This is a genomic window from Roseateles cavernae (assembly GCF_040187885.1).
In the GTDB taxonomy this organism is placed as follows: domain Bacteria; phylum Pseudomonadota; class Gammaproteobacteria; order Burkholderiales; family Burkholderiaceae_C; genus Roseateles_E; species Roseateles_E cavernae.
This window is the reverse complement of the sequence record NZ_JBDPLH010000011.1, coordinates 1-113,474: the sequence shown is the minus strand read 5'-3', so window position 1 is coordinate 113,474 and position 113,474 is coordinate 1. Positions and strand designations below refer to the sequence as shown.

Sequence of the window (113,474 nt, the reverse complement as noted above, 5' to 3'; positions counted from 1 at the left end):
CTCGGTCGGCGGCAAGTCGATGGGCTCGGTGGTGGCCTGGCGCACCTTGCGCGCCGACCCGGCCCTGCGCAGCGGACTCTTCCTGACGCCCATCTGCAGCCCCCAGGCCAAGGACGAGACCATGCCACACGGAGTGGCCGAGGCCAACTATCCGGGCCTGGCCGAGGAGTCGCGGCCGACGAGCTTCATCGCCGGGGACCGCGATCCGCTGTGTGCACCGGCCTTTCTTTACCGCTTTGCGGCCTTGAATGCCGGTGGCAAGGCGCGTGTCGCGGTGATAGGCGGCGATCACAGTTTCGAGACGCAGGCCAAGGCCACGGCGAAGGGGGCGATCGCTCATGCACGCAACATCGCCGCAGCGGCCCAGGGTGCCGCCGACTTCGTCGCGGAGTTCTCGGTCGATTGATAGGCAAGGCGGGCGCGCCCGCTATTCGTCACCAGGGCACCGCACTTCATCGCACCGATGCCCACCGGCCGGCACAAGCCAGCCACACTGGCCTCCCGCGTTGACCACAGCTTCGCCATGACGACCTCCGCCGCCACTCTGCTGCTGAGCAGCCTCGCCGCTTTCTCCACCACGACGGCGCTGGCCGCCTGCCCGGCCGGCATCTACGGTGACGCGACGCCCGAGCGCGTCGTCGTCACCGACACGCCGCAGGGCGCGACGGCGCAGCGCTATGTCTTTGTCGACGGCCGCCGGGGCGGCGTCGGCGCGGCGGGTGCACTGCTGCGCTGCACGACCGAGGGGCTGCAGGTGCGTAGCGGCGGCGCGGGCGCCGAGGGCTGGCAGATCTGGCCGCGAATCGACTACCGGCAGACGGCCCTGCGCTTCAAGAGCCAGGGTAGCGAGCTCGCCGGCATGCTGATCGAGCCGCCCGATGCCGCCACGACGCGACCGCCGCTGACCGTCCATGTGCATGGCTCGGAGAAGACCGCAGCTGTAGGCTCGGCCTATCCCTATCTGCTGGCCTCGCAGGGCATGTCGGTATTCGTCTACGACAAGCGCGGCACCGGCAGCTCCGAGGGCCAGTACACGCAGAACTTCGAGCTGCTGGCCGAGGACGCAATGGCCGCCGCGGCCGAGGCGCGCCGGCTCGCGGCGGGCCGGTATGGCCGCTTCGGCTATGCCGGCTTCAGCCAGGGCGGCTGGGTCGCGCCGCTGGCCGCGCGGCGCAGCGGCGCCGACTATGTGGTGGTGGGTTTCGGCCTGATGCTCTCGCCGCTAGAGGAGGACCGCGACCAGGTGATGGCCGAGCTGCGTGAAGCCGGCTATGGCCCGGCCACGCTGGCCAAGGCGCGCGAGCTGACCGAGGCCACCGGGGCGCTGGTGGCCTCGCACTTCAGCAGCGGCTATCAGCGGCTGGCGACCTTGAAGCGGCGCTATGCGAAGGAACCCTGGTTGGCCCAGATCAAGGGCGAATTCACCGGCGCGCTGCTGGCCAGCGACGAGGCGACGCTGCGCCGGCTCGGCCCGGCCCTGCACGACAATCTGGGCCTGATCTGGCACTACGACGCGATGCGCGAGCTGCGTGCGCTGCAGGCGCCGCTGCTGTGGATCATGGCCGGGGCCGACCGTGAGGCTCCCGGCGAGGTGACACGCGAGCGCCTGGGCCGGCTCAAGCGCGAGGGCAAGACCATCAATCTCTATCTCTTCCCCGACACCGACCACGGCATGTGGGAGTTCACGCAGGCGGCCGACGGCAGCCGCCACTACACCCAGGTGACCGAGGGCTACTACCGCCTGATCGGCGACTGGGTGATGGGGCGCCGCTCGGCCCCCTATGGCCGTGGCCAGCAGCTGTTCTGAGCCGATGCGAACCCTCGAGACCGAACTGCTGCGCCTGGAGCCGCAAGTCCGGGCCCATGCGCCCGAGATGTTTGCGCTGCTCTGCGACCCGGCCATCTACGCCCACGAGAATGCGCCGCCGAGCTCGCTGGCCTGGCTGAGCGAGCGCTTTGCCTGGCTGGAGAGCCGGCAGTCGGCGGACGGCCAGCAGCTGTGGCTCAACTGGGTGATACGGCTGCGGCCCAGCGAGGAGCTGGCCGGCTATGTGCAGGCCACCGTCTACCCCGACGGCCGCGCCGCCATCGCCTATGAAATGGCCAGCCGCTTCTGGGGCCGTGGCCTGGCCCATGCGGCGGTCAGCCTGATGCTGGACGAGCTGGCCGGGCACTACCGGGTGCAGCTGCTGACGGCCGTGCTGAAGAAACCCAATGTCCGCTCGCTGCGCCTGCTGCAGCGCCTGGGCTTCACGCCCGCCGATGCGGACCTGGGCGCGCTGTGCGGTGTCGAGCCGGACGAATGGGCGATGTGCCGCCCAGCGCCCGGCGCTTCGCGCTGAGGCCCGGCTGCTGACAAATCCAGGCGGGGCCGGGGCGAGAATGCGCCGGCAACAGCAGGACGATGATGATCCAGACCTTTGACGACCATGCCACCCGCCGCGCCCTGGCCTTTGCGCCGCTGATCGCAGCGCTGGAGCGCCTCTTCATCAGCGGCTGCGAGGTGCCACCGCGCCATGTGCACAGCATCGCCGGTGAGCAGGGTCAGGGCTCGCTGACCACGCTGATCATGCCGGCCTGGCTGCCGGGCCGCTACCTGGGCATCAAGACCGTCAATATCGCGCCGGGCAACACGGCGCTGGGCCTGCCCGGCCTGTTCTCCAGCTATCTGCTGTATGACGCCAGCACCGGCCGGCCGCTGGCCAGCATGGCCGGTGACGAGATTACCTCGCGCCGCACCGCCGCCGCCTCGGCACTGGCGGCATCAAGGCTGGCCCGGCCGGATGCGCGCAGCCTGCTGGTGGTCGGCGCCGGCCGGGTGGCCGCCCTGCTGCCCGAGGCCTATCGCGCCGTGCTGCCCACCCTCGAACGGGTGCGGGTCTGGACACGCCGGCCCGAGGCAGCGGCGGCCTTGGCCGGGCAGCTCGGCGCGGGCATCGACATTGAGGCGGTGCCGGACCTGGCCCGCGCGGTGGCCGAGGCCGACATCGTCAGCTGCGCCACCCTCGCCACCGAGCCGCTGATACGCGGCGAATGGCTGCGCCCCGGCAGCCATCTGGACCTGATCGGCAGCTTCACCCCGGCCATGCGCGAGGCCGACGACGCCTGCTTCGCCGGCGCCTCGCTATGGGTCGATACCGACGAGGCGCTGCGCAAGAGCGGCGATCTGTTGCAGCCGCTGGCCAGCGGCGTCATCAGCCCCGACCATGTGCGCGGCGACCTGGCCGCGCTGTGCCGGCTGCGCAGCGGCCGGCACAGCGCCAATGAGCGCACGGTCTTCAAATCGGTCGGCAGCGCGCTGGAAGACCTGGCCGCCGCGATGCTGGTGTACGAACAAGAAGCGCCATGAACCCCATCGATACCGCTCCCCCCAAAGCCGGCCGCCGCGAATGGACCGGCCTGGCCGTGATCGCCCTGCCCTGCCTGGTCTACTCGATGGACCTGACGGTGCTCAATCTGGCCCTGCCCTCGCTCAGCACCGAGCTCAAACCCTCGGCCTCCGAGCTGTTGTGGATCGTCGACATCTACGGCTTCATGGTGGCGGGCTTTCTGATCACCATGGGCACCTTGGGCGACCGCATCGGCCGGCGCAAGCTGCTCTTGATCGGCGCGGCCGCCTTCGGTCTGGCCTCCATCATCGCGGCCTTCTCGAACAGCACCGCGATGCTGATCGCGATGCGGGCTCTGCTGGGCGTGGCCGGCGCGACCTTGGCGCCATCGACCATGTCGCTGATACGCAATATGTTCCACGACCCGCAGGAGCGCCAGTTCGCGATCGGCATCTGGATCGCCAGCTTCTCGGTCGGCGCGGCCGTCGGCCCGCTGGTCGGTGGCGTGCTGCTGCAGTTCTTCTGGTGGGGCTCGGTGTTTCTGGTCGCGGTGCCGGTGATGCTCTTGCTGCTGCTGCTGGGCCCCAGCCTGCTGCCCGAGTATCGCGATCCGGACGCCGGGCCGCTGGACCTGCTCAGTGCGGCGCAGTCGCTGCTGGCCGCGCTGAGCCTGGTGCTGGCGCTGAAGTGGACGGCCGAGCATGGCCCCAGCTGGCCGGCGGCCGCACTGCTGCTGGGCGGGCTGGCCATCGCCTGGGCCTTTGTGCGGCGCCAGCGCCGGCTCAGCTATCCGCTGCTGGACCTGAAGCTGTTCGCGCTGCCGCGCTTTTCGGCCGCGATCACGGCTTACGGCCTGTCCTGCCTGGCGATGATGGGGGTCTATATCTTCATCACCCAGTATCTGCAGCTGGTGCTGGGCCTGGCGCCGCTGCAGGCCGGCCTGGCCACGCTGCCCTGGGCCCTGTCCTTCGTCGCCGGCTCGTTGCTGGCGCCGCGGCTGGCCCGGCACTGGCCACCGGTGGCCGTGGTGGTGTGGAGCCTGGTGGTGGCGGCGCTGGGCTTCGGCCTGGTCGGCCTGGCCAGTGGCGGCCTGCTCTGGCTGATACCGGGCACCATCGTGATGAGCCTGGGACTGGCGCCGGTGTTCACGATAGGCAATGAAATGATCATCAGCTCGGCACCGCCGGAGCGGGCCGGCGCGGCCTCGGCGATCTCGGAAACCGTCTCGGAATTCAGTGCCGCGCTCGGCGTGGCGGTGTTCGGCAGCCTGGGCGGCCTCTATTACCGGGCCCAGCTCGCCGGCGCGCTGCCGGCCGGCCTGTCGGCGCGCGAGGGCGAGGCCAGCCTGGCCACGCTGGGCGGCGCCATCGCGGCGGCCGAGGCCCTGTCCAGCCAGCACGGCGGCCAGGCCGGCGAGCAGCTGCTGGGCGCGGCCCGGGCCGTCTTCACCGAATCGCTGCAGCTCAGCGCGATGGCCGGCGCGCTGCTGGTGCTGGTGGCCAGCGTGCTGGCGGCGCGCATCTTCAGGGGCAGATAGCCCTCAGCCGCCGGCCTTCTTGACCTTGTGGCCGGCCTGCGTGAGCCGGGCCATCACGGTCTCGAGATGGTCGCCCTGGATCTCGATGACGCCGTCCTTGACCGTGCCGCCGGAACCGCAGCTGGCCTTGAGCTGCTTGGCCAGCGTGCTCAGCCCGGCCTCGTCCAGCGCCAGGCCCTTGATCAGGGTCACGCCCTTGCCCTTGCGGCCCTTGGTCTCGCGCGAGACGCGCACGATGCCGTCGCCGGCCGGGATGGGCTTGGTCTTGCTGCAGCGGCAGTCGGCGGCGGCCTGGCGGCAGCTGGGGCAGGTGCGGCCGCTGTCGGTGGAATAGACCAGGCGGCTGTTGCTCGAAGAGGTGCTCATGACTCTTGCTTGGGAGGAAGTTCGGAAGGCGGGGGTTCGGGCGGCGGGGCCTCGCGCAGCACCAGGCCCGGCGCCTGCCACAGCGGCACCCCGGCCTCGCGCAGGTCCTGCAGCACCCGGAACAGCAGGGCGCTGCGCACGCCATAGCTCTGGCGCGGCGAGGCGACGAAGCCGGTGGCATTGAACACCAGCTGGCCCTTGTCGATGCCGTCGAGCTGGACATTGGGTGCCGGCGTGTCCATCACATCATCGTGTTCTTCGAAGGCGCGGCGCAGGATCTCGCTGACCTTGGCGGTGTCGCAGTCCAGCGGCATCGGCAGCTTGATCTGCACCAGGCCGACCGGGTTCTGATGCGTCACATTGCGCACGATCTTGGTGATGAACTCGGAGTTCGGCACGATCACGGTGGAACGGTCGCCCATCTGGATCTCGGTAGCGCGCACATTGATGCGGCGGATATCGCCCTCGAAGCCGGGCCCCGGCCCGCCCAGCACCACCCAGTCACCGACCTTGACCGGCCGCTCGGCCAGGAGGATCAACCCGGACACGAAGTTCGACACCACGGCCTGCAGGCCGAAGCCTATGCCCACCGACAGCGCGCTGGCGATCCAGGCCACCTTCTCCAGCTCCAGGCCGATGGCAGACAGCCCCAGGCCGATGGCCACCACGGTGCCCAGAAAGCTCAGCAAGGTGGTGACCGAGCTGCGCATGCCGGCATCCAGCGAGGTGGTCGGCAGGAAGCGCTCGCTGAGCCAGGACTTCAGCGCCCGCAGCGCCAGCAAGGCCAGCAGGAAGACCAGCAGCGACTGCAGCAGCGCGGTGGGCTTGAGCTGCAGCTCGCCGACGGCGATGCCCTCGCGCAGCTGGTCGGTGCGCTGCAGGAGATCGGCCGGGCTCTCGCCGAACGGCGCCAGTATCAGCACCAGCACCAGCAGCCAGATCGTCAGCCGCAGCGCACCGGAGCCCAGCACGACCGCCTGGTTGCGCAGCGCGCGGCCGGGCCGGGGCCGGGTCTCGCCCAAGGACTCGTCGTCGTCGATCAGCCAGGTGGTGGCGGCATCGTCGATCAGCAGGCTCAGCAGATAGGCGCTCAGCGCCAGCACCGCAATCCAGGTGATCTGGCGCACGACAAAACTGCCCAGCGCGACATAGCCCACCACGATGCCCAGCAAGGCCAGCACCAGAATGCCCCAGACAGCCACCAGGCTCAGCGTCAGCCAGGTCGGTCGCGCGTCATCGGTCGCCTGCTCGGCGTCGGCTTCGGCCATCGCGCGACGGCGCAGCTGCTCGCCGCGATGCACGGTGCGCACCAGCACCGCACCGAGGGCCAGCGCATACGCGCCGTTGACCGCCACCTCGATGGCCAGGCTCAGCGACAGGCCGCCGCTCAGGCGCTGCATGAACCAGCCGACGAAGGTGACCGCACCGATCAGGGTCGGGTACCAGCGCAGGCCCAAGGCCACCGAGTCGGGCAATGGCAGCAGGCGCCAGGAGGGCCGGCGCGGCGTCAGCAGCGCGTGGCCCAGGCCGGCGATATAGGCGGCAAAACATACCGCGCCGACACTGCTGGCCAAGAGCGGGCGCAGCGGGTCGCCGTCGGCCAGGTTCTCGCTCAGGCCCAGGGCCAGCGCATAGGCGGCAACACCTGGCACCAGCATGGCCAGCAGGGTCTGCAGCACCGCGTAAAGCGAGCGCCGCACGCGGCCCGGCGGCGTGCGCTGCGAGGCCAGTTCGGTCAGCCAGCGGCCCAGCCACACGCGCAGCGCCAGTGCCGCCAGCAGCACGCCCGCCAGGGCCAGCCAGCGCGCCCCCGAGCTGCCCGCGACCGCGTCGCTCAGGCGCTGCTTGAACTGCTGCAGCCGCGCGGTATCGCGCGTCAGCCCGCTGCGCAAATCGTTCCAGAAACTCGGCGCCAGCACCGAGTCGGTGCGCTCGAACAGCTCGGCCCGAAAGCGCGCCCGCCGCTGCCCGCCGACCTCGTCGGACAACTGCTCGCTCTCCAGCGCCAGCAGCCGTGCCAGCTTCATCCGGGTGTCCAGCAGCTCGCTACTTTTCTTCAGCGCACGGCGCTGCTCGGCCACATCGCCGGCCTCGCTGCCCTCGGCCGGCACCGGGCCGAGCTCGGCCAGACGCGCCTGCGCGCTGTCGAACTGCGGCGCCTGCTCCAGGGCAATCGCCTCGGCGCGCTGCTGCAGCGTCAGCAGCTGGCGGCGAAAGTCGGCCAGCTCGGCATCGCCCAGCGGCTTGCCGTCACGGACATCGCCCCCCAGTCGCTTGCGGATCTGCTCCAGCTGGGTGCGCGCGCTGTCCAGTGTGGTGTCGACCGTCTCCTGGGCCCAGGCGGCGGCCGCGATCAGCAGCAGCCAGGCCAGCAGCAGTGGGTGCAGGGCGACTCTCATGCGGCCTCTTTGATCGGCGCCCAGCCGAAGAACTCTCGCTCCAGCTGCCCGGGCTCGTTGATCGTGCGCACCCGCCAGTAGGCCTGCTCGGCCTCGGGGTAGCGGCGCTTCAGATAGTTCAGCCATTGCTTGAGCCGGCCGGCCTGATGGCGGGTCTCGACATGGCGGCGAACCTGGCCCCAGAAGACCTCCATCAGCGGCAGCAGCTCAGCCCAGGGCAGCGGCAGCGCTGCAGCGCTGCGTATCGCCAGCGCCAGCCCCGGATCGGCCACCATGCCCCGGCCCACCATCAAGTCCTCGCACCGCGACTGGGCGCGGCAGTTCTCGGCATCAGCGGCGGTCCAGATCTCGCCATTGGCGATCACCGGCACCTGGACCGCGGCACGCACCGCCGCGATGCGGTCCCAGTAGGCCGGCGGCTTGTAGCCATCGGCCTTGGTGCGGGCATGGATCACCAGCTCCTCGGCGCCGGACTCGACCATGGCCAGCGCGCAGTCCAGCGTCTTCGAGTCGTCCAGATAGCCCAGCCGCATCTTGGCCGAGACCGGCAGATGGGCCGGCACGGCGCGGCGCACCGCACCGACGATACGGGCGATCAGCTCGGGCTCGTCCAGCAGCACCGCGCCGCCGCGATGGCGGTTCACGCATTTGGCCGGGCAGCCGAAGTTCAGATCGATGCCCTCCGGGTCCAGCGCCGCCAGCTTGGCCGCGTTCTCGGCCATGCAGACCGCATCGGAGCCCAGCAGCTGCGGCCGCACCGGCACACCGGCGGCGGTCCGGCTGCCATTGAGCAGCTCCGGCACGATGCGGGTGAAGACGCGGTTGGGCATCAGCATGTCGGTGATGCGGATGAACTCGGAGACGCAGCGGTCGATGCCGCCGACGCGGGTCAGCGCGTCTCTGAGCATGTGGTCCAGCAGACCTTCCATCGGTGCAAGAAGAATCACTGGACCAACTCCTGATTCGTCAGCCACAAGCGCAGATCGAACTCCAGCTGCCCGTAGTTCGGCTCCATATGCTGGCACAGCGAATAGAAGGCCTTGTTGTGCTCCAGCTCCTTGATATGGGCCAGTTCGTGGACGACGATCATGCGCAGGAAATCGGCCGGGGCCTCGCGGAACAAGGTGGCGATGCGGATCTCGCGGCGCGTCTTCAGCTTGGCGCCCTGCACGTTCTGCGCGCGGGTATGGGTGCCCAGCGCGTGCTGGATGATCTTGAGCTTGGCGTCATAGCAGACCTTGTTCAGCGGCTCGGCATTGCGCATGAAGCGCTGCTTCAAATCCTGGGTGTAGTCGAACAAGGCCTTGTCGCTGCGCACCTCGTGCGTGTCGGCATAGCGGCGCTGCAGATACTCGCCGAGCTTGCCGGCGGCTATCATGCCCTGCACCTGGGCCTGCAGCTCGGCCGGGTAGCCGGCCAGGTACTTCAACGGCGGGTTCACTGCAGCGCGGGCCTCGCGTAATGCTCGCCGACCCAGCGCTCGAAGCGCTCGCACATCGCGTCCTCACCCTCGCTGCTGTCAGCCAGCAGTTCGGCGCCGTGGACGATGCGTATCGTGGCGTCCAGTGCCGGCAAGCCGGCTGCGGGTTCGCCGCGCGCGCTGGCCGCGGCCATGGCCTGCTGCGCCCGCGCCCAGGCCTCGTCGACCGACTCGTTGCAGGCCTCGGCCAGATAGCGGGCCGAGAAGCCCTCGCCGGTCAGGCGGCGCAGCGTGGCGTCGTGGTCGATGCTGTTGCCGGGCGCCCAGTAGTGCTCGGCCAGCGCCGGGCCGATGGCCGGGTTGTCGGCCAGATAGCCATGCTCGCGCAGGAAGTGGGCGCGGGTCTGGTAGACCGCCATATGGGCCAGCAGATAGCCCTGGTAGGAGGCGGCCGATTCCTGGTTCAGCAGATGCGGAATCGCCAGCAGCGGCCGCGGGCCGGCGGCCACGCCCTGGATGCGCAGCTCGGTGGCGCGGGCCAGCGCCAGCACGGCCTCGGCCGTCAGCGCGGCATCGTCCATCGCATAGAGCGCGGCCTCGAAATAAGGCACGACGGCGATCGCGCGCTCGTCGAAGGCCCGCATCGGCTGCTGGCTGGCGATGCGCTCGCGGATCAGTGCATCGGGGATGGCCTCGCCGGCAGCATTGTGGGCATAGCGCTTGAGCCAGTCGGCATCGTTCAAGAGGCTGTCGCAGAACATCGACTGTGTCTCGGCATAGGCCATCGAGGTGGGCGCGAACTCCTGCGAGAAACAGGGCGAGTTCTGCACCACATTGGCAAAGTGCGCGGCATGGCCGCCCTCGTGGAACAGGGTGTTGATCGCGCGCAGGCCGCTGCCGACCTGGTCGGGCTTGGCCTCGGCGGTGAAATTGATCTGACCGGCCACCCAGCGTCCCGCCTCGTCGACATAGGTCGGGATCGGGCCATGGCAGAAGCCATTCTGGTATTTGCCCTCGCGCGCCAGCAGGTCCAGCTGCATCGTGGCGCCACGATAGCTGATGCCCAGGCGCCGGAAGCTCTGCACCCAGCGGCGCAGCGCCGGGCCGAAGGGCATGTACTCGTCCATGCGCCGCAGCACATCGCCGCCGCTGAAGTAGCGCAGATTCCAGGGCTGCAGCGCCGCTTCGCCATGCGCGGCGACCAGGGCCGCCAGGGCCCGGTCATTGGCGGCCTGGGTGCGGGCGACGAAGTCGTCGAGGATCTCGAACAAGGCCGGCGGCGTCATGCGCTCGTTCTTGCGCAGCTTCAGCTCGAAGTAGTTGGCAAAGCCGAGCGCGCGCGCGAAGCGGTTGCGCAGCCGCACCAGATCCAGGAAGCCATGGTCCAGCACCCAGCGCTCGATCTCGCCATAGGCCTCGTAGGAACTGCGGCGCGCGGCCTCGCTGGGGTTGCTGGCCATATTGGTGGCCAGCATGCTCAGCGTGGCCACCTCGCGCTCGCCGCGCTCGTTCAGATGGGTGGGCGCGAGCTCTTTCTTCTTTGCGAACAGCACGGCCTCGGCCGCGATCAGCTCACGCATCAAGGCCTGGCCCTCGGCCTTGTCGACGATATGGGCCTCGAACAGCGCCAGCCAGCCCCGCAGCCCGTGCAGCAGCGCGTCGCGCGCGGGCCCGGCCGGCTCGGCCTGCACGGCAGCCAGATGGGCGCGCGTCGCGGCAAGCCGCGCCGGGTCGGAGATGAAGTCCTTGTAACGCGCTTCGGCGGCCGCGAAGCCGGCGTGGTCCTCGCTGGTGGCCATATAGGTGGACCAGAACAGGTCTTCCTTGGTCTTGTGGACCCGCAGGTAGTCGCGATTGAGCGCGTCGAAGAATTCTTGGGCTTGCATCATGGGAGGCTCTTGTGGAGACAGCCCCGTATTGTCTCAGGCATCCACCGTGGCCACGGGCTTGGCCGCCGCCTTCGCCCCCAGCACCTCGGAGCTGGTGACCCCCATCGAGACATAGAGGCTGGTCAGCCCGTCCATGCCGATCTCGGCCGGCCGCACCCACTCGGTGGGCAGGAACAGCAGGCCGCCGCCAACCGGCACCGGCGCGGTCGGCACGATCACCGCGACATAGGCGATGCCGTCGATCAGCACCGGCTCGGGATTGGACAGCAGGCCCAGCACCAGGGCCCCGCCCTCGGGCTTGACGCCGCCGAAATGGCACCACACCGGCGCCATCGAGCGCACGCCGGCCTCATCGCGCTTGGACAGCATCTCTATCATGCGCTTGAGCAGGTCGTAGACCGTGCTGATGACCGGGATGCGCGCGATCAGCGCCTCGATACCGGTCTTCAGCCGGCGCTGCAACTGGGTCTCGACCAAGAGGCCCAGCAGATAGATCAGACCCATCGCCAGCGCCAGCCCCAGCAGATAAGCCATGCCCTGGGACTCGATCAGGCCCAGGGTCAGCAGGCCGATACCGTGGCCCAGCCAGCTGTCCGGGCCGATGAAGCTCAAGAGCATTGATCCCACCCAGCCGATCAGGGCCAAGGTGGCCAGCAGCGGCAGCACGGTCAGGAAACCAGTGACGAAGGTGCGCAGCACATGGCGGCGCGCTTCGGTGGCAAAAAAGGTCTTCGGGGTTTCGTTCATGGCGCTCTGACGGTCGGGGAGCAGGCATCATGCCAGCATGACTGCTGCATTCCCGGTCGAGATCCGGCCGCAGGGCTGGCAATTCGATGCCGCGCCCGAACAAACCCTGCTGCTGGCCGCGCTGGAGATGGGCCTGCGCATGCCCCATTCCTGCCGCAACGGGACCTGCCGGGCCTGCATCGCCCGTTTGCTGGACGGGCAGATCGACTACCGCATCGAGTGGCCCGGACTGAGCCGCGAGGAAAAGGCCGAAGGCTGGATCCTGCCCTGCGTGGCATGCGCGCGCAGCGCGCTGACGCTGGAGGCGCCGGCCACCGTCAATCTGTTCGATGCCCCGCTGTAGCGCCGGACTACCCTCTGGTTAACCCTTTGTTCCGCCGATCGAAGCGGCGGCGGCTGGGTCAGCATGGCGGTATTCAAACCCCGCCCCAGCCCCTCCCATGCTCAAACTCAATAATTGGCGCCTGCGCACCCGCGTGCTGGCCGGCTTTGCCCTGGTCATTTTGCTGATGATGGTGGCCTCCACCGTCGGCATCGTGCGGGTCGCGATGCTGAACCAGCGCATCGAGCGCCTGGTCGAGGTCGATATGCAGGCGCTGGACCTGTCGCGTCAATGGGCCGGCATGAGCGAGGGCAGCATCCAGCGCCGCATCGTCTCGATGGCGGTCGATGACGAGGTCTTCGTCAAGGCGCTGACGCGTCGCTCCAAGGAAGTGTCCGAGCGCATCGACAAGGTCCAGGCCGAGCTCGACAAGATCAGCAAGACGCCCGAGGCCGACCGGCTGACCGATGTGATCGCCGAGACGCGCAAGAAATACCAGGCCTCGCGCGAGGACCTGATGAAGCTGAAGAAGGCCGGCGAGAACATCCAGGCCCGCGTCGCGGCCGAGCTGATCCCGGCGATGGAGACCTATCTGGCGGCCATCAACAGCTATGCCGACTACACCCGCGAGGTGCTGCAGACCGCGCGCCGCGAGGCCGAGGCCGAGGCCCAGACCACCCGCCAGCTGGTGACCGGCCTGATGCTGCTGGCCGTGCTGCTGGGCCTGGGCGTGGCGGTGGCCATCACCCGCTCGGTGACCGCACCGCTGGCCCGGGCGCAGAGCCTGACCCGGGCCATCGCCGAGGGCGACCTGACCGCGACCACGCGCGCCGAGGGCAGCGACGAGCTGGCCGAGCTCAATGGCGCGCTACTCCATATGCAGGGCAGCCTGTCGACGACCATCACCGGCGTGCGCCGCGCGGCCGAGCAGGTGCGGCTGGCCTCCACCGAGATCGCCAGCGGCAATCTGGACCTGTCCAACCGCACCGAGCAGGCCGCCAGCAGCCTGGAGCAGACCGGCGCGGCGATGGCCCAGCTGGGCGAAGGCGTCAAGCTCAATGCCGAGGCAGCGCGCCAGGCCGACGGCCTGGCCAAGACAGCCTCGGACGTAGCCGGCCGCGGCGGCGCAATGGTCGAGCAGGTCATCAGCACGATGAGCGAGATCCAGCAATCGTCCAGCAAAATCGCCGACATCATCGGCGTGATCGACGGCATCGCCTTCCAGACCAATATCCTGGCGCTGAATGCGGCCGTTGAAGCAGCCCGCGCCGGCGAGCAGGGCCGCGGCTTCGCGGTGGTGGCCAGCGAGGTGCGCGCGCTGGCACAGCGCAGCGCCCAGGCGGCGCGCGAGATCAAGACCCTGATCTCGGCCTCGGTCGAGCGGGTCGAGGGCGGCAGCCGGCTGGTCGGTGAGACCGGCAGCACGATGCGCGAGGTGGTCGACAGCGTCAAGCGCGTGACCGACATCATCGGCGAGATCTCCAGCTCCAGTGCCAACCAGGCCCTGACCCTGTCCGAGATCGGCCAGGCCGTGCATCAGCTGGACCAGATGACGCAGCAGAACGCCGCGCTGGTCGAGCAGTCGGCCTCGGCCGCCGAGAGCCTGAAGGACCAGGCCGCGCAACTGGTGGACGCGGTGGCCAGTTTCCGGCTGCGCGCCTGAACTGTCCCTGTGAACTGTGGACAAGTCCGTGCACAGCCTGCGCACGCCGGCGCCAAGTGATTGATTTCACAGGCTTTGCGCTAGGCTGCTCAATAAAAGTGCACAGGCATAGGACAATCGCTGGCTTTGCCGGCATCACGGCCCCTCATGCACCGCACGATCTTCACCACGCCTGTCGTCAACACCGCGCTGCGCGCCCTGTCTCTGGCATGGCTGAGGCTGCGCGGCTGGAAACTCGACGGCGCGCTGCCGGCCGAGCAGCCCAAATGCGTGCTGATCGCAGCCCCCCACACCAGCAACTGGGACCTACCCTACACGCTGATGGTGGCGTTCGCGCTGCGCCTGAACATCTACTGGATGGGCAAGCAGCAGATTTTTCGCTGGCCGTTCGGTGGCCTGATGCGCTGGCTGGGCGGTATCGCGGTGAACCGCGAGCAGTCCAGCAATCTGGTCGCGGCCTCGGCCGAGGCGCTGCGCCGGGCCGACGGGCCGGTGCAGCTGATCGTGCCGCCCGAGGGCACGCGCAGCAAGACTCGCTACTGGAAGACCGGCTTCTACTGGATCGCCCACCAGGCCCAGGTGCCCATCGTGATGGCCTATATGGACTACCCGCGCAAGCTCAGCGGCCTCGGGCCGGTATTCACGCCGAGCGGCGATGTCGAGGCCGATATGCGCAAGATCAAGATCTACTACGCCCAGTTCAAGGGCAAGAACTGGCAGCAATTCGACCATGAGTGACGCGCCCAACAAGGATCCGCTGCAAGGCAAGACCCTGGAGATGATCGTCACCGCGCTGGCCGACTATTTCGGCTGGCAGGAGCTCGGTGAGCGCATCGCGATCCGCTGCTTCCAGAGCGATCCCAGCGTGGCCTCCAGCCTGAAGTTCCTGCGCAAGACGCCCTGGGCGCGCGCCAAGGTCGAGAGCCTCTACCTCTTCATGCTGCGCGAGCAGGCCCGCCACCGGCAGGCCTGATGCCGCTTCGGCGGCCTGGATTCAAGCTCGATTCGGCTCGGGCAGCTCGATCTTGACTTCGAGCACCTCGAAGTTGCCCTCGCGCTCCATATGCACCTTGATGTCGTCCGGGTTGATGGAGACGTACTTCGAGATCACCGCGACCAGCTCGCGCTGCAGCTGGGGCAGGTAGTCGGGGCTGGTGCTGCGGCCGTTGCGCTCATGCGCCAGGATCAGCTGCAGCCGCTCCTTGGCGACGCTGGCGGTGTTCTTTTTCTCACCGAGGAAGAAGGACAGGAATCCCATCGTGGCCTCCCTCACTTGCTGCCGAACAGGCGTTTGAAGAAGCCGGGCTTGACCGCCTCGATGAAGCGCATCGGCTTGTCCTCGCCCAGGAAGCGCGCCACCACATCGGCATAGGCCTCGGCCACCTCGCTGCCCTTCATATGGATGGCGGGCAGGCCCTGGTTGGAGGCCTGCAGCACCACCTCGGACTCGGGAATCACGCCGATCAGCGGCGTACGCAGGATCTCGTGTATGTCTTCCAGCGACAGCATCTGGCCGCCCTCGACCCGGCTGGGGTTGTAGCGCGTGATCAGCAGATGCTCCTTGATCGGCTCCTTGCCCTCGATCGCGCGCTTGGTCTTGCTGTTGAGCATGCCCAGGATGCGGTCGGAGTCACGCACGGAGGAGACCTCGGGATTGGTCACGACCAGGGCCTCGTCGGCGAAGTGCATGGCCATCAGCGCGCCGGTCTCGATGCCGGCCGGCGAGTCGCAGATGATGTAGTCGAACTCCATCGCCTTGAGCTCTTCGAGCACGCGCTCGACGCCCTCCTGCTTCAGCGCGTCCTTGTCGCGGGTCTGCGAGGCGGCCAGGATGAAGAGCTTGTCAAGCTGCTTGTCCTTGATCAGGGCCTGGCTCAGCTTGATCTCGTCATTGATGACATTGATCAGGTCATAGACCACGCGGCGCTCGCAACCCATGATCAGGTCGAGATTGCGCAGGCCCACGTCGAAGTCGATCACCACCGTCTTGTAGCCGCGCAGGGCCAGGCCGGTTGCAAAGCTGGCGCTGGTGGTGGTCTTGCCGACCCCACCCTTGCCGGAAGTCACTACGACGATCTTGCTCATCGATTCAAGTCCTTTTCAGTAAAGGGTCAGGTCTTGCCTGGCCCGGAAGATTTTCAACATCCATCACAGCTTCAGCGGCTCCATCACCAGCTTCTCGCCCTCCAGCCGGATCTGCGCCGGCTTGGCGAACACGGTGTCGGGCAGCGGGTTCTCGGTGGTGCGGTAGATGCCGGCGATCGCGATCAGCTCGGCCTCCATACTGGTGGCGAAGATGCGCGCGTCGGTGTTGCCGCGCGCACCGGCGATGGCCTTGCCGCGCAGCGGCGCATAGACATGGATATGACCGTCGGCGATCACCTCGGCGCCATGGTTGACCAGGGCCAGCACGACCAGATCGCCGCCCTTGGCATAGACCTGCTGACCGGAGCGCAGCGGCTTGTCGATCACCAGGGTCTTGACCGCGTCGCCGGGCACCTCGCGCACCACCTCGTGCACGACCTCGCGCACCACTTCCTGCACCACGGTCTCGACCCGCGCTTCGGCGCGCGGCGCCACCGGCTCGGGCTCCGGCGCCTCGGCCAGTCCCAGAGCCAGCGCGCGCGCCAGCAGGCCCGGGCCGGCGCCCACCACGGCCACCGGTTGCATGCGGTACTCGCGCAGCAAGGCCAGCAGGGCGGGCAGATCGATCGCCGGCTCGGCGTCCAGGCTCAGCTGGGCCTGACCCGGCTCGTTGCCGGGCTCGGTCTGGGGCAGCGGCGAGAAATCGATCAGCAGCGGGTCATGGTTGAACACCTCGGGCGTGCCGCCCAGACGCTGGCGCAACTCGGCCGACAGCTGCGTCAGATCGCCGGTCTTCAGCACCAACGTGAGAAGACTCAGGGACGCGCTCTTGAGTTCAAACACCTCATGGGCCCTGGACGCAGGTTTGCCGGCTTTGTTGTTTCCCTCTAGTGCCTGGACCATGAGCAGTGGCTTATCTCTTGTGCAAAAGCGGTGATTTTAGCGGGAGGCGAGGCAGGCCTCTTTCGGGGCACACCCGCAGCCTGCTCAAAAAGCAGGCAGAGCAAGAACAAGACAGGCAAATCAAGCACTTAGCCCGGCTATCGAAGCGGTGTTCACAAACTTGTCCACATCAGCGGTGGACAGCGCATGAGCTATTTCAACATCAGGGCTTGACTTATCCCCAAACACCCAGCACCTCGCGGGTCGCTGCCGGATGCCGGCGCGCATGCTGCACTGCATCTGCGCGTTTCCCCGAAAGCGCGCTAAGCCGTTGATTCATATAGAGCCGTATCGCCTGCTCAAAAAATCGGCAAGCCAAGCGCAAGCGCGGCATATCAAGGGTTTAGCGCCGCTGCACCGATGTTCTCCACAAAGTTATCCACAGAAGAAGTGGATAGCTTCACCAAGCCTTACAAATCAAGACCTTAAGCGTGATCTTTGATGTCGAATTGAGCTTCTGGTGCTAACTGGCATGTCATATATCGTCAACGAAGCGCATACGAGGCGACAGTCCGACGCCCAAGGCCGCAACCCCTGCTGAGGACAAGAAAAATATCGGCAGGCCCTTGACTTATCCCCAATTGTTGCGACTGCGTGACAGCCGCCTGCGTCGCAGTGCAAGCCGGCGAGCAGCACGGCCAAGCCGGGCCAAGTCCTTGATTTGCATACGATGCCGGGCCGCCGCAAGCCACGGCAGCAAGCAGGCATCACCAGCAAATTCAAGCACTTAGCGAAAACAGCCCCGCTTGCCCACAAAGTTATCCACATGGCTGGCGCGAGCCTCAGCGTGGCGGGCGCGATGGGGATCGGCGCTGCGGTTACAGTGGCGACTGGGCTTGCATGTCGCAAGCCACCGAAGGAGTCGGCCTTGGCAACACCCAATTACTCATACGAAAAACGGCAACGCGAGCTGGCAAAGAAACGCAAGAACGAAGAAAAGCGCCAGCGCAAGCTCAGCAGTGGTGCTCAAGGCGGCCAGGATGAGCCCGATGCGGGTGGCGCCGATGCCCCGGCAGCCCCGGCCGACGGCGAGGCCGCCGCCGAGCCCAACAAGGGCTGACCTGGTACTGGCCGCAGGCCGCGCCCAGCCGCGCGGCGCCGGCACCTAAAATCTCGCTCCCGCATGGCAGTCGCCATGCGATGCCGGCCCTGTTTCCCTCTGCCCGTTTTTGCCCGTACTCGCCCGCCATGACCCGCAAGCTCTTCGTCACCACCGCCCTGCCCTACGCGAACGCCAACTTCCATATTGGCCACATCATGGAATACACCCAGGCCGATATCTGGGTGCGCTTCCAGCGCATGCGCGGGCAGGAGGTGCATTTCGTCGGCGCGGACGACGCCCATGGTGCGCCCATCATGATTGCCGCCGAGAAGGCCGGCAAGACGCCGCAGCAGTTCGTGGCCGACATCGCGGCCGGCCGCAAGACCTATCTGGACGGCTTCCACATCAGCTTCGACAACTGGCACTCGACCGATGGCGCGGAGAACCACGAGCTCTCCAAGGAAATCTACAAGGCCTTGCGTGCCAATGAGCTGATCTCGGTGAAGACCATCGAGCAGTTCTTCGACCCCGAGAAGGCGATGTTCCTGCCCGACCGTTTCATCAAGGGTGAGTGCCCGAAGTGCGGCGCCAAGGACCAGTACGGCGACTCCTGCGAGGTCTGCGGCGCGGTCTACACGCCCACCGAGCTGAAGAACCCGTTCTCGGTGCTGACCGGCGCGACGCCGGTGATGAAGAGCTCGGAGCACTACTTCTTCAAGCTCAGCGATCCGCGCTGCATCGAGTTCCTGGAGCAATGGACCCAGACCCCGGGTCGGCTGCAAAGCGAGGTGCTGAACAAGATCAAGGAATGGTTCACCAAGGATGAGGAGGGCAAGGGCGGCCTCGGCGACTGGGACATCAGCCGCGACGCGCCCTACTTCGGCATCGAGATTCCCGATGCGCCGGGCAAGTATTTCTATGTCTGGCTGGACGCGCCGATCGGCTACCTGGCCTCGCTGAAGAACTACTTCGGCAAGCTGGGCCGCGACTTCGACGCCTTCATGGCCGACGAGTCGGTGGAGCAGATCCATTTCATCGGCAAGGACATCACCTATTTCCACACGCTGTTCTGGCCGGCGATGCTTCATTTCAGCGGCCGCAAGACGCCCAACCATGTCTATGTGCATGGCTTCCTGACCGTCAACAACGGCGAGAAGATGAGCAAGAGCCGCGGCACCGGCCTGGACCCGCTGAAGTACCTGAACCTGGGTATGAATGCCGAGTGGCTGCGCTACTACCTGGCTGCCAAGCTCAACGCCAAGGTCGAGGACGTGGACTTCAACCCCGAGGACTTCGTTGCACGCGTCAACAGCGATCTGGTCGGCAAGTACATCAATATCGCCAGCCGCGCGGCCGGCTTCCTGGCCAAGCGCTTTGGCGGCCGGCTTTCGGCCGACCTGGGCGTCGAGGGCCGCGCGCTGCTGGACACGCTGCGCGCCCATGCCGACACCATCGCCGAGCTCTACGAGGAGCGCGAGCTCGGCAAGGCGCTGCGCGAGATCATGCTGCTGGCCGACAAGGTCAACGAGTATGTGGACCAGAACAAGCCCTGGGAGCTGGCCAAGAAGGAAGGCGCCGACGCGGTGCTGCAGGATGTCTGCAGCGTCTGCATCGAAGCCTTCCGTCTGCTGACCATCTATCTGAAGCCGGTGCTGCCGGCGCTGGCCGCCAAGGTCGAGGCCTTCCTGAAGGTCGAGCCGATGCAGTTCGCCGACAGTGCCCGCGCACTCGGTGCCCACCAGATCGGCACTTACGAACATCTGATGCAGCGTGTCGACCCCAAGCTGCTGGAAGCCCTGTTCGAGCCCCCCGCCGCCCCCAAGGTCGTGCCCGGTGGCGAGGACCTGGCCCCCGAGATCAAGATCGACGATTTCACCAAGGTCGATCTGCGCATCGCCAAGATCGTCAAGGCCGAGCATGTCGAGGGTTCGGACAAGCTCTTGCGCCTGACGCTGGACGTCGGCGAGGGTCGCCTGCGCAATGTCTTCTCCGGCATCAAGAGCGCTTACAAGCCGGAAGACCTCGAAGGCAAGCTGACCGTGATGGTCGCCAACCTGGCCCCGCGCAAGATGAAGTTCGGCATCAGCGAAGGCATGGTGCTGGCCGCCAGCCACGCCGACGAGAAGGCCCACCCCGGCATCTTTGTGCTGGAGCCCTTCCCCGGCGCCCAACCCGGCATGCGGGTGCGCTGAACCACGGGCGGCCGACATCACACGATGCCGCCGCTGCACCGCTTTCACCCGCGCGCACTGAGCGCGCTGCGCGCCTACAGCCGCCAGCGCTTCATCGCCGACCTCGGCGCCGGCATCACGGTAGGCATCGTCGCGCTGCCGCTGGCCATTGCCTTCGCGATCGCCTCGGGCGTCAAGCCCGAGCAGGGCCTGGTCACCGCCATCATCGCGGGCTTTCTGATCTCGGCCCTGGGCGGCTCGAATGTGCAGATCGGCGGGCCGGCCGGCGCCTTTATCGTGATCGTCTACGGCATCGTGCAGCGCTACGGCCTGGCCAATCTGCTGATCGCCACCGTGCTGGCCGGCGGCCTGCTGGTGCTGATGGGCCTGCTGCGCCTGGGCGCGTTGGTGCGCTACATCCCGGTGTCCATCGTGATCGGCTTCACCAACGGCATCGCGGTGCTGATCGCGCTGTCGCAGCTGAAGGATCTGCTGGGGCTGGACATCGCGCAGATGCCGGCCGACCTCTTCGGCCAGCTCGACACGATGAGCCGCCATCTGCACAGCTTCAACCCCTGGGCCCTGCTGCTGGGCCTGGGCTGCATGGGCGTGGTGCTGCTGTGGCCCAAGACCTACCAGATGCAGCGCGGCCATGGCCCCTGGCGCCAGCGCCTGTACCGGATGATGGCCCAGCTGCCGGGCACGGTGATCGCGCTGGTCGGCGCGACGCTGCTGGCCCAGGGCCTGAGCCTGCCGCTGGAGACCATAGGCAGCCGCTTTGGCGGCATCCCGCAAAGCCTGCCCGGCTTTGCCCTGCCCGAGTTCAGCTGGAGCAGTGCCAAGCAGCTCTTCATCCCCACCGTGACGATCGCCCTGCTCGGCGCGATCGAGTCGCTGCTGTGCGCCCGGGTGGCCGACAATATGACGGCATTGCCCCGCCACGACCCGAACCAGGAGCTGATGGCCCAGGGTGTGGCCAATATGGTCGTGCCCTTTTTCGGCGGCATCCCGGCCACCGGCACGATCGCCCGCACCGTCACCAATGTGCGTGCCGGCGGCAACAGCCCGGTCTCCGGCATGGTGCATGCCGCCACCCTGCTGCTGATCGTGCTGCTGGCCGCGCCGCTGGCCGAATACGTGCCGCTGGCGGCGCTGGCCGGCATCCTGCTGGTGGTGGCCTGGAATATGGGCGAGTGGCATGAGTTCGCGCGGCTGCGCCGCTTCAGCCTGCCCTACCGCACCATTCTGCTCGGCACCTTTGTGCTGACCGTGGTGTTCGATCTGACGGTGGCGGTCGAGGTCGGCCTGGTGCTGGCCTGCCTGTTCTTCATCTACCGGATGAGCACGCTGTTTCGCGTCGAGCGGCTGAGCAGCGAGATCGCCGGCACCCAGCTGATGCGGGTCTATGGCGCGCTGTTCTTCGGCGCGGTCGGCAAGGTCGAGGGCCTGGCCGAGTCCCTGCCGGCCGGCTGCCACACCCTGGTGCTGGACCTGCATCAGCTGATCTCGATCGACACCTCGGGGCTGGACGCGCTGGTCCAGCTGCAGCGCACACTGGCACGGCAGGGCCAACGCCTGGTGCTGTGCGGTCTCAACGAGCAGCCGGCCAGCCTGATTGCACGCGGCGGGCTGGCCGAGGCGCTGGGGCCGGACGGCATTCATGCCGATTTGACCGCCTGGCGCGGCGCCTGCCGGCAAGCGGGCCTGTAAAATCACCTTTTTTGCAGCCGATAGCGCCCCGCCATGCCCCTGTTCTGGAAGCCTTACAAGTCCGAAGTCAGCAGCTTCATCGATGAGCTGAAGGCCAAGAAGCCGACGCTGGAACAAGAACAGCGCGCCGGCCGTGCCCTGCTGTGGGACAAGCCGGTGGACCGCCAGGCCCAGGCCGATTTCCGCGCCGCCAAGATCGCCCAGCAGCCTTACGTCTACCAGACCAAGGGCGACTGAAACCCCGCCCGTCCAGGAGCGCCGGCTTGAGCGACACGCCGCTGCCCCCCCTGCCGGCCGAGCCGGCCGCCGCCGCGACGCCGCTGACGGTGGACGGCGTCGCCGTGGCCCGCCTCTACGGCGAGCCGTTGTTCCAGATGCCGCTGGACCTCTACATCCCGCCGGATGCGCTGGAGGTATTTCTCGAGGCCTTCCAGGGTCCGCTGGACCTGCTGCTCTACCTGATCAGGCGACAGAACTTCAACATCCTCGACATCCCGCTGGCCGATGTGACGCGCCAGTACCTCAGCTATGTCGACCAGCTGCGCAAGAGCAATCTGGAGCTGGCCAGCGAATATCTGCTGATGGCGGCGATGCTGATCGAGATCAAGTCGCGCATGCTCTTGCCGCCCAAGAAGACCGAGGACGGCGCCGAGCCTGAAGACCCGCGCGCCGAACTGGTGCGGCGCCTGCTGGAGTACGAGCGCATCAAGCTGGCCGCCGCCCAGCTGGACGCGCTGCCGGTGCTGGGGCGCGACTTCCTGCGTGCGCAGGTGCATATCGAGCAGTCGCTACAGCCGCGCTTTCCCGATGTCGAGCCCAATGATCTGCGCGAGGCCTGGCTGGACATCCTCAAGCGCGCGAAGCTGAACCAGCACCACCGCATCACCCGCGAACAGCTGTCGGTGCGCGAGCATATGAGCATCGTGCTGCGCCGGCTGCAGGGCCAGCGCTTCGTCGAGTTCGAGCAGCTGTTCGAAGTCAGCCGCGGGCCGCAGGTGCTGGTCGTGACCTTTATCGCGCTGCTGGAACTGGCACGCGAGCGCCTGCTGGAGATCACGCAGGCCGAGGCCTTCGCGCCCATCTATGTGCGCCTGGCCTACTCACCGAGTGTGGCCGAGCCGCTGCCCGAGCCGCTGTTCGAGACCGATCAGGCCTGAGCGGCGCGCCAGGTTGAAAAGTGCGCCTCGGGCTGGCGCTGCATCATCTGCCCCACCGCCAGCACCGCCTGGGTGCGTGAGCTGACCCCCAAGGCCTTCAGCACGGCGGCCACATGGTCCTTGATCGTCTCGACCGAGACGCCCAGCTCGCGGGCGATGATCTTGTTGGGCTTGCCTTGCAGCAGCAGGGCCAGCACATCGGTCTGGCGCGGCGTCAGCGACAGGCCTTCGAGCCCGCCGGTGGTCTGGTAGGCCGACTCGCTGGCGGCCTGCTGGATCTGCTGCATGCGCTGCTGGGCCGGTGCCGGCTCGGGGGCGGAGGACATCTCATTGCCCAGGCTCATCGGCGGCACATAGATGCCACCCGACATCACCAGACGCAGCGCCTGCGACAGCATCTCGGTACTGCTGCGCTTGGGCACAAAGCCCATCGCGCCCTGGTCGATCGAGCGGATCACATCGCTGGCGCGGTCCGAGGCCGAGATCACCACCACCGGCAGGGCCGGGTAGGCGGCGCGGAACTCTTCCAGCAGATCGAAGCCGCTGGCGTCGCCCAGTTGCAGGTCCAGCAGCACCAGATCGAAATCATCCTGCTGTTTCAGGGTCAGCCGGGCAGCGGCGGCGCTGTCGGCGCCGACCACCTGGACATCGTCACCCAAACCTTCGATGACGGTCTGCAGGGCCGACAGGATCAGCGGGTGATCATCAATGAGCAGTACTTTCATGCTCGGCCCTTTCTTCTCGATGCCTCAAACTTGGCGAAATGCTTAGCGGTATGCATGGTGTTGGGGCTGGATCATAGGCAAGTGCCTTGGGCTTGGGCACAACCCTCATGGGGGATATCGTTGTCACGCCAGTTCGCAATGCGGACAAATCAGCGGTAGCGTCGCGTCAGCGACTCCGCCACGCAGACCGGCTTGGCCAAGCCCTCGCCTTCGACGCTGACCTGCACCGCCAGCTGGGCCCCGCCCTCGATGGGCTCGTAGGACAGCAGCGTGAAACGCGCCCGCAAGCGGCTGCCCACCGGCACCGGCGCCGGAAAACGCACTTTGTTAAGGCCGTAGTTGATGCCCATGCGGCTGTCTGCCACGCGAAAGCCGCTGTCGAAAAAGGCCGGCAGCAGGCTCAGCGTCAGGAAACCATGGGCGATGGGCGCGCCGAACGGCCCGGCCGCCGCCCGGGCGGGGTCGGTATGTATCCATTGCTGGTCGTCGGTGGCATCGGCAAAGCGCTGGATCCGGGCCTGGTCGACCTCGATCCAGTCGCTCAGGCCGATTTCCTGCCCCTGCAGGCCGGCCAGATCGGCCAGGCGTTCGAAAGTCCGCATCGTCTAGTGGTCCAGCCAGTCTCCCAGCGCCTGCCATTGCGCCAGATCGCGCTCGACCCGGCTGGGAGCGACGTCCCACAGGGTCAGACCGCGGGCCGCCAGTTGCACATAGTTCTGGGTGTCGCGCAGCATGCCCAGCACCGGCAGCGCCAGCCCCTGCACAAACTGCTGCAGTTGCTGGGCCGACAGCGTGCCCTCGCGCGCGCGCATGCCCACCAAGGCCAGCTGCGGGCTCTTGCCGCCCGACTGCGCGCGCAGATCTTGCAGGGTCTGCAGGAATCCGTATGTCGCCTGGATGTCAAAAAGGCTGGGTTGCAGCGGAATCAGCAGCTTGTCGGCCAAAGCGTAGAGCGAAGCGAGCTTCTTGCCATGCAGGCCGGCCGGCGTGTCCAGCACCACATGGCTGACGCCCTTGGGCGGCTTCAGCAGGCCCTTGGCTTCGACATCCCAGCTCTGGATGAGCGGCAGCTGCGCCGCTCGCAGCGCCAGCCACTGGCGCGCCGACTGCTGGCTGTCGACATCGCCCAGCATCACCGCATGCCCTTGGCGGGCGTAGTAGCCGGCAATATTGCTGGCCAGTGTGCTTTTTCCGACGCCCCCCTTGGGGTTGGCGACCAGGATCACGGGCATGAAGTCTCCTGAGCAATCACGGGGAAACCATCGTAGCCGCGCCGCGCCGCGCACCGCAATGCGGGTGAACAGCGACAATAGCGCGATGTTTGCCCCCTCCCAAATCGAGGTGCGCCGCTTTTTCTGCGCCACCTACCGCAAGCTGCGCGACGGTGCGCCGCTGATCCCGATGGAAGCCATTGCCGCGCAGTGGATTGACGAGCATCCCGAGTACCACGCCGAGCTGGCGGACGAGGAAACCGCCGTCAACACCGTCTACACGGTGGAAGAAGGTAGGACCAACCCTTTTTTGCATCTCTCGATGCACCTGACCATCACCGAGCAGCAGTCGATCGACCAGCCCACCGGCATCTGTCAGGCCATCGCGCTGCTGGCGGCCAAGCGCCAATCGATGCACGAGGCCCAGCATGCCGCGATGGACTGCCTGGGCGAGATGATCTGGGCCTCGCAGCGCAGCGGCCTGCCGCCCGATGGCCATGCCTATCTGGAATGCGTACGCAAGAAAGCCACCTCTTGAGGTGGCTTTGGCAGCTGGGATGAGCTCGGGTCAGGCCTGGTAGGACCCGCCCCCCAGCGACTTGCGCTCGTTCTTGCCCAAGGCCGAGTACAGGCCACTGGCCTCGCCCGGCATCAGCACATCGATGGCACGGTCCAGTGCGGCGGTGGCGCGTGCCAGCGACTCGCGCTGCGCGGCGACCCGGCCGCCGGCCTGCACCAGACGATGGCGCAGATTGGGCGGCACCTGGCCGCTGCGGGCGGCTTCGCTGAACATCGCGATCGCCTCGGCCAGGGCCTGGTGCAGCGCGCTGGCATGCAGCTCGATCGCCTGGCTGTCGCGCCGCAGCAAGGCCTCGCCCAGCAGATTCAGGCAGCCTTCGACGGCCAGCAAGGGCTGCTCCAGCGCCTGGCCCAAGGCCGCGTCTGGCAAGCTCGTCATTTCAGAAGTGGGCAAGGCGTGCATAGCGGTACCCGCCGCAAGGCGTTGATATTCGGTCAGCAAAAACAGTCAAGCAGCGCCGGCTCGCGCCGGCCGCCGCTCAGTGAGGCGCCACTCGGCTCAGCATTTCCTGGGCATTGGCTATCAGTTTGTCGGCCACCGCCTCGGCATTGATGCCGAACTTGCCTTCGGTGATGGCCTGGGAAATCCGTCCGACCTTCTCGGCGTCGAAGCTGCCTTCCTCGGACACACCGGCGAGCAAGGCGCTGGCATTGCTTGACAAGGCGATCTTGGCGCTGGCTTCCGGCGTCTTGCCGCCGGCGGCCTCGGCCGTCTTGGCGCGGCCGGCGTCAGCGGCGGCGGGCCTATCCGTGCCGGCCGTCACTGGCGCCATCGTTTCTGGGCTGTTACCGATTTTCATGCTGCTCTCCATAGCTCAGGGCATCGCCCGAAGCTGTCCAGGTTTTTCGGTGTATCGACCCTTCCCGGCGGGACTTTAGGACTATCGCGAAACTGCGGGGCCAAACGCCCCCCTGTGCCTGCCTCATAGCAGCACCTCCACACGACGCTCACCGACGGCGCGGCCGGTCACGGTACGGCCATTCTCGAAACGGATCCTGACATCCTGGCCTTCCAGGCCCGGCTCCATGGCCTGGCCTTCGCTGGCGATCGCATAACCGGCACCGCTGGCCAGCACCTGCACGCGCTCGCCGGCGGCAAACCAGCGCCGCTGTTTCAGATCCGTGCTGCGCACCGCCTCACCGACCACCAGGGGTCGTTGCAGGCTGCGCCCGTCGAGCAGGCTGGCGTCGGTGAAGACCTGGCCGGACTCGGCAGCTATATCAATGTCGGCCGCTTGCAGCTGGGCTTGAGACAAGACCGTGCCGGCCGGCAAGGCGGTGGTGGCCACCAGCACCCGGGCATAGACCTGCACCTGAACCGGTAGGCTGACATTCCAGCGCGCCTGGCCATCGACACAGCGCAGGCCGATGCGGCTGCGCCCCCACATCTTCATGCCGCTGGGCAGATAGGGCTGGACCTGGGCGCAAGGCGCCAGCCGCAGCCGCGCGTCGAGCTGGCCCAGCTGCACCTCGATGCGCGCCTCGGGCGGCGCGCCGGCCTGGGCACCGGCCAGCGCCAGCGCCTGGACCCGGCTCAGCAGCTCGGGGCTCAGGCTGGAAGGCGTCTGCGCCGCCCCACCCGTCGCGGCCAGGCACAGCGCAAGCCCAGCGCCGAGGGCGCGGGTGCGGCTGGCCACGAGGGCAGCGGGAAGGCAGGCTTGTTGGAGCATGGGGCGACTGTAGGCCCGCGCCGCCGACTCCTGAGGGTCGAAATGCGCAGCAAAGCCCGCTCTATTCCCGCTAATGTTTTTCGACCTGCCCAACACAATCCATCTCAACTGCCCGGACTGCCACCGAGGTCCCCATCATGATCAACCGACTGACCGACACGCTGAACTTCCAGACCCAGGCCCTGAGCCTGCGGTCGGAGCGCCAGCGCCAGCTCGCCAGCAATATCGCCAATGCCGACACCCCGGGCTACCAGGCCCGGGACATGGACTTTGCGCGGGCGCTGCGCGAAGCGACCGGCTCCAGCGCGGTGCCCGGCGCGATGGCGACCACCAGCAAGAGTCATATGGCGCCGCTGGCCGGCGCCCGCGCCGACGGCAACAAGCTCTATTCCACCGCCGCCCAGACCAATCTGGACAGCAACTCGGTCGACATGGACCGCGAACGCGCCAACTTCGCCGACAACGCGGTGAAGTACGAGGCCACGCTGCGCTTCATCAATGGCAGCGTGCGCACCACGATGGACGCGATGAAGTCGCACAACGCGGCCTGATCCACAGGAGAAGCCCATGTCGATGTTCCAGATCTTCAGCGTCTCCGGCAGCGCGGTCAGCGCGCAAAGCCAGCGCCTCAACATCGTCGCCAGCAATCTGGCCAATGCCGACACCGTGGCCGGCCCAGACGGCCAGGCCTACAAGGCGCGCCAGGTGGTGTTCCAGACCGCGCTGATGGGCGCCGGCGAGAACCTCGGCGCCGCCGGCGTGCGGGTGGCCCAGATCAGCGAAGACCAGACCGAGGGCCGGCGCGTGCACGACCCCAAACACCCCAAGGCCGACGCCGAGGGCTATGTGACCTACAGCAACGTCAACACGGTGGAAGAGATGGTCAACATGATCTCGGCCTCGCGTTCCTATCAAAACAATATCGAGGTGATGAGCACGGCCAAGAGCCTGCTGCTCAAGACCTTGCAACTGGGCCAGGGCTGAGCCCGGGCCGGGAGGACTCCTGATGGACGTCGCAACGCTCAACAAGCTCAACGGTGGCAGCGGCACCGCCTCGGCCACCAAGAACGCGGCCGATACCCAGGACCGCTTCCTGAAGCTGCTGGTCGCGCAAATGCAGAACCAGGACCCGATGAACCCGATGGACAACGCGCAGGTGACCAGCCAGATGGCGCAGATCCAGACGGTCACCGGCGTGCAGGGTCTGAACACCACGATCCAGGGCCTGACCTCGCAGTTCACCCAGCTGCAGGCGCTGCAATCGGTGGCCCTGGTCGGCCACGATGTGGCGCTGGCCAGCAACAATCTGGTGATCAGCAAGGGCGCCGATGGCGTCGCCACCGGCAAGGGCTCCTACGACCTGACCGGCGCCGCCGACAAGGTCAAGCTCGAGGTGCTGAGCCCGGCCGGCCTGGTGGTCGACACGGTGGAGCTCGGCGCCCAGAGCGCGGGCCTGCACAAATTCACCTGGCCGGCCGACAAGGCGGTCGGTTACGACAGCCTGAATTTCCGCATCACCGCCAGCCGCGGCACGGCCCAGGTCGCCTCGACGCCCTACGCCACCGACAAGGTGGTCGCCGTCAGCACCAATGGCGCCAAGCTGCAGGTCAAGCTCGAAGGCATGGGCATCGTCGACTACAGCCTGATCAAGATGGTCGACTGACGACCGCCCTCCCGATACCGATACCGCACAGTTTCAAGGAAAAGCATCATGGGCTTCCAACAAGGTCTCTCCGGTCTGAATGCCTCGAGCAAGAACCTCGATGTCATCGGCAACAACATCGCCAATGCCAACACCTATGGCACCAAGTCCTCGCGGGCCGAGTTCTCCGATATGTATGCCACCGCGCTGAACGGTGCCGGCGCCAACAATGTGGGCATCGGCGTGCAGCTGGCGGCCGTGGCCCAGCAGTTCACCCAGGGCAATATCTCGATCACCGAGAACCCGATGGACCTGGCAATCAACGGTGGCGGCTTCTTCCAGCTCAGCGACGGCAAGAGCCCGGTGGTCTACAGCCGCAACGGCCAGTTCAAGGTCGACCGCGAAGGCTTCATCGTCAACAACGACAAGCTCAAGCTGCTCGGCTACCCGGCCGACGGTACCGGCGTGATCCAGCCGGGCCTGGCCCAGCCGCTGCAGCTGCCCACCAAGGGCATCGAGCCGCAGACCACGGCCAATATCAAGATGGAGTTCAATCTGGACTCGCGCGCCAAGCCGACCGCGCCCTACACCCTGTCCGACCCGGCCGACCCGAACTCCAAGGTCGACGGCCTGGGCGTCAAGCTCAAGGACCCGACCACCTACAACAACGCCACCTCGCTGACCGTCTATGACCAGAAGGGCCAGCCGGTCGCGGTGACGCTGTACTACCAGCGCGCCCACAACCCCGATGCCAGCGGCAACACGGTCTGGAACGTCTATGTGACGGCCAATGGCGAGCCGGTCAGCGTCGCCGCCGACGGCTCCGACATCACCGCGCCCAACAAGAACGAGCCGCCGCTGCCCTACACCCAGCTGACCTTCCCGCCGACCGGCGGCAGCCCGGTGTTCCCGCCACCCGGCACCCTGCTGGATCTGCGCATTCCGGCCGGCACCAACTCGGCCGGCGCGCCGACCCTGCCCATCCCCTTCGACCCCGCCGGTCCGGCGATCCGCTTCGATGTGCTGGGCGCCACCGAGAACGGCTCCAGCTTCGCCGTCACCGATCTGACCCAGGACGGCTATGCGCCGGGCCAGCTGACCGGCATCGTGGTCGAGGAAACCGGCGTCGTCACCGCCCGCTACTCGAACGGCGAATCCAAGCCGGCCGGCCAGCTGGAGCTGGCCAACTTCCGCAATATGCAGGGCCTGCAGCCGCTGGGCGGCAATATCTGGGCCCGCACCAACACCTCGGGCGACCCGGTGGTGGGCACGCCCGGCGACGGCAATATGGGCGCGCTGCAGCCCGGCGCACTGGAAGAGTCGAATGTGGACCTGACCGCCGAGCTGGTGAATATGGTGACCGCGCAGCGCACCTACCAGGCCAATGCCCAGACCATCAAGACCCAGGACCAGGTGCTGCAGACCCTGGTGAACCTGCGCTAATCCCCGACTAGCCCCCGACTGAGGCCAGACCATGGACCGCATGATTTACCTGTCGATGGCCGGCGCGAAGGCGTCGATGCAGCGCCAGGATGTGCTGGCCAACAATCTGGCCAATGTCTCGACCAATGGCTTTCGCGCCGAGCTGCAGGCCTTCCGGGCCGTGCCGGTGCGCGGCGACGGCGCCAGCACCCGCGCCTACGCACTGGAAACCACGATAGGCCACAGCGACCAGCCCGGCGTCATCAACACCACCGGCCGCAATCTGGACGTGGCGATGCAAGGCAATGCCTGGCTCGCCGTGCAGGGCCTGGACGGCACCGAGGCCTACACCCGGGCCGGTGCCATCGATGTCAATGCCGAAGGCCTGCTGGTGCTGCGCAACGGCCTGCAGGTGCTCGGCGACGGCGGGCCCATCACGGTGCCGCCGGACAGCGGCGTGCAGATCGGCGGCGACGGCACCGTCACCGCCAAGCTGCCGACCGGCAACCCGATCAATATCGGCCGGCTCAAGCTGGTCACGCCCGAGGCACCGCTGACGCGCGGCAGCGACGGCCTGTTCCGCGCCGCCGATGGCGACCTGCCGGCCGACCCGAATGCCCGGCTGCAGGACGGCGCGCTGGAAGGCAGCAATGTCAGCCCGGTCGAGACCATGGTCAGCATGATCGCTGCGGCCCGCCAGTTCGAGCAGCAGATGAAGCTCCTGCAGATCGCCCAGACCCAGGGCCAGCAATCCGCCAAGCTGCTTGGCACGACTCAATAAGGACGCGCGCCATGATCCGCTCACTCTGGATTGCCAAGACCGGGATGGAAGCCCAGCAAATGCAGCTGGACACCATCTCGCACAACCTCTCCAACGTCGCCACCAACGGCTTCAAGCGCTCGCATGCGGTGTTCGAGGATCTGATCTATCAGAACCTGCGCCAGACCGGTGCCAACACCACCGAGCAGACCGTGCTGCCGACCGGCCTGCAGGTGGGCCTGGGCGTGCGCCCGGTGGCCACCTCGCGCAACTTCAGCCAGGGCAATCTGCAGCAGACCAGCAACAACCTGGACCTGGCGATCAAGGGCAATGGCTTCTTCCAGATCCAGATGCCCGACGGCACGACCAACTACACCCGCGACGGCAGCTTCCAGCTCGACGCCAACGGTCAGATCGTCACCAACAACGGCTACACGGTGCTGCCCGGCATCACCGTGCCCAACAACGCCCAGACCCTGACGATCGGCCAGGACGGCACCGTCAGCGTCACGGTGCCGGGCAATCCGCAGCCGCAAACCCTGGGGCAGATCCAGGTGGCCAATTTCGTCAATCCGGCCGGCCTGGACCCCAAGGGCCAGAACCTGTTCGCCGAAACCGCCTCCTCCGGCACGCCCAATGCCGGCGCCCCCAATGCCAACGGCCTGGGCGCGCTGCAGCAGGGTTTTGTCGAGACCTCCAACGTCAATGTGGTGGAGGAGCTGGTGCAGATGATCCAGACCCAGCGCGCCTACGAGCTGAACTCCAAGGCGGTGCAGACCTCGGATCAGATGCTGCAAAAGCTCACCCAGATCTAAGGCCCGGGAGATCCACCATGCGCATGCCATTGATCTCGCCGATCTCTTCCCTGGCCATCGCCCTGCTGCTGGGCGGCTGCGCCAGCCTGCAACAGCCGCGCGTCGAGCTGCAAAGCACCCCGGTGGTGCAGCTGCCGCTGCTGCCGCCCGCTGCGGCGGCCAATGGCGCGATCTACCAGTCGGCCAGCTACCGACCGCTGTTCGAGGACCACCGCGCCCGCCTGGTCGGCGACACGGTCACGATACAGATCGTCGAGCGCATCAGCGCCAGCCAGAGCTCCAGCAGCGCGCTGGACAAGAGCGGCAGCCTGACGGGCGCCATCACCGCCCTGCCCGCGATCAACCCCGGCTCGCTGGGCCGCGCCACCGTCGGTGCCAGCTCGGCCAACACCTCGGCCGGCAAGGGCAGCAACCAGAACACCAATGAATTCAGCGGCAGCATCACGGCCGTGGTCACCGGCGTGCTGCCCAACGGCCACCTGATGATCACCGGCGAGAAGCAGATCGGCGTCAACAACAACGTCGACGTGCTGCGTTTTTCCGGCCAGGTCGACCCGCGCGCCATCCAGCAGGGCAATAGCGTGTCCTCGGCGGCGGTGGCCAATGTGCGCATCGAGCAGCGCGGCCGGGGCGCAACCGACCAAGCGCACGGAATAGGCTGGTTGTCACGCTTCTTTTTAAGCCTTTCACCGACTTAAGTTTGCCCAGAATCGGTCGCATAAGTCTTTGATGCGACCGCCATGCAAACCCTCTTCCTGACCCCCTTCAAGCCGCTGCTCGCGCTGCTGCCATTGCTGATGGCTGCGCTGCTGGTTGGCCCGGCCGAGGCGGCCCGCATCAAGGAAGTGGCCGCCGTGGCCGGCGTGCGCAGCAATCCATTGAGTGGCTACGGACTTGTCGTCGGTCTGGACGGCACCGGCGACCAGACCACCCAAGCCCCCTTCACCGGCCAGAGCCTGGCCGCGATGCTGCAGCAGTTCGGCGTGATCCTGCCGCCGGGCGTGACCATGCAGCCCCGCAATATCGCCGCCGTGATGGTGACCGCCCAGCTGCCGGCTTTCGCCCAACCGGGCCAGCCACTGGACATCGCGGTCTCCTCGATCGGCAATTCCAAGAGCCTGCGCGGCGGCACGCTGATCGCCACGCCCTTGCGCGGCGCCGATGGCCAGGTCTATGCGATCGCCCAGGGCAATCTGGTGGTCGGCGGCGCCGGCGCCTCGGCCGGCGGCTCCAAGGTGCAGATCAATCATCTGAGTGCCGGCCGCATCCCGGGCGGCGCCCTGGTCGAGCGTTCGGTGCCGACCGCGCTGCAGACCGGCGACTTCATCCAGCTCGACCTGAACGCGATCGACTACACCACCGCCCGCGCGGTGGCCGCCGCGATCAACCGCGCCAAGGGCCCGGGCACCGCCCAGGCCCTTGACGGCCGGGTCGTGCGCGTGCGCGCCCCCAGCAATCCGGATGAGCGCGTCAGCTTCCTGGCCGATATGGAAAACCTGCCGCTGGATCTGGCCGTGCCGGCCGCCCGCGTCGTCATCAATGCCCGCACCGGTTCGGTCGTGATGAACCAGGCCGTCACGCTGGCCGCCTGTGCGGTGGCCCATGGCAATCTGTCGGTCACGATCAGCTCGACCCCGGTGATCAGCCAGCCCAACGCCCTGTCGGGCGGCCAGACCGTGGTGGCCCAGAAGACCGATATCGCGATCAACCAGGCCCCCGGCGCGCTGATTCAGCTGCCGGCCGGGGCCCAGCTGTCCGAGGTGGTGAAGGCGCTGAACGCGCTGGGCGCCACGCCCCAGGATCTGCTGGCGATTTTGCAAGCGATGAAGAGCGCCGGCGCGATCACCGCCGAGCTGGAGGTGATTTGAGATGTCTTTCAATCCCCTGCCCCTGAGCACCCGCAGCAGCGCCGGTTCGGTCAGCGACAACCGCAGCATCGAGTCGCTGCGCGCGGCCGCCGCGCGCGACCCCAAGGCCAGCATCCGCGAGACCGCCAAGCAGTTCGAATCGCTGTTCATGCAGGAAGTGATGAAGAGCATGCGCGCCTCGACGCTGTCCTCGGGCATGCTGGAGAACTCGGCCACCCAGCTGGGCACCGAGATGCTGGACACCCAGTTCGCCGGCAAGATGACCGGTCTGCCCGGCGGCCTGACCGACGCGATCACGCGCCAGCTGCAGCGCCAGATGGGCGTGGCCGCCGAGCCCGCCAAGCCGCTGCAGCCGCTGCCGGCGCTGGCCAAGAAGAACATCGCCCCCCATGTGCAGGGCTTCATCCAGAAGCACGATGACGCCGCCAAGGCCGCCGAGCAGCAGACCGGCATCCCGGCCAGCTTCATGATCGCCCAGGCCGCCCACGAATCGGGCTGGGGCAAGCGCGAGATCACCGGCAAGGACGGCACGCCGTCCTTCAACGTCTTCGGCATCAAGGCCACCGCCGGCTGGACCGGCAAGGTCGCCGAGGTGCAAACTACCGAATACATCAACGGCAAGCCGCAGAAGGTGATGGCCAAGTTCCGCGCCTACGACAGCTACGAGGACTCGTTCAAGGACTATGCACGCCTGATCGGCACCAACGCCCGCTACAAGGATGTGGTCGCCAAGGCCGACACTGCCGAAGGTTTCGCTCGCGGCCTGCAGAAGGCCGGCTACGCCACCGATCCCGACTACGCCAGCAAGCTGGCCCGTGTCATCAACACCACCGTGCGCGTGCAGCGCGCGCTGGCCTGATGCGCCTACCAGCGTAAGAAGAGAGTCAAGCCATGGGAACCTCCGCACTGTTATCGCTGGGCATGCGCGCCATGTTCGCCAACCAGGCCGCGCTGCAGACCATTGGCCAGAACATCGCCAATGCCAACACGCCCGGCTACTCGCGCCAGAGCGTCACGCTGACCACCCCCGAAGGCCAGTTCACCGGCTCGGGCTACTTCGGCAAGGGCGTCAATGTCCAGACCGTCACGCGCGCCCACAACGAGTTCCTCAGCAAGGAGGCGGCCGGCAGCAAGTCGGTGGCCTTCATGGACGCCACCCACGCCACCCAGCTGATCCAGCTGGAGAAGCTCTTCCCCCCGGGCGAGCGCGGTCTGGGTCAGGCCGCCAACCAGTTCCTCAATGCGATGGTCGACGTCTCCAGCCGGCCCTCCGATCTGTCGGCCCGCCAGGTGGTGCTGGGCCGGGCCAATGAGCTGGCCTCGCGCTTCGCCAGCACCGGCCAGCAGCTGGCCGATCTGCAGGCCGGCGTGGTCAGCGATCTGCGTGCCAATGTCGATGTCGTCAACCAGCTCAGCAAGCAGATCGCGGCGGCCAATGACCAGATCGCCCGCGCCAACGGCTCGGGCCACACCTCCAACGACCTGCTCGACAAGCGCGACCAGCTGATCTCCGAGCTGAGCCAGTATGTCAAGCTCAGCACCCTGCCCTCCAGCGACGGCACCGTCGGCGTCTTCATCGGCGGCGGCCAGCGCCTGGTGCTGGGCTCGCAGGCCCAGGATCTGTCGCTGACGCCCGATCCCTATGACGGCTCGCGCGTGCAGCTGAGCATCGACGAGGCCAACGGCGCCCGCGTGCTGGACGAGAGCAGCCTGACCGGCGGCTCGCTGAGCGCCTTGCTGAAGTACCAGAACAAGGATTTGCAGGACGCCCGCAACCTGGTCGGCCAGATGGCCGTCGCGATGGCCGAGCGCGTCAACGGCCAGCAGAAGCTGGGCCTGGATCTGTCCGGCACGGCCGGCTCCAATATCTTCTCCTACGCCCAGCCACGCGCGCTGCCCTCGAACACCAATGCCCGCAATCCGGACGGCAGCTTCGCCTCGACGCTGAGCCTGTCGATCAAGGACGCGACCCTGCTGCGTGCCGAGTCCTATGTGCTGAAGGCCGACCCCGGTGGTGCGCCCGGCCAGTATGTGATGACGACCCGGCCGGGTGGCACCAGCGTCAGCCTCAGCGACACCCAGATCGAGCAGCAGTACGGCTTCACGATCACCGCCGGCGGTGCGCCGATGGGCCCGAACGACAGCTTCCTGCTGGAGCCGGTGGCTCAGGCCGCCGTGACGATGAAGCGCGAACTCGATGCCCCCAGCGGCATCGCCGCCGCCTCGCCGATCACCGCCGTGACCGGCACCACCAATACCGGCACCGCGACGATCGCCTCGCTGTCGGTGGCCAACAGCAATTTCGCGCCGGCCCAGTATCCGGTGGCCATCGTGTTCCAGGGCGTCAACAACACGGACCCGAGCAAGCCGCCGGGCGTCGACTATGTGATGACGATGAACGACGGCACCATTGTCAACGGCACCTGGTATCCGGGCGAGGCGATGGGCAACTACCCGCTGCCGGCCGGCGACTTCGGCTTCCGTCTCGCGCTCAACGGCGTGCCCAAGGCCGGCGACACCGTCAATATCGACCCCACCAAGTCGGTCGCCACCAACAACGGCAATGCCCAGGCCTTCCTCGGCCTGCAGAAAGAGGCCTTCATCGGCCGCGGCCAGAACGGCGTCGGCGCGACGCTGACCGACGCCTATGCCACCGCGATGTCCGATATCGGCTCGCGCGTGCAGGGCGCGGCCTATCTGTCCGAAGTCTCCACCAGCGTGGCCAGCAATGCCGAGTCGGTGCGCAGCAGCCAGGCCGGCGTCAACCTCGATGAGGAAGCCGCGCGGCTGATGCAGTACCAGCAGGGCTACCAGGCCGCCGCCAAAGTGCTGCAGGCCGGCCAGACCATTTTTGACGAGTTGCTCAGGATCGCGGCGCGCTGAAGCGCGCCCCGCCCCCTCTAGCCGTCCCTTTCGGAGAATCCAGCATGCGCGTCAGTACCGCCAATATGTTCGACAGCAGCATCTCGACGCTGCAGCGGCGCCAGCAAAGCATGCAGGAGAGCCAGCAGAAGCTGACCTCGGGCAAGCGCATCGAGTACGCCAGCGACGACCCCACCGGCGCGGCCCGCGCCGAGCGCGCGCTGTCCTCGATCGAGCGGGTCGATGCCAACCAGCGGGCGCTGGAGGCCAGCCGCAACAATATGTCGCTGGGCGAGTCGGCGCTGGGCGATGCCAACGAGATCCTGCAGCAGATCCGCGAGGCCATGGTGGCCGCCGGCAATGCCACCTATAGCGATCCCGAGCGCGAAGGCCTGGCCAAGAAGATCACCGGGCTGCGCGACCAGCTGCTGTCGATCGCCAACCGCCCCGACGGCTCGGGCGGATTTGTCTTCGCCGGTCAGGGCGCCGAGGGCGCGCCCTTCATCGACGCGCCCGGCGGCGTGACTTACATCGGCACGCCCGGTTCGGTGCAAAGCGGCAATCTGGAACAGTACGCGCTGAGCATCGACGGCCGCATGGCCTGGGAGCAGGCCCGCAGCGGCAATGGCAGCTTCGTCACCGCGGTGCAGCCCAATACCATTGACCCCACCAACCCGCCGGCCAAGAGCTGGATCGATGCCGGCCGCGTCAGCAACCCGGCCCTGCTGACCGGCGCCAGCTACCAGGTCCAGGTCAGCGGCAGCGGCGCCACGGCCACCTACTCGGTGCTGGACATCACCAATGGCACGACCGTCGCCACCGGCCCCTTCGCCTCGGGCAAGACCATAGACTTCGAGGGCATCAGCGTGACGCTGACCGGCCAGGCCGCCGATGGCGATATGTTCAGCATCGAGCCGTCTGCGGTCGGCCTGGGCGTGTTCGATGTGCTGGATGGCACCATCGCCGAGTTGCGCACGCCGCTGCGCGGCGATACGCAGATCGCCCAGACCAATGCGATGCGGCTGCGCGACCTCGACTCGGTGATCGGCAATATGCAGAACATGCGCACCGAAGTCGGTGAGCGCCTGAACAATCTGGACGGCAGCCAGTCGCGCATGAGCTCGCTGAAACTCTATAACCAGACCGAGCAGTCGGCCGCCGAGGACCTGGACATGATCCAGGGCATTTCCGATTTCCAGAACCAGCAAGCCGGCTACGATGCGGCCCTGAAGACCTATGCCTCGGTGCAGCGCATGTCGCTGTTCCAGTATCTCAATCTCTGAGCCTCGATGACCACCAACTCCCACAGCATTCTCGGCAGCCTGGCCCTCGGCTACGCCCCCATGATCGACCGGCAGCGCATGGTCACCGCGACCCGGCTGACCGTCTTCCCGCTGCGCCCCGATGCCCGGCTCGATGCCGGCGAGCTGCTGGCCGCCGTGGCCGAGGCCTGGCCCGCCGATGGCGGCCCGGCCGTGCTCAATGTGCTCAGCGAAAGCCTCTTGCAAGGCCTGCTGGCCAGCCCGCCCAGCGCCAATCTGATGCTGGAGCTGCCGGCCTTCATGGCCACCGACCCGGCCCATGCCGAGGCCTTGCTGGCGCTGAAGAAGAACGGCAACACCCTGCTGCTCAAAGGCCGGCCGCTCAACGACTTGCCCGCCGAGCTGCAGGCCTGCTTCAAATACGTGGCTCTCGATCTGGAGGACCAGCGCAGCAACCCGGCCCCGGTCGGCGCACTGCCCAAGCTGATCTCGGGCCTGCGCGGCGCCGAGGATGTCGAGGCCGGCTTCGCCAGCGGTGCCGTCGGCGTGCTGGGCTGGCCGCTGGCGGGCGCCTATGACGCGCCGGCCGGCAGCGCCAAGACCGAGATCCAGGCCGATCTGCAGGTCATCGTCCAGCTGATGAGCCAGGTCGACCAGGGCGAGGACATCGACAAGATGGAAGCCACGCTCAAGCGCGACCCCAGCCTGGCCTTCAAGCTCTTGCGCTATATGAACTCGGCGGCCTTCGGCCTGCCGGTCGAGGTGTCCTCGTTCCGCCACGCCATCATGCTGCTGGGCTTTGCCCGCCTGAAGCGCTGGCTGGCCCTGCTGCTGACGACGGCCAGCAAGGACCACAGCATGCGTCCGGTGATGTACGGCGCGCTGCGCCGCGGCCTGCTGCTGGAGGAGCTGTCCAAGGGCATGGGCGATGCCGAGGCGCGCGACGAAATGTTCATCTGCGGCCTGTTCTCGCTGCTGGACCATATGCTCAAGCAGCCCTTCTCGCGCCTGCTGCAGTCGATCCCGGTGCCCGAGCGCGTGCGCCAGGCCCTGGTCGAGCAGACCGGCCCCTACAAGCCCTATCTGGATCTGGTGCAGGCGATCGAGTCCGAGTCGGTGTTCGATTACCGCCACGCCGCCGAGCAGCTGATGCTGGGCGCCGAGGAGATCAACCACGCGCTGCTGCGCGCGCTGGCCAAGGCCCGCCAGCTGGAGTGAGCGGCAGGCCTCGCTACACTGCGGGCGCCATGCCCACCTCACCCGCCCAGCTCTCGCTGCTGCCCCAGGACCTGGCCGCCTTGCGCGGCCTGATGGGCTTGCTCAGCGACCCGGTGCTGGTGCTGGACGCCGGGCTGTGCGTGCTGGAGGCCAACACGCCGGCCCAGCAACACCTCGATGTCGTGATCGGCCATGGCCTGCAGGCCAGCCTGGGCGGCCGCCTGCACGACTGGCTGCGGCTGGCCAGCGCGGCCCAGGCGCAGGGCCGCCGCGCCCCGCCGACCCCGGCCCTGGCCCTGAACGGCGGCGGCCGCGCCCATCTGAGCCTGCTGGCGCTGCAGGCCGAGGAGGAGGATCCGGCCCGCTGGCTGCTGCACGCCCGGGTGCAGCAGGCCGTGGTGCCTATCAGCCCGCCGGTCAAGGCGCTGAAACGCCCGGCGACGGCCGCGCCGGCCGCCGATCCGCCGGGCACCGAGATCGGCGCGGCCTGGGCCCGCGAGCTGGTGCATATCTTCTGGTCCTCGCCCTTCCCGGCCTATCTGCTCGACGGCCAGCAGCGCCTGCAGGCCGCCAATGCGGCCTTTGCCGAGCTGTGCGGCCGCCAGCCCTCGGCCCTGCAAGGTCTGCCGCTGGCCGAGCTGCTGGCGCCGGGCGACCGCGCCGGCCTGCGCCCGGCGCGGCCGAACCGGGCCCTGGCCCGCTCGCTGGCGCGCGCGGTGGCCATGCCGGACGAATTCAGGCTGATCGACGGCAGCGGCCGCGAACGCTGGATGCGCTGCACCCAGCACCGGCTCAGCGCCGCCGACGCCCCCGAGCTGAGCCTGAATGTGCTGCAGGACCGCACCGCCGAGCAGGCCGCCCGCGAGCAGGCCGAACGCGCCCAGACCGAGATGGAACAATGGTTCGAACTGAGCCCGCTGCCCATGGTGCTGTTCGACGAGAGCGGCCTGCTCTTGCGCGCCAACAGCGCCTTTGCCGAGCTGAGCCTGGCCAACCCGGCCAGCCTGCACGAGGCCGCGCCGGCGCTGCAGCAGCTGCTGGCCTGGAGCGCCGGCCGCCCGCTGCCCGAGCTGCTGCAGGCCCAGCAGACCCTGCAGACCCAGGCCGTGCTGATCGACCCCTCGGGCCGCACGCGCTGGATGCAGGGCCGGCTGCGGCCGCTGAGCTGGTCGGCCACGCAGGCGCAGCGCCGCTTCATGGCGGTGCTGGAGGACCGCAGCCTGGAGCAGGAGCGCGACCTGGCCCACCAGCAGCTCGACGCCCTGATGGACACCGCCGGCGTCGGCCTGGCCACCTTCCAGCAGGATGCCGGCTGGCTGCGCCCGCGCAGCGGCGGCGGCAGCGGTGAGGGCAGCAAGCGCAACAGCCTGGCCGGCCTGCAGGGCGTGGGCCGCGACATCGTCGAGCCCGATTCGCTGCCCGAGTTCGAGCGCCTGCAACGCGCGCTGAAGACCGGCGACCGGGTCGAGGTGCGCTATGCGGTGCGCCATCCCGAGCTGGGCCGGCGCTGGCTGCTGACCCGGGTCGAGCCCGGCAAACTGGCCTCGGGTCAGCGCACCACCTCGGTCGTGACCCTGGACGTGACGGCCCAGCAGCAGGCCGAGCGGCGCAACGAACAACTGCTGCGCGAGCTCTCCACCATCATGGACAGCTCGGGTGTCGGCATGGCCTATCTGCGCGGCGCCCAGCTGCTGCGCTGCAATGGCGGCTTCGAGCAGATGCTGGGCCTGGACAGCGGCACCGCGCCGGGCACGCCGGTGGCGCGCCTGTTCGCGGCCCTGCCCAGCCTGGCCGAGCAGGTGCAGGATGCGCTGTCGGCGCTGGACGCCAGCCAGAGCTTCGAGGCCGAGTTCGTCCAGGTCGGTTCGGACCGCTGGCTGTCGCTGAGCCTGCGCAAGGTGCAGGGCCCGGCCGACGAGGCTGTGGCGGTCATCAGCGACATCAGCCGGCTCAAGGCCCAGCAGGCCGAGCTGGAAACCCTGGTGCAGGACCGCGAGCTGATGTTCAGCCTGTCCGATGTCGGCATGGCCATCCTGCGCCAGGGCAAGATCGCCCGCGCCAACGAGGCGCTGGCCAGCATGAGCGGCTACCGCATCGGCGAGCTCAACGGCCTGGACCACCGCGAGCTGTTCGACTCCGAATTCGACTACGAGCGCCAGAACCAGGCGATGCGCCAGGCGCTGGCCAGCAGCGGCCAATGGCGCGGCGAGCGGCGCCTGCGCCGGCGCGACGGTGCGGGCCTGTGGATGCAGGTCAGCAAGCGGGTGATGCGGCCCGGCGCGCCGGACGAGGGCCTGATCGCGACCTATGTCAACGTCGACGACCGCTGGCGCGCCCAGCAGTCACTGATGCTGCAGACCGAGCGCGAGCGCGCGGTGCTGGACTCGGTGCTGGTGGGCATCGTCACCGTCGGCCGTGGCGGCATCGAGTGGATGAACCGCTCGGCGCGGCGCATGTTCGGCGGCGATCTGGTCGCCTTTGCCGGCCAGCCGATGAGCATGGTGGCAACTCCTGACCCCGATCACCCCTTCCGCCAGACCCATTACCTCGACGAGCTGACCGAGGGCCAGGCCGAGACCTTCGAGTGCCGGCTGAAGGCGCGCGACGGGCGCGAGTTCTGGGTGGTCGGCAATGCGGTCGTGACCGGCGCCGAGCACAGCGGCCGCCAGCTGACCTATGCGCTGCTGGACATCGAGCGGCGCCGCCAGGCCGAGGCCCAGACCCTGCAGGCCCAGGTCTCGCTGCGCCGCATCATCGAGGCCGCGCCGCTGGCCATCAGCCTGCACGACGCCAAGACCCTGGCGGTCGAGCAGATCAACCAGGCGGCTGCCGCGCTGGCCGGCCGCAGCGAGGCCGAGCTGATCGGCGCCAGCCCCGAGATGATGTTCGGCGCCGATCAGGGCGCCATCATCCGCGGCGATATGGAGGCGGCGCTGCGCGTCGACGATGTGACGCAGCGCGAGTACCGCATCAGCCTGCGCGGCGAGTCGCGCGTCTGGGACGCCCGCTATCTGCACCTGGCCGATGTGGCCGATGCCGCTGGCCTCAGCGAGCCCGAGCAGCTGCTGCTGGTGGCCAGCGACGTGACCGAGCACCGCGCGGCCGAGGAGGCGCGCCTGGCCGCTGCGATCGCGCAGCGCGAGCTGCTGGTGCGCGAGGTGCATCACCGCATCAAGAACAATCTGCAAGGCGTGGCCGGCCTGCTGCAGCAGATCGCCTCGCGCCGCCCCGAGGTGGCGGGCGTGATCAGCGAGGCAGTCGGCCAGGTGCAGGCGATCGCCCAGGTCTACGGCCTGCAGGTCGGCTCGACCGGGCCCTTGCGCGTGCGCAAGGTGGTCGAGGCCATCATCGGCTCGGTGCAGCGCATGTCGGGACGCACGATCGCGCTCAGCATCGAAGGACCGCTGGCCGAGGACGTGCATCGCTGGGCCCTGCCCGAGGCCGAGTCGATCCCGATCGCCCTGACCCTCAACGAGCTGCTCAGCAATGCGATCAAGCACGGCAGCCAGCAGGCCCTGCATTGCGCGCTGGTCTGCCAGGCCGACCGGGTTAGCCTGCGCATCGTCAACGAGGGCCATCTGCCCGAGGGCTTCAAGCTGGCCAATGTGCCCGGCGGCGTGTCCGGCCTGGGCCTGGTGCGGGCCCTGCTGCCGCGGCGCAGCGCCAAGCTGAGCCTGGAGCAGGCGGGCGATCAGGTGGTCTGTCAGGTCGATCTGCTGCCGCCCAGTGTCAACCTGATGGCGCCTTTGTGAGTTGAGTGACAATGCGTCAAACAGCGCGGTGCGCGGGCGGGGGGACTTCCTGGTGAGTTCGAAGGGCAAGATTCTTGTGGTCGATGATGACCGGCTGGTGCTGGCCACCTTGACCCATGGCTTGGCGCAGGCCGGCTACGAGGTCATCGACGCCGACAACGGCGACGACGCCATCCTGCTGGCCCGCGAGCACCGCCCTGACCTGGCCCTGCTGGACATCCGCATGGAAGGCATGAGCGGCTTCGATGTCGCCGCCTATCTGCGCGAATACCTGCAGCTGCCCTTCATGTTCCTGTCGGCCTTTGCCGACGAAGAGACGGTGGCCAAGGTCAAGGCGCTGGGCGCGGTGGCCTATCTGGTCAAGCCGCTGGACATCCATCAGATCGTGCCGGCCGTCGAGGCCGCGTTCGCGAACCGGCCCGAGCGCAGTGCCGCGCCGCTGCGCCCGCTGCTGCCGCTCGAATCGGTGCTGGAGCAGGTCGTGCCGCTGGCGGTGGGCGTGCTAATGCACCGCTACTCGCTGTCGCGCCAGGAGGCGCTGGTGCGCCTGCAGAAGCTGGCCGACTCAGAAGGCCGCGCGCTGGCCGATTCGGCGCTGCGCCTGATCGAGGCGGTCGAGCTGCTGGCGCTGCCGGGACGCTGAACGCTGAACGCTCAGCGTGCCAAGGTGAAGTAGAAGCGCGCGCCCTGGCCGACCTCGGACTCGGCCCAGATCTCGCCGCCATGGCGGTGCACGATGCGGCGCACCGAGGCCAGGCCGACGCCGGTGCCCTGGAAATCGCTGGCGCTGTGCAGGCGCTGGAACACGCCGAACAGGCGCTCGGCGAAACGCATATCGAAGCCGGCGCCGTTGTCGGCCACCATATAGACCAGCTCGCCGCCCTGCTGCTGGCGCTCGAAGCTGATCTCGGTGTGCTCGCATTTGCCGCTGTACTTCCAGGCATTGCTGAGCAGGTTCTCCAGCACCATGCGCAGCAGGGTCGGATCGCCCTGCACCAGCAGATCGGGCTGAATGCGCACCAGCGCGCGGCGCTCCGGCGCGGCCCGGCGCAGCTCCTCCACCACCAGCGCGGCCAGCTGCGACAGATTGACCGGCTGGCGCTGCAGCGGCTGGGCCGCCAGCTGGGTCAGCGACAGCAGCGCATCGATCATGCTGTTCATGCGCGTGGCCGCGCCCATCACCCGGTCCAGATGGTCGTTGCCGATGCGGTCCAGCAGGCGGCCGTAGTCCTCCTTCAGGATGCGGGCAAAGCCCTCGACCACCCGCAGCGGCGCACGCAGATCATGCGAGACCGTATAGCTGAACGATTCATGCTCGGCCCGCGCGACCTCGGCCGCCTCGACCGCCAGGGTGGCCGGCACGGTGTCCAGCGCGCCCTGCGGCCACAGGCTCAGCAGGCTCATGCCGGCATGACCTGGCACCGGCGACAGGCACAGCCACCAGGGCCCGCAGGCCAGGCCGGTGGCCGCGCCGGGCGCCAGCGCGGTCTCGCGGATCTCGGCCGGCAGGCCGTCCAAACAGGCCAGCCAGGGCTGGCCGCGCAGCTGCTCGGCCGGCCGACCCATCAGCTGCGCCGCCGCCGCATTCAGGTCCGCCAGCTGCGGGCTCTGGCCGGCCGGTCCGCGCAGCAGCCAGGCCGGGCCCGGCAGCGATTGAATCCAGCCGGTGTCGAACACCTCGCGCGGCGCCGGCGCGGCCAGCAGGCCGGCGGCCTGCTGGTCCTGCAGTACCGGTGAACTTAGCGGCGAGTTCTGCGGCGAGCCCAGCGGTCGCGCCGTGCCGATATGCCCGGCAAACCGGCCCTGCCCATCCAGGCAGACTTGGGCTCGCAAGAGCCAGCGACCCGAGAACTGCGCCGCCGCGCCACTCTCCAGGCGCGCGCTGACCTCGACATCGTTGAACGGCGCCTCCTCCTGCAGACGCTGCAGCAGGCTGGCATGGCCCTCGCCTTCGGTCAGCGCGAAACGCTCCCACAGGGTTTCGGTCGCGGCCGCACCGACCCAGCTGGAGGCCGGCGCCGCCTGCGGCGCGCGCCAGCGCACAAGATGGTGCTGCGCATCGGTCTGCCACTGCCAGTCGCTCTGCAGCTGCGAGAGCAGCTGGGCCTGGCTGCGCGCCTCGCGCAGCACCTCGCCCAGGCGCTGGCGGGTCAGGCGCACACCGATATGCCAGCCCAAGGCCGCCACCGTGAGCAGCAGCAGGCCCAGAGCCAGCGCGCCGCCGAGCAGCAGCCAGGACTGGCCGTTGCTCGACGCATCGGGCCAGGCCAGCCAGGCCAGCAGCAGCGCCGCCAGCGCGGCGGCACCCATCCATGGCCAGCGGCGCGAGGCGGAGCGAGCGTCACTGAGGCTGTTCATGCGCTGCATTGTATGTAGGCGCCCGAGGGGCAAGATCGCCGCCAAACAACACTCAAGTCTGTCCGTCCCGGGCCGATATCCGAGGCAGGATCAGTCGAGCCTTGCCCCGCGCTGCCTCCCCCGACAGCAGTGCGCCCCCCATGACAGCCAGCATGAAACCGCCGCCGCCCCACCATGACCTTGCTTGAGGCCGACACCGACGACGTCGACGCACAACCGGGCTGGCCCTCGCTGCTGCCAGCGGGCGATGTCCAGGCCCTGACCGACCAACTGCCCATAGGCCTGCTGGTGCTGGAGACCGGCCAGGGCCGGCTGCTGCACATCAACCGCGAGGCCGAGCGCCTGCTGGGGCTGCGGCGCGGCCAGGTGCTGGGGCGGCCCGCCGCACAGGCGCTGCCGGCCGCGCTGGCCGAGCTGTGCCAGGCACCGCGCTGGCGCGCGCTGGAGAACGGCCACCATGCGCCGCGCGAGGGCCTGCGCCTGAACACGCCGCTGGGCCCGCGCTGGCTGCAGCTGCAGCGCAGCCTGATCGCCTGGTCGGGGCTGCGCCGGCCGGCCGGCGTGCTGAGCCTGCAGGACGGCAGCCAGCAGCGCCAGCTCGAGCGCGCGCTGCAGGAGAGCGACACGCGCTTTCGCGAGGTCACCGAGGCCGTCAGCGAATGCCTGTTCGTCACGACGCCGGACTGGGACCGGCTGCACTTCAGCTCGCCGCTGCTGCTGGACCTCTTGGGGCTCAGCACGGTGGACCTCAGCCAGGGCCCGCGGCTGTTCGAGCCGCGCATCCATCCCGAGGACCGGCCCCTGTATGCGCGCCGCCTGCTGGCCCAGGCCCAGGGCGAGGCCAGCGATATGGTGCTTCGCATCCAGCATCCGGCCAAGGGCCTGCGCTGGCTGCGGCTGCGCTGCCGCCCGCAGCGCCACCCCAACGGCCAGGACCTGGTCTACGGCATCCTGGCCGACATCAGCGACGAGCATCAGCGCCATCGCGAGCTGGCCCAGGCGCGCGATCAGGCCGAGGCCGCCAGCCTGGCCAAGAGCGAGTTCATGGCCAATATGAGCCACGAGATCCGCACGCCGCTCAACGGCATGCTGGGCATGACCGAGCTGCTGCTGGGCACCGAGCTGAGGCCGGCCCAGCGCGTCTATGCCGATGCGGCGCTGCGCTCGGGTCAGGACCTCCTGCGCCTGGTCGACGGCGTGCTGGACTTCGCCAGCGCCCAGGCCGGCCGGCTCGACATCGACAGCCTGCCCTTCGACCCGGCCCAGCTGGCGCGCGACTGCCTGCAGCCCTTCGAGGCCCAGGCCACTGCCAAGGGCCTGCGGCTGAGCCTGGAAAAGCACCTGCAAGAGCCGGCCGGGCTGCCGGCCCAGGTGCTCGGCGATGCCGGCCGGATCCGCCAGGTGCTCGACGAGTTGCTGGTCAACGCGCTCAAGTTCACCAGCAGCGGCTGGGTGACGCTGGACCTGGCGCTGCGGGACGGGCGGCTGTGCTGGAGCGTCAGCGACTCCGGCGTCGGCATGAGCGCGGCCGCCCTGCCGGCCATGCTCAAGCCCTTCACCCAGGCCGATGCCAGCCTGGCCCGCCCGCATGGCGGCACCGGCCTGGGCCTGGCGATGGCCGCCGAGCTGGCCCGGCTGATGGGGGCCGAGCTGCTGGCCGACAGCAGCCCCGGCCTGGGTTCGCGCTTCACGCTGAGCCTGCCGCTGCGGCTGCCGCCGGACACCAGCGGCCGGCCCGGCGCGCTGGTGCTGGTGGTCGAGGACAACCCGGTCAACCAGCAGGTCAGCGCCGAGATGCTGGCCCGGCTGGGCTGCCGGGTGCGGGTCTGCGCCGATGCGGCCAGCGGCCTGCAAGCCTTGTGCGAACAGCGATTCGACCTGGTGATGATGGACATCCACATGCCCGGCATGGACGGCATGCAGGCCCTGAGCCTGTTTCGGCGCGGCGCCAGCGAGAATCACGCCTTCGTCAGTCCGTCCGACACCCCGGTGGTCGCGGTCACCGCCAATGCGCTCGAAGGCGATGAGCAGAAGCTGCGCCACCATGGTTTTGATGACTATTTGCCCAAACCCTTCCGACTCGGCCAGTTGCAGGACATGCTGGTCCGCCGTCTCCCGATTGACAATAGGGTCCAGCAGGACGCCGCGCCGACCGAGCCCAAGGACCCACTGATGCCGCGCGATGGAAGCACCATGTCTACTCAGAGCCCCGCCACTCCCGCCACTCCCGCCACGCCCGTCCTCGACCCGCAGGCCATCGCCCGCCTGCGCGAGCTCGACCCCGGCGGCGGCAACAAGCTGCTGGAGCGCGTCATCGCCGCCTTCATGAAGTCGCTGGAGCGGCTGCTGCCCGAGCTGGGCCAGGCGCGCGCCAACGGCGGCCTCGATCTGGCGGCGGTGCGCCATGTCACGCACACCCTAAAATCATCCTCGGCCAGTCTCGGGGCGCTCAAGCTCTCCAAGCTCTGTGCCGATATCGAAACCATGGCGCGCAACGGTCAAACAGAAGGTTTGGACATCTTGCTGGACGGCATGCATGATGAAGTGGCGCGTGTGCGTGGGGCTTTGAACGAGTTATTGGCGAACCCTTGATGAATGCCGTGAGTCAAAACCTGGATGATGACCTGCCCGAGCAGCCGCGTGTGCTGCTGGTGGACGACGACGAGGTCAATCTCTTGCTGACCGCCATCGCCTTGCGCGAGCGCGGCTTTGACATCACCGAGGCCACCGGCGGCGAGGACGCGCTGCGCATGATGGCCGAGTGGAGCCCCGACGTGATCGTGCTCGACGCGATGATGCCCGAGCTCGACGGCTTCGACACCTGCCGCCGCCTGCGCGAGATGCCGGGCTTCGAGTCGACCCCGGTGCTGATGCTGACCGGCCTGGACGATGAGGCCTCGATCAACCGCGCCTACCAGGTCGGCGCCACCGATTTCTTCGTCAAGTCGCCGCAGTGGAGCCTGCTGGCCGGCCGGCTGCGCTATCTCCTGCGCAGCTCGCGCACCCGCATCGAGCTGGAGCGCAGCAAGGCGCGCCTGGCGCGCGCGCAAGACCTGGCACGCATGGGCAGCTTCGAGTGGCACCGCGGCTCGGGCGGCTTTGTGCTGGCGGCCGAGGCGCTGCGGGTGTTCGGCCTGGGCAATCACGAGGCGCTGGACTTCATCGGCGCGATGCGCATGGTGCCGCGCGAGGAGCGCAAGCTCTTCCTGCACCTGCTGCGCGATGTGATCGCGCACAACTCGGTGCTGGTGACCGATCTGTCGGTCACGCTGCTGGACGGGCGCCAGCGCGTCATCCATATCGAGGCCGAGCCCGAGTTCAACGAGCATGGCAATGCCAGCGGCTATACCGGCGTGCTGCAGGACGTGACCGACCGCCGCATGGCCGAGGACCGGATCCGCCAGCTCGCCAATTTCGACGCGCTGACCGGCCTGCCGAACCGCCGCCAGCTGATCTGGCGCACCGAGCGCGCGATCGAGCAGGCGCGCCGCATGGGCCATGAGGTGGGCCTGCTGCTGATCGATCTGGACCGCTTCAAGGTCATCAACGACACCCTCGGACACGCCGCCGGCGACGAGCTGCTGATCGAGGTCGGCCGGCGTCTGCGCGGCTGCGTGCGGCACTCGGACCAGGTCATCGAGGGCATGCTGGAGTCGGTCGGCGGGCGCTCGCACCGCACGCTGGAGGCGGTCGGCCGCCTGGGCGGCGACGAGTTCGTCGCGCTGCTGCCCGAGGTGGTCGACGAGCGCGATGCCGAGCGCGTCGCGCAGCGGGTGCTGGAGGCCTTGCGCGAGCCCATCTTCATCGCCGGCCAGGAGTGCTTTGTCACCGCCAGCGTCGGCATCGCGATCTATCCGCGCGACGGCCTGACCATGGCCGATCTGCTGCGCAACTCCGACGTCGCGATGTATGCGGTCAAGAGTCAGGGCCGCAATGCCTCGGCCGTCTACACGCCCCAGCTCTCGGGCCGCGGCCGCGAGAACCTGGAGCTGGAGAGCGCGCTGCACAAGGCCATCGAGCGCGGCGAGCTGGTGCTGCACTACCAGCCCAAGATCGATGTGCGCGCGGCCCGCATGGTCGGCGCCGAGGCGCTGATGCGCTGGCAGCGCGGCAATGTGCTGGTGCCGCCGGGCGACTTCATCCCGCTGGCCGAGGAGACCGGGCTGATCGTGCCGCTGTCCGAATGGGCGCTGCGCGAGGCGGCCCGCCAGGCCAAGGTCTGGCAGCTGAATTTCGGCTTCTCGGACTCGATCGCGGTGAACCTGCCGAACCGGCTATTCGAGCGCTCCGATCTGGTCGAGCACATCCACCAGTGCGTCAGCGCCTATGGCATCCCGCACCGCGCGATCCAGCTGGAAATCACCGAGACCGGGCTGATGAAGGACCTGCAGAACGTGATCCCGGCCCTGCACCGGCTCAACGAGGTCGGCGTCGAGATCTCGATCGACGACTTCGGCACCGGCTACAGCTCGCTGGCCTATCTGACCACGCTGCCGATCTCCGAGGTCAAGATCGACCGCAGCTTTGTGCGCGATCTGGGCATCACGCCGCAGAGCTCGGCCGTGGTCACCGCCATCATCGCGCTGGCCCGCTCGCTGGGCCTGCGGGTGATTGCCGAGGGCGTCGAGACCCTGCGCCAGATGGAAGTGCTGCACCGCCTGGGCTGCTCGGTGATGCAGGGCTTTCTGTTCAGCAAGCCCTTGCCGCCCGATGATCTGGAGCGCTGGCTGGCCCAGACCGTGCTGCCGCGCAAGGCCCCCTGGATCGCCCAGGCCAGCGCCGAGTTCGGCGCCGAGGCCCAGGCCGCCGCGCGGCCCACCGGCGGCCTGCTGCGCTGAGCGAGCCGCCCGCCATGGACGAGCGACGCCCCAGCCCCCCGCGCGCGGCCAGCACCACCCTGCCACCGGCCCAGGTGGCCAAGGCGGCGCTGCATAGGCTGGCGCTGTCCAAGCAGGAACCGACGCCGGAGAACTACGCCGCCGCCTATGCCGCCGAGTCGGGCGCCGCGCCGCCGGCTGCGGCCGAGGCCCTGCCCGAGCGGGTGCAGGCCTTGATGAACAAGCTGATGGCCATCGGCGTGACCGACGCGCAGAGCCGGCTGGACATCAACAAGCTCTTGCGCGAGTCGCGCTGGGACGAGGCCTTGCGCCGGCTCGAGAAGCTGCAGCAAAGCGATGGGCCCGGCGCCCAGGCCGAGGCCATGGCCGCGCTGATGGAGCGCATGGTGCGCGGCCTGGAGCGCGGCGGCCGGCAATGGACGGTGGCGCGCAAGAAGGACGGGCTGCAGCGCGTGCTGAGCAGCAACCGCAGCGACCCGCAGCGCCTGCTGGCGCGCCTGCAGCAGCTGGTGCGCAGCTGGGACTCCGATGTCGCCGACGCCAGCATAGACACCCAGTTCGACGCCGAAGAAGAAGAAGAACCGGGCGGCACGCCCAGCCAGTTCTTCACCGACAGCGAGTTCGGCACCGATCTGGACGCCGCCGCGCCGGCACCCGCATCCGCCGGCAACAACAGCGCCGCGCTGCAGGCCTGGGGCGCGATCGGCGGCAGCCTGCAGGGCACGGTCGAGCATGCGCTGCGCCTGCCCGATGCCGAGGACGCGATGGTCGGCGAGCTGCTGGGCCAGCTGCAGGCCGCCCAGCTGGAGCTCAGCATCCATGGCGCCGATGCCCCGCGTGCCGAGGCGATGGAGGCCTTGTGCGTGCGCGCGCGCCGCCTGCTGGACCATCGCCACCATGTGTTCGGCGCACTCGGCGGCCTGTGCCGCGAGCTCAGCGCCAGCCTGGTGGAGCTGGCCGAGGATGACTCCTGGGCCCATGGCCAGTGCGAGGCGATGAACAACACGCTGGAGCTGGGTCTGTCGGCGCGCGGCGTGCGCTCGGTGGCCGAGATGCTCAGCGGCACGCGCGAGCGCCAGCGCGCGCTGCGCGAGGAGCGCGGCCGGGCCCGCGATTCGCTGAAGTCGCTGATCCACAAGATGCTGGCCGAGCTCGGCGAACTGGGCGAGCACACCGACCGCTTCCAGCACAGCGTGGGCCGCTATGCCGATGTGATCGAGAAGGCCGACAGCCTGGAGAGCCTGGCCGGCGTGGTGCGCGAGATGGTGGAGGAAAGCCGCAGCGTGCAGTCGCTGGTGCAGCAGACCCAGGCGCGGCTGAGTGCCGAGCACGACAAGGCCAGCAGCCTCAGCAAGCGTGTCAATGAGCTGGAGAGCGAGCTCAAGCGCCTGTCCGACGAGGTGCAGACCGACCAGCTGACCCAGATCGCCAACCGCCGCGGCCTGATCGCCGCCTTCGGCATCGAGCAGGCCAAGCTGGAGCGCCAGTCCGATCAGGAACCCAGCCAGCTGGCCCTGGCCCTGCTGGACATTGACAACTTCAAGAAGCTCAACGACTCGCTGGGCCACGCCGCCGGCGATATGGCGCTGAAATCACTGGCCGAGCGCGTCTCGGCCTCGCTGCGCCCCGGTGACATGGTGGCCCGCTACGGCGGCGAGGAGTTCGTGCTGATGCTGCCCAACACCCCGCTGGACGAGGCCCAGCAGGTGCTGACCCGACTGCAGCGCGCGCTGTCGATGGCGCTGTTCATGCACGAAGGCAAGGACGTCTTCGTCACCTTCTCCGCCGGCGTCACCCCCTACCGCCCCGGCGAAACCCTGGAAGCCGCGCTCGACCGCGCCGATGTGGCGCTGTATGAGGCCAAGCACACGGGGAAGAACAAGGCGTGTGTGGCGCCGTGAGGCTGTCGGGAGTGGGCAGGCGTGCGGAGGATGCGGCGCCCGGCTGGCTGCAACCGATCATGTCCTGAGATTGGAACCAGCCGCTGCCGAAACCTGCCGTTCGCAGCCTGCTAAACGGAGTGGCAGAAGTGCCAGCCAGCATTGGGCCGAGCACTTCGCTCATTTCAAATGTAAAGCTCATACTATCTTGTTTTTGGCTGACTTTTTTCAGCCAAATTCGTCGAAACATGCCTCAAAATAGATTCAACAGCCAATCCGGCGGAACGAGGGGCGCACATGCTGCTCTCATACTCATTTAGTAACTTTCACTCCTTTGCCGATAGGGCCGAAGTCTCGTTCGTCTTGACACAGCGAGATACAGCAGATGGCTGGTTTCGCACAACGAAATCCGGCAAGCGTGTATCGACGGCAATGGCTGTGATGGGCGCCAATGGCGCCGGCAAGTCCAATCTTCTGAAAGTTGGCAACTTCCTTGCATGGTTCATCAGCGACTCCTTCTCGCTACCGCCGGAAGGCCGAATGCAGTTCATGCCGCATATGGCTCGCACCAACAAGCCTTCGGAGTTCAAGGTCACTTACGAAGACGACGAGGGTGCAGAGTGGACGTACGAACTCAAAGTTCGCTCGGATCGCGTTGAGTACGAGAGTCTGCACAAGAAAGACGCTTCACCGGGTTCGCGCCCTGCGAGGGTCTTCACTCGCCAGGTCGAGGGAGACACATACATCGTCTCCCAGGCCTTTGGACTCGCGGACAGCGAGGCGGCCAAAGTACGCCCAAATGTGTCACTGATTTCATGGGCCAAACAGTACGGCTCGGAGAGTGCATTGCGCGTTGCTACGATCAGCCTTGCCACCAATTTGGATATGTGGGGGAGGAAGCAGCAAGAGGCGAGTGGTCATCTCGATGCTGCTGAGTACTTTGGGCAGAACGAGTCACATCGCGAGTCGATGAGACGCCTCATGACCCACTGGGACTTTGGCCTGTCCGACATTCGCATCGAGCGTTTTTCGGCAATGCCACGAACTGGTGCCGGCGAACCCACAACAACATGGTTTGCCATCGGCCTCCATCAGGCAGATAACCAAAAGTTCGAGCTTCCTCTCATGCTGGAATCGAGCGGTACACAGACGGCCTTTGTTTTACTGTGGCGACTCTTACCCGTTCTCGAACGAGGCGGCCTCGCGCTAATGGACGAGTTCGAAGCGGACCTCCATCCTCACATGGTTGAGCCGCTCGTTCGGCTCTTCCACGACACCGAAACAAATCCGCATGGGGCGCAACTCGTCTTTACATGCCACTCGCCCGAAATGCTGCGCAGCCTCCATCGCGCGCAGGTGACATTCGTTGAGAAGGACCAGTGCATGAGTGAGGCCTATCGCGGCGACGCAATCGAAGGCCTTACCAGTCAGCACAACTTGTACAACAAGTACCTTTCTGGCGCTCTGGGTGCCGTACCGCAGATTTAACACGTATGGTCATCCGCAGAGTTAAGTGGGCAGTACTTGCTGTGGGCGAAGGCGATGCAGAAGTGGCGCTGCTCCAGCATCTGAAAACAATTTACATCGCTCGCTCCTGCGGCTCTACATTGAGGATCCAACAGGCTTACGGCAAGGGGGCTGGCAATGTAGTGCGCCATGCCATCCGCTATGGACAAGGACAGGGCTACGACCGCTGCATTGCCCTTTTTGACACTGACACAGACTACACCGCCGACGTCAAGGCCTTAGCAAAAGCGTCATCTCTGATTGAGGTTCCTTCGGATCCATGCCTCGAGGCATTGCTTCTTCGTATACACGGCGATGTCAAGATCCGCATATCGGAACAACACAAGGCCGAGTTCTCGCGACGATTCGGCGGGCGCATCCAGGATGTCGGCGTGCTTGAAACTTCGTTCCCCCGTGACGTTTTTGAAGAAGCGCGCAAGCGCGAGAACCTAATTCACTTGCTAATCAACACCTTCGGCGTCCCCCGCTAGAAAGAACGCACCACGGCGGCAAGCCATGCCCAAAAATCAATAAATGCATTCTCGGAAGTCGCCTGAGAGTCGATCGCAATTTGGTGGTAACCGTGCATTCATCCGATGGGATCGACAGACTGTCTCCGCAGCCAACTACCTATCAACCACCCACCCCTTCAAAAATTAAACGCCAACCTCAATCCCCCCCAATGCCGCCCCGCCACCATGATCGGCGCGGCGACTTCCTTGAGGAGGACGAAGCGGCCACCACCCATGTCGCGGCGGTAGGTCTGTAGCAGGAAGGGGCGCTGGTTGCGGGCGGAGGCCAGGCCGGTGCGGTCGTTGAAGATGCGGCGGTAGCGGCTGTTGGCGGTGTTCCAGACCACGTCGCCGCTGCGCTGCGGCTGGTTGTACTTCTTGTTGTGGGTGGCCACATAACCGTTGCGGTCCACCGCGATGCAGTAGACCACCTTGTCGCTCAGGCTCAGCAGCCGCTCCTGCACCGCCGGGAACAGACGGTCGGCCAGCTCGGTGAAGGGGGTCAGGTGTTGCGGCGGGTTGCTGCCGTTGATCGGGCGGTAGTGCTCATCGAACAGCTGCTCGATGCGGATCGCGCCGGAAGCCACCGCCTGCTCCAGCAGCGCGGCGATCTCGGCGGCGGCCTGCTGGGCGCCGCGGATCAGCGGCGAGTCCTCGACCTCGACGCCGGACTCGGCGATCTGCTCGATCAGCTCTTCCGACAGGCGCAGAAAACGCTCGCTGCAGGCATAGGCCTTGCTCAGGCCGGCCACGGCCTGCTTGACCTCGCCCTCCAGCACGGCGGCGCGCTCGTTGAGGCTGGCCGTGGTGAGGCGGCTCTGCTCGGCCGAGCTCGAGATCAGGCCGACATCCTTCTCGACATCGCCGAAGGCCGCATGGATGCTGCTCTTGCCGGCATGGGCACCGTCGCTGGCCAGCTCGCGGCTGAAGGCGTCGATGCGCGCATCGAGCGCGGCGATCGAACCGATGATGGATTTGGAGGACGACTCGACCCGGCCCGCCAGGTCCTTGACCGCATCGGCCACGACGCCGAAACCGCGCCCGGCCTCGCCGGCGCGCTTGGCCTCGACCGAGGCATTGAAGGCGACGAGACGGGTCTGCAGCGCGATCTGGGTGATCTGGCCGGCGGCGTCCGAGACATCGCGCAGGGTCTGGACGATGCCACCGACCTCGGCGCCGACACCGGCCAGCGCACTGCGGGCGCGGCCGACCGCCTCGCGGGTCAGCCGGGTCGAGTCACCGATGGCTTGCTGGGATTGCTGGACCTGGCCGAGCTGGCCGGCCAGGGCCTGCATGGCCTGGCCCTGGGCCTCGACGATCTTCTGGGTGTCTTCGAGCACGCCGCGCACCTCGGCGGCATCGCGGCCCAGGGTCGAGACCGAGCGCGACAGGCGCTTGACCACCTCCAGGCCAGCGCCGGGCGCGGCCGGGCCAGGCTCGGGCATTGCAGCGTCGGGGTGCCGACGCAACCAGTCGAACATGCAGAGTCCCCTCCGGCCGCATCGTGTGGCGGCCTGCCGTCGGTGCCGCTCGCGGCGGCGTCGTTTTGTATTACCAGTCGCGCAGCTTAACGCGCAAACGGGCGATCGACTGGCTGTGCAGCTGGCAAACGCGCGACTCCGTGACCTTGAGCACGGCCGCGATCTCCTTGAGATTCATGTCGTGCTCGTAGTACATGCTCATCACGAACTGCTCGCGCTCGGGCAGGTTCTTGATGGCCGCGACCAGGGCCTCGCGCATGCGGTGGTCCTGCAGCAGGGCCACCGGGTTGTTGCTGTCGTCGACGACATGGCGGTCCAGATAGTCCTCGTCGCCCTCGTCGCCGCTCATGTCCTCCAGAAACACCAGCTGGGTGCCGCGCACCTTGCCGAGCAGCTCCTGGTATTCGAGCAGGCTGATGCCCATCTCGACCGCGATCTCGCTTTCCTGCGGCGCCCGGCCGAGCTTTTGCTCCAGCTTGTGGACGGCGCTCTCGATCGAGCGCTGCTGGCGGCGTGTGCCGCGGCTCATCCAGTCGCCGCCGCGCAGCTCGTCGAGCATGGCGCCGCGGATGCGCTGGGTGGCAAAGGTTTCGAACTGCACGCCCTGGCCGGTGTCGAAGCGGCTCAGCGCGTCGGTCAGGCCGATCAGGCCCACCTGGATCAGGTCATCCAGCTCCACATTGGCCGGCAGCTTGGCAATCATCTGATGCGCCAGGCGCCGCACCAGCGGGCTGTACTGCCGGATCAGGGAGGAGTTATCGAGTCGACCTTTGGCGGTGTACATCATCTGCTCCAGCGACTGTTCAAACAACGGCCATGGCGGCACGCGCGCCGCGCAGCATCGGGCGCAGCGGCAAGGTGTCGGCGGCGGATTCCAGCAAGGCGCCGGGCGGCGCGGCCATCAGCAGCTCGCGCGCCAGATGGCGCAGCTCGGGCGCCATCGGCGCGCTGGCCGGCTGGCGCGGGTCCAGGCAGGCCCAGTCGCGCAGCACCGCACCGAGGAAACCGTCGGCGCAGCTGCTGATCTGCTGGGCGATGCGCTCGGCCAGGCGCAGCTGCGGCGGGCAGGCCAGCAGCAGGCTGTAGACCATCAGGCCGGCCCGCTGGGTCAGCCACTTCATGCCGGCATAGGCATGGGTGACGCTTTGCGAATCGGTATCGGCCAGCAGCACCGGGCGCAGCTCGCGCTGGGCCACCATGCGGGCCAGCTCGGCCGCGCTGGCGTGCAGGATCACGACATCGGCAAAAGGCGCCGCGTCGGTGACCGCTTCGAGAAACTGGGCGGCCGAGCCATGGGCATTGATATGGCGCAGCGGCAGGCCGCGGGCGGCCAGATAGGAGACCTGATCGGACAGGCGCTCGACGCAGGCGGCCAGATCCACCGCCGCCAGCTCGGCCGGCTGCGGCGAGAGCTCGCCGGCATCGACCACCAGCGTGTGCAGACCCAGCTCGGCGAAGGCGGCGCACAGGCCTTCCAGCAGCGCGCCGCCATTGACCACATGGGGGTTGCTCAGCACCGGGATGAAGCGCACGCGCGAGGCCGCGAACAGGCGGCGCAAGCCGTCGGCCTGGTCTTGCGGGGCGGTGTGGCGATAGGAGTTGCGCATGATGGGAGGGGCTCAGTAAGCGCCGAAGGCGGCCGGACGGGCGGCCTGAGCGTTATTGGCGGCGGCCAGCGCAGGGCCACCGGCGAAGATCAGGTTCACATCGGCGCTGTCGACACGCCAGGCCGGGGCGGCGGCATTGCGCAGCGCGCGCTGCACCAGGGCCGGGGCCGACAGGCGGTGCCAGTCCTCGGGCACGCGCTGGCCGTTGGTCACGCCCAGCACCTTGAGTTTGTGGCGAATCAGCGTGTCCAGCGCCGGGGCCAGCTTGACGGCTTCGTCGATCTTGGACAGCACCACGCCCATGCACTCGCTGGCGCGCCAGGCCTGGGCCACGTCCTCGATGGTCTCGCCCTGCTGGGCGGCGTTGAGCACCAGGATCTTGCGCAGGCTGGGATGCGACAGCATGTCCAGCAGCTCGGTGGTACGGCTGTCGCGCTGGGCCATGCCGGCCGTGTCGATCAGCACCATCTTCTTGCCCGACAGCAGCTCCAGCAGGTCTTCCAGCGAGGTCCGGTCATGGGCGGTGTGCACCGGCACGCCGAGGATGCGGCCATAGGCGCGCAGCTGCTCGTGGGCACCGACGCGATAGGCGTCCAAGGTGATCAGGCCCAGCTGGCCGGCGCCGTGGCGGGTCGCGAAGGCGGCGGCGATCTTGGCCGTGGTGGTGGTCTTGCCAACACCGGTGGAGCCGATCAGCGCGAACACGCCGCCCTGCTCTTCCAGCGCCGGGTTCTGCTCGTCGGTCTGCAGATTGCGCGACAGCACATTGGCGGCCCAGCTGCTCTCGTCGGCGGTCTGCTGCTTGAAGTCGGCCGGCAAGCCTTCGACCAGCTTGCGGGTCAGCGCGGGCGAGAAGCCGGCATCCAGCAGCTTCTGCGTCAGCCGGGCCTGGGCCGGCTGGCGCTGCAGCTTCTCCATGAAGGCCAGCGCGCCGAAGCGCTCCTCGATCAGGCCCTTCATCGAGCGCAGCTCGTTCATCATGTCTTGCTGGTCGCGGCGGCTGGCGCCGGCGGCCAGATCGGGCACGGCCGGGGCGCTGACGCGGATCTCGTCGCGCAGCACCGGCGGGCTGCGACGCGGAGCCGGGGCCGGCGGCGCGGGTTCCGGCTCGGGGCGACGCGGCGCCATCGCCTGCAGCGCCGCCTGGGCGCGCTGCTGGCGGGCGGCCGTCAGCGAGGCCACGCCGGTGTCCTGCGGCTGCTCGGGCTCGGCCGGCAGCATGTCCATGCTGGGTTCGGTGCGGCCACCGTTGAGCTCGGCATGGCGGCGCTTGAGCATGCGCTCGCGCACATAGTCCTGGAAGGACAGCGTGCTCATCGCCAGCGCCTGCACATCGGCGTTGACGCCGGCGTCGCCGAACAGCACCGGCGCCTGGCGCGCGGCGCGCTCGCTCAGCGGAGCCTCCTTGGGGCGGGCCTGCACACGGCTGGGCGCGCTGACCTTGGGCGCCGTGGCGGCCACCTTCTCGATCTGCGACATGCCCTCGGGGGCCATCGCCAGCACCTCGACGCCTTCCTTGCACGGCTTGTTGGAGAGCACGACGGCGTCATCGCCAAAGGCCTGGCGCACCAGGGCCATGGCCTCGCGGGCGGAACGGGCGGTGAAGCGTTTGACGTTCATACAGTGCCTCCGATCACCGAGCCGATGCGGATCGAATGAGTTTCAGGAATTTCGCTATGGCCCAGCACCTTCAGGCGCGGCGCGGCGCGGCGCAGCAGGCGTGCCATCGGGGCGCGGATCAGGTCGGGCACCAGCAGGCAGGCCGGCACGCCACGGTCCTCCTGGGCCTGGGCGGTCTCGGCGGCGCTGCGGGCCAGGGTGTCGGCGACACCGGGGTCCAGCGCGGCGCCGTGGGGGGAATTCAGGGCTTGCGTGACCAGGCGCTCCAGCTCGGGCTCCAGCGCGATCACGTCCAGCTCCTTCACCGGGCCGTAGATCTGCTGCACGATGGCCGGGGCGATATGGGTGCGGATGCGGCGGGCCAGCTCAGCCGGGTCAGCGATGGTGGCGGCGTTCTCGGCGATGGACTCGACGATGGAGCGCATATCGCGGATGTGCACGCCCTCCTCCAGCAGCAGCTGGAGAACTCGTTGCAGGGATGAGATGCCGACCATCTTGGGTATCACGTCTTCGATCAGTTGCGGGGCTTGCTTGGTGAGGTGATCCACCAGTTGCTGGGTCTCCACTCGGCCCAGCAGCTTGGCCGCGTGGACTTGCATCAAGTGTGAAAGATGGGTGGCAATCACGGTCGAGCAATCAACCACGGTAAATCCCGCCATTTGGGCCATTTCGCGCTGGCGGTCCTCGATCCAGGTGGCCGGCAGGCCGAAGGCCGGATCGGTGGTCTGGGTGCCGATCAGCTTCTGGCTGGCATGCCCCGGGTTGATCGCCAGCCACATGCCCGGGAAGGCCTCGGCCTCGCCGACCACGGCGCCGCGCAGGGTCAGCCGGTACTGGCTGGGGCGCAGCTCCAGGTTGTCGCGAATATGCACCGGCGGCGGCAGAAAGCCCACATCCTGCGCAAACTTGCGCCGCACGCCCTTGATGCGGCTGAGCAGATCGCCCTCGCGGTTCTTGTCCACCAGCGTGATCAGCCGGTAGCCGACCTCCAGGCCCAGCGTGTCGATGGGCACCAGATCGTCCCAGCTGGCCTCGGCATTGGGCTCGGCGGCGGCCGCGGCGGCCGAGGGCTTGGCGGCGGCCGCTGCGGCGGTCCTGGCCTGCTGTTGGTCGCGGGTACGCAGCCACCAGGCCAGATAGCCCAGGCCGCTGGCGATCAGCAGAAAGACCAGATGCGGCATGCCGGGAATCAGGCCCAGCGCGCCGATCACGCCGGCCGTGACGGCCAGCGACTTGGCCGAGCCGAAGACCTGGCGGCCGATCTGGCTGCCGATGTCCTTGTCCGAACCGACCCGCGACACCACCATGGCTGCGGCCACCGAGATCAGCAGCGCCGGAATCTGGGCCACCAGCGCATCGCCGACCGCCAGCAACACATAGGAATCGGCCGCCTGACCGGCGGACAGGCCGTGCTGGGCCACGCCGATGATGAAGCCGCCGATGATGTTGATGAACAGGATCAGGATGCCGGCGATCGCATCGCCGCGCACGAATTTGCTGGCACCGTCCATCGAGCCGAAGAAGTCGGCCTCGTCGCCGAGCTCGGCGCGCCGGCGCTTGGCCTCGGCCTCGTTGATCAGGCCGGCGTTCAGGTCGGCGTCCACCGCCATCTGCTTGCCGGGCATCGCATCGAGGGTGAAGCGCGCGCCGACCTCGGCGATGCGCTCCGCGCCCTTGGTCACGACGATGAAGTTGATCACCACCAGGATCGCGAACACGATCAGGCCGACCGCGAAATTGCCGCCGATCAGGAAGTGGCCGAAGGACTCGATCACCTTGCCGGCCGCGCCGGGGCCGGTATGGCCCTCCAGCAGCACGACCCGGGTCGAGGCCACGTTCAGCGACAGGCGCAGCAAGGTGGTCAGCAGCAGCACGGTCGGAAAGGCCGCGAAGTCCAGCGGCTTGACCATATTGGCGGCCACCATCATCACCATCACGGCCATCGCGATATTGAAGGTGAACAGCAGGTCCAGGATGAAGGGCGGCAGCGGCAGCACCATCATCGACAGGATCAGCAGCACCGCCATCGGCGCGCCCAGCGCCGCGACGATGCCGGCCCGCGGGCCCAGCAGGGTTTGCAGTCGGGCCATCAGCGCGTTCATTGCTCGTCGTCCTCAGGGGCGCCGCTGCGCTGGGCGGCAGGCTTGTTGTGGGGGTCCAGCTCGGGCGGCACGACCGGATCGGGCAGGGCCGGTGCGACGCCGCGCCCGGCCAGGGCCGCACGCAGCTGGTAGACATAGGCCAGCACCTGGGCCACGGCGGCGAACAGCGCGGCCGGGATCTCGCGGTCCAGCTCGGCATGGGCATAGAGGGCGCGGGCCAGCATCGGCGACTGCAGCACCGGCACCTTGGCGTCTTTGGCCAGGTCGCGGATCTTCATCGCCAGCAGGTCGGCGCCCTTGGCCACCACCTGGGGGGCGGCCATCCTGCCCTCTTCATACTTGAGCGCGACCGCATAGTGGGTCGGGTTCATCACGACCAGGTCGGCGGTCGGCACGGCGGCCAGCATGCGGCGCTTGGCCATCTCGCGCATCTTGGCGCGCATGCGCGACTTCACTTCCTGGTTGCCTTCGAGCTCCTTGAACTCCTGCTTGACCTCTTCGCGCGACATCTTCAGCCGCTTCATATAGAGCTGGTACTGCAGCGGCACATCGATGATGGCGAACAGCGCCAGGCCCAGGCCCAGAAAGGCCAGGCCGCCCATCAGCTGCTCGCCGGCATAGGCCAGCGCGGCCGGCAGCGGCACCGACATGATGCCGACATAGTTGGCGATGCGGTTCTTCATCACCAGGCCGGCGATCAGCGCCAGCACCAGGGCCAGCCCACAGGCCTTCAGTGCCTGGCCCAGGCCCTGCCACTGGAACAGCCGGGCGATGCCGGTGAGCGGATTGAGATTGGAGAACTTGGGGGCGACGGCCTTCATCGTGAAGTTCCAGCCGCCCAGCGCCACGCTGCTGAGCACCGCGACCAGGCTCAGGCACAGGCCCACGCCCAGGCTCAGCAGCAGGCCGCGCAGGCCAACGTCGAGAAAACGCTCGGTCATCACGCCGGGCTTGGCCAGCAGCTCGGCGTCAAAGCGCAGGCTGAAGTCCATCAGCTGCTGCAACCAGGCCACGCCCTCGGGCCCGCCGGCCGCCAGCAGCGCGCCGCCGGTCAGGATGACGGCGAAATGGCCCAGATCGCGCGAACGCGGCACCTGGCCCTCGGCCCGAGATCGCTGGATCTTCTTGGCTGAGGCCGGTAAGTTCTTGTCTTGTGCGTCTTGGTCGGCCATGGCGGATGAGGCGCTCCGATGAGCGCTATGCCATTGTTGGCCGCCAAGGCCGCGAACTTAAGCCGGATAAAGGGGGGGAAACCGGCGGTGATCCGGCCCCGAGAAACGACAAACCCGCCTCTGGAGGCGGGTTCGGGCGGGTTCGGGGCGGATGGGGCCGGCTGCGGACTAGAAGCCCAGGCTGGCCAGCAGGTCGTCGACCTCGCCCTGGTTGGTCACCACATCGGTGCGCCCTTCCGCGTTGACGACCGGACCCTGCAGGATGCTGGCGTCGACCTTCTCGCGCTGCTCGGGCGGCACCACCTGCACCAGCAGCTTGACCAGGCTGTCTTCCAGATCATTGGCCAGGGTCACGACCTTGGCGACCACCTGGCCGGTCAGGTCATGGAAGTCCTGGGCCATCATGATGTCGGTCAGGTGCTGGTCGATATGGCCGGTCGAGGCCTCGACCTGCTTGACGAAGTTGAACACCGCGCCGCTGGCCACGGCCTTGACCGGATCGGCCGTGATGGCCTTGGCCATCGCGTTGGCCGCCTCGGTGATGCGGGCGTGTTCGGCCTTGGCCTGGTCGACCGAGTTCAGCACCTTGTTGGCGGCCTCGGCGGTCTTGCTGGCGATATAGGTCAGGCGGCTGCGCGCGTCGGGCAGGCCGTCGGTGGCGGTCTGCAGCTTGGGCATCACGCCCAGCTGCTGCATGGTGTCGTGCAACACCCGGGTGATGGTGCCGAGCTGCTGGAACACTTCGGGCGAGACCATCAGCGGGTCGGTGCCACTGCCCAGTTTGGCGAGTTCTTCCATCTTCATGGTCTTGTCCCCGCCTCAGGCCGCAGCGGCCAGTTTCTGCATGATCTTCTGGACTTTTTCTTCCAGCGTGGCCTTGGTGAAGGGCTTGACGATATAGCCCGCCGCACCGGTCTGGGCGGCCAGCACGATGTCTTCCTTGCGGGCCTCGGCCGTCACCATCAGCACCGGCAGGTGCTTCAGATTGGGATCTTCCTTGATGGCCTTCAGCAGCTCGAAGCCCGTCATATTGGGCATATTGATGTCGCTGACGACGAAGTCGTACTTTGCCTGCTTGAGCATATTCAGGGCCTCGACCCCGTCCTCGGCTTCTTCGCAATTGTTGTAGCCGATCTCCTTCAGCAGCCCGCGCACGATGCGGCGCATGGTGGAGAAATCGTCAACAACCAAGAATTTCATGTCAGTGCTCATGGCTTTCCTCGCAGGTCTAGAGGGTCTTATCGGCTTGTGGGGGCAGGACTTGAGGGCTGGCTGGCAAGGTTTTCGGGCGCTGCCGCCGGCTCCTCATCTTCAATTTCGGGCAGATTCTTCAGCACCGCATCCTCGGCGTCACGGTTCATCACGATGATGCTGATGCGGCGGTTCGCGGGGCTGGCGGGGTCCTTGGCATCGAGCAGCTTGCTGGAGGCCAGGCCCTGCACCCTCAGCATGCGCGCTTCGGGCAGACCACCGGCCACCAGCTCGCGGCGCGAGGCGTTGGCACGGTCGCTGGAAAGCTCCCAATTGCTGTAGCCGCGATCCCCGGAAGAAAATGGCTGGGCGTCAGTATGGCCCTCCAGCGTCAGGCGATTCGGCACTTCGGTCAGAACCTCACCGAGTTCGCGCAGGAGTTCACGCATATAGGGCTTCACGATCGCGCTGCCGCTGTCGAACATCGGGCGGTTGCCCTCGTCGACGATCTGGATGCGCAGACCCTCGCGGGTCATGTCCAGGCGGATCTGGCCGCCCAGCGCGGCCAGGCGCGGATTCTCGGCCAGCACTTCCTCGACCTTGGCCTTGAGCTGCTGCAGACGGGTGCGCTCGGCCTTGCGCTGCTCTTCCTTGAGCGCGCGCAGATTGACGGCGCGGCGTTGGGCCTCGACCTCGCCGGCCTTGACCTGGCCGGTCTGGCGCGTCAGGTCCTGGCCGCCGCCGCGTATCACATGGGAGGAGTCACCCGAGCCCGAGCCGCCCAGCATCGCCACCTTCAGCGGCGAGGAGAAGTAGTCGGAGATGCCCTTCTTGTCGCCCTCGGTGGTCGAGCCCAGCAGCCACATCAGGAGGAAGAAGGCCATCATGGCCGTCACGAAGTCGGCGTAGGCGATCTTCCAGGCGCCGCCATGCGAGGCGTGACCGCCCTTCTTGACGCGCTTGATGATGATGGGCTGGAGCTTTTTGGCGTCACCTGCCATGACCGTCTACCCTCACTTCTTCTTCACATGGCCTTCGAGTTCGGCAAAGGTTGGGCGTTCCGTAGAGTACAGCACCTTGCGTCCGAATTCGATAGCAACCTGGGGCGCGTAGCCCTGCATCGAGGCCAGCAAGGTGGTCTTGATGCACTGCAGCTCCTTGCCGTCCTCGTCGACCTTGCTCTCCAGCAGACCGGCCAGCGGCTCGGCGAAGGCATAGGCCAGCAAGATCCCCAGGAAGGTGCCGACCAGGGCCGAGCCGATCATGCCGCCCAGCACCGCCGGCGGCTGGCCGACCGAGCCCATGGTGTTGACCACACCCAGCACCGCCGCCACGATGCCGAAGGCCGGCAGGCCGCCGGCCAGGCGCTGGATGGCCTGCACGGCCATATAGGCCTCGTGATGGTGGGTATCGATCTCGTTGTCCATCAGCGATTCGATCTCATGGGCGTTCAGGTTGCCCGAGACCATCATGCGCAGATAGTCGGTGATGAATTCGGCCACATGGTGATCGTTGCCGACCACCGGATACTTCTGGAACAGCGGCGAGCTGTGCGGATCTTCGACATCCTTCTCGATCGACATCAGGCCCTCCTTGCGGGCCTTCTGCAGGATGTCGTAGAGCAGGGCCAGCAGCTCCATATAGCGGGCCTTGGTGTACTTGCTGCCCTTGAAGCAGGCGCCCAGGCCCTTCATCGTGGCCTTCATGACCTTGGGTGGATTGGTCGCCAGCATCGCGCCGATGGCCGCGCCGAAGATCGTGGTCATCTCGAAGGGCAAAGCCTTCAAGATCACCCCGATATTGCCTCCGTGGGCGATGTACACCCCGAAGATGCAGGCCATGGCCAGCACCCAGCCAATGATGACAAACATGGATGGATTCCGTTTTGTATTCGCTTGTGGCGGGCTTGGGCTTGTCGGCCCGGCCCTCAGTTGCTAGTCATATCGGCGGCAATCTCGCGCTCTTGAGCGGCACCGGGCGCATAGACCCACAAACGGTGCCGCCCGCCCAACTCGATGCAGGCCCGCGCTGCCAGCGCCGGCAGCTCGAAATCAAGGCTGACCAGCCAGGCGTCGGGGCGCAGCTGCTCGCGCATCTTGGCCAGCGCCTGAGGCATCGACTCGGGGCGCTGGAACAGATAGATCAGATCGTAGTCGCGCCAGTCATCGGCCCACATATCGCCGCGCCGCACCCGTGCCCAGGGGCAACGCCAGGCCGCCAGACGGGCCAGCAAAGCGCTCCATTCGACCCCTTCGATGCGGGCCTGCGGGTAGACCCGACGCAGCTCGCGCAGGCCGTGACCCAGGCCGCAGCCGGCGTCAAGCACGCGCGCCCCCGGACGCAGCGGCGCGATCTCGGCCAGGGTTTGCAGGGCACCCTGCGGGGTGGGATAGAGCGGCGCATCGCGCCAGAGCCGCTGCGGATAAGCCAGGGCCAGCAGCAGCAGCGGCAGCAACCAGGCCCAGGCCGGCAGGCCGGACGCCGCGCCGCTGATAAAGAATGAGAGCGGAAAGCCCAGCGCCACCATCAGGCGGCGCCAGCGGCTGGTCTGGGTCAGCGCCAGCAGCAGGCCGGCAAGACCTGCCCCCAGCGCGGCGGGCAGCGGCCCCAGGCCCAGGCGAGCCAGTGTCAGAAACAGCAACCAGGCAGCACCCCAGCTCAGCAGGGCCGGCAAGGGCCAGACGCGGTGCAGCGCGGCCATCGGTGAAGGCATGGCCGAGGCTGGCACGACAGGCCTCAATGCATGTGGATGCCGCCCTGCGCCTTGCCCTTGCCGGCGCGTGCCGGCGGGTTGCACAGGCCGCAGACATAGTGACGGGCGATCTCGTGCGGGTGGGTCACGAAGTGGCCGCCGCACTTGCTGCACTTGGTCATCGTCAGCATGCCGTTGTCGATGAACTTCACCAGGCGCCAGGCGCGCGTCACCGAGAGCTGCTCCTCCAGACCCTGGGCCTGGGTCTGCTCGCGATAGAGCTGGAAGGCCTTGATGACGGTGTCGATCTCGTCCATCTCGGCGACCTTGTTCAGGTACTCGTGGATGTTGAGGAACAGCGAGGCGTGGATATTGGGCTGCCAAGTCATGAACCAGTCGGTCGAGAACGGCAGCTGGCCCTTGGACGGCGACTTGCCCGAGACTTCCTTGTACAGGCGCAGCAGACGCTCATAGCTCAGATCGGTCTCCGACTCCAGCACCTGCAGGCGCGCGCCCAGGTTGATCAGGGTCACCGCACGTTCGATCTGGCGGGCTTCGGTCAGGATGCTTTTCTGGCGCATGATGAGTCTCGCTAGGTATGGGGGGCTGATCAGGCGGCTTCTTGGTGGCGACCGGCCATCAGGATGCTGGCATGCAGGCGGGAGACCTGGTCGTTGGCGGCGGTCTTGCCGTGGCTGGTCAGCAGGCCCCAGACCATGTCGTCGTCCATGCGGAAGCGGCACAGCAAGGTATTGCCCGAGGCGATCTTCATCATCTGAGCCGGGCTCAGCGTGCCGATCAGGGTAGCGGTCTCTTCAGAGATGCCCAGGCGGTACAGGGCCTGCTCACGGTCGCTACGGATCAGGCTCTGCGCCAGCATCAGGTAGGACAGATTCGCTTCACGGATCTCGGCGAGGATTTGGTCTGCGTTCATCTGGCGCTCCTGTTGTTTCGGTTTGGTTCCAACGTGAAACGGATTGTGAAGACCGGAACAGGACCCCAACATCAGGCCAAATCCGCGCGTTGCGTCTCTCTTCCGAGCAGGGCCGTGTCAGGCAAATTCCTACAAGCCTGCTGCAGACCAAGAATTACCGTTTTGTTCCGGCGAGCACCTGCCCCACGTAACAGCGTGTGAAACATGCCTAAAGTTCTGTCAGGCCAGATCGATAAACATCCCAACGGAATCGAAGCTTCGGCTCCGTGGTCCGGAACAGCCGACCGGTGGATTTTGAGTGGATCAACTCAGACGACCTCTCAAGTCTTCATCGACTAGCTGCCGCCGGACGCAGTCTGCGGCTTGCCGCAGACGCGGGGAGCGCCATCACCCGATGGCGAGCCCCGAGGCAAGAGCCGGCGTCTGCCGGGAGCACCTGTAACACTTTGGAGATCGATCATGTCAATGTCTGTCAACACCAACTCGGTTTCGCTGAACGCCCAGCGCAATCTGTCCTCTTCGCAAAACTCGCTGGCCACATCGATGCAGCGTCTGTCGTCCGGTCTGCGCGTCAACAGCGCCAAGGACGATGCCGCCGGCCTGGCGATCGCCGAGCGCATGAGCGCCCAGACCCGCGGCCTGAACGTCGCGGCCCGCAATGCCAACGACGGCATCTCGCTGGCCCAGACCGCTGAAGGCGCGCTGGGCAAGGTCGGCGACATGATGCAGCGTATGCGTGAACTGGCCGTGCAGTCGGCCAACGCGACCAACAGCTCCGATGACCGCAAGGCCCTGCAGGCCGAAGTCACGCAGCTGCGTGATGAAATCGACCGCGTCGCCAAGAACACCTCGTTCAACGGCCGCAAGCTGCTCGACGGCTCCTTCGGTTCGGCCAACTTCCAGGTCGGCTCCGACTCGGGCCAGAACATCACGGTCGGCAGCCTGACCGACACCACCACCGCCGGTCTGTCCAACATCACCTATGGCGACAACTCGACGCTGTCGGCCGCTGGCGATACCGGTGCGGTGGTGGTGACTGACGCCGTCGTGACCGGCTACAACGCCGAAATCGCGGCCGGCACGCTGACCATCCAGGTCGGCACCGGCACCGCGATCGACCTCGGCAAGATCGAGGCCGCCGGCTCGGGCAAGGAGCGTTTCGGCCAGGTCATCGAGGCGATCAACCGCAAGACGGCCGACACCGGCGTCTCGGCTTTCGCGACCGCCAATGCCGACGGCACGATGCGCCTGGAAGTGGTCAGCTCCAAGCTGGACTCGGCCACCCCGCCGGCCCCCGAGACCATCACCTTCGCCGGCTTCACCGCCGCCGACACCGGCATGGCCGTGGCCGATATGGCCCAGACCGCCAAGCAGAACGAGGTCGGCATCGACGATATCTCGGTGGAAACCGAGAAGGACTCCTGGGTTGCGATGAAGCAGCTCGACAGCGCGCTGAACCAGGTCAACAGCGCCCGTGCCAAGCTGGGCGCCGTGCAAAGCCGCTTCGAGAGCGCGGTCGGCAACATCATGATCCAGAGCGAGAACACCTCGGCGGCCCGCGGCCGCATCATGGACGCCGACTTCGCGACGGAAACCTCCAATCTGTCGCGCACGCAGATCCTGCAGCAGGCCGGCACGGCAATGGTGGCCCAGGCCAACCAGCTGCCGCAGCAAGTGCTGTCGCTGCTGCGCTGATCGGCCAGACACCGGGCGCGCAAGCGCTCGGTTGAGTCCTCCAACCAAGCCCCGGCCATGCGCCGGGGCTCTTCATTGACGGCATCGAATAAGGCATCGAACACCCTGCTTATCGAGTCTTCCGACATTTAAGTTCTGCCGAAGAATGCAGCTACCGAGTAGGTACGCCGGCTCCAAGCCGGAATCATCGATTTCAGTAGGAGAGCCGCGATGCCTCAAACCATCAATACCAACATCGTTTCGCTGAACGCGCAACGAAACCTGAACAACAGCCAGAGTTCTCTGGCCACCTCGATGCAGCGCCTGTCCTCGGGCCTGCGTGTCAACAGTGCCAAGGACGATGCGGCCGGTCTGGCGATCGCCGAGCGCATGAACACCCAGGTGCGCGGCCTCAATGTCGCGGCCCGCAATGCCAATGACGGCATCTCGCTGGCGCAGACCGGTGAGGGCGCGCTCGGCAAGGTCGGCGACATGCTGCAGCGCATGCGCGAGCTGGCCGTGCAATCGGCCAACGCGACCAACAGCCCGGACGATCGCAAGGCCCTGCATGCCGAAGTGGTGCAGCTGCGCGACGAAATCGACCGCGTCTCGAAGCAGACCTCGTTCAACGGCAAGCGTCTGCTGGACGGGTCCTTCACCGCCGCGACTTTCCAGATCGGCGCCAACTCGGGTGACGGCATCACGATCGGCAGCCTGGCCAACACGACGACCGCCGCCATCTCGACGGTCCAGTACGCGGAAGGCAATACCGCCGCCTCCTTCGATGGCGCTCAGATCACCGGCACCAATCTGGCGGCCATCCCCGGCGCCGCCAATCCCGGCCCGCTGACCATCACGGTGGCGCCCAGCGTCACGCCCATCGATATCGGCACGATCCCGGCATCCAGCTCCGAGAAGGAGCGCCTGGGCGAGGTCATCGAGGCGATCAACCGCAAGACCACCGACACCGGCATCTCGGCCTATCTGGTGGAAGACCCGGCCGTGGCTGGTGCCTTTAAGATCACGATGATGTCCTCCCGCATCGACTCGACGACCGGCCTGCCCGGCGCGGTCACGCTGGCGGGCTTCACGACGGCCACCACCGGTGTGGACGCCGGCGACGGCGCCCTGATCGTGCCGCCGGCGGTCAACCCCGAGATCGGCATCGACAGCCTGAGCATCGAGACCGAGGTCGGCGTGTGGAAGGCCATCATGAAGATCGACAGCGCGCTGGACCAGGTCAATGGCGCGCGCGCCCAGCTCGGCGCGGTGCAAAGCCGCTTCGAGACGGCGGTCGCCAATATCCAGATCCAGAGCGAGAACGTGTCGGCCGCCCGCGGTCGCATCATGGACGCCGACTTTGCCCAGGAAACCGCCAACCTGTCGCGCGCCCAGATCCTGCAGCAGGCCGGCACCGCGATGGTGGCCCAGGCCAACCAGCTGCCGCAGCAGGTGCTGCAGCTGCTGCAAGGCTAAGCGCCCTCCCTTCCCCGCTGGCGAGGCCCGTTGCATGCAAACGTAACGGGCCTTCAGTTATTGGCTCAAGGGACCGACAACAGATCACGGCTCCAAGGATACGGACATGGGCATTTCATCGACAGGCATTGGCAGCAATCTGCCGGTCGCCGAAATCATCGACAAGCTGGTCGCGCTGGAGAAGAAGCCGCTGCAGAGCCTGCAGACCTCGGCCACCTTCATCCAGACCCAGATCTCGACCTATGGCAAGGTGCAAAGCCTGCTGTCGGGCGTGACCTCGGCCGCCAATGCGATGGCCAAGGCCTCGCTGTGGGGCCAGACCTCGGCCGGCAGCAGCAATCCGACCGCGCTGTCCGCCACCGCCAGCGCCGGCGCCAGCGCGGGCAACTACAGCGTCAACGTGACCCAGCTGGCCAGCGCCCACAGCCTGGCCTCGGGCGCCTATGCCTCCGGCGCTGCGGTACTGGGCAGCGGCAAGCTGAAGATCGAGCTGGGCAAGTACACCGAACAGACCGCGCCCGCGAACCCGAGCTTCACGCCCAAGGACGGCGCCAAGACCATCAACCTCGAGTTCAGCGCGGAGGGCACGACGCTGGAAGATGTGCGCAAGGCCATCAACGACGCCAAGTCCGGCGTCACCGCCAGCATCGTCAAGGATGCCAGCGGCGCGCGCCTGACGATACGCAGCGACACCACCGGCGAGCTGAGCGCGCTGCGCATCAGCGCCACCGACCTGGCCGACGCCCCGCTGGCCACCGGCCTGGGGGCCCTGGGCTACAGCCCCGACAGCGGCAACACGACGATGCAGCAAACGGTGGCGGCCAAGAATGCGCTGGCCACCGTCAACGGCCTGGATGTGGTGTCCGAATCCAATACCTTCAGCGGCGCGATCGAGAATGTCAGCTTCACCGTCTCGGCACTGACGACGACGCCGGCCACGATCAATGTCGCCAATGACGGTGCGGCGCAGAAGAAGGTGGTGCAGGACTTCGTCACCGCCTACAACGCGCTGAACAGCTTTCTGGTCGAGCAGACCAAGTACGACGAGAAGGCCAAGATCGGCGGCGCGCTGCAGGGCGACAGCACGGTGCTGAACCTGCGCAACCAGATGCGCAACATCCTGCGCGAGACCGGCGCCGGCCAGTTCAATTTCCTCAGCATGACCAGCAAGGATGCCGACGCACCGACCGACGGCACGATCACGCTGGACATCGGCGCGCTGGACAAGGCCATTGCCGACCCCGGCAAGCTGGCCAAGCTCTTCGCCGGCGACGCCTCGGCCAATATCACCGGCATGGCCAAGCGCCTGGCCGATTTCACGACCGGGCTGACCGGCAGCAAGGGCTCGCTGAGCAGCCGCACCGAGGGCCTGAACCAGAAGCTCAAGCTCAACGAGAAAGACCAGGACAAGGCCGAGGACCGCATCGCCCGGCTGACCGACCGGCTCAACAAGCAGTACCAGGCGCTGGACAACCGCATGGCCGGCCTGAGCTCGCTGCAGAACTACATCAACCAGCAGGTCGCGAACTGGAACAAATCCTCCTGAGAGCCCCCTGCTTCGCCCGCCCATGCCCGCCGCCCGCGGGCATGCGTCGTTCTGGGCCCTGCAATCCCGGTGTAACAAGGCGAATCTGTCACATCCTGAGGCTCAAGTCGGCACCGGGGATGGCCGATAAGGACTACATAGCAGCATCCAACCGGCCCTCATCACATCATGAACGCCATCGCCACCTTCTTCGAACCGGCCCGCACGCACAACACCATGGCGAGCAACTTCTACCGCCAGACCGGCGTGCAGACGGGCCTGGAAGCCGCTTCGCCGCACCGCCTGGTGGTGATGCTGTTTGACGGGTTGATGGAGGCCATGGCCCAGGCCCGCGGCGCGATCGCCTCGGGCAATGTCGAGCTGAAGTGCCGTGCCATCGGTCGGGCGGTGCGCATCGTCGACGAGGGCCTGAAGAGCGCGCTGGACCTGAACCAGGGCGGCAATCTGGCGGCGGACCTGTCCGATCTGTACGGCTATGTGATCCACCGCCTGACCGAAGCCAATCTGCACTCCGATGTCGATGCGCTGGAGGACTGCCGAAAAGTCATCGAACCCCTGCGCGAAGCATGGCTGGCCATCGCCCCCCAGGCCGACAGCCGCTGAGCCGCCGCCACCTCACAGCAACGCCGCGAATGATAGGTATCACCATGAACACCCACCTGCTGAGCTATTACGAAGCCATTGAGCAAGCCAGTGCCGACATGCTGTCGGCTGCCCGCTCGGGCAATTGGGACCAGGTCGTCAAGCTCGAAGGCGCTTGCGTGCTGCTGATCTCGCAACTCAAGCGTGCCGCCTCGCAGGACCAGCTGCCGCCCGAGGAGAACCAGCTGAAGACCCGCATCATGCAGCGCATCCTGCTCAACGACGCCGAGATCCGGCACCTGGCCGAGCCCTGGCTGGAAGACCTGGACCTGGTGCTCAGCGGCAAGAGCAAGATGGTGCACTGAACAAGGCCCGGGGCCTGCGGGCCTCGACCCCTGCTTCGCATGACGACCCGACAGCTCGACGAGTTTCGCATCGCAGCCAGGCCCGAGATCGAGGCCTGGCTGCGCCGTTTGCTGGACCGCCAGGTGCGCCTGCAGCTGAGCACCCCGGCCGGCGCCAGCCTGCTGACCCAGCTGTGCAGCGTCGATGCCGAGCACCACAGCCTGGGCTTCGAGGTCATGCCCGACTCGCTGCAGCAGCTGCAGGCCCTGCTCGACAGCGCCGAGCTGGTCGCGGTGGCCTATCTGGACCATATCCGGCTCGAGTTCGAGCTCGATGCCCTGGTGCTGGTGCAAGGCGCCGCGCTGAGCACTTTGCGCGCCCCCTGGCCGGCCGAGCTCTACCGCTTCCAGCGCCGCCAGGCCTTTCGCGTCGAGCCGCTGGGCCACAGCTATCCACGGGTGCTGGTGCAGCATCCGAACCAGCCCGATATGGCGCTGCGCCTGCGCGTGCTGGATCTGAGCGTCAGCGGCCTGGCCCTGCTGCTGCCGGCCGATGTGCCGCCGCTGCAGGCCGGGCTCAGCCTGAACGCAGCCCGCGTCGAACTCGATGGCGATGTGCATTTCGAGACCGCGCTGCGCCTGCAGCATGTCGGCCCCTGCAGCCCCGACGCTCAGGGCATCAGCCATGGTCTGCGCCTGGGCTGTGCCTTTGGCACCCTGCCCAGCGGCGCCGAGCGCGCGCTGCAGCTCTACATCGACCAGACCCAGAAACGCCAGCGGCTGCTGAAAAAGCCCTGACGGCCGCGCCGGCCAAGGCGGCCGGCTACACCTGCATATTCATCACTTCGGAATAGGCCGAGACCAGGCGGTTGCGCACCTGCAAGGTGGCCTGAAAGCCGATCTGGGCCTTCTGCATCGCCACCATGGTCTCTTCCAGGCTGACATTAGGGTTGTCCAGCTGGACCTCGCGCTGCAGCCGCGTCGCCTCGGTCTGCTGCTGGCTGACGCCCTTCATCGCCTGGGCCATCGCATCGCCGAAGCTGGCACCACCGACCGCCTTGGGCTTGGCCAGCGGCTGACCATTGACAGCCATGCCGGCGCGGGCGGCGGCCTGGGCGAAATCAAAGGGCTTGAGCTTGAGGTCCATGGCAGCGAATGCTACGCATGCTCGCGCCATCCTAAGGAGGGAACTGCGCTCGGTTCATCGGCCTGTTCGCGGCTTTCTTGAGGGCCCAAATCCGAATAATTGCAGGCAACGGGTCATCTGTCGGTGGTCCGTGAAGAACTGCACAAACACAGCGCACAGAGAACCCGCCGCCCCATGGACAACGCCCTCGCCACACCCGCTCCCACCGCCCTGGCCGATCCGGCGCAGCCGGCCGCGCCGGCTGGCTTTGCGGCCCGCATGGCGGCCCTGCCGATGCGCAGCAAGCTGAGCCTGGGCGTGGGCCTGGCGGCGCTGGCCGGCGTGGTGCTGGCCATGACCCTGTGGAGCGGCCAGGGCGACTATCGCCCGGTCTTCACCGGCCTGTCGGACAAGGACGGCGGTGCGGTGATCGCCCAGCTCGCCACCCTCAACGTGCCTTACCGCCACGAGCCCGGCGGCACGATTCTGGTGCCGGCCAACCAGGTCTACGACGTGCGCATGAAGCTGGCCTCGGCCGGCCTGCCCAAGGGCAGCACGGTGGGCTTCGAGCTGATGGACAAGACCTCGATCGGCCAGACCCAGTTCAATGAACGCCTGAACTTCCAGCGCGCGCTGGAAGGCGAGCTGACCCGCACCATCACCGCGCTCAATGACGTCGCCGACGCCCGCGTGCATCTGGCGATGCCGCAGCAGAACGGCTTCTTCCGCGAGCAGCAAAAGCCCAGCGCCTCGGTGATGCTGACCCTGCGGGCCGGGCGCACGCTGGACCGCGCCCAGGTGGCCGGCATCGTCCATCTGGTTTCGGCCTCGGTGCCCGAGCTGAATCCCAAGGCCGTCAGCGTGCTGGACCATACCGGCGCCCTGCTGTCCAACGCCGGCGACAACGGTTCCGGCCTGGACAGCCAGCAGCTGCAATACAAGCAGCAGATCGAGGCCAACTACAACAAGCGCATCTACGAGCTGCTGGAGCCGGTGGTGGGCCGCGAAAACCTGCGCGCTACCATCACCGCCGATGTCGATTTCTCGCAGGTCGAATCGACCGCCGAGGAATACAAGCCCAACCAGGGCGCCAATGCCCAGGCCTCGGTGCGCAGCAACCAGACCCAGGAATCGATCAACGCGACACCGGCCCTGCCCACCGGCGTGCCGGGCGCGGCCACCAACCAGCCGCCGGTGCCGGCCACCGCACCGATCAACGGCCAGGCCGCCCCGCTGCAGACCGCTCAAGGAGCGGGCAACGGCCAGCAGAGCACGCGCCGCGAGGCCGTCACCAATTACGAACTCGACAAGACCGTGCGCGTGACACGCAACGCCACCGGCACGGTGCGGCGCCTGAACGCCGCCGTCGTGATCAACCACCGCCAGGTCACCGACGCCAAGGGCAAGACCAGCAGCCAGCCGGTCTCGGCCGAGGAACTGACCAAGCTCAACGAACTGGTGCGCGAGGCCATGGGCTTCAGCCAGGAGCGCGGCGATTCGATCAAGGTGGTCAGCGCGCCCTTCATGGACAGCAAGCCCGAGATCGTCGACGTGCCGCTGTGGAAGCAGCCCTGGCTGCTGGAGCTGCTGCGCACGGCCGCCGTGCCGCTGGCCCTGGTGCTGGTGGCGCTGATCGCGGTGTTCGGCCTGGTGCGCCCGGCGATCCGCGCCGCCAACCCGGCGCCGGCCGAGACCAAGACCGACGAGGCCGGCCAGCTCAACGCGATGGTCGACGACCAGCATGAACTGCCCGGCATGGGCGGCCTGCCGGCCCTGGAAGCCCCGATCTCGAATGACAAGCTGGAGCGGGCCCGCCAGCTCGCCCGCGACAACCCGGTGGCGGTGGCCAACATCATGCGCTCCTGGATCAACGGCGAAGAACTCGCCACGACTTGACGAACGAGAACCCTCATGGACGATCAAGGCGTAGAAGACGCAGCCATCCTGCTGATGTCCCTCGGTGAGGAAGAAGCCTCCGAGGTCTTCAAGCATCTGCAACCCAAGGAAGTGCAGAAGCTCGGCGAGACCATCGCCAAGCTCAAGGTGATCCCGCGCAGCCGTGTCGAGGAAGTGCTGCAGCGTTTCGACGCGGTCGCCGAGACCCAGAGCACCCTGGTCAATGACACCGATGAATATGTGCGCAATGTGCTGCGCAAGGCCCTCGGCGACGACAAGGCCAATCTGCTGCTGGACCGCATCCTGCAAGGCGGCGATGTCTCCAGCATCGAGAGTTTGAAGTGGATGGACGCCGCCTCGGTGGCCGAGCTGCTGCGTAACGAGCATCCGCAGATCATTGCCGCCATCCTGGCGCATCTGGATTTCGACCAGACCAGCTCGGTGCTGCGCGTCTTCACCGAGCGCCAGCGCAACGAGGTGCTGGTGCGCATCGCGACCCTGGACGGCATCCAGCCTATGGCCTTGAAGGACCTCAACGAGGTGATGAGCCAGGTGCTGGCCGGCGGCGAGCGCATGAAGAAAAGCTCGCTGGGCGGCGTCAAGACCGCGGCCGAGATCATCAATATGCTGGGCTCCTCGGTCGAGGCCTCGGTGCTGGACTACATCCGCGAAGCCGATGCCGATCTGGCCCAGAAGATCATGGACAATATGTTCACCTTCGAAGATCTGGACAAGATCGACGACAAGGGCATCCAGGCCGTGCTCAAGGAAGTGCAGAGCGAATCCCTGGTGGTGGCGCTCAAGGGCGCGGCGCCCGAGCTGCGCGAGAAGATCTTCCGCAATATGTCCACCCGCGCGGCCGAGACCCTGCGCGAGGATCTCGAATCGCGCGGCCCGGTGCGGCTCTCCGAGGTCGAGAGCGAGCAGAAGGAAATGCTCAAGATCGTGCGCCGCCTGGTCGACGAGGGTCAGATCATGCTGGCTGGCGGCGGCGACGACCAGTTCCTCTGAGGCTGACCCGCAATGGCCATCAGACAACCACCCCGCCAGGTGCCGCCGCCCGAACGCCGCGACGGCGAGGAGCGCCGCAGCAGCTACAGCCGCTTCATCCCGCGCGAGGAGCTGTCCGGCTTCGCCGCCTGGAACCCCGACGCGCTGCAAGGCGGCCCGGAAGCCCGGCGCCCGCCTATCTATGCGCCGGCGCCACCGCCCGCCCCGGCCGCCGCGCCCGCGCCGCCGCCGGCGCCCGAGCCACAGATCGAAGACCTGCTGCATGCCGCGCGCCAGTCCGGCTACCAGGACGGCTACCGCGACGGCATGGCCGCGCTGGATGCCTTCAAGAAGAGCTTCGCCCAGCAGATGAGCGCCCAGCTGGGCACGCTGGTGAAGAGCTTCGACGCCGAATTCCGCGCGCTCGAAGACCAGATGGCCGAGGCGCTGGCCGCGATGGCCGTCGAGCTGGCGCGCCAGGTCTTGCGCAGCGAGATCCAGCAGCGCCCCGAACACATCGCCCAGGTCGCGCATGACGCGGTCGAGGCCTTGCAGATGTCGGCCCGCCATGTGCGTGTGCGCGTCAATCCGGACGATCTGCCGCTGGTGCTGGACGGCGCCGGCGAGGAAATGAAGGCCCGCGAGGCCCAGGTGCTGCCCGACCCCGAGGTGCCGCGCGGCGGCTGCAAGGTCGAGTCCGACATCGGCAGCGTCGACGCAACCCTGGCCGCGCGCTGGCTGCAGGTGACCGGCGCGATGGGCCAGAGCACGCTGTGGGAAGACCGCCGCCAGACGGACGCCGAAGCGGAGGCCCAGGAATGAGCCAGGACCTGCAGGAAAGCCGTCGCGAGCGCTGGACCCGCTATCTGGAGGATCTGCAGTCCTTTGCCGCCACCCCGGTGGCGCTGGAGCCGCAGGGCAAGCTGGTGCGCGTGGCCGGCATGGTGCTGGAAGCCACCGGCGTGCGTGTGCCGGTGGGCTCGGTCTGCGAGATCCACCTGCCCCGTTCGGCCAACTCGCGCCGCGGCAGCCCGCCGGTCAAGGCCGAGGTGGTGGGCTTCTCGGGCGACCGCGCCTATCTGATGCCCACCGACGAGGTGCAGGGCCTCTCCAGCGGCGCGATGGTGCTGCCGCGCCTGTCGCCGCCCAGCGCGCCCCAGCTGGGCAAGCCGCAACACCCCTGGCGCCGCGACGAAGACCGCGGCCTGCACCTGCCGATGGGCGAAGGCCTCTTGGGCCGCGTGGTCGACTCGCACGGCCACCCGCTGGACCGCAAGGGCCCGCTGGAGCGGGTGCAGGACCGGCCGATGATTCGCCGCCCCATCAATGCGATGGACCGCGACCCGGTGCGCACCCCGCTGGACACCGGCGTGCGCTCGATCAACGCGATGCTGACGGTGGGCCGCGGCCAGCGCCTGGGCCTGTTCGCCGGCACCGGCGTCGGCAAATCAGTCTTGCTGGGCATGATGGCGCGCTACACCCAGGCCGATGTGATCGTGGTCGGCCTGATCGGCGAGCGCGGCCGCGAGGTCAAGGAATTCATCGAGGATATCCTCGGCGAGGACGGCATCAAGCGCTCGGTCGTCGTCGCCGCGCCGGCCGACGCGCCGCCGCTGGTGCGCATGCAGGGCGCGACCTATGCCACGGCCATCGCCGAGCATTTCCGCGACCAAGGCCAGCATGTGCTGCTGCTGATGGACTCGCTGACCCGCTATGCGATGGCGCAGCGCGAGATCGCGCTGGCCATCGGCGAGCCGCCGGCCACCAAGGGCTATCCGCCGTCCTGCTTTGCCAAGCTGCCGCAGCTGGTCGAGCGCAGCGGCAACGGCCAGCCCGGCGAGGGTTCGATCACCGCCTTCTACACGGTGTTGTCCGAGGGCGACGACCAGCAGGATCCGATTGCCGACGCGGCACGCGGCATCCTGGACGGCCACATCGTGCTGAGCCGCGAGCTGGCCGAGGCCGGCCACTACCCGGCGATCGACATCGAGCGTTCGATCTCGAGGGTGATGAGCAATGTCGCCGAGAAACCCCATCTGGAGGCCGCGCGGCGTTTCCGCCAGCTGCTGGCCAAGTACAACAAGGCGCGCGATCTGATACAGCTGGGTGCCTATGCCCCCGGCCACGACCATGAGCTCGATCTGGCCGTGCGCCTGCACACCGATATGAACCGCCTGCTGCAGCAAGACATGCACAGCCCCGCCCAGCTGCAAGCCAGCGTGGGCCAGCTTGAAGCAGTGGTTAACCAAGGCTGAAACCGGCCGATAAGCGTTATACGGAGAGCTATTCATGAGCACCCAAGCCCTCACCATCCTGCTGGAGCGCGCCGAAGCCGAGCGCGACGACGCCTTGTCGCAGCTGCAGGCGCTGATGCGCCAGGCCGAGGCCGCGCGCAGCCAGGCCGACCAGCTGGGCCAGTACCGCAGCGAATACCAGCAGCGCTGGACCCAGACCTTCGCGCGCAAGACCACCATCGACATCGTCGGCTGCTACCAGAACTTCGGTCTGCGCCTGGACCAGGCGATCGACCAGCAAGGCTCGGTCAGCCGCTATGCCGAGCAGCGCGTCGAGCGCGCCCGCGAGACCCTGCGCGAGCTGGAGATGCGCGTGGCCTCGGTGCGCAAGCTGCTGGAGCGGCGCAGCGCGGAACGCGCCCGCCTGCTGAACCGCCAGGACCAGAAGGCCACCGATGAACAGGCCGCCCGTGCGGCGCTGGCCGCCTTCAATCCGATGATGCGCCTGAGCGCCTGAGCGACCGGGAGCCCGTGATGAACAGTCTTCTCTCCACCAGCACGCCGTTCCTGGGCGGCAGCGGCAAGCCGCCCGTCGTGTCCGGCAACAGCCCCCTGCTCTCGGCCTCGGCCAACGATGTCGCGGCCAGCTTCTCGGAACTGCTGCGCGGCAGCGGCGCCAAGCCCGCGGCGATGAGCCCACCGGTCGAGCAGCCGCCCCCCGCCCAGCAGGCGCCCAGCCGGCCGGTGCCGCCGCCCAAGACGGACGCCGGTCCGACCCAGGCTCAGGTGCAGGCCAAGCTGGACCGCGCCAACAGCCAGGCCCGCAGCGCCCAGGCGCGCGGCGAGGCTGCAGCCGGCCGCAACGCCGAGCGCGTGGCCCAGCCCGAGACGGCCACCGTCAAGGACGCCAAGACAGCCGCCGAGGGCAAGGACGCGATCGACAAGCCGGCCTCGGCCCCTGCCGAGGCTGCAAGCGAGACCGAGCAGAAGACCGCACAGCCGGCCGAGCCGGCCGTGGCTGCCATGCTGACGGCGCTGCCCATCGACATCAAGGCCATCAAGATCAGCGCGAGCGAGGACGGCAAGACCGACGCCCGCAGCGCCACGGCCAAGAGCGGCAAGTCACAGCTCGCCGACATCGGCGGCGGCCATGCAGCAGCCGGTGCCGCAACCGGCGGAACTGCCAGCGCAGCAACCGGCGCGCGCGACAGCGCCGCCGGCATCGCGCTCGATGGCATGCCGGCCAGCGTCGCCAAGCCGGCCGCGCCGGCGAGCGCCGGCAGCGCCGCGCCCTCCTTCGAGGCCGTGATAAACGCGGCCCAGGCCCAGCTGGCCAAGGGCGGCATCGACGCCAACAGCCCCGCAGCCGCGAGCGCGCCGGCCGCCAGGCTGGAGCTGGCCCAGCCCTTGCACAGCCCGGCCTTCGGACCCGAGATGGCGGCGCGACTGAGTCTGCTGGCGGCCGACGGCGTCCAGCAGGCCCAGCTGCATCTGAACCCGGCCGAGATGGGCCCGGTCTCGGTGCAGATCGTCGTCGAGGGTCAGCAGGCACAGATCTCCTTCCACAGCGACCAGGCCGACACCCGTGCGGTGCTGGAAAACAGCCTGCCCGAGCTGGCGGCCGCCTTGCGCGAGAGCGGGCTGACCTTGAGCGGCGGCGGCGTCTTCCAGCAGGCCCGAGATCCCGAGGCGCGGGCGCAGCCGGCCGATGGCCGCAGCGCCGTGCGCACCAGCGTCGAGGACAGCGCCGCCCCCGTCAGCACGCCGATCCGCGCGACGGCCAGCCGGGGCGTGCTCGACCTCTATGCCTGAGCGGGCGTGAACATGATCGTCAAAACCCGGCTTTTCGGAGCTTGGCCCGGCCCATATGGCCGAATAATGCGAGTTATCGGCGGCCTGCACGGGCCGCATTGACAAGGAGTTGATATGGCTACAGCCGCCGCCGGCGATGCGGCCCCCGCAGGCGGGGGCAAGAAGAAGCTCGTCATCATCGTGGTGGCCGTGCTGGTGCTGGCCTTGGTGGGTGTTGCCGCGCTGCTGCTGCTGAAGAAGAAGCCGGCCGAGGACGAAGACGGCGAGTCCGCCGCCCCGGCGGCCGCCCATCACTCGGAAGTCAAGCCCGGCACGCCGCCGGTGTTCGTGCCGCTGGAGCCCTTCACCGTCAATCTGGCCGACAAGGAAGTGGACCGCTTTGCCCAGATCGGCATCACGCTGGAAGTGGCCGACGCCAAGTTCGCCGAGCAGCTCAAGCTCTATATGCCGGCGATCCGCAGCAATGTGCTGATGGTGCTGTCGCACAAGACCTCGGTCGAATTGCTGACCCTGGAGGGCAAGGAAAAGCTGGCGCGCGACATCATGCGCGAGTCGCTGCGCCCGATGGGCATCGAGATCGATGACGAGGACGATGAGGACACGACGAAGAAAAAGCGCAAGAAGAAACGCAATGTCGTCAGCCCGATCAGCAATGTGCTGTTCTCCAGCTTCATCGTCCAATAGCGATTCACCATCATGAATCAGCAAATCCTTTCGCAAGACGAAGTCGATGCCCTGCTGCAAGGCATTACCGGCGAGAGCCAGAAGCTCGAAGCGGAAGAGGAGCAGGTCGGCGGCATACGCGACTACAACCTGGCCAGCCAGGAACGCATCGTGCGTGGGCGCATGCCCACGATGGAGATCATCAACGAGCGTTTCGCCCGCAATATCCGCATCGGCCTGTTCAACTTCATCCGCAAAAGCCCCGAGGTCGCGATCGGCGGCATCAAGGTGCAGAAGTACAGCGCCTTCCTGCGTGAGATCGTCGTCCCGACCAACTTCAACATCGTCTCGGTCAAGCCGCTGCGCGGCAATGGCCTGATCGTCTGCGACCCGACGCTGGTGTTCGCGGTGATCGATTCGCTGTTCGGCGGCATCGGCAAGTTCCACGCCCGCATCGAGGGTCGCGATTTCTCGGCCACCGAGCAGCGCGTGATCCTGCGCCTGGTCGAGGTGATCGTCGCCGAGTACAAAAAGGCCTGGATGGGCATCTACCCGCTGGAGCTGGACTACCAGCGCTCGGAGATGCAGCCGCAGTTCGCCAATATCGCCACGCCCAGCGAGATCGTCGTCTCGACCTCGTTCACGCTGGAGATCGGCGAGACCAGCGGCACCGTCTATTTCTGCATTCCCTACTCGACGCTGGAACCGATTCGCGATGTGCTCTACAGCACCACGCAGGGCGACTCCTCCGAGCCCGACCGGCGCTGGGTCAATCTGCTGAAGCACCAGATCCAGGCGGCCGAGGTCGAGCTGGTGGCCGAGCTGGGCCATGCGCCGGCCACCGTCGAGCAGTTGCTGGCCTTCAAGCCCGGCGACTTCATCGAGCTGGACCTGGACCCCATCATCAAGACCAAGATCGATGGCGTGCCGGTGTTCGACTGCCACTACGGCACCTCGAACGGCAAGTACGCCCTGAAAGTAGACAAGATGCTGACCGCCCCGGATGCGGGTTGGCTGGGAGCCCGTGATGCCACCTGATAGCCCCTCTCAAGACGAACAGGACGCAATGGCGGCCGAATGGGCCGCCGCGCTGGCCGAAGCCAAGCCGGCCGAAGTGGCCGACGAGGTGCAGGCCGCCGCCGAGCAGGTGGCGCCGGCCAGCTTCGCGAACTTCACGCCGACGCCCAGCAATATGCCGGGCAGCGACATCAATATGATTCTGGACATCCCGGTCCAGCTGACCGTGGAGCTGGGGCGCACCCGCATCCCGATCAAGAACATCCTGCAGCTGGCCCAGGGCTCGGTGGTCGAGCTCGACGCGCTGGCCGGCGAGCCGATGGATGTGCTGGTCAACGGCTATCTGATCGCCCAGGGCGAGGTCGTGGTGGTGAACGACAAGTTCGGCATCCGGCTGACCGATATCGTCACGCCCTCGGAGCGCATGCGCCGCCTCAGCAAGGCCTGACCCCAGGAACCGAGCCCAAGGCCCGAACTCGGGCCGAAAGCCCCGCTTCCAAGCACGATTGACCGGGCCTGGCCCGGCCCACAATCGGCGGCATGAGCAACAACCTCCTGCCTATCTTCTGGTTCTTCGCCATCCTGGCGCTGATACCGGCCCTGCTGTGGCTGCTCAAGCGCACGCCGCTGGGCGGCGCAGCCGGCACCCACGGCCAGATGCGCACCGTCGCGGTGCTGCAGCTCTCGCCGAACCAGCGCCTGGTGACCGTCGAGGTCGGCCAGGGCGAGGACCGCCGCTGGCTGGTGCTGGGCGTCACCGCGCAGCAGATCAGCACCCTGCATGTGCTGCCGCCGCAGCCCGAGGGTGCGGCGGGCCCGGCCGCCGCCGCCCCGTTCGCGCAGATGCTGATGGCGCGACTCAAGAAAGATGGCAGCGGAGACCAGCGTGCGCCCTGATCCCCGCCGACATTCCCGGCTCAGGCAAGGCCTGACCCTGCTGTTTCTGCTGTCCGGCGCCGCCGCAGCGCTGGCCCAGACCGGCGGCGCGCCCGCGACCTTGCCGCTGATCATCGGCCAGGGTGCCGGCGGCAGCAGCTACTCGGTGCCGATCCAGACCCTGCTGTTCTTCACCGCCCTGGGCTTCCTGCCGGCCGTGCTCTTGATGATGACCGGCTTCACCCGCATCGTCATCGTGCTCTCGCTGATGCGCCAGGCCCTGGGCACCCAGGCGGCGCCGCCGAATCAGGTGATCGTCGGCCTGTCGCTGTTCCTGACCTTCTTCGTGATGAGTCCCACGCTGGACAAGGTCTATGCCGAGGCCTGGCAACCCTACTCGGCCGGCACCATCGGCTTCGATGTGGCCCTGCAGCGCGCCGAGGTGCCGATGCGCGGCTTCATGCTGAAGCAGACCCGCCAGGCCGATGTCGCGCTGTTCTCGCGCCTGGCCAAGCTGGAAGGCGACATCAAGCCCGAGGATGTGCCCTTCAAGGTGCTGGTGCCGGCCTTTGTCACCAGCGAGCTGAAGTCGGCCTTCCAGATCGCCTTTCTGATCTTCATTCCCTTTCTGGTGATCGACATGATCGTCTCCAGCGTGCTGATGAGCCTGGGCATGATGATGCTGAGCCCGGTGCTGGTGGCCCTGCCCTTCAAGCTGATGCTGTTCGTGCTGGCCGATGGCTGGAACCTGCTGCTGGGTTCGCTGGCCGCCTCCTTCGTGACCTGAGCCCAGAGACAAGCCCATGGATGCACAACAAGTCTTCACCTTCGGCCAGGAAGGCCTCTACATGTTGCTGCTGGTGGCCGCACCCATCCTGCTGACCGTGCTGGCGGTGGGCGTGCTGGTCAGCGTGTTCCAGGCCGCCACCCAGATCAACGAGGCGACCCTGAGCTTCGTGCCCAAGGTCGTCGCCGCCGTGCTGGTGATGGCGGTGGCCGGCCCCTGGATGGTGACCACGCTGGTCGAGTACATCCAGCGCACCTTGCAGACGATTCCGCAGGTCGTCGGCTGACACGGCGTCGATGTTTTCTTTCACCGAGGCCCAACTGCTGCAGTGGCTGACGCCGCTGCTGTGGCCCTTCATCCGCACCTTGGCGCTGTTTGCCGGCATGCCCATCTTCAGCCAGCGCAATGTGCCGATGCGGGTGCGCGTGGGTCTGGCGCTGTTCATCTCGCTGGCGGCCCAGCCCTCGCTGCCGGCGATGCCGGTGGTGCCGCTGGACTCGCCACCGCTGCTGCTGATGCTGATCGCGCAGCAGCTGCTGATCGGCCTGTCGCTGGGCTTCGCGGTGCGCATCGTGTTCGCGGCGCTGGAGTTCGCCGGCGAGCTGGTGGGCCTGCAGATGGGCCTGAACTTCGCCGGCTTCTTCGACCCCGCGACCGGCAGCCAAGGCACGGCCAGCGCGCGCTTCTTCGGCGCGATGGTGGCCTTTCTGTTCATCGCGATCAACGGCCACCTACTGCTGATCAACGCGCTGATACAGAGCTTCACGGCCTTCCCGGTCGGCGACGAGCCCTTCCGTTTCCTGCGCGTGGCCCAGCCCCAGGTCTGGGGCGCGCAGATCTTCCATATCGGCCTGTGGATCGCGCTGCCGTTGATCACGATGCTGATGTTCGTCAATCTGGTGCTGGGCGTGATCGCCCGCGTCGCGCCGCAGATCACCGTCTTCGCGGTCGGTTTTCCGCTGACCGTCAGCATCGGCCTGGTGGGCATGCTGGCCACGCTGCCGCTGATGCAGATGCCTTTTATGGTGGCGCTGGAGCGCATGCTGGCCGCCTTCGGCTGAAGACGGCCAGAGCGAGGCGCTGGCTCAGACGCGCGCTCGCCTGCGCGCCACCCCACCGACCGCCAGCAGGCCCAGCAGCAACATCGCGTAGGTCTGCGGCTCGGGCACCGCGCTGACCGTCAGGCCCGACAAGGTGCCGTTGTAGGCGCCGGCCAGGCTGGCCTGCCCGGTGCGCAGATCGATGCTGTAGAGCGATGTGCTCAACGCCGGGCCGGCATCGACATTCAGCGCCGCCCAGGCCTGGCCGTTGCCGAGGATCTCGAAGCCATTGGCCCGCAGCACATCGACGCCCAGCGAACCGACCGTCGTGATCGTCGGCGTATTGAAGGCCGAGGAGGCGAACGCCAGCGTGTCATTGGCACTGTCGATGTAGTACAGCGCGGTGCCGCCGGCCGGCGCGCCGCCCTGCCCCGGCATCGAGTTGGTGTAGGCCACGGCGGTATAGCCCGGCGCCACGGTGTTGGCGGCATTGCCGACCGCACCGGTCAGCGCATTGACGGCGAAATTGCCGCCGGCCGAGCTGATCAGGCGCAGCGAGGCGCCGGTGCCGGCATCGGCCACCGGATTGAAGTCCAGACCATAGGCGAGATTGCCCTGGACCACGGCGCTGCTCAGATTGGCGACAAAGCTGGTCGCGCCCGTCATCTCGTCCAGCGTGTAGAGCCGGTTGGACAAGGTCACGCCATAGATCTTGCCGTCCGAGGGCCGGGTGTCGATGCCGACGAAGCGATCACCGGCATCCAGGCCGCTGATGTCCTTGTTGACGGCCGCGCCGATATTGGCGGTGTCGAAGCGGGTGAGCTGGTTCTGGCTGTTGATGCCCACCAGGGTGACGGCCTGGGCGGCGCCGGCGCTCAAGGCGAGCAAGGCGGCACCGGTGCGAGCGAAGAATGGCATGGAAGAACTCCTGTGCGTATGCGCAGACACACCGACGCGAGGCTCTCGAACCGGCGCTGCAGGCTCTGTACGCAGCCCGGCCCGGATGGATGCAGGATGTCGGCATGCCCCCCTAGGCCTAGGGGGCAACCCGCTACCGCACCTCGCGCGCCAGCTTCAGCATCTGCGCGCTCAGCACCAGGCCACGGCGCCGGCTTTCGCTGAGATTGACGCGAAACGCCAGGTTGTTGGGCTCCTGGATCAGGCCGATGTCGGCGCCGGCGCGAAAGGCCTCGGGGCTGTCGGCCACCAGCAGCACCGGACTGGCGTCCAGCGCCAGCATCCAGCGCCGCAGCTCGGCGCGCCCGAGCTCGCCCAGCACCAGCAACTGGCAGTGGCGTGCCTGCTCGGGCCGCTCCGGCAGCGCCAGCTCCGGCAGCAGCCCGCCCCAGGGCCTGCGCAACTGCTCGCGCAGCGCCGCCGCCAGCTCCGGCGACGTGCCGGCCAGGCACAGCGTGAAGCTGCGCAGCGGCGGTGGCGGCCAGCCGGTGAACTGGGCAAAGCGGTAGATGAAGGCCGCCTTCAGCCGCGCATCGTCGGGCACCGGCTCGTTCGCGGCGGCCGGTGCCGCCAGCACCAGCAGCCAGGCCAGCGGCAGCCAGACCTTGCTCATGGCTCGAAACGCCGGCTCAGACTCAGGCGCAAGACCCGACCCTCCTGGCGCAGCGGCAGCAGGCTGCCGGGCTCGGTGAACTCGGCGTAGCGCTTGTCGGCCAGGTTGTAGAGTCCCAGCGCCAGCTCGCTGCGCGTCTCGACGGGCCACAGCAGCTGCAGATTGACGATGCCGTAAGCCCCCTGGCGCTGGTCCAGCACGCGCCGCGCGCCGGCCGACAGCCACTGGGCCGACAGCCGCAGCGGCCCCAGCGGCTGGCTGGCCTGCAGCTTCAGCAGGCTGGCGGGCTGGGTATTGAGCGCATCGGTCGCGGCATCGCTGCGCTGCCGGTTCAGGCTCAGGCTGGCCGACAGCTCGCCGCCGCCGGCCCAGCGCCCTTCCAGCCCCAGCTCCACACCGCGGCTGAGCAACCGGGCGCTGTTCTCGTAGACCGGGAACTCGGGGCTCAGCCGTATCAGGCCGCTGATGCGGCTCAGGTGCAGCGAGGCACGCAAGCGCCACTGCGCGCTCAGGCCCTGGTCCAGGGCCAGCTCCAGGCTGCGCACCCGCTCGGCGCGCAGTGCCGGTGCGCCCAGCTCCTCGTTATTGCCGGCCTCGACGCGGTTGGCAGCCCGGAAGGCGCTGCCGTACAGCAGCTTGACGCCGGTCTGTGCGGCCGGGCTCCAGACCCAGGCCAGGCGCGGGTTGAGGCTGGCACCGGCGGTGCGGCTGCGGTCATGGCGCAGCCCCAGCACCAGGGTGTGGCGCGGCGCCAGCCGCCATTCGTCCTGCACGAACAGGCCCAGGCGCCGGTCACTGCCGTCCCGTTCCACCCAGGGCGGCACGCCCACGGTGCCGGCCCAGACCTGCTGGGCCGCATCGTGCTGGTACTCCAGGCCCAGGCTGAGGAAGTGCTGCGCGATCCCCTGATAGCCCAGGCGCAGGTCCAGCTGGCCCCAGCGGCCGAGGAACTGACTGCGGTACAGCGCCAGCGCGCCCTGGTTCTCGTCCGCGACATAGGGCGCGCTATTGCGATAGAGCGCGCGCTGCAGCGCGAGCGCGGCATACAGATCCCAGTCCTCGCTCAGCGCACGCTCCAGTGTCAGCTGGGCGAAGTGATTGCGGGTCAGATCCAGCGAGGGCTCCAGGCGCTCCGGCTGCAGCGGTGACACGAACACCGGCAGCTGGCGGCGCCGCTCGCTGCCGCCCAGGCGCAGGTTCAGACCGCGATAGGAAAAACCCGCCTGCAAACGGCTGCCGCGGTCGCGGTCCAGCGCTCGGTGGCGCGCCGCCAAGGCCGGTGGCGGTTGCACCGCATCGGGCATGCGATCCTGCTCGAAACTCGACAGCCCGACCCAGCCCTCGGCCCCGCCGTCGGCGCGCCGGCCCAGCGAGACCGAGGCCTGGCGCTCCGAGCTGGAGGCCTGGCTGAACCCCAGGCGCAGGCCCTGCAGCCGGTCGGCGCGCTGGGTGACGATATTGATCACGCCGAAAAAGGCATTGTTGCCATAGACCGAGGAGCCAGGGCCGGGCGCGAACTCGACCCGCTCGATCAGCGCGATATCGACCAGCGCGTCGCGCCCGACCTGGGCCGCGTCGAGGATGTTGTCGTTGAGCCGCATGCCGTCCAGCAGCACCAGCAGGCGCGAGTTGTACTCGCCGGCCCGGCCCAGGCCGCGCGCCGAAACAAAGCTGAAGATGCTGTTGCTGCTGACATAAAGCCCGGGCAAGCTGCGCAGCACATCGCTCAGGCTGCGCAGACCGAGCCGGGCGATGTCCTGGGCGGTCAGCACATAGGTGACGGCCGGCGCCTGGGCCTCGCTCTGGGCGAAGCGCGAGGCCGCGCTGACCTCGACCCCGCGCGAGGGCTGGTCCAGGCCCTGTTTGAGCAGTTCCTCCAGACTCGGTGGATCGTCGGCACCGGCCGCAGCAGCGGCCAGCACATACAGCAGGGCAAAAACGGTCTTAGCGGCCTTAGACATCAGTGGCCCGCCTGTAGCAGTTCTTGCCGGCCCGCTTGGCCGCATACATCGCGGCATCGGCGCGCGCCAGCAGGGTCGCCGGCGTATCGGCATCACCGGGGCAGAAGGCCAGGCCCAGGGTCGCTCCGACCGGCATCAGTGCCCCGGCCACCCACAGCGGCTCGCGCACGGCGGCGATCAGGCGCTGGGCCAGGGCTTCGGCGGCGGCGGCATCGGGCAACTCGGGCAGCAGCAGCGCAAACTCGTCGCCGCCCAGGCGGCACAGCCGGTCATGGCCGCGCAGCACCGCGCCCATACGCCGCGCCACCTCGCGCAGCACCGCATCGCCGGCCTCATGGCCATGGCCGTCGTTGACGAGCTTGAAGTTGTCCAGATCAATGAAGACCAGGGCCATCAGCTCATCGTGCTGCAGGCTTTGCGCCATCAGATCGGCCAGCGCGCGCTCGAAGGCCAGGCGGTTGGGCAGGCCGGTCAGGCTGTCGTGATGCGCCAGCTGCTGCAGCTGCTGGCCGGCGGCCTGCTCCTGGCGCAGGCGCTGGTTCAGGCCCTGCTGGGCGGCCTCGATGCGGCTGAGCATCTCGTTGAAGCGCTCGCTCAGACGCCCCACCTCATCAGGGCGTCGCACCGGCGCGCGCCGGCCATAGTCATGGTCACCGGCCACCTGTTCGGCCAGCGCGGCCAGCTCGACGATGGGCGCCAGCGCCCGCCGCTGCACGGCCCTCAGCACCTGAGCGGCCAGCACGATGGCCAGCAGCGCCAGCACGCCCGTCAGCGCGGCCAGCCGCAGCAGCCCCTGCTCCAGACCGGCCAGGCTCTCGCGCAGCAGCAGATGGCCGACCGGCTCGCCCTGCTGCAGCACCCGGGCATGGACATGGATTTCACCGCCCTCGATGACACGGCCGATCCAGGCCGGCACGACGGCCGGTGTGGCGCCTTCGACCGGCCAGCGCGCGAACAGCCGGCCCCGGGCGTCCAGCAGCTGCAGTTCCAGCAGCTCGGCGCGGTGCGCGAACGCGGCCAGCTCGGCGGCCGCAGCGGCGCGGTCCTCGAACACCAGCATCGCCGCCAGGCCATGGGCCAGCAGCTGGGCGGCCTGCTCGGCGGCCTGGGCCTGGCGCTCGCGGGCGCCCAGCCAGGAGACCCCGGCAATCAGGCCCAGGGTCAGCAGCAGGGTCGCGGCCAGCACCGTCAGATTGAGCGCCGTCAGCCGACGCACCAGCGAGCGCTCGGGCGGCCGCGCCGGCCGACCTTTGGCGCTCGGTTCTTGGTCTGCCATCAGCGCTTTATCGGCGCGCTGCCGGCCGGCTTTAGCTCTCGACCAGGCCGTTGCGGATCGCGTAAACCGTCAGCTCGGAGTTGTTCGACAGGGCCAGCTTCTCCAGCACGCGGGCGCGGTAGACGCTGACGGTCTTGGGGCTCAGGGTCAGTTCCTCGGCGATGTCCGACAGGCGCTTGCCCGAGGCGATCATCACCAGGGTCTGCAGCTCGCGGTCGGAGAGCTTCTGGTGGGCCTGCTCGGTGGACGGCGCGGTCAGGCTCTCGACCAGCATCTGGGCGATCTCGGGCGTCACATACTTGCGGCCCTGAGCCACGGTGCGCACCGCCGCCACCAGCAGCTGAGGGTCGCCGCCCTTGTTGACATAGCCGAAGGCACCGGCCTTCAGTGCGCGGATCGCGTACTGGTCCTCCGGATACATCGAGACGATCAGCACCCGCACCGGGTTGCCCTCGTCCTTCAGCACATGCAGCACGTCGAGGCCGCTGCGGCCCGGCATATTGATGTCCAGCACCAGCACATCGCAGTCCTTGCCGGGCTGGCGCATCAGCGTGCGCAGCTCGCCATAGTCGCCGGCCTCGCCGATGACCTCGATATCGGCCGCATCGGACAGGGTGTCGCGGATGCCGCGGCGTATCAGCGCATGGTCGTCACACAGGATCACCTTGATCATGCGCAGCCCCAGGCGGAAGGATCATGGGTGGCGGCGCGGCCGGCCTCGTCGTCGGCCAGGCTGTCGTCGGGCGCTTCGAGCGGCACCGACAGGATCAGGCTGGTCCCTCTGCTATTGCTGCTCAAATCGACCCATCCCCCAACGGTTGCGGCCCGTTCATGCAGACCACGGATGCCGAATGATCGCGCCTTGGCAAGATCGCCCGGCGCCACGCCCTGCCCATTGTCGCTGACCTCCAGGGTCAGCACGCCCGAGTCGACGCTCAGCTCGATATCGACCCGGCTGGCATTTGCGTGCTTGCTGACATTGGTCAAGGCCTCCTGCGCGGTGCGGTAGGCCACCAGCGGCACGCCGGCCGGCAGCTGGATCTGCTCATGGCTGGTGCGCATCGTCGTCGTGATGCCGGTGCGGCGCTCGAAACGCATGCTCATCCACTGCACCGCCGCGACCAGGCCCTGCTCCAGGATGGCCGGTCGCAGGTTGTGCATGATGCGCTGGCTGGCCTCGATCGCGTAGCTGACCGTCTCCAGCGCCGACTGCACGCGCTGGCGCACCGCCGCGTCCTGCGCATGGCGGGCGATCCAGGCCAGGTCGAATTTCAGCGCGGTCAGCGAGCCGCCGACATCGTCGTGGATCTCGCGCGCGATCGCCGCGCGCTCCATCTCGACGCTGGTCTGCAGATGGCCGGCCAGCTCGTGCAGGCGCTGCTTGCTCTTGCGCAGCTCGCGGTCGGCCTCCAGCCGGGCGCACTGCATGTCATTGGCCTCGATGGCATGCAGCAGGGCCGGCGCCAGCCGCGCCAGATTGTTCTTCAGCAGATAGTCGGAGGCGCCGGTGCGCATCGCCGCCACGGCCGTGTCTTCGCCGATCTCGCCGGAGACCAGCACGAAGGGAATCAGGCGCTTGCTCTCCTTGAGCATGTCCAGCACCACCAGGCCGGAGAAACCGGGCAGGTTGTAATCGGACACGATGGCATCCCAGGCCTCGGTCAGCGCCTGCGCGACCTCGGCCAGGGTATCGACCCGGTGCACGTCCAGGTCCAGGCCGGCGCGGCGCAGCTGGGCCACGATCAGTTGGTGATCGAGTTCCGAATCCTCAACATGGAGTACACGCAGGCGGCGCTCGGCGCTAGAAACAGTCATGGGGCGGGAGTATGCCAAGAATGTGCAACAACTCACGGCAGCCCTGCCGCTATCTATCAGCGGCAGCGCGGCCCAGCCCACAATCCGGCGTTAACCCGCATCAGGTTTGTTGGATTCGGGTCGATTCCAAGAAATAGGCCCAGTTCGGGCCGATTGTCCTGTCGACATGCCCACAAGAAATGCCGAAGATCCCGGATATGACCGGAGCATCCGGTCGTCTGAGCCAGGTCAGCACATAACAAGCATGGAGCGACGAAGCCGATGAACGAAAACTCCACCCCTGACGAAGAGCCGGGCATGCTCCCTTTGCTGGCCGCCGCCGAGTTGCAGGACCACCTGATGACGGTGACCAATGATCTGGAGCGCCTGCAGCGCCTGCTCGACGATGCCGGCGAGGCCTTGTCCGGCCATTTCTACAGCGCCTCCAGCCAGGTCCAGAACCTGCTGCGCCAGGCGGCTCAAACCCCCGGCGCCGACAGCGGCGCGCTGCACCATGTGATGGAAGACATTGCCGGCGCCATCACGGCGCTGCAGTTCCAGGACATGGCCACCCAGCTGATCGCCCACACCAGCCAGCGCCTGCGCAACTGCGCCGACCAGCTGGCGCGCGACACCTTTGGCGACGACGAAGACGGCGAGGCGGTCGTCGAGATCGCGCCGCTGCGCCCGAATCCCGTGACTCAGGACGAAATGGACGCAGGGTCCATCGAACTGTTCTAAAGAGTTCTCAAGTTCAACCGATATCAGCTTGTTATCCGGAGAGAAAGCGATGCATTCAATTCTTGCTGTGGACGATTCGGCCTCGATGCGCCAGATGGTCTCCTTCACCCTCAAGAACGCAGGTTTCAATGTGGTTGAGGCGGTCGATGGCCAGGATGCCTGGGAAAAGTCCAGCTCGCGCGATTTCGATCTGGTGCTGACCGATCAGAACATGCCGCGCATGGACGGCATCAGCCTGACCAAGAAACTGCGCGACAACCCCAAGTTCAAAACCACCCCCATCCTGATCCTGACCACCGAGTCCAGCGACCAGATGAAGCAGGCCGGCCGTGCCGCTGGCGCCACCGGCTGGCTGGTCAAGCCTTTTGATCCGGCCAAGCTGATCGAGGTGATCGGCAAAGTGATTCGCTGAGGCCTGGCGCCACAACAAGGAGTAAAGCATGGGAGAAATGACCTCCGAAGGCGCAAGCCTGAGTGCCGGCATTGACCTGAGTCAGTTCTACCAGGTCTTCTTCGAGGAAGCCGGCGAGAACCTCGACAATATGGAACAGCTGCTGCTGAACCTGAATATCGAGACCGCCGACGATGAAGAGCTGAACGCGATCTTCCGCTGCGCGCACTCGATCAAGGGTGGCGCGGCGACCTTCGGCTTCGGTGATGTGGCCGAGCTGACCCACCAGATGGAGACGCTGCTGGACAAGCTGCGCCGCCACGAGCTGGCACCGAATGCCGCGATGGTGGACATCCTGCTGCAGTCCGGCGACGCGCTGCGCGCGCAGCTGGGCCGCCACCAGGGCTCCGGGGCCGAGGCGGTCGACACCACCGATCTGCTGACCAGCATCCGTGCGCTGGTCGAGGGCAAGGAGGTGACGGCTCCGGTGGCGCAGAGCGCCGCGCCGGCGCCTGCACCAGCGCCCAAGCCGGCCGCAGCGCCGGCCAAGCCGACCGCACGCGAGCTGGAGCTGCAGGTCGGACCGCTGTCCGACCTGAGCCTGGCCGACAACCTGGTCGATCTGTTCAAGGAAATCACCGATCTGGGCACGATAGAGCCGCTGGACGGCGGCGTGTCCTCCGACGGCATGCGCCGCTACAAGATCCTGACCGGCAGCACCGACAACGATCTGCTGGACCTCTTCACCTTCCATGTGGCCCGTGAGCAGGTCAAGCTGCTGCCGCTGGGTCCGGGCTTCGGCTTCCACGAGGGAGCGCCCGGCGCGCCGCCGGCCGAGGCGCCGAGCAAGGATCCGGGTTACGGCTTCTTCGATGACGCCCCGGGCCTGCCCGGCGGCACCACCGGCACCGAGCTCGAAGCCCAGGCCCAGTTGCCCGCCGAGGCACCGAAGACCGTGGTGGCCAAGCCGGCTGCCAAGGCGGAGGCCCGCCCGCCGGCCGGCGGCATGGACCAGTCCACGCTGCGCGTCTCGGTCGAGAAGGTCGACCAGCTGATCAATCTGGTCGGCGAGCTGGTCATCACCCAGGCCATGCTGGCGCAGAACAGCAGCCAGCTGGACCCGGCCCTGTATCAGCAGCTGGCCTCCGGCCTGGCCGATCTGGAACGCAACACCCGGGATCTGCAGGAATCGGTGATGTCGATCCGCATGATTCCGATGTCGGGCGTGTTCAACCGCTTCCCGCGCATGCTGCGCGACCTGGCCGCCAAGCTGGGCAAGAAGGTCGAGCTGGTCACGCAGGGCGAAGCCACCGAGCTGGACAAGGGTCTGGTCGAGAAGATCACCGACCCGCTGACCCATCTGGTGCGCAATAGCTGCGACCACGGCATCGAGCTGCCGGCCGAACGCACCGCCAAGGGCAAGCCCGAGCAGGGCACGATCACCCTGGTCGCCTCGCACCAGGGCGGCTCCATCGTGATCGAGGTGCGCGACGACGGCCGCGGCCTGAACCGCGACAAGCTGATCAAGAAGGCGCGCGAGAAAGGCATCGATGCGCCCGACTCGATGAGCGACGCCGAGGTCTGGGGCCTGATCTTCGCGCCCGGCTTCTCCACCGCCGACCAGGTCACCGACGTCTCGGGACGCGGCGTCGGCATGGACGTGGTCAAGCGCAATATCACCCAGCTGGGCGGCACGGTCGAGATCGACTCGGCCGAAGGCTATGGCATGAAGGTCTCGGTGCGTCTGCCGCTGACCCTGGCCATCATGGACGGCATGAGCGTGGGCGTCGGCGACGAGGTCTACATCCTGCCGCTGGCCTCGGTGGTCGAGTCCTTCCAGGTCCAGGCCGACACCATCAAGACCGTCGGCGGCTCCGGCCGCGTGGTCGAGGTGCGCGACGAATACATGCCGGTCGTGGAATTGGAGCAGGTTTTCAATGTTCCGCGTTTCGATTTCGAGCATGTCAGCTCCATCATGGTGGTGGTGGAAGCCGAAGGGGGCCGCGTGGCCATGCTGGTGGACGAATTGCTCGGCCAGCAGCAGGTGGTCGTGAAGAACCTGGAAGCCAATTACCGCAAGGTGCCCGACGTCTCGGGCGCCACCATCATGGGCGACGGCCGCGTCGCGCTGATTCTCGATGTGGGCAGCCTGGTCAGGCGCTCGCGTCACTGAAGTCGAAGCTACAGAGGTATCCGAATGAGTATGAGTGCAATGCTCCGCCGCTTCAGCATCCGCACCCGCATGATTGGCGCGATCGCCATGGTGCTGGTGCTGCTGCTGGCCGTGGGCAGTGTCGGTCTGCTGGGCATGAACTCGATGCGCGACCAGACCAAGCAGTTCGCCGAAGTGTCCGTCGGCGAAGCCAACCAAGTCACCCGCCTGGTTCACGCCATGGGGGAGATGCGACGCTTCGAGAAGGACATGATCATCAACTACGAGAAGCCCGAGACCGTCAAGGCGATGCACGCCAAATGGGACGACTCGCGCAAGGCCATCGCCGAGATCGCCAAGGCGATGCGCAGCGGTGAAAGCGCCGGCGACAAGGCCAGCATGGCCAAGGTGTTGACCCTGCTGGACGCCTATGCCAGCAAGGCCCAGCCGGTGCTGACCCAGCTGGAGGCCGGCGGCTATGACAACGCGGCCGTGGCCGACAAGCTGCTGGGCCGCGCCAAGGAAGATGTGGCCCTGGCCGAGAAGCAGATCGATGAGCTGCGCGCCGCGCTGCAGCAGGAAGCCGCCGACACGCAGCAGCGTGCCGAGGCCACCCAGGGCCAGGTCTTGACCGCCTTCATCGTCGTGCTGGCCCTGGCCGCCGCCGTGGTCGTGCCGCTGACCCTGCTGAATATGCAGAGCATCTGCAAGCCGCTGGCCGAGGCCGAGTTGCTGGCCGAAGCGATCGCCAAGGGCGACCTGACCAGCAGCGCCGCCGTGGTCGAGGGCCAGGACGAGGCCTCGCATCTGATGCGCTCGCTGCAGAATATGCAGGCCTCCCTGCAGAATCTGGTGGGCCAGCTGCGCACCTCGGCCGACAGCATCCGCACCGCTTCGGTCGAGATCGCCACCGGCAACCAGGATCTGTCGGGGCGCACCGAGCAGACCGCCTCCAATCTGCAGCAGGCCGCCTCCTCGATGGTGCAGCTGACCGGCACCGTCAAGCAGACCGCCGATTCGGCCCGCACCGCCAACCAGCTGGTGTCCTCGGCCTCGAATGCGGCCGCCAAGGGCGGCCAGGTGGTCGGCCAGGTGGTCTCGACCATGGACGAGATCAACACCAGCTCGAAGAAGATCAGCGACATCATCGGCGTGATCGATGGCATCGCCTTCCAGACCAATATCCTGGCGCTGAACGCGGCCGTCGAGGCGGCCCGTGCCGGCGAGCAGGGCCGTGGCTTCGCGGTCGTGGCCGGTGAGGTGCGCTCGCTGGCCCAGCGCAGCGCCGAGGCCGCACGCGAGATCAAGACCCTGATCGGCGCCAGCGTCGAGCGCGTCGAGACCGGCGCCCGCCTGGTGCAGGAAGCCGGCAGCTCGATGAGCGACATCGTCTCCAGCGTGCAGCGTGTCTCCGACATCATCGGCGAGATCACCGCCGCTTCGGCCGAGCAGAGCGACGGCATCGGCCAGGTCAACCAGTCGGTGGTGCAGCTCGACCAGATGACGCAGCAGAACGCCGCGCTGGTGGAGGAGTCCGCCGCTGCGGCCGAGAGCCTGAAGGACCAGGCCGAGCGCCTGGCCCTGGCGGTCGACAAGTTCCGCATCAGCAAGCAGGCCAGCGCGATGCTGGCGCCGGCGGCCGCGCCGGTCAAGGCGTCCAGCCCACCCAAGCCGGCGCCGGCCAAGGCCGCTCCCAGAACTGTCGCTGCCGCAAAGCCGATCGCCGCGCCGCGTCCGTCGCCCAAGCCGCCCGCGCCCAGTCCCAAGCCTGCCGCCATGGCCGCCGCCGATGGCGACTGGGAAACCTTTTGATGCCTGCCGGCATCGCCCGCCCTCCTTTCGATCATCAAGCCCACACCACAACGAGGTAAGCCATGGAAACCATCAGCGAAACGACCCAGCTGGTCCGCCGTGAATCCGCCGGCAATCTGGCCGTCAAAGCCCATGGCCCGGCCAGCGGCGAATACCTGACCTTCCGCCTCGGCGGCGAGGAATACGGCATCGACATCCTGAAGGTGCAGGAAATCCGCTCCTACGAGCCGCCCACCCGCATCGCCAACGCCCCCGACTTCATCAAGGGCGTGGTCAATCTGCGCGGCGTCATCGTGCCCATCGTCGATCTGCGCCTGAAGCTGGGCTGCCCGAGCGCCGAGTACAACAGCTTCACCGTCGTGATCGTGCTGAATGTGCGCAACCGCGTCGTCGGTGCGGTCGTCGACTCGGTGTCCGATGTGCTGGAGCTGAGCCGCGACGCGATCCGCCCCGCGCCCGAACTGAATGCCAGCGCGGTCGACACCAGCTTCATCACCGGCATCGGCGCGGTCAACGACCGCATGCTGATCCTGATGGACATCGAAGGGCTGATGAGCAGCGCCGACATGGGTCTGATGGACTCCGTGATCGGCTGACAGCACTCAGGCCCGCCAGCGTAGCGGGCCTTCTTTTGACAGGGACGGACTCTGGGTCCAAGGAGTTGCCCCATATGGCTACCGGAATTACTTCGATCGCACGCCGCGTCTCTCTGGTCGGCGTCGTTTCCCTCTCCGTGATCCTGCTGAGCACCAGCGGGATCGTCAGCGTGATGCTGACCAAGGTCGCTCATGAACGTGTGGTCAGCTGGGTCGGCGACAAGACCCAGTCGCTGATCGACACGATGCACGCGATGGACGACACCTCGCGCACCCTGGTCGAGCGCAGCTTCGGCACCTTCCGCCAGGAGTTCGGTCCCAGCTTCACCTTGGACGAGACCAGCGGCGAGCTGCGCGACTGGGGCCCGACCCTGAACGGCAATTTCACCCAGGTCGACAAGTTCGCTTCCACCAGCGGCGGCGTCGCCACCGTGTTTGCCGCCAAGGGCGACGACTTCCTGCGCATCACCACCTCGCTGAAGAACGACAAGGGCGAGCGCGCGATGGGCACGCTGCTGGGCAAGCAGCACCCGGCCTACGCCACGCTGGTCGCCGGCAAGCCCTATGCGGGCCGCGCCAATCTGTTCGGCCGCGCCTATATGACCTATTACGAGCCGGTCAAGAACGATGCCGGCAAGCAGGTCGGCCTGCTCTTCATCGGCTTCGACCTCGATGCCTTCGAGGCGGCGATGAACAAGATGGCCGGCGACGCCAAGTTCTTCGACAGCGGCGGCACCTATATGGTCAGCGTCGGCAAGGACCCGACCCAGGCCCGCTTCGCCTCGCATCCGACGGCCAAGGGCAAGCTGGTCAGCGAGATCGCACCCAAGCTGATCAAGCAGCTCGGCGAGGTCGGCGAGGACGGCTATCTGAGCGATTCGCCCGATGTGCTGGGCAATGGCCACAGCGACAACTTCGCCGTCGTGCGCAAGAACGACAAGGCCGGGCTGTGGGTCGTGGCCCAGGTCTCGCGCGGCGAGGCGATGGCCTCGCACTGGGCCACGCTGGTGCCCTTCTGGCTGATGCTGGGTGGCACGACGGTGGCGCTGGGCTTCGGCCTGTTCTGGATGATGCGCAACTGGGTCGCCAAGCCGCTGGCCTCACTCAGCGAGGGCGTGCGCGCCATCGCCCAGGGTGACCTGAGCGTGCCGGTGCGCAGCGACCGGCAGGACGAGCTCGGCGCGCTGATGCGCGATACCGAGAGCATGCGCCAGCGCCTGGCCGACATCATCGGCACGGTGCGCAACTCGGTCGACTCGATAGGCACGGCCAGCGCCGAGATCGCCACCGGCAATCAGGACCTGAGCCAGCGCACCGAGCAGACCGCCTCGAATCTGCAGATCACCGCCTCCTCGATGGTGGAGCTGACCGGCACCGTCAAGCAGACCGCCGACTCGGCCCGCACCGCCAACCAGCTGGTGTCGACGGCCTCCAGCGCCGCCGCCAAGGGCGGCGAGGTGGTCAGCCAGGTGGTCTCGACGATGGACGAGATCAACACCAGCTCGAAGAAGATCAACGACATCATCGGCGTGATCGACGGCATCGCCTTCCAGACCAATATCCTGGCCTTGAACGCCGCCGTCGAAGCGGCCCGCGCCGGCGAGCAGGGTCGCGGCTTCGCGGTCGTGGCCGCCGAGGTGCGCTCGCTGGCCCAGCGCTCGGCGGCGGCGGCCAAGGAGATCAAAGGCCTGATCGGCGCCAGCGTCGACCGGGTCGAGGTCGGCAGCCGCCTGGTGCAGGAGGCCGGCAGCTCGATGCAGGACATCGTCGCCAGCGTGGCCCGGGTCTCCGACATCATCGGCGAGATCACCGCCGCCTCGGCCGAGCAGAGCGACGGCATCGGCAATGTCAACCAGTCGGTCGTGCAGCTCGACCAGATGACGCAGCAGAACGCCGCCCTGGTCGAACAGTCCGCCGCTGCCGCCGAGAGCCTCAAGGAGCAGGCCCATCGCCTGGTCGAGGCGGTCTCGGTGTTCCGGGTCGCGCCGGGCCAGTCGGCCGCCGCACCGCTGCCCAAGCCCGCACCCGCGCCCGCAACGAAAGCGAGCACGGCCGCCGCCAAGCACATCCCCGCCAAGAGCAGCCCGGCCAGCCCCGGTTCCAAGCAGGTCGCGCAGACGGTGCTGGCCAAGGCGGCTCAATCCAGCAAGCCCGCCGCTGCGCTGAGCCCGCCCAAGGCGGCCAAGGACGACGGCGATTGGGAAACGTTCTGAGTTGACAAATGATGCCGCCGGACATGCTCGCAGAAGCAGATCGCCGGCGAACGAATTCAGGGGGGATCGGGCCGCGAGGTCCGGCCCCCTTTTTGTTTTTCGAGGAGCACAACAATGTTTGATTCGATCAAGACCAAGCTGATCAGCCTGTGCGTCGGGGTGGTGGTGGTGACCCTGAGCATCGTCACCGTCGCCGACTACCTGATCGTGCGCAAGCACACCCATGCCCAGGTCAACGCCAGCCTGGATGCGCTGGCGGCGGCCCATGGCGCCACTATTGCCCAATGGGTCAGATCGCAGCGCGACATCGTCGGCTCGATACAGCCTGTGGCCAAGATTGCAGACCCCATACCGATGCTGGTGCAGGCGGCCAAATCCGGGCGCCTGGACAATGCCTATGTCGGTCTGGCCGACAAGAGCGTGCATTTCTCGACCCCGCAAAACGACCTGCCGCCCGGCTACGACCCCACCGCCCGTCCTTGGTACAAGCAGGCGGAAGGCGCCAGCGGCGCGGTGCTGACCGAGCCCTATGTCGATGCCGGCACCAAGCGCCTAGTCGTGACCTTTGCGCAGGCGGTCAAGGAAGGCGGCAAGACCCTGGCGGTGGTGGCCGCCGATGTCTATCTGGACGGCGTGGTCGAGACCGTCAAGTCCATCAAGCCTACACCGGCCGGCTGGGCCTTTCTGACCTCGCGCCAGGGCAAGATCATTGCCCACCCCGACGCCAATCTGGCGATGAAGCCCGGCACCGAGCTGAGCCCGCAGTTCGACGCGGCCGCGCTGGAAGCCAGCCTGAAGCCCGGCGCCAGCTGGGTCGAGGCCAAGGTCGGCGATCAGACCGTGCTGATGCGCGCCGCAGCGATTGCCGAAACCGACTGGGTGCTGGTCACGGCCGCCGACAAGGGCGAGGCCCTGGCCTCGCTGAGCTCCCTGGTCAATACCTCGGTGATCGCGCTGGTCGTCGTGATGGTGCTGGCGGGCCTGCTGGTCGCCGGGCTGGTGACCGCGATGCTGGGCGGGCTCGACAAGGTGCGCGCCGCGCTCGACGAGATCAGCGCCGGCGGCGGCGACCTGACCCAGCGCCTGCCGGTGGCCGGCAAGGACGAGATCGCCCGCATCGCCGGCTCCTTCAACACCTTTGCCGAGAAGATCCAGCACATCCTGCTCGATGTGCGGGCCGCCAGCAACTCCATCACCACCGCGTCCAGCGAGATCGCGGTCGGCGCGCAAGACCTGTCACAGCGCACCGAGCAGACGGCAGCCAATCTGGAACAGGCCGCCTCGTCGATGGAAGAGCTGACCGCCACCGTGCGCCAGACCGCCGATGCCGCCTTGACGGCCAATCAGCTGGCCTCCTCGGCCTCCTCGGCCGCGGCCAAGGGCGGCACCGTGGTCGGCCAGGTGGTCTCGACGATGGACGCGATCACGACCAGCTCGAAGAAGATCAGCGACATCATCGGCGTGATCGATGGCATCGCCTTCCAGACCAATATCCTGGCGCTGAATGCGGCGGTCGAAGCGGCGCGGGCCGGCGAGCAGGGCCGCGGCTTCGCGGTGGTGGCCTCGGAGGTGCGCTCGCTGGCCCAGCGCAGCGCCGACGCGGCCAAGGAGATCAAGGGGCTGATCGGTGCCAGCGTCGACAGCGTCGAGGCCGGCAGCCGCCTGGTGCAGGAAGCCGGCAGCTCGATGAACGACATCGTCTCCAGCGTGCAGCGCGTCACCGACATCATCGGCGAGATCACCGCCGCCTCGACCGAGCAGAGCAGCGGCATCGCCCTGGTCAACGATGCCGTCGTCCACCTGGACCAGATGACCCAGCAGAACGCCGCCCTGGTCGAGGAGTCGGCGGCGGCGGCCGAGAGCCTGAAGGACCAGGCCCACAAGCTGACCGAGGTGGTGTCGGTGTTCAGGCTCTCCAACAACGATGCGGCACCGGCCTACCAGGCTGTGTCCAAGCCCAAGCCAGCGGCGGCACCGGCCGCGCACCGGCCGGTGGCCGCCAAGCCCGCCGCGCCCAAGCCGGCCGCCAAGACCGAGGCCCCTCGCCCGGCGGCCGCCGCGCCGAAGCCGGCGCCCAAGCCGCAGGGCAATGACAGCGATTGGGAAACCTTCTGATACAGACCCGGCTGCGGCGGCCGGCGCCTCAGTTGGTGTCCGCCTCGCGCAGGGTCACCATCACCGGCCGCTGCAGCACGCCGCGCAGGCTCCACCAGCCGGCCGCCTGGGCCAGCAGCGCGCCCAGCGCGGCGCTGGCCAGCGGCACCCAGGGGCTGCCGCCCCAGTCGAATTCGAACACATAGCGCGCCAGCAGGCTGCCCAGCGCCAGCGCGACCAGCCCGGCCAGCGCGCCGGCCAGTGCGCCCACGCCCAGCAGCTCGGCGCGCTGCACCTGGGCCAGCAGCTGCTTGCTGGCGCCCAGCGCCCGCATCAGGCCGAACTCGCGGATGCGCGACTCGCGCGTGCTGCTGACCGCGCTGAGCAGCACCACCAGGCCGGTGGCCAAGGTGAACGCGAACAGGAACTGCACCGCCTGTATCACCTGGTCCAGCACCTGCTGGACCTGCTGGATCTGCGCCGAGACATCGACATTGGTGATGTTGGGAAAGTCATGGCTGAGCTGCCGGTCCAGCTCGCCGCCCGCCGGCGTTGCTGGCACACGGAAGGCCGCGATATAGGTGCTGGGCAGCTCGGGCATGGCCGCGCGCGGGAACAGCACGAAGAAGTTGACCCGCATCGAGCTCCAGTCGACCTTGCGCAGGCTGCTGATACGGCCGCTGACGATGCTGCCGGCGATGTCGAAGCTCAGGCTGTCGCCAAGCTTGAGCCCCAGCTGCTTGGCCAGGCCGGCCTCGACGCTGAGCCCATCAGCCTCGTCGGCGGTCCAGCGCCCGCCGACCAGCTGGTTGTGGGCCGGCAGCGCGGCGCCATGGCTCAGATTGAATTCGCGCTCGACCAGGCGTTGCGAGCGCTCCTCGCTGAACTGCTTGGGCGCCACCGTCTTGCCGTTGATCGCCACCAGCCGGCCGCGGATCATCGGATACCAGTCATAGCCGCTGACGCCGGCCGTCTTCAGCTGCTGCCGGAAGGCCTCGCCCTGATCGGGCTGGATATTGATGACGAAGCGGTTCGGCGCATCGGCCGGGCTGGCCGCCCGCCAGCTGGCGATCAGGTCGGTGCGCAGCAGCACCAGCAGGGCCAGCGCCAGCAGGCCCACCGCCAGCGCCGAGACCTGGACCACCGCGAAGGCCGGCCGCGCCGCCACCTGGCGGGTCGCCAGCAGCAGCCAGCGCGGCGCGCCCGCCCCGGGCACCAGGCGGCGCAGCAGCAGCACCGCGCCCCAGGCCAGCAGCGCAAATACGGCCAGCGCGGCGGCGAAGCCGCCGGCCGCGATCAGGCCCAGCTTGATATCGCCCGACAGCGCCACCAGGATGGCACCAAAGCCCAGCACCCCGGCGCCCAGCACCAGCAGCGAGCCGGCCTTGATAGCGCCCAGATCGCGCCGCATCACCCGCAGCGCCGGCACCGCCGCCAGCTGCAGCACCGGCGGCAGCCCGAAGCCCAGCAGCAGGCTCATGCCCAGCCCCACGCCCAGGCCCACCGGCCACAGGCCGGCGGCCGGCAGGTCGACCGCGATCAGCCCGGCCAGCAGGCTGACGAAGACATAGTGCAGCGCAAAGCCCAGGGCCACGCCGACCAAGCTGGCCAGCAGGCCGACGACGCCGAACTCCAGGCCATAGGCCCAGGCGATGCGGCGCTGCGGCTGGCCCAGCACCCGCAGCATCGCGCAGTCGTCCAGATGGCGGGCCGCGAAGTCGCGCGCCGCCAGCGCCACCGCCACCGCCGCCAGCAGGGCCGACAGCATCGCCACCAGGTTCAGGAACTTGCTGGCCCGGTCCATGGTCTGGCGCATCTCGGGCCGGCCGCCCTCCAGCGACTCCAGGCGCACACCGCGCAAGCCCTGGGCCTCGATCAGCGCCGCCGCCTGCTGCTCGAACTCGCGTGCGACAGCCGCCCGCCCGGCCGGTGCGATCACCGCGAAACGGTAGTTCAGGCGGCTGGCCGGCTGCACCAGGCCGGTGGCGGCCAGATCGGCCTCGGCCAGCATCACCCGCGGCGCAAAGCTCAGGAATCCGGCCCCCCGGTCGGGCTCGTTGGCGATCACGCCGGCCAGCTTCAGGCTGGACTCGCCGAGCAGCAACTGCTCGCCCAGCGTCAGTCCCAGCGCGTCCAGCACCCCGGCATCGACCCAGACCTCGCCGCGCGCCGGCGCGCCGAGCTTGCGGCCGTCGGCCAGGCTGACCTGGCCACGCAGCGGATAGGCCGCGCCGACCGCCTTGACCGCCACCAGCCGGCTGGCGCCGCCCTGCGCGCCCGGCGCCCGCGCCATGCTGGGGAAGCTGACCGTGCCGACCCGCGCCAGCCCGAGACGTTCGGCCAGCTCGCGCAGCGGCGCCGGCGTCACCTGGTCGCTGCTGACCACCGCATCACCGCCCAGCAGCTGGGCCGCGTCGCGCTTGAGCCCCTGCTCCATCCGGTCGGCCAGAAAGCCCACCGCGCACAGCGCCGCCACCGCCAGCGCGACGGCCAGCACCAGCAAGCGCAGCTCGCCGGCGCGCCAATCGCGCCACAGCTGGCGCCAGGCCAGGGTCAGAACAGTCGGAGGGATGAGCGCGGGCTTGTTCATGCTCGCGACTCTAACCGGCACTCGCCCATGCCGTCCCTGCCTTGACTTATATTCAGACCAGGCGGTCAGCGTGGCCGCCACCGGTCCCCTCCCCCCATGCCCTTGCTGACACCGCTTTACGATCCAGGCATCGTCCTTGCCTCCGTGCTGATCGCCTGCTTCGCGTCCTATGTGACCCTGGATCTGGCCAAGCGGGTGCGCAGCACCGACGCTGCGGTCGCCCGCATCTGGTGGCTGGGCGGCTCGGTGGCGATGGGCTCGGGCATCTGGTCCATGCATTTCATCGGCATGCAGGCCTACACGCTGCCGATCGCGCTGGGCTACACCGGCCTGCTGACCCTGCTGTCCTGGGTGGCCGCCGTGGCGGCCTCGGCGGTGGCGCTGGGCCTGGCCAGCCAGGGCTCGCTGACGGCCGGCCGGCTGGCCGGCGGCGCCCTGGTGATGGGCGTGGGCATCTGCGCGATGCACTACACCGGCATGGCCGCGCTGGACATGGCGCCGGGCATCGTCTGGAACCCGCTGCTGGTGGCGGCCTCGGCCGCGATAGCGGTCGGCGCCTCGGCCGTGGCCCTGCTGATCTTCTTCTGGCTGCGCGGCGTCAAGCCCCAGCATGGCCGGCGCTACCAGGCCCTGGCCGCGCTGGTGATGGGGCTGGCGATCAGCGGCATGCACTACACCGGCATGGCTGCCGCCGGTTTCCCCGAGGGCAGCGTCTGCCTCAGTGCCGACCAGCTGGACGGCGCCGAGCTCGGCGAGCTGATCATGCTGGCCTCGCTGGCGCTGCTGGCGATGACCCTGCTGACCTCCAGCCTGGACGCGCGCATGCAGGGCAAGACCGCCGCGCTGGCGGCCTCGCTGCAGGACGCCAACAGCCAGCTGCAATCGGCCAACCAGGAGCTGCAAAAGCGCGCCTTCCTCGACCCGCTGACCGGGCTGCCGAACCGCCTGCTGTTCGAGGACCGGCTCGGCCATGCGCTGGCGATGCTGGAGCGCGGCGGCGAGCGCAGCAGCCGCCAGATCAAGCGCCTGGCCGTGCTCTTCGTCGATCTGGACGGCTTCAAGCCGGTCAACGACTCCTACGGCCACGCCGCCGGCGACGCGCTGCTGCAGGAGGTGGCGCAGCGCCTGCTGGCGGTGGCGCGCGACAGCGACACGGTGGCGCGGCTGGGCGGCGACGAGTTCGTGCTGCTGCTCGAAGACGTGGCCGATGTGGCCGACAGCGCGGCGCTGGCGCACCGCCTGGTGCAGTCGCTGACCCAGGCCTTCGTGATAGGCGGGCGCAAGCTGCATGTGGCGGCCTCGGTAGGCATCGCCGTCTACCCCGAGCATGGCCCGGGTGACAAGCTGATGGGCCATGCCGACGCCGCGATGTATGCGGCCAAGCGCAATGGCGGCAACACCTATGCGGTGTTCGAGAGCCATATGGATGCCGGCGCGGCCGAGCAGCTGAGCCTGCAGCACGCGCTGCGCCAGGCCCTGGCCGAGGGCCAGATCAGCCTGCACTACCAGCCCAAGTTCGACGGCCAGCGCGGCCTCTTGCGCGGCGTCGAGGCCTTGCTGCGCTGGCAGCACCCGGAGCGCGGCATGATCCCGCCCGATGTCTTCATCCCGATTGCCGAGCGCTTCGGCCTGATCAACGAGCTGGGCGGCTGGGTCATCAACGAAGCCTGCCGCCAGATGCAGGCCTGGGAGCAGGACGGTCTGCGCATCCGCGTCGCGATCAATCTCTCGGTCCACCAGCTGCGCCAGGGCGATCTGGTCACACGCATCGAGCAGGCGCTGAGCCGCCACCGCGTCGCGCCGGAGCGCCTGCTCTGCGAGATCACCGAATCGGTGGCGATGGAAGACATCAGCGCCACCCAGGCCGCCTTCGAGGGCCTGTCGCGCATCGGCGTGTTCCTGTCGATCGACGACTTCGGCACCGGCTACTCCAGCCTCAGCTATCTGCGCCAGTTGCCGGCCCGCCAGCTGAAGATCGACCGCGGCTTCATCCAGGACCTGGAGACCAGCGCCGATGCGCGCGCCGTGGTCGACGCGGTCGTCAAGCTGGCCCATGCGCTGGACCTCAGCGTGGTGGCCGAGGGTGTCGAGACCGCCGGCCAGCGCGATGTGCTGCTGGCGCTGGGCTGCGATGAGCTGCAGGGCTATTTCTTCGCCCGCCCGATGTCGGCGGCGGCCCTGCAGGACTGGGCGGCCGGCCAGCGGCCGGCGGGGGCGGCCGAGTTCGCACCCTCGGCCTTCGTCGACCTGCCGCCGCGCTGATCCCCGCGCTGATCCCCGCGTTGGCGCCCCACAGCGGGCACAGGAGTTGCAGCGGCCCGGGCCATGAGCCTGCTGCTGCTGATCAACCCCAACACCAGCGAGGCGGTGACCCGCCAGCTGGCGCAGGCCGCCGCCCCGCTGACGCCCATCGGGGGCCAGGTCTTGACGCGCACCGCCCGCTTCGGTCTGCGCTATATCAGCAGCGAGTACGGCCTGGCCCTGGCCAGCCATGCGGTGCTGGACGCCTACGACACCGCACTATCGGAGGGAGCAAGCCCCAATGTGGTGCTGCTCGGCTGTTTCGGTGACCCGGGACTGCTGGCGCTGCGCGAGCGCGCCCGCGTGCCGGTCTGTGCACTGGCCGAAGCCTCGATGCGCGAGGCCGCCGCACGCGGCCGCTATGCCATCGTTACCGGCGGCGCCGCCTGGGTGCCGATGCTGCGACGCCTGGCCTGGAGCCTGGACCTGCTCGACCCGCTGGCCGGCATCGTCAGCGTAGCGCCGAGCGGCGCCGAGCTGGCGGCCGACCCCGAGATGGCCGGCCGCGTGCTGCGCCAGGCCTGCCAGCAGGCGGCCGCACTGCCCGGGGTGGCCAGCATCATCGTCGGCGGGGCGGCGCTGGCCGGCTGGGCCGCCCGGCTGCAGCCGGAGTTTGCGCTGCCGCTGCTGGACAGCGTCGACTGCGGCCTGCGCAGCGCCTGGCACATGACTTGCGTCTGAGCCTGCAAACAACCCACGAGGAGCCCCGATGAAGCGTCCCCATCTCGTTTTTGCCTTGGCCGCCCTGGCCCTCGCCAGCAGCGCCTTGGCCCAGGAAAAAACCCTGCGCATCGCAATGACTGCGGCCGACATCCCGCGCACCTTGGGCCAGCCAGACCAGGGCTTCGAGGGCAACCGCTTCACCGGCATCCCGATGTATGACGCGCTGACCCACTGGGACCTGTCCAAGGCCGATGCCGCCAGCGTGCTGGTCCCGGGCCTGGCCACCAGCTGGACGGTCGACGCCAAGGACAAGACCAAATGGGTGTTCAAGCTGCGCCCGGGCGTCAAGTTCCATGACGGCTCGGCCTTCAATGCCGATGCGGTGGTCTGGAATGTCCGCAAGGTGCTGGACAAGGACGCAACGCATTTCGACGCCAGCCAGGTCGGTGTCACCGCCTCGCGCATGCCCACGCTGCGCAGCGCCCGCAAGATCGATGAGCTGACGGTCGAACTGACGACCAGCGAGCCCGACTCCTTCCTGCCGCTGAATCTGACCAATCTCTTCATGGCCTCGCCGGCGCACTGGGAGGCCAAGCTCAAGGCCGTGCCGGCCGGCGTCGCCGACGCGGCCGAGCGCAGCAAGCAGGCCTGGACCGCGTTTGCCGCCGATGCCTCCGGCTCCGGCCCCTTCAAGATGAGCCGCTTCGTCGCCCGCGAGCGCCTGGAGATGGTGGCCAACAAGGGCTACTGGGATGCCAAGCGCGTGCCCAAGATCGACAAGGTCGTGATGCTGCCGATGCCCGAGGCCAATGCGCGCACGGCCGCGCTGCTGTCGGGCCAGGTCGACTGGATCGAGGCGCCCTCGCCCGACGCGATGGCCCAGATCACCCAGCGCGGCCACAAGATCTACAGCAATGCCCAGCCCCATGTCTGGCCCTGGCAGCTGTCCTTCGCCGAGGGCTCGCCCTGGCTGGACAAGCGGGTGCGCCAGGCCGCCAATCTCTGCGTCGACCGCGAGGGCCTGAAGACCTTTCTGGGCGGCATGATGGCCATCCCCAAGGGCACGGTGCCGCCGGGCCACCCCTGGTGGGGCAATCCGAAGTTCGACATCAAGTACGACGTCAAGGCCGCGCAGGCGCTGATGGCGCAGGCCGGCTTCTCGGCCGCCAAGCCGGTCAAGGTCAAGGTGCAGATCTCGGCCTCGGGCTCGGGCCAGATGCAGCCGCTGCCGATGAACGAGTTCGTCCAGCAGTCGCTGAAACAGTGCTTTTTCGATGTCGACTTCGACGTGATCGAATGGAACACGCTGTTCACCAACTGGCGCAAGGGCGCCAAGGACCCCTCGGCCAATGGCGCGCACGCGACCAATGTCAGCTTCGCCGCGATGGACCCCTTCTTCGCAATGGTGCGTTTCTCCAGCACCAAGACCTTCCCGCCGGTCTCCAACAACTGGGGCTATTACGGCAATGCCGAGGTCGACAAGCTGATCGCCGACGCCCGCACCGCCTTTGACGACAAGGCCCGCGACGCCGCGCTGGCCAAGCTGCATGCCCGCATCGTCGAGGACGCGGCCTTTGTGTGGATCGCCCACGATGTCGGCCCGCGCGCGATGAGCGCCAAGGTCAAGGGCGTGGTGCAGCCGCGCAGCTGGTTCATCGACATCGCGCCCATGAGCATGGACTGAACGCCGACCATGCTGATCTACCTGCTCAGACGCATCATCTACGCCCTGCCCATCATGGGGGGCGTGGCCCTGGTGTGCTTTGCGCTGGTTCATCTGTCGCCCGGCGATCCGCTGGTGTCCATCCTGCCGCCGGACGCCTCGGCCGATCTGCAGGAACAGCTGCGCGAGCTCTACGGCTTCAATCGCAGCTATCCCGAGCAGTTCTTTGCCTGGGTCTGGCGGGCGCTGCAGGGCGATCTGGGCACCAGCATCGCCAGCGGCCGGCCGGTGGCCGCCGAGGTGATCAAGGCGGTCGGCAACACGCTGCGGCTGGCCGTGCTGGCGACGCTGATCGGCTTCGTCCTCGGCGGCTTCTTCGGTTTCGTCGCCGGCTACTTCCGCGGCAGCTGGCTGGACCGGCTGGCCTCGATGCTCAGCGTGCTGGGCGTCAGCGTGCCGCACTACTGGCTGGGCATGGTGATGGTGATCGTGTTCGCCGCCACCTTGAACTGGCTGCCCGCCACCGGCGCCGGCCCCGACGGCTCGGGCACCTGGGCCTGGGACTGGGCCCACTTCCAGTACATGCTGCTGCCGGCGCTGACCATGTCGGTGATCCCGATGGGCATCATCGCGCGCACGGTGCGAGCCCTGGTGGCCGACATCCTGTCGCAGGAGTTCGTCGTCGGCCTGCGCGCCAAGGGTCTGACCGATCTGGGCATCTTCCGCCACGTCGTCAAGAACGCCGCGCCGACCGCGCTGGCCGTGATGGGCCTGCAGCTGGGCTATCTGCTGGGTGGCTCCATCCTGATCGAGACGGTGTTCTCCTGGCCCGGCACCGGCTTCCTCTTGAACTCGGCCATCTTCCAGCGCGACCTGCCGCTGCTGCAGGGCACCATCCTGGTGCTGGCGCTGTTCTTCGTGCTGCTCAATCTGGTGGTCGATGTGGTGCAGACCCTGCTCGACCCCCGTATCGCGAGATCCTGACATGGCCGCCGTGATGACTAGCCCTCTCGCTGCGCCCGCGCCGCTGCGCTCGCCCGGCTACTGGCAGGGCGTGCTCGCGCGCCTGCTGCGCGATCCGGTGGCGGTCGGTGCCGGTGTGGTCGTGCTGGCGCTGCTGGCGCTGGCGGTGTTCGGACCCTGGCTGGCGCCCGCCGATCCCTATGCCGCCTCGATGATGAAGCGCCTGAAGCCCATAGGCACCGAGGGCCTGCCGCTGGGCAGCGACGAGCTGGGCCGCGACATGCTGTCGCGCCTGATCGTCGGCGCCCGGCTGTCGCTGTTCATGGGCCTGACGCCGGTGCTGTTCGCCTTTGTGATCGGCACCGTGATCGGCATCATCGCCGGCTATGCCGGCGGGCTGACCAACACGCTGATCATGCGCACGGTCGATGTGTTCTACGCCTTCCCCTCGGTGCTGCTGGCGATCGCGCTGTCCGGCGCTTTGGGTGCCGGCATCACCAACTCGCTGATCTCGCTGACCATCGTCTTCATTCCGCAGATCGTGCGGGTGGCCGAGAGCGTCACCACCCAGGTGCGCGGGCGCGACTATGTGGAGGCGGCGCGCGCCTCCGGTGCCGGCGCCTTCACCATCGTGCGCGTCCATGTGCTGGGCAATGTGCTGTCGCCGATCTTTGTGTACGCGACCGGCCTGATCGCGGTCTCGATGATCCTGGCCTCCGGCCTGTCTTTCCTGGGCCTGGGCGTCAAGCCGCCCGAGCCCGAGTGGGGCCTGATGCTCAACACCTTGCGCACCGCGATCTATGTCCAGCCCTGGATCGCCGCCCTGCCCGGCGCGATGATCTTCATCACCTCGATCGCCTTCAACCTGCTGTCCGACGGCTTGCGCAGCGCGATGGAAATCAAGCAATGAGCGCCGTCATGAACGAACTGCTGGAGCAGCCCGCCGACGTCGGCGGTCCGGCCCAGCCGCTGCTGACGATCAAGGGACTGAGCAAGCATTTCCCGCTGAAGAAGGATCCGCTGGGCCGCGGCGGCGGCGTGGTGCGGGCGGTCGACGGTGTCGATTTCAGCGTGCTGAAGGGCGAGACCCTGGGCGTGGTCGGCGAATCGGGCTGCGGCAAGAGCACGACCGCACGCCTGCTGATGCAGCTGATCAACCCGAGCGCCGGCGAGGTGGTCTTCGACGGCCGCAGCGTCGGCAGCCGCGCGCTGCCACTGAAGGAGTTCCGCCGCCAGGTGCAGATGGTGTTCCAGGACAGCTATGCCTCGCTGAACCCGCGCCTGACCATCGAGGACTCGATCGCCTTCGCGCCCCAGGTGCACGGCCTGCCCCGACGCGAGGCGCGGGCGCGCTCGCACGACCTGCTGGCCCGCGTCGGCCTGGAGCCGGCCCGCTTTGCCGGCCGCTATCCGCATGAGCTGTCCGGCGGTCAGCGCCAGCGCGTCAATATCGCCCGCGCGCTGGCGCTGCAGCCGCGCCTGGTGATCCTCGACGAGGCCGTCTCGGCGCTGGACAAATCGGTCGAGGCCCAGGTGCTGAACCTGCTCCTGGATCTGAAGGCGGAGTTCGGCCTGACCTATGTCTTCATCAGCCACGACCTGGGCGTCGTGCGCTTCATCAGCGACCGGGTGATGGTGATGTATCTGGGCCAGGTGGCCGAGATCGGGCCCTCCGAGGCCTTGTTCGAGACACCGGCCCATCCCTATACGAAGGCCCTGCTGTCCTCGATGCCAGCGATGGACCCGGACCAGCGCACCGAAGAGGCGCCGCTGGCCGGCGACCCGCCCAACCCGATCAACCCGCCCAGCGGCTGCCGCTTTCATCCGCGCTGCGCCCAGGCCGCGCCCATCTGTTCCCAGCGCGTACCGCTGCCCACAGCCGCCGGCACCGATCACATCGTCGCCTGCCTGATGCACGAGCGCGGCAGCGGCCATCCGGAGGCCGCGGCATGAAGACAGGCAAGCAAGAGCCTATGGTGGCGCTGAAGAACCTCAGCGTCACCTTCACCGGCGGCAAGAAGCCGGTCAAAGCGGTCAGCGGCGTCAGCCTGGAGCTGCAACGCGGCGAGGTGCTCGCGCTGATCGGCGAATCGGGCTCGGGCAAGAGCGTGACGATGCGCAGCCTCTTGCGCCTGCACCCGGAGAAGCGCAGCCGCATCGAGGGCCAGATGCAGGTCGGCGGGCGCGATGTGCTGGCGATGTCGGCGCGCGAGCTGGCCGACTACCGCGGCAAGGTCGCCTCGATGATCTTCCAGGAGCCGCTGCTGGCGCTGGACCCGGTCTACACGGTGGGCGCGCAGATCAAGGAGGCGATCCGCCGCCACGAGCGCGGTGTCGGCGAGGCCGAGGCCCGGGCCCGCGCGCTGGCGCTGTTCGAGCGGGTCCGCATCCCCAGCCCCGAGCGGCGTCTGGACGCCTATGCGCACGAGATGTCCGGCGGCATGCGCCAGCGCGCGATGATCGCGCTGGCCCTGGCCTGCCGGCCCCAGCTGCTGCTGGCCGACGAGCCGACCACCGCGCTGGACGCCACGGTACAGATCCAGGTGCTGCTGCTGCTGCGCGAGCTGCAGCGCGAGCTGGGCCTGTCGGTGCTCTTCGTCACCCACGATATCGGCGCGGCGGTCGAGGTGGCGGACCGCATCGCGGTGATGTATGCCGGTCGCATCGTCGAGGAAGGCACGGTGCGCGAGATCATGCGCGCGCCGCGCCATCCCTACACGCTGGCGCTGCTGAAGAGCCGTGCGCATGGTGCGCTGGCCAAAGGGGCAAGACTTGACACCATCGCCGGCAGCCCGCCAGACTTGGCGAACCTGCCGCCCGGCTGCGCCTTCGCCGACCGCTGCGCTCGTGCCAACGAGACCTGCCGGCGCCTGCAACCCGAGCCGGTGGTGTTCTCGGTCGGCCATCTGGCCCGCTGCCACCATATCGAAACCGCCACCACCGCGCTCGCCTGATGACGACTGTTCACGACCCGGCCCACGCTTTCGTTCCCTACCCCGAAGCCCCCGTCCCCCACGCCGCCACCGGTCCCCTGGCCGGCCTGACCTTCGCGGTCAAGGATCTGTTCGATGTGGCCGGCTACCCGACCGGCGGCGGCAACCCTATCGTGCTGGCCCGCTCCGGCATCAAGAGCCGAACGGCTCCCACCGTTCAGAAGCTGCTGGACGCCGGCGCCCGCTTCGTCGGCAAGACCGTCACCGACGAGCTGGCCTTCTCGATGAACGGCAACAACGCCCATTTCGGCGCACCGATCAACGGCGCGGCGCCCGAGCGCATCAGCGGCGGCTCCTCTTCGGGCTCGGCCTCGGCGGTCTCGAACGGCCTGTGCGATTTCGCGCTGGGCACCGACACCGGCGGCTCGGTGCGCGCGCCGGCCAGCCACTGCGGCCTCTACGGCCTGCGCCCCAGCCACGGCCGCATCAGCCTCGAAGGTGCGCTGGACCTGGCGCCCAGCCTCGACACCTGCGGCTTCTTCGCCCGCGACGCGGCCGTGATGGCCCGGGTCGCCGATGTGCTGCTGGGGCAAGACCTGTCCCCCACGCCGACGCGCCTGCTGTGGCCGCATGAGCTCTGGGGCCTGCTGTCCGCCGAAGTGGCCGAGGCCACGGCCGGTGCCTCGGCCCAGATCCAGGCCCGGCTGGGCGAGGCCGCGCCGGTGGCCGTGGTGCAGGACAGCCTGGAGACCATGTACTGGCAGTTCCGCTACATCCAGGGCCGCGAGGCCTGGCTGGTGGACGGTCCGCTGATCGAGCGCTATGCGCCGCCGCTGGGCCCGGGTGTGGCCGAGCGCTTTGCCTGGTCTCGCCAGGTGAGCGACGCCCAGGTCGCCGGCGCCCGCGCCTTCCGCGACGCTTTCCGTGCCCACATGGCCGCCGTGCTGGGCAAGGACGGCGTGCTGCTGATGCCGACCATGCCGGACATCGCACCGCTGCGCAATGCCGCCGAGAGCACGCTGGAGGACTACCGCAACCGCAGCATCCAGATGCTGTGCATCGCCGGCCTGTCCGGTTTCCCGCAGCTGAGTCTGCCCCTGCTCAAGCGCGAGGGCGCGCCGCTGGGGCTGTCGCTGCTCGGCCCGCCGGGCAGTGACCGGGGGCTTGTTGCGTTGGCGGAGAAGTTGGCTGCCGCCTAGCAGGCTGTTGAAATTCGCCGCATTTGAGCCCGGCCCTCACC

The 113,474-nt window shown here is 67.9% G+C and carries 105 protein-coding genes (1 of these 105 running past the window's edge); 68 read left to right on the top strand and 37 right to left on the bottom strand.

All coding sequences use genetic code 11. From position 1 onward, the window contains the following. From ABGI63_RS22530 to ABGI63_RS22510, 5 genes are all read left to right on the top strand, one after another. Nucleotides 1-406: the 3' portion of an alpha/beta family hydrolase gene (locus ABGI63_RS22530; RefSeq protein ID WP_349744759.1), read on the top strand. It extends 380 nt beyond the left edge of the window; 406 of the gene's 786 nt are visible here — the last part of the coding sequence; the start codon falls outside the window, past its left edge; the stop codon is at nt 404-406. A 117-nt stretch (nt 407-523) separates the two neighbouring features. Then, nucleotides 524-1,807 carry an alpha/beta hydrolase family protein gene (locus ABGI63_RS22525; protein ID WP_349744758.1) on the top strand — a complete coding sequence of 428 codons (1,284 nt, stop codon included), beginning with the start codon at nt 524-526 and terminating at the stop codon, nt 1,805-1,807. 4 nt (nt 1,808-1,811) lie between these two features. Then, entirely contained in the window at nt 1,812-2,342 is a 531-nt protein-coding gene (locus tag ABGI63_RS22520) for a GNAT family N-acetyltransferase (protein WP_349744757.1), read from the top strand. A gap of 68 nt (nt 2,343-2,410) precedes the next feature. After that, nucleotides 2,411-3,349: a bifunctional Delta(1)-pyrroline-2-carboxylate/Delta(1)-piperideine-2-carboxylate reductase gene (gene lhpI / locus ABGI63_RS22515; RefSeq protein WP_349744828.1), complete on the top strand. Its 939-nt coding sequence runs from the start codon at nt 2,411-2,413 to the stop codon at nt 3,347-3,349. After that, the gene (locus ABGI63_RS22510; RefSeq protein ID WP_349744756.1) at nt 3,346-4,866 is read left to right on the top strand and encodes an MFS transporter; all 1,521 of its coding nucleotides are present in this window, start codon (nt 3,346-3,348) and stop codon (nt 4,864-4,866) included. The genes lhpI and ABGI63_RS22510 overlap by 4 nt, the downstream gene beginning before the upstream one ends. A 3-nt stretch (nt 4,867-4,869) precedes the next feature. Here the strand turns inward: ABGI63_RS22510 and ABGI63_RS22505 are convergent, their stop codons facing one another. The 6 genes from ABGI63_RS22505 to ABGI63_RS22480 are packed head-to-tail and all read right to left on the bottom strand — an operon-like array spanning nt 4,870 to nt 11,687. After that, entirely contained in the window at nt 4,870-5,232 is a 363-nt protein-coding gene (locus tag ABGI63_RS22505; RefSeq protein ID WP_349744755.1) for a translation initiation factor Sui1, read from the bottom strand. After that, nucleotides 5,229-7,631 carry a DUF3772 domain-containing protein gene (locus ABGI63_RS22500; RefSeq protein ID WP_349744754.1) on the bottom strand — a complete coding sequence of 801 codons (2,403 nt, stop codon included), beginning with the start codon at nt 7,629-7,631 and terminating at the stop codon, nt 5,229-5,231. Before ABGI63_RS22500 ends, ABGI63_RS22505 begins: the two co-directional genes overlap by 4 nt. Next, nucleotides 7,628-8,560 carry a tRNA dihydrouridine synthase gene (locus tag ABGI63_RS22495; RefSeq protein WP_349744826.1) on the bottom strand — a complete coding sequence of 311 codons (933 nt, stop codon included), beginning with the start codon at nt 8,558-8,560 and terminating at the stop codon, nt 7,628-7,630. The genes ABGI63_RS22500 and ABGI63_RS22495 overlap by 4 nt, the downstream gene beginning before the upstream one ends. 14 nt (nt 8,561-8,574) lie before the next feature. After that, nucleotides 8,575-9,072: a M48 metallopeptidase family protein gene (locus ABGI63_RS22490; protein WP_349744753.1), complete on the bottom strand. Its 498-nt coding sequence runs from the start codon at nt 9,070-9,072 to the stop codon at nt 8,575-8,577. Continuing rightward, complete coding sequence (locus tag ABGI63_RS22485; RefSeq protein WP_349744752.1) at nt 9,069-10,940, bottom strand: M3 family metallopeptidase; 1,872 nt, start codon at nt 10,938-10,940, stop codon at nt 9,069-9,071. The genes ABGI63_RS22490 and ABGI63_RS22485 overlap by 4 nt, the downstream gene beginning before the upstream one ends. 33 nt (nt 10,941-10,973) lie before the next feature. Beyond that, nucleotides 10,974-11,687: a DUF502 domain-containing protein gene (locus tag ABGI63_RS22480; protein WP_349744750.1), complete on the bottom strand. Its 714-nt coding sequence runs from the start codon at nt 11,685-11,687 to the stop codon at nt 10,974-10,976. 37 nt (nt 11,688-11,724) lie between these two features. On the opposite strand from ABGI63_RS22480, the gene ABGI63_RS22475 reads away from it, so the two are divergent. The 4 genes from ABGI63_RS22475 (at nt 11,725) to ABGI63_RS22460 (ending at nt 14,645) form a co-directional block, all read left to right on the top strand. Further along, entirely contained in the window at nt 11,725-12,030 is a 306-nt protein-coding gene (locus tag ABGI63_RS22475; protein ID WP_137943238.1) for a 2Fe-2S iron-sulfur cluster-binding protein, read from the top strand. 97 nt (nt 12,031-12,127) lie between these two features. After that, the gene (locus tag ABGI63_RS22470) at nt 12,128-13,672 is read left to right on the top strand and encodes a methyl-accepting chemotaxis protein (protein WP_349744748.1); all 1,545 of its coding nucleotides are present in this window, start codon (nt 12,128-12,130) and stop codon (nt 13,670-13,672) included. Between the two features lie 147 nt (nt 13,673-13,819). Next, entirely contained in the window at nt 13,820-14,410 is a 591-nt protein-coding gene (locus tag ABGI63_RS22465) for a lysophospholipid acyltransferase family protein (RefSeq protein ID WP_349744747.1), read from the top strand. Continuing rightward, the gene (locus tag ABGI63_RS22460) at nt 14,403-14,645 is read left to right on the top strand and encodes a VF530 family protein (protein WP_137943241.1); all 243 of its coding nucleotides are present in this window, start codon (nt 14,403-14,405) and stop codon (nt 14,643-14,645) included. Before ABGI63_RS22465 ends, ABGI63_RS22460 begins: the two co-directional genes overlap by 8 nt. A 21-nt stretch (nt 14,646-14,666) precedes the next feature. On the opposite strand, the gene minE is transcribed toward ABGI63_RS22460, so the two are convergent. The 3 genes from minE to minC form a co-directional block, all read right to left on the bottom strand. Next, on the bottom strand, nt 14,667-14,930 hold the full coding sequence (gene minE / locus ABGI63_RS22455) for a cell division topological specificity factor MinE (protein WP_137943242.1): 264 nt from the start codon (nt 14,928-14,930) through the stop codon (nt 14,667-14,669). A gap of 11 nt (nt 14,931-14,941) precedes the next feature. Continuing rightward, nucleotides 14,942-15,757, bottom strand: coding sequence for a septum site-determining protein MinD (minD, locus tag ABGI63_RS22450; protein ID WP_137943243.1), 816 nt, complete (start codon nt 15,755-15,757; stop codon nt 14,942-14,944). A 63-nt stretch (nt 15,758-15,820) separates the two neighbouring features. Then, nucleotides 15,821-16,660: a septum site-determining protein MinC gene (gene minC / locus ABGI63_RS22445; protein WP_349744745.1), complete on the bottom strand. Its 840-nt coding sequence runs from the start codon at nt 16,658-16,660 to the stop codon at nt 15,821-15,823. Nucleotides 16,661-17,567: 907 nt separating this feature from the next. Between minC and ABGI63_RS22440 the strand changes: the two genes are divergently transcribed. The 5 genes from ABGI63_RS22440 to ABGI63_RS22420 all read left to right on the top strand — a co-directional run bounded on the left by ABGI63_RS22440 (nt 17,568) and on the right by ABGI63_RS22420 (nt 22,779). Then, entirely contained in the window at nt 17,568-17,759 is a 192-nt protein-coding gene (locus tag ABGI63_RS22440) for a hypothetical protein (RefSeq protein WP_349744825.1), read from the top strand. 128 nt (nt 17,760-17,887) lie between these two features. Further along, on the top strand, nt 17,888-19,933 hold the full coding sequence (gene metG, locus ABGI63_RS22435) for a methionine--tRNA ligase (protein WP_349744744.1): 2,046 nt from the start codon (nt 17,888-17,890) through the stop codon (nt 19,931-19,933). 24 nt (nt 19,934-19,957) lie between these two features. Beyond that, the gene (locus tag ABGI63_RS22430) at nt 19,958-21,622 is read left to right on the top strand and encodes a SulP family inorganic anion transporter (protein ID WP_349744743.1); all 1,665 of its coding nucleotides are present in this window, start codon (nt 19,958-19,960) and stop codon (nt 21,620-21,622) included. 33 nt (nt 21,623-21,655) lie between these two features. Beyond that, nucleotides 21,656-21,859 (top strand): DUF3460 family protein, encoded by a 204-nt coding sequence (locus ABGI63_RS22425; protein WP_137943247.1) that lies wholly within the window; start codon nt 21,656-21,658, stop codon nt 21,857-21,859. 26 nt (nt 21,860-21,885) lie between these two features. Beyond that, on the top strand, nt 21,886-22,779 hold the full coding sequence (locus ABGI63_RS22420; protein ID WP_432767461.1) for a segregation and condensation protein A: 894 nt from the start codon (nt 21,886-21,888) through the stop codon (nt 22,777-22,779). On the opposite strand, the gene ABGI63_RS22415 is transcribed toward ABGI63_RS22420, so the two are convergent. The 3 genes from ABGI63_RS22415 to ABGI63_RS22405 all read right to left on the bottom strand — a co-directional run bounded on the left by ABGI63_RS22415 (nt 22,770) and on the right by ABGI63_RS22405 (nt 24,736). Then, nucleotides 22,770-23,504: a response regulator gene (locus ABGI63_RS22415; protein ID WP_349744742.1), complete on the bottom strand. Its 735-nt coding sequence runs from the start codon at nt 23,502-23,504 to the stop codon at nt 22,770-22,772. The genes ABGI63_RS22420 and ABGI63_RS22415 overlap by 10 nt on opposite strands. A 149-nt stretch (nt 23,505-23,653) precedes the next feature. After that, nucleotides 23,654-24,106 (bottom strand): MaoC family dehydratase, encoded by a 453-nt coding sequence (locus tag ABGI63_RS22410; protein WP_349744741.1) that lies wholly within the window; start codon nt 24,104-24,106, stop codon nt 23,654-23,656. Between the two features lie 3 nt (nt 24,107-24,109). Next, nucleotides 24,110-24,736, bottom strand: coding sequence for a ParA family protein (locus ABGI63_RS22405; protein WP_349744740.1), 627 nt, complete (start codon nt 24,734-24,736; stop codon nt 24,110-24,112). Between the two features lie 85 nt (nt 24,737-24,821). Between ABGI63_RS22405 and ABGI63_RS22400 the strand changes: the two genes are divergently transcribed. After that, nucleotides 24,822-25,253: a DUF1841 family protein gene (locus ABGI63_RS22400; RefSeq protein WP_349744739.1), complete on the top strand. Its 432-nt coding sequence runs from the start codon at nt 24,822-24,824 to the stop codon at nt 25,251-25,253. A gap of 30 nt (nt 25,254-25,283) precedes the next feature. Here the strand turns inward: ABGI63_RS22400 and ABGI63_RS22395 are convergent, their stop codons facing one another. The 3 genes from ABGI63_RS22395 to flgA form a co-directional block, all read right to left on the bottom strand. Beyond that, a complete protein-coding gene (locus ABGI63_RS22395) occupies nt 25,284-25,673 on the bottom strand; it encodes a hypothetical protein (RefSeq protein WP_137943252.1) in 390 nt (129 codons plus the stop codon). A gap of 100 nt (nt 25,674-25,773) precedes the next feature. Further along, a complete protein-coding gene (flgM, locus tag ABGI63_RS22390) occupies nt 25,774-26,106 on the bottom strand; it encodes a flagellar biosynthesis anti-sigma factor FlgM (RefSeq protein ID WP_349744738.1) in 333 nt (110 codons plus the stop codon). A gap of 111 nt (nt 26,107-26,217) precedes the next feature. After that, nucleotides 26,218-26,931, bottom strand: a complete 714-nt coding sequence (gene flgA / locus ABGI63_RS22385) for a flagellar basal body P-ring formation chaperone FlgA (RefSeq protein ID WP_272646717.1) — start codon at nt 26,929-26,931, stop codon at nt 26,218-26,220. 170 nt (nt 26,932-27,101) lie between these two features. Between flgA and flgB the strand changes: the two genes are divergently transcribed. Genes flgB through ABGI63_RS22315 form a run of 14 tightly spaced genes read left to right on the top strand, consistent with a single transcriptional unit; the run spans nt 27,102 to nt 43,208 of the window. Then, a complete protein-coding gene (flgB, locus tag ABGI63_RS22380; protein WP_349744737.1) occupies nt 27,102-27,515 on the top strand; it encodes a flagellar basal body rod protein FlgB in 414 nt (137 codons plus the stop codon). 16 nt (nt 27,516-27,531) lie between these two features. After that, a complete protein-coding gene (gene flgC / locus ABGI63_RS22375; RefSeq protein WP_137943255.1) occupies nt 27,532-27,948 on the top strand; it encodes a flagellar basal body rod protein FlgC in 417 nt (138 codons plus the stop codon). Between the two features lie 22 nt (nt 27,949-27,970). After that, nucleotides 27,971-28,627, top strand: a complete 657-nt coding sequence (locus tag ABGI63_RS22370; RefSeq protein WP_349744736.1) for a flagellar hook assembly protein FlgD — start codon at nt 27,971-27,973, stop codon at nt 28,625-28,627. A 48-nt stretch (nt 28,628-28,675) separates the two neighbouring features. Then, nucleotides 28,676-30,049, top strand: a complete 1,374-nt coding sequence (gene flgE / locus ABGI63_RS22365) for a flagellar hook protein FlgE (RefSeq protein WP_349744735.1) — start codon at nt 28,676-28,678, stop codon at nt 30,047-30,049. A 31-nt stretch (nt 30,050-30,080) separates the two neighbouring features. Next, nucleotides 30,081-30,809 carry a flagellar basal-body rod protein FlgF gene (flgF, locus tag ABGI63_RS22360; protein WP_349744734.1) on the top strand — a complete coding sequence of 243 codons (729 nt, stop codon included), beginning with the start codon at nt 30,081-30,083 and terminating at the stop codon, nt 30,807-30,809. Between the two features lie 11 nt (nt 30,810-30,820). Further along, complete coding sequence (gene flgG / locus ABGI63_RS22355; RefSeq protein WP_349744732.1) at nt 30,821-31,603, top strand: flagellar basal-body rod protein FlgG; 783 nt, start codon at nt 30,821-30,823, stop codon at nt 31,601-31,603. A gap of 17 nt (nt 31,604-31,620) precedes the next feature. After that, nucleotides 31,621-32,301: a flagellar basal body L-ring protein FlgH gene (locus tag ABGI63_RS22350; protein WP_349744731.1), complete on the top strand. Its 681-nt coding sequence runs from the start codon at nt 31,621-31,623 to the stop codon at nt 32,299-32,301. A gap of 42 nt (nt 32,302-32,343) precedes the next feature. Beyond that, nucleotides 32,344-33,471, top strand: coding sequence for a flagellar basal body P-ring protein FlgI (locus tag ABGI63_RS22345; RefSeq protein WP_432767460.1), 1,128 nt, complete (start codon nt 32,344-32,346; stop codon nt 33,469-33,471). A 1-nt stretch (nt 33,472) separates the two neighbouring features. Then, nucleotides 33,473-34,330, top strand: coding sequence for a flagellar assembly peptidoglycan hydrolase FlgJ (gene flgJ / locus ABGI63_RS22340; protein WP_137943262.1), 858 nt, complete (start codon nt 33,473-33,475; stop codon nt 34,328-34,330). A gap of 32 nt (nt 34,331-34,362) precedes the next feature. After that, complete coding sequence (flgK, locus tag ABGI63_RS22335) at nt 34,363-36,354, top strand: flagellar hook-associated protein FlgK (protein ID WP_349744730.1); 1,992 nt, start codon at nt 34,363-34,365, stop codon at nt 36,352-36,354. A 44-nt stretch (nt 36,355-36,398) separates the two neighbouring features. After that, nucleotides 36,399-37,616, top strand: a complete 1,218-nt coding sequence (gene flgL, locus ABGI63_RS22330; protein ID WP_349744729.1) for a flagellar hook-associated protein FlgL — start codon at nt 36,399-36,401, stop codon at nt 37,614-37,616. 6 nt (nt 37,617-37,622) lie between these two features. Further along, nucleotides 37,623-38,813: an EAL and HDOD domain-containing protein gene (locus tag ABGI63_RS22325; protein WP_349744728.1), complete on the top strand. Its 1,191-nt coding sequence runs from the start codon at nt 37,623-37,625 to the stop codon at nt 38,811-38,813. Nucleotides 38,814-38,842: 29 nt separating this feature from the next. Beyond that, nucleotides 38,843-42,565: a PAS domain S-box protein gene (locus ABGI63_RS22320; protein ID WP_349744727.1), complete on the top strand. Its 3,723-nt coding sequence runs from the start codon at nt 38,843-38,845 to the stop codon at nt 42,563-42,565. Between the two features lie 52 nt (nt 42,566-42,617). Further along, the gene (locus tag ABGI63_RS22315) at nt 42,618-43,208 is read left to right on the top strand and encodes an ANTAR domain-containing response regulator (protein ID WP_349744726.1); all 591 of its coding nucleotides are present in this window, start codon (nt 42,618-42,620) and stop codon (nt 43,206-43,208) included. Nucleotides 43,209-43,219: 11 nt separating this feature from the next. On the opposite strand, the gene ABGI63_RS22310 is transcribed toward ABGI63_RS22315, so the two are convergent. Then, nucleotides 43,220-44,923 (bottom strand): sensor histidine kinase, encoded by a 1,704-nt coding sequence (locus ABGI63_RS22310; RefSeq protein WP_349744724.1) that lies wholly within the window; start codon nt 44,921-44,923, stop codon nt 43,220-43,222. A gap of 174 nt (nt 44,924-45,097) precedes the next feature. Here ABGI63_RS22310 and ABGI63_RS22305 point away from each other — a divergent pair, with 174 nt between their 5' ends. The 5 genes from ABGI63_RS22305 to ABGI63_RS22285 all read left to right on the top strand — a co-directional run bounded on the left by ABGI63_RS22305 (nt 45,098) and on the right by ABGI63_RS22285 (nt 53,638). Further along, on the top strand, nt 45,098-47,515 hold the full coding sequence (locus tag ABGI63_RS22305) for a response regulator (RefSeq protein WP_349744723.1): 2,418 nt from the start codon (nt 45,098-45,100) through the stop codon (nt 47,513-47,515). An 8-nt stretch (nt 47,516-47,523) separates the two neighbouring features. Then, nucleotides 47,524-49,761 carry a putative bifunctional diguanylate cyclase/phosphodiesterase gene (locus tag ABGI63_RS22300; RefSeq protein WP_349744721.1) on the top strand — a complete coding sequence of 746 codons (2,238 nt, stop codon included), beginning with the start codon at nt 47,524-47,526 and terminating at the stop codon, nt 49,759-49,761. A 14-nt stretch (nt 49,762-49,775) separates the two neighbouring features. Beyond that, nucleotides 49,776-51,662 carry a GGDEF domain-containing protein gene (locus tag ABGI63_RS22295; protein WP_349744720.1) on the top strand — a complete coding sequence of 629 codons (1,887 nt, stop codon included), beginning with the start codon at nt 49,776-49,778 and terminating at the stop codon, nt 51,660-51,662. 276 nt (nt 51,663-51,938) lie between these two features. Then, the gene (locus tag ABGI63_RS22290; protein WP_349744719.1) at nt 51,939-53,129 is read left to right on the top strand and encodes an AAA family ATPase; all 1,191 of its coding nucleotides are present in this window, start codon (nt 51,939-51,941) and stop codon (nt 53,127-53,129) included. A gap of 5 nt (nt 53,130-53,134) precedes the next feature. Continuing rightward, nucleotides 53,135-53,638: a hypothetical protein gene (locus ABGI63_RS22285; protein WP_349744718.1), complete on the top strand. Its 504-nt coding sequence runs from the start codon at nt 53,135-53,137 to the stop codon at nt 53,636-53,638. Nucleotides 53,639-53,796: 158 nt separating this feature from the next. Here the strand turns inward: ABGI63_RS22285 and ABGI63_RS22280 are convergent, their stop codons facing one another. From ABGI63_RS22280 to flhD, 13 genes are all read right to left on the bottom strand, one after another. Continuing rightward, nucleotides 53,797-55,140 carry a methyl-accepting chemotaxis protein gene (locus tag ABGI63_RS22280; RefSeq protein WP_349744716.1) on the bottom strand — a complete coding sequence of 448 codons (1,344 nt, stop codon included), beginning with the start codon at nt 55,138-55,140 and terminating at the stop codon, nt 53,797-53,799. Between the two features lie 70 nt (nt 55,141-55,210). Next, complete coding sequence (locus ABGI63_RS22275; protein WP_349744715.1) at nt 55,211-55,924, bottom strand: RNA polymerase sigma factor FliA; 714 nt, start codon at nt 55,922-55,924, stop codon at nt 55,211-55,213. 19 nt (nt 55,925-55,943) lie between these two features. Next, entirely contained in the window at nt 55,944-56,747 is an 804-nt protein-coding gene (locus ABGI63_RS22270; RefSeq protein WP_349744714.1) for a MinD/ParA family ATP-binding protein, read from the bottom strand. 12 nt (nt 56,748-56,759) lie between these two features. After that, entirely contained in the window at nt 56,760-58,367 is a 1,608-nt protein-coding gene (flhF, locus tag ABGI63_RS22265; RefSeq protein ID WP_349744713.1) for a flagellar biosynthesis GTPase FlhF, read from the bottom strand. After that, nucleotides 58,364-60,457, bottom strand: coding sequence for a flagellar biosynthesis protein FlhA (gene flhA / locus ABGI63_RS22260; protein ID WP_432767463.1), 2,094 nt, complete (start codon nt 60,455-60,457; stop codon nt 58,364-58,366). Before flhA ends, flhF begins: the two co-directional genes overlap by 4 nt. A gap of 8 nt (nt 60,458-60,465) precedes the next feature. Beyond that, nucleotides 60,466-61,641, bottom strand: coding sequence for an EscU/YscU/HrcU family type III secretion system export apparatus switch protein (locus tag ABGI63_RS22255; protein WP_349744710.1), 1,176 nt, complete (start codon nt 61,639-61,641; stop codon nt 60,466-60,468). A gap of 168 nt (nt 61,642-61,809) precedes the next feature. Next, nucleotides 61,810-62,445: a protein phosphatase CheZ gene (locus tag ABGI63_RS22250; RefSeq protein ID WP_349744709.1), complete on the bottom strand. Its 636-nt coding sequence runs from the start codon at nt 62,443-62,445 to the stop codon at nt 61,810-61,812. Nucleotides 62,446-62,460: 15 nt separating this feature from the next. Further along, nucleotides 62,461-62,853: a chemotaxis response regulator CheY gene (cheY, locus tag ABGI63_RS22245; RefSeq protein WP_137943282.1), complete on the bottom strand. Its 393-nt coding sequence runs from the start codon at nt 62,851-62,853 to the stop codon at nt 62,461-62,463. Nucleotides 62,854-62,879: 26 nt separating this feature from the next. Beyond that, nucleotides 62,880-63,833 (bottom strand): flagellar motor protein MotB, encoded by a 954-nt coding sequence (gene motB, locus ABGI63_RS22240; protein WP_137943283.1) that lies wholly within the window; start codon nt 63,831-63,833, stop codon nt 62,880-62,882. A 12-nt stretch (nt 63,834-63,845) separates the two neighbouring features. Next, on the bottom strand, nt 63,846-64,703 hold the full coding sequence (motA, locus tag ABGI63_RS22235) for a flagellar motor stator protein MotA (protein WP_137943284.1): 858 nt from the start codon (nt 64,701-64,703) through the stop codon (nt 63,846-63,848). 56 nt (nt 64,704-64,759) lie between these two features. Further along, nucleotides 64,760-65,545, bottom strand: coding sequence for a class I SAM-dependent methyltransferase (locus tag ABGI63_RS22230; protein WP_349744708.1), 786 nt, complete (start codon nt 65,543-65,545; stop codon nt 64,760-64,762). A 23-nt stretch (nt 65,546-65,568) separates the two neighbouring features. After that, the gene (gene flhC, locus ABGI63_RS22225; RefSeq protein WP_171018277.1) at nt 65,569-66,105 is read right to left on the bottom strand and encodes a flagellar transcriptional regulator FlhC; all 537 of its coding nucleotides are present in this window, start codon (nt 66,103-66,105) and stop codon (nt 65,569-65,571) included. A gap of 29 nt (nt 66,106-66,134) precedes the next feature. Continuing rightward, the gene (flhD, locus tag ABGI63_RS22220) at nt 66,135-66,458 is read right to left on the bottom strand and encodes a flagellar transcriptional regulator FlhD (protein WP_137943286.1); all 324 of its coding nucleotides are present in this window, start codon (nt 66,456-66,458) and stop codon (nt 66,135-66,137) included. A gap of 459 nt (nt 66,459-66,917) precedes the next feature. Between flhD and ABGI63_RS22215 the strand changes: the two genes are divergently transcribed. The 6 genes from ABGI63_RS22215 (at nt 66,918) to ABGI63_RS22190 (ending at nt 72,878) form a co-directional block, all read left to right on the top strand. After that, on the top strand, nt 66,918-68,153 hold the full coding sequence (locus ABGI63_RS22215) for a flagellin (protein WP_349744707.1): 1,236 nt from the start codon (nt 66,918-66,920) through the stop codon (nt 68,151-68,153). 210 nt (nt 68,154-68,363) lie between these two features. Then, entirely contained in the window at nt 68,364-69,608 is a 1,245-nt protein-coding gene (locus ABGI63_RS22210) for a flagellin (RefSeq protein ID WP_349744706.1), read from the top strand. Between the two features lie 106 nt (nt 69,609-69,714). Further along, nucleotides 69,715-71,154, top strand: a complete 1,440-nt coding sequence (gene fliD / locus ABGI63_RS22205) for a flagellar filament capping protein FliD (RefSeq protein ID WP_349744705.1) — start codon at nt 69,715-69,717, stop codon at nt 71,152-71,154. Nucleotides 71,155-71,322: 168 nt separating this feature from the next. After that, the gene (gene fliS / locus ABGI63_RS22200; RefSeq protein WP_266007082.1) at nt 71,323-71,757 is read left to right on the top strand and encodes a flagellar export chaperone FliS; all 435 of its coding nucleotides are present in this window, start codon (nt 71,323-71,325) and stop codon (nt 71,755-71,757) included. 44 nt (nt 71,758-71,801) lie between these two features. Then, nucleotides 71,802-72,101, top strand: coding sequence for a flagellar protein FliT (locus ABGI63_RS22195; protein WP_266007081.1), 300 nt, complete (start codon nt 71,802-71,804; stop codon nt 72,099-72,101). A 39-nt stretch (nt 72,102-72,140) separates the two neighbouring features. Continuing rightward, a complete protein-coding gene (locus ABGI63_RS22190) occupies nt 72,141-72,878 on the top strand; it encodes a flagellar brake protein (RefSeq protein ID WP_349744704.1) in 738 nt (245 codons plus the stop codon). A gap of 25 nt (nt 72,879-72,903) precedes the next feature. Here ABGI63_RS22190 and fliE read toward each other — a convergent pair whose 3' ends face one another. Continuing rightward, on the bottom strand, nt 72,904-73,227 hold the full coding sequence (gene fliE, locus ABGI63_RS22185; RefSeq protein WP_349744702.1) for a flagellar hook-basal body complex protein FliE: 324 nt from the start codon (nt 73,225-73,227) through the stop codon (nt 72,904-72,906). A gap of 174 nt (nt 73,228-73,401) precedes the next feature. On the opposite strand from fliE, the gene fliF reads away from it, so the two are divergent. From fliF to fliR, 13 genes are all read left to right on the top strand, one after another. Then, a complete protein-coding gene (gene fliF, locus ABGI63_RS22180) occupies nt 73,402-75,102 on the top strand; it encodes a flagellar basal-body MS-ring/collar protein FliF (protein ID WP_349744701.1) in 1,701 nt (566 codons plus the stop codon). Nucleotides 75,103-75,117: 15 nt separating this feature from the next. Then, on the top strand, nt 75,118-76,113 hold the full coding sequence (gene fliG, locus ABGI63_RS22175) for a flagellar motor switch protein FliG (RefSeq protein ID WP_349744700.1): 996 nt from the start codon (nt 75,118-75,120) through the stop codon (nt 76,111-76,113). A 12-nt stretch (nt 76,114-76,125) separates the two neighbouring features. Then, the gene (locus ABGI63_RS22170; RefSeq protein WP_349744699.1) at nt 76,126-76,914 is read left to right on the top strand and encodes a FliH/SctL family protein; all 789 of its coding nucleotides are present in this window, start codon (nt 76,126-76,128) and stop codon (nt 76,912-76,914) included. Next, nucleotides 76,911-78,347: a flagellar protein export ATPase FliI gene (gene fliI, locus ABGI63_RS22165; RefSeq protein WP_349744698.1), complete on the top strand. Its 1,437-nt coding sequence runs from the start codon at nt 76,911-76,913 to the stop codon at nt 78,345-78,347. Before ABGI63_RS22170 ends, fliI begins: the two co-directional genes overlap by 4 nt. Before the next feature lie 34 nt (nt 78,348-78,381). Continuing rightward, nucleotides 78,382-78,843, top strand: a complete 462-nt coding sequence (gene fliJ / locus ABGI63_RS22160) for a flagellar export protein FliJ (protein ID WP_349744696.1) — start codon at nt 78,382-78,384, stop codon at nt 78,841-78,843. Nucleotides 78,844-78,860: 17 nt separating this feature from the next. Then, nucleotides 78,861-80,138 (top strand): flagellar hook-length control protein FliK, encoded by a 1,278-nt coding sequence (locus tag ABGI63_RS22155; RefSeq protein ID WP_349744695.1) that lies wholly within the window; start codon nt 78,861-78,863, stop codon nt 80,136-80,138. 114 nt (nt 80,139-80,252) lie between these two features. Then, nucleotides 80,253-80,822, top strand: a complete 570-nt coding sequence (locus tag ABGI63_RS22150; protein ID WP_349744694.1) for a flagellar basal body-associated FliL family protein — start codon at nt 80,253-80,255, stop codon at nt 80,820-80,822. Nucleotides 80,823-80,834: 12 nt separating this feature from the next. After that, on the top strand, nt 80,835-81,839 hold the full coding sequence (gene fliM / locus ABGI63_RS22145) for a flagellar motor switch protein FliM (protein ID WP_349744693.1): 1,005 nt from the start codon (nt 80,835-80,837) through the stop codon (nt 81,837-81,839). Continuing rightward, nucleotides 81,829-82,266 carry a flagellar motor switch protein FliN gene (gene fliN / locus ABGI63_RS22140; RefSeq protein WP_137943301.1) on the top strand — a complete coding sequence of 146 codons (438 nt, stop codon included), beginning with the start codon at nt 81,829-81,831 and terminating at the stop codon, nt 82,264-82,266. The genes fliM and fliN overlap by 11 nt, the downstream gene beginning before the upstream one ends. Before the next feature lie 92 nt (nt 82,267-82,358). Then, entirely contained in the window at nt 82,359-82,715 is a 357-nt protein-coding gene (locus ABGI63_RS22135) for a FliO/MopB family protein (RefSeq protein ID WP_349744692.1), read from the top strand. A gap of 40 nt (nt 82,716-82,755) precedes the next feature. Then, a complete protein-coding gene (fliP, locus tag ABGI63_RS22130; protein WP_432767462.1) occupies nt 82,756-83,481 on the top strand; it encodes a flagellar type III secretion system pore protein FliP in 726 nt (241 codons plus the stop codon). A 16-nt stretch (nt 83,482-83,497) separates the two neighbouring features. Then, on the top strand, nt 83,498-83,767 hold the full coding sequence (fliQ, locus tag ABGI63_RS22125) for a flagellar biosynthesis protein FliQ (RefSeq protein ID WP_137943304.1): 270 nt from the start codon (nt 83,498-83,500) through the stop codon (nt 83,765-83,767). Nucleotides 83,768-83,777: 10 nt separating this feature from the next. Next, nucleotides 83,778-84,542 carry a flagellar biosynthetic protein FliR gene (gene fliR / locus ABGI63_RS22120; protein WP_349744690.1) on the top strand — a complete coding sequence of 255 codons (765 nt, stop codon included), beginning with the start codon at nt 83,778-83,780 and terminating at the stop codon, nt 84,540-84,542. A 24-nt stretch (nt 84,543-84,566) separates the two neighbouring features. Here fliR and ABGI63_RS22115 read toward each other — a convergent pair whose 3' ends face one another. From ABGI63_RS22115 to ABGI63_RS22090, 6 genes are all read right to left on the bottom strand, one after another. Beyond that, nucleotides 84,567-85,439: a DUF4394 domain-containing protein gene (locus ABGI63_RS22115; protein ID WP_349744689.1), complete on the bottom strand. Its 873-nt coding sequence runs from the start codon at nt 85,437-85,439 to the stop codon at nt 84,567-84,569. Nucleotides 85,440-85,572: 133 nt separating this feature from the next. Beyond that, nucleotides 85,573-86,091, bottom strand: coding sequence for a YfiR family protein (locus ABGI63_RS22110; RefSeq protein WP_349744688.1), 519 nt, complete (start codon nt 86,089-86,091; stop codon nt 85,573-85,575). Beyond that, complete coding sequence (locus ABGI63_RS22105; RefSeq protein WP_349744687.1) at nt 86,088-88,052, bottom strand: TonB-dependent receptor plug domain-containing protein; 1,965 nt, start codon at nt 88,050-88,052, stop codon at nt 86,088-86,090. The genes ABGI63_RS22110 and ABGI63_RS22105 overlap by 4 nt, the downstream gene beginning before the upstream one ends. Beyond that, a complete protein-coding gene (locus tag ABGI63_RS22100; protein WP_349744686.1) occupies nt 88,045-89,328 on the bottom strand; it encodes a diguanylate cyclase domain-containing protein in 1,284 nt (427 codons plus the stop codon). The genes ABGI63_RS22105 and ABGI63_RS22100 overlap by 8 nt, the downstream gene beginning before the upstream one ends. 31 nt (nt 89,329-89,359) lie before the next feature. Beyond that, nucleotides 89,360-90,001 (bottom strand): response regulator, encoded by a 642-nt coding sequence (locus tag ABGI63_RS22095; protein WP_349744685.1) that lies wholly within the window; start codon nt 89,999-90,001, stop codon nt 89,360-89,362. Next, nucleotides 89,998-91,143: a hybrid sensor histidine kinase/response regulator gene (locus ABGI63_RS22090; protein ID WP_349744684.1), complete on the bottom strand. Its 1,146-nt coding sequence runs from the start codon at nt 91,141-91,143 to the stop codon at nt 89,998-90,000. Before ABGI63_RS22090 ends, ABGI63_RS22095 begins: the two co-directional genes overlap by 4 nt. A gap of 261 nt (nt 91,144-91,404) precedes the next feature. Between ABGI63_RS22090 and ABGI63_RS22085 the strand changes: the two genes are divergently transcribed. The 7 genes from ABGI63_RS22085 (at nt 91,405) to ABGI63_RS22055 (ending at nt 101,142) form a co-directional block, all read left to right on the top strand. Beyond that, a complete protein-coding gene (locus tag ABGI63_RS22085) occupies nt 91,405-91,863 on the top strand; it encodes a hypothetical protein (RefSeq protein WP_349744683.1) in 459 nt (152 codons plus the stop codon). A 49-nt stretch (nt 91,864-91,912) separates the two neighbouring features. Beyond that, nucleotides 91,913-92,275, top strand: coding sequence for a response regulator (locus ABGI63_RS22080; RefSeq protein WP_077038091.1), 363 nt, complete (start codon nt 91,913-91,915; stop codon nt 92,273-92,275). Between the two features lie 28 nt (nt 92,276-92,303). Next, complete coding sequence (locus tag ABGI63_RS22075; protein ID WP_349744682.1) at nt 92,304-94,427, top strand: chemotaxis protein CheA; 2,124 nt, start codon at nt 92,304-92,306, stop codon at nt 94,425-94,427. Nucleotides 94,428-94,451: 24 nt separating this feature from the next. After that, nucleotides 94,452-96,218 carry a methyl-accepting chemotaxis protein gene (locus tag ABGI63_RS22070; protein ID WP_349744681.1) on the top strand — a complete coding sequence of 589 codons (1,767 nt, stop codon included), beginning with the start codon at nt 94,452-94,454 and terminating at the stop codon, nt 96,216-96,218. A gap of 62 nt (nt 96,219-96,280) precedes the next feature. Beyond that, a complete protein-coding gene (locus ABGI63_RS22065) occupies nt 96,281-96,814 on the top strand; it encodes a chemotaxis protein CheW (RefSeq protein ID WP_349744680.1) in 534 nt (177 codons plus the stop codon). A gap of 74 nt (nt 96,815-96,888) precedes the next feature. Next, a complete protein-coding gene (locus tag ABGI63_RS22060; protein ID WP_349744679.1) occupies nt 96,889-99,027 on the top strand; it encodes a methyl-accepting chemotaxis protein in 2,139 nt (712 codons plus the stop codon). 114 nt (nt 99,028-99,141) lie between these two features. Further along, nucleotides 99,142-101,142, top strand: a complete 2,001-nt coding sequence (locus ABGI63_RS22055; protein WP_349744678.1) for a methyl-accepting chemotaxis protein — start codon at nt 99,142-99,144, stop codon at nt 101,140-101,142. 28 nt (nt 101,143-101,170) lie between these two features. Here ABGI63_RS22055 and ABGI63_RS22050 read toward each other — a convergent pair whose 3' ends face one another. Then, nucleotides 101,171-103,711 (bottom strand): ABC transporter permease, encoded by a 2,541-nt coding sequence (locus ABGI63_RS22050; RefSeq protein WP_349744677.1) that lies wholly within the window; start codon nt 103,709-103,711, stop codon nt 101,171-101,173. 96 nt (nt 103,712-103,807) lie between these two features. On the opposite strand from ABGI63_RS22050, the gene ABGI63_RS22045 reads away from it, so the two are divergent. The 8 genes from ABGI63_RS22045 (at nt 103,808) to ABGI63_RS22010 (ending at nt 113,433) form a co-directional block, all read left to right on the top strand. Continuing rightward, the gene (locus ABGI63_RS22045; protein WP_349744676.1) at nt 103,808-105,973 is read left to right on the top strand and encodes a putative bifunctional diguanylate cyclase/phosphodiesterase; all 2,166 of its coding nucleotides are present in this window, start codon (nt 103,808-103,810) and stop codon (nt 105,971-105,973) included. Nucleotides 105,974-106,036: 63 nt separating this feature from the next. Beyond that, nucleotides 106,037-106,693, top strand: a complete 657-nt coding sequence (locus ABGI63_RS22040; protein WP_349744675.1) for an aspartate/glutamate racemase family protein — start codon at nt 106,037-106,039, stop codon at nt 106,691-106,693. 28 nt (nt 106,694-106,721) lie between these two features. Further along, complete coding sequence (locus ABGI63_RS22035) at nt 106,722-108,359, top strand: ABC transporter substrate-binding protein (protein ID WP_349744674.1); 1,638 nt, start codon at nt 106,722-106,724, stop codon at nt 108,357-108,359. A 9-nt stretch (nt 108,360-108,368) separates the two neighbouring features. Continuing rightward, complete coding sequence (locus tag ABGI63_RS22030; protein WP_349744673.1) at nt 108,369-109,322, top strand: ABC transporter permease; 954 nt, start codon at nt 108,369-108,371, stop codon at nt 109,320-109,322. A 13-nt stretch (nt 109,323-109,335) separates the two neighbouring features. Beyond that, nucleotides 109,336-110,211 carry an ABC transporter permease gene (locus tag ABGI63_RS22025; protein WP_349744672.1) on the top strand — a complete coding sequence of 292 codons (876 nt, stop codon included), beginning with the start codon at nt 109,336-109,338 and terminating at the stop codon, nt 110,209-110,211. Nucleotides 110,212-110,219: 8 nt separating this feature from the next. Continuing rightward, entirely contained in the window at nt 110,220-111,254 is a 1,035-nt protein-coding gene (locus ABGI63_RS22020) for an ABC transporter ATP-binding protein (protein ID WP_349744671.1), read from the top strand. After that, on the top strand, nt 111,251-112,255 hold the full coding sequence (locus ABGI63_RS22015; protein ID WP_432767459.1) for an ABC transporter ATP-binding protein: 1,005 nt from the start codon (nt 111,251-111,253) through the stop codon (nt 112,253-112,255). Before ABGI63_RS22020 ends, ABGI63_RS22015 begins: the two co-directional genes overlap by 4 nt. Continuing rightward, nucleotides 112,255-113,433, top strand: a complete 1,179-nt coding sequence (locus ABGI63_RS22010) for an amidase (RefSeq protein ID WP_349744670.1) — start codon at nt 112,255-112,257, stop codon at nt 113,431-113,433. The genes ABGI63_RS22015 and ABGI63_RS22010 overlap by 1 nt, the downstream gene beginning before the upstream one ends. The last annotated feature ends 41 nt before the right edge of the window (nt 113,434-113,474 follow it).

Coding starts and splice junctions, on each gene's coding strand:
- ABGI63_RS22190 (WP_349744704.1), top strand. CDS start 72,141: ATGACGACCCGACAGCTCGACGAGTTTCGCATCGCAGCCAGGCCCGAG.
- fliR (WP_349744690.1), top strand. CDS start 83,778: ATGTTTTCTTTCACCGAGGCCCAACTGCTGCAGTGGCTGACGCCGCTG.
- ABGI63_RS22110 (WP_349744688.1), bottom strand. CDS start 86,091: ATGAGCAAGGTCTGGCTGCCGCTGGCCTGGCTGCTGGTGCTGGCGGCA.
- ABGI63_RS22045 (WP_349744676.1), top strand. CDS start 103,808: ATGCCCTTGCTGACACCGCTTTACGATCCAGGCATCGTCCTTGCCTCC.
- ABGI63_RS22320 (WP_349744727.1), top strand. CDS start 38,843: ATGCCCACCTCACCCGCCCAGCTCTCGCTGCTGCCCCAGGACCTGGCC.
- ABGI63_RS22070 (WP_349744681.1), top strand. CDS start 94,452: ATGAGTATGAGTGCAATGCTCCGCCGCTTCAGCATCCGCACCCGCATG.
- ABGI63_RS22350 (WP_349744731.1), top strand. CDS start 31,621: ATGCGCATGCCATTGATCTCGCCGATCTCTTCCCTGGCCATCGCCCTG.
- ABGI63_RS22035 (WP_349744674.1), top strand. CDS start 106,722: ATGAAGCGTCCCCATCTCGTTTTTGCCTTGGCCGCCCTGGCCCTCGCC.
- cheY (WP_137943282.1), bottom strand. CDS start 62,853: ATGAGCACTGACATGAAATTCTTGGTTGTTGACGATTTCTCCACCATG.
- ABGI63_RS22010 (WP_349744670.1), top strand. CDS start 112,255: ATGACGACTGTTCACGACCCGGCCCACGCTTTCGTTCCCTACCCCGAA.
- fliF (WP_349744701.1), top strand. CDS start 73,402: ATGGACAACGCCCTCGCCACACCCGCTCCCACCGCCCTGGCCGATCCG.
- motA (WP_137943284.1), bottom strand. CDS start 64,703: ATGTTTGTCATCATTGGCTGGGTGCTGGCCATGGCCTGCATCTTCGGG.
- ABGI63_RS22155 (WP_349744695.1), top strand. CDS start 78,861: ATGAACAGTCTTCTCTCCACCAGCACGCCGTTCCTGGGCGGCAGCGGC.
- ABGI63_RS22485 (WP_349744752.1), bottom strand. CDS start 10,940: ATGATGCAAGCCCAAGAATTCTTCGACGCGCTCAATCGCGACTACCTG.
- ABGI63_RS22095 (WP_349744685.1), bottom strand. CDS start 90,001: ATGATCAAGGTGATCCTGTGTGACGACCATGCGCTGATACGCCGCGGC.
- minC (WP_349744745.1), bottom strand. CDS start 16,660: ATGGTCCAGGCACTAGAGGGAAACAACAAAGCCGGCAAACCTGCGTCC.
- ABGI63_RS22370 (WP_349744736.1), top strand. CDS start 27,971: ATGGACGTCGCAACGCTCAACAAGCTCAACGGTGGCAGCGGCACCGCC.
- ABGI63_RS22230 (WP_349744708.1), bottom strand. CDS start 65,545: ATGCCTTCACCGATGGCCGCGCTGCACCGCGTCTGGCCCTTGCCGGCC.
- ABGI63_RS22250 (WP_349744709.1), bottom strand. CDS start 62,445: ATGAAGATGGAAGAACTCGCCAAACTGGGCAGTGGCACCGACCCGCTG.
- minE (WP_137943242.1), bottom strand. CDS start 14,930: ATGGGATTCCTGTCCTTCTTCCTCGGTGAGAAAAAGAACACCGCCAGC.
- ABGI63_RS22065 (WP_349744680.1), top strand. CDS start 96,281: ATGGAAACCATCAGCGAAACGACCCAGCTGGTCCGCCGTGAATCCGCC.
- ABGI63_RS22255 (WP_349744710.1), bottom strand. CDS start 61,641: ATGGCCGACCAAGACGCACAAGACAAGAACTTACCGGCCTCAGCCAAG.
- ABGI63_RS22080 (WP_077038091.1), top strand. CDS start 91,913: ATGCATTCAATTCTTGCTGTGGACGATTCGGCCTCGATGCGCCAGATG.
- ABGI63_RS22465 (WP_349744747.1), top strand. CDS start 13,820: ATGCACCGCACGATCTTCACCACGCCTGTCGTCAACACCGCGCTGCGC.
- ABGI63_RS22085 (WP_349744683.1), top strand. CDS start 91,405: ATGAACGAAAACTCCACCCCTGACGAAGAGCCGGGCATGCTCCCTTTG.
- ABGI63_RS22270 (WP_349744714.1), bottom strand. CDS start 56,747: ATGCGCAACTCCTATCGCCACACCGCCCCGCAAGACCAGGCCGACGGC.
- ABGI63_RS22100 (WP_349744686.1), bottom strand. CDS start 89,328: ATGGCAGACCAAGAACCGAGCGCCAAAGGTCGGCCGGCGCGGCCGCCC.
- flgE (WP_349744735.1), top strand. CDS start 28,676: ATGGGCTTCCAACAAGGTCTCTCCGGTCTGAATGCCTCGAGCAAGAAC.
- ABGI63_RS22505 (WP_349744755.1), bottom strand. CDS start 5,232: ATGAGCACCTCTTCGAGCAACAGCCGCCTGGTCTATTCCACCGACAGC.
- ABGI63_RS22470 (WP_349744748.1), top strand. CDS start 12,128: ATGCTCAAACTCAATAATTGGCGCCTGCGCACCCGCGTGCTGGCCGGC.
- metG (WP_349744744.1), top strand. CDS start 17,888: ATGACCCGCAAGCTCTTCGTCACCACCGCCCTGCCCTACGCGAACGCC.
- ABGI63_RS22430 (WP_349744743.1), top strand. CDS start 19,958: ATGCCGCCGCTGCACCGCTTTCACCCGCGCGCACTGAGCGCGCTGCGC.
- ABGI63_RS22195 (WP_266007081.1), top strand. CDS start 71,802: ATGAACACCCACCTGCTGAGCTATTACGAAGCCATTGAGCAAGCCAGT.
- fliJ (WP_349744696.1), top strand. CDS start 78,382: ATGAGCACCCAAGCCCTCACCATCCTGCTGGAGCGCGCCGAAGCCGAG.
- ABGI63_RS22295 (WP_349744720.1), top strand. CDS start 49,776: ATGGACGAGCGACGCCCCAGCCCCCCGCGCGCGGCCAGCACCACCCTG.
- fliD (WP_349744705.1), top strand. CDS start 69,715: ATGGGCATTTCATCGACAGGCATTGGCAGCAATCTGCCGGTCGCCGAA.
- flhA (WP_432767463.1), bottom strand. CDS start 60,457: ATGGCCCGACTGCAAACCCTGCTGGGCCCGCGGGCCGGCATCGTCGCG.
- ABGI63_RS22345 (WP_432767460.1), top strand. CDS start 32,344: ATGCAAACCCTCTTCCTGACCCCCTTCAAGCCGCTGCTCGCGCTGCTG.
- flgC (WP_137943255.1), top strand. CDS start 27,532: ATGTCGATGTTCCAGATCTTCAGCGTCTCCGGCAGCGCGGTCAGCGCG.
- ABGI63_RS22520 (WP_349744757.1), top strand. CDS start 1,812: ATGCGAACCCTCGAGACCGAACTGCTGCGCCTGGAGCCGCAAGTCCGG.
- flgG (WP_349744732.1), top strand. CDS start 30,821: ATGATCCGCTCACTCTGGATTGCCAAGACCGGGATGGAAGCCCAGCAA.
- ABGI63_RS22310 (WP_349744724.1), bottom strand. CDS start 44,923: ATGAACAGCCTCAGTGACGCTCGCTCCGCCTCGCGCCGCTGGCCATGG.
- ABGI63_RS22290 (WP_349744719.1), top strand. CDS start 51,939: ATGCTGCTCTCATACTCATTTAGTAACTTTCACTCCTTTGCCGATAGG.
- ABGI63_RS22170 (WP_349744699.1), top strand. CDS start 76,126: ATGGCCATCAGACAACCACCCCGCCAGGTGCCGCCGCCCGAACGCCGC.
- ABGI63_RS22460 (WP_137943241.1), top strand. CDS start 14,403: ATGAGTGACGCGCCCAACAAGGATCCGCTGCAAGGCAAGACCCTGGAG.
- ABGI63_RS22495 (WP_349744826.1), bottom strand. CDS start 8,560: ATGGAAGGTCTGCTGGACCACATGCTCAGAGACGCGCTGACCCGCGTC.
- ABGI63_RS22060 (WP_349744679.1), top strand. CDS start 96,889: ATGGCTACCGGAATTACTTCGATCGCACGCCGCGTCTCTCTGGTCGGC.
- ABGI63_RS22425 (WP_137943247.1), top strand. CDS start 21,656: ATGCCCCTGTTCTGGAAGCCTTACAAGTCCGAAGTCAGCAGCTTCATC.
- flgJ (WP_137943262.1), top strand. CDS start 33,473: ATGTCTTTCAATCCCCTGCCCCTGAGCACCCGCAGCAGCGCCGGTTCG.
- ABGI63_RS22075 (WP_349744682.1), top strand. CDS start 92,304: ATGGGAGAAATGACCTCCGAAGGCGCAAGCCTGAGTGCCGGCATTGAC.
- ABGI63_RS22115 (WP_349744689.1), bottom strand. CDS start 85,439: ATGCCATTCTTCGCTCGCACCGGTGCCGCCTTGCTCGCCTTGAGCGCC.
- ABGI63_RS22475 (WP_137943238.1), top strand. CDS start 11,725: ATGACTGCTGCATTCCCGGTCGAGATCCGGCCGCAGGGCTGGCAATTC.
- ABGI63_RS22030 (WP_349744673.1), top strand. CDS start 108,369: ATGCTGATCTACCTGCTCAGACGCATCATCTACGCCCTGCCCATCATG.
- flgM (WP_349744738.1), bottom strand. CDS start 26,106: ATGGAGAGCAGCATGAAAATCGGTAACAGCCCAGAAACGATGGCGCCA.
- fliI (WP_349744698.1), top strand. CDS start 76,911: ATGAGCCAGGACCTGCAGGAAAGCCGTCGCGAGCGCTGGACCCGCTAT.
- flgF (WP_349744734.1), top strand. CDS start 30,081: ATGGACCGCATGATTTACCTGTCGATGGCCGGCGCGAAGGCGTCGATG.
- ABGI63_RS22135 (WP_349744692.1), top strand. CDS start 82,359: ATGAGCAACAACCTCCTGCCTATCTTCTGGTTCTTCGCCATCCTGGCG.
- ABGI63_RS22500 (WP_349744754.1), bottom strand. CDS start 7,631: ATGAGAGTCGCCCTGCACCCACTGCTGCTGGCCTGGCTGCTGCTGATC.
- ABGI63_RS22395 (WP_137943252.1), bottom strand. CDS start 25,673: ATGACGAGCTTGCCAGACGCGGCCTTGGGCCAGGCGCTGGAGCAGCCC.
- ABGI63_RS22215 (WP_349744707.1), top strand. CDS start 66,918: ATGTCAATGTCTGTCAACACCAACTCGGTTTCGCTGAACGCCCAGCGC.
- fliQ (WP_137943304.1), top strand. CDS start 83,498: ATGGATGCACAACAAGTCTTCACCTTCGGCCAGGAAGGCCTCTACATG.
- flhC (WP_171018277.1), bottom strand. CDS start 66,105: ATGCGCCAGAAAAGCATCCTGACCGAAGCCCGCCAGATCGAACGTGCG.
- ABGI63_RS22210 (WP_349744706.1), top strand. CDS start 68,364: ATGCCTCAAACCATCAATACCAACATCGTTTCGCTGAACGCGCAACGA.
- ABGI63_RS22325 (WP_349744728.1), top strand. CDS start 37,623: ATGACCACCAACTCCCACAGCATTCTCGGCAGCCTGGCCCTCGGCTAC.
- ABGI63_RS22410 (WP_349744741.1), bottom strand. CDS start 24,106: ATGCGGACTTTCGAACGCCTGGCCGATCTGGCCGGCCTGCAGGGGCAG.
- ABGI63_RS22525 (WP_349744758.1), top strand. CDS start 524: ATGACGACCTCCGCCGCCACTCTGCTGCTGAGCAGCCTCGCCGCTTTC.
- minD (WP_137943243.1), bottom strand. CDS start 15,757: ATGAGCAAGATCGTCGTAGTGACTTCCGGCAAGGGTGGGGTCGGCAAG.
- fliG (WP_349744700.1), top strand. CDS start 75,118: ATGGACGATCAAGGCGTAGAAGACGCAGCCATCCTGCTGATGTCCCTC.
- ABGI63_RS22405 (WP_349744740.1), bottom strand. CDS start 24,736: ATGCCCGTGATCCTGGTCGCCAACCCCAAGGGGGGCGTCGGAAAAAGC.
- ABGI63_RS22025 (WP_349744672.1), top strand. CDS start 109,336: ATGACTAGCCCTCTCGCTGCGCCCGCGCCGCTGCGCTCGCCCGGCTAC.
- fliM (WP_349744693.1), top strand. CDS start 80,835: ATGAATCAGCAAATCCTTTCGCAAGACGAAGTCGATGCCCTGCTGCAA.
- ABGI63_RS22480 (WP_349744750.1), bottom strand. CDS start 11,687: ATGAACGAAACCCCGAAGACCTTTTTTGCCACCGAAGCGCGCCGCCAT.
- ABGI63_RS22055 (WP_349744678.1), top strand. CDS start 99,142: ATGTTTGATTCGATCAAGACCAAGCTGATCAGCCTGTGCGTCGGGGTG.
- fliN (WP_137943301.1), top strand. CDS start 81,829: ATGCCACCTGATAGCCCCTCTCAAGACGAACAGGACGCAATGGCGGCC.
- ABGI63_RS22285 (WP_349744718.1), top strand. CDS start 53,135: ATGGTCATCCGCAGAGTTAAGTGGGCAGTACTTGCTGTGGGCGAAGGC.
- ABGI63_RS22105 (WP_349744687.1), bottom strand. CDS start 88,052: ATGTCTAAGGCCGCTAAGACCGTTTTTGCCCTGCTGTATGTGCTGGCC.
- ABGI63_RS22020 (WP_349744671.1), top strand. CDS start 110,220: ATGAACGAACTGCTGGAGCAGCCCGCCGACGTCGGCGGTCCGGCCCAG.
- flgK (WP_349744730.1), top strand. CDS start 34,363: ATGGGAACCTCCGCACTGTTATCGCTGGGCATGCGCGCCATGTTCGCC.
- ABGI63_RS22415 (WP_349744742.1), bottom strand. CDS start 23,504: ATGAAAGTACTGCTCATTGATGATCACCCGCTGATCCTGTCGGCCCTG.
- ABGI63_RS22275 (WP_349744715.1), bottom strand. CDS start 55,924: ATGTACACCGCCAAAGGTCGACTCGATAACTCCTCCCTGATCCGGCAG.
- ABGI63_RS22510 (WP_349744756.1), top strand. CDS start 3,346: ATGAACCCCATCGATACCGCTCCCCCCAAAGCCGGCCGCCGCGAATGG.
- ABGI63_RS22400 (WP_349744739.1), top strand. CDS start 24,822: ATGTTTGCCCCCTCCCAAATCGAGGTGCGCCGCTTTTTCTGCGCCACC.
- ABGI63_RS22015 (WP_432767459.1), top strand. CDS start 111,251: ATGAAGACAGGCAAGCAAGAGCCTATGGTGGCGCTGAAGAACCTCAGC.
- fliE (WP_349744702.1), bottom strand. CDS start 73,227: ATGGACCTCAAGCTCAAGCCCTTTGATTTCGCCCAGGCCGCCGCCCGC.
- fliS (WP_266007082.1), top strand. CDS start 71,323: ATGAACGCCATCGCCACCTTCTTCGAACCGGCCCGCACGCACAACACC.
- flgL (WP_349744729.1), top strand. CDS start 36,399: ATGCGCGTCAGTACCGCCAATATGTTCGACAGCAGCATCTCGACGCTG.
- flgB (WP_349744737.1), top strand. CDS start 27,102: ATGATCAACCGACTGACCGACACGCTGAACTTCCAGACCCAGGCCCTG.
- ABGI63_RS22305 (WP_349744723.1), top strand. CDS start 45,098: ATGACCTTGCTTGAGGCCGACACCGACGACGTCGACGCACAACCGGGC.
- ABGI63_RS22050 (WP_349744677.1), bottom strand. CDS start 103,711: ATGAACAAGCCCGCGCTCATCCCTCCGACTGTTCTGACCCTGGCCTGG.
- ABGI63_RS22150 (WP_349744694.1), top strand. CDS start 80,253: ATGGCTACAGCCGCCGCCGGCGATGCGGCCCCCGCAGGCGGGGGCAAG.
- ABGI63_RS22090 (WP_349744684.1), bottom strand. CDS start 91,143: ATGACTGTTTCTAGCGCCGAGCGCCGCCTGCGTGTACTCCATGTTGAG.
- motB (WP_137943283.1), bottom strand. CDS start 63,833: ATGGCAGGTGACGCCAAAAAGCTCCAGCCCATCATCATCAAGCGCGTC.
- ABGI63_RS22040 (WP_349744675.1), top strand. CDS start 106,037: ATGAGCCTGCTGCTGCTGATCAACCCCAACACCAGCGAGGCGGTGACC.
- flhF (WP_349744713.1), bottom strand. CDS start 58,367: ATGAACGTCAAACGCTTCACCGCCCGTTCCGCCCGCGAGGCCATGGCC.
- ABGI63_RS22280 (WP_349744716.1), bottom strand. CDS start 55,140: ATGTTCGACTGGTTGCGTCGGCACCCCGACGCTGCAATGCCCGAGCCT.
- flhD (WP_137943286.1), bottom strand. CDS start 66,458: ATGAACGCAGACCAAATCCTCGCCGAGATCCGTGAAGCGAATCTGTCC.